The organism is Vibrio sp. Vb1166 (genome assembly GCF_033338695.1).
GTDB classification, from domain to species: domain Bacteria; phylum Pseudomonadota; class Gammaproteobacteria; order Enterobacterales; family Vibrionaceae; genus Vibrio; species Vibrio alginolyticus.
Genome location: NZ_JAWOTE010000012.1, coordinates 57,672 through 151,704, shown reverse-complemented (window position 1 = coordinate 151,704; position 94,033 = coordinate 57,672). Strand labels below are relative to the sequence as shown.

The window sequence follows — 94,033 nt, the reverse complement described above, 5'->3', positions numbered from 1 at the left end:
CTCACCTTAATCACCGCACAATCGGATGATCGATTCTGAATCACATTCGTTCCTCGCTGTTCAGAATGACGGTGACTTAGACAACACCCAAATCAAGGATCTCGTCATTCTAAGAGCTCAAGCGAGACTAAGAATCTGCTAACAGCAGACGCCTATTCTTTCCAACTCACCTTAACCACGGCACTATTGGGACGATAGATTCTGAATCACCTCGTTCCTCGCTGTTCAGAATGACGGTGACTTAGACAACATCTAAATCAAAAGAGCTCGTCATTCTAGCGAGCTTAAGCGAGACTAAGAATCTGCTAACAGCAAACGCCTTTCTTTCCCCACTCGCCTTCACCACCGCACAATCGGATGATAGATTCTGAATCACCTCGTTCCTCGTTGCTCAGAATGACGGTGACTTTGACAACATCTAAATCAAAAGACCTGGTCATTCTAGCGAGCTCAAGCGAGACTAAGAATCTGGTAACAGCAGACGCCTATTCTTTCCCACTCCCCTTCACCACCGCACAATCGGATGATCGATTCTGAATCACACTCGTTGTTCAGAATGGCGGTGACTTTGACAACACCTAAATCAAAAAGATCTCGTCATTCTAGCGAGCTCAAGCGAGACTAAGAATCTGCTAACAGCAAACGCCTTTCTTTCCTCACTCGCCTTCACCACCGCACAACCGGACGATAGATTCTGAATCGCCCTTTGACTTCTAGTTGAGTTGTTTTAGGTCAATAGCGTATCTGCCTCTTTGTGCTTATACTGGGCACATTGGTTACTAGCACGAAATTTCCATGAAACAATCTTTACAGATCTGGCTTGAAGCCGCTCGCCCAAAAACACTACCTCTGGCATTAGTCTCTATCTTAACGGGTAGTGTACTCGCCTACTCGGCGGGTCATTTTTCACCGACAATTGCCATCATGGCTTTCGTAACCGCGACGTTGCTGCAAATTCTATCCAATCTTGCGAACGACTACGGCGATGCCGTTCAAGGTACAGATAACGACAAACGCCTTGGCCCATTACGAGCGATGCAGTCTGGCGCGGTAAGTGCTAAACAGATGAAACAAGCGATTATCTTTAACATCGTTCTGACCGCAATCTCAGGCTTGGTGTTAGTTTTCTATTCACTAAGTTCACTGGAAAGCATTGTTACTTTTATCGGGCTGGGAATTTTGGCCATTCTCGCAGCCATTGCTTATACCATGGGTAGCAAACCATACGGTTACGTGGGGCTTGGCGATATATCAGTGTTCTTGTTTTTTGGTTTACTCGGCGTATCCGGTACCTACTTCTTGCATACCGGTCACGTAGACACCACGCTATTCTTACCTGCTTTAGGCTGCGGTTTACTCGCCGTTGCAGTACTCAACATCAACAATATGCGTGATATAGAGAACGACCGAGAGTGTGGTAAACGTACGGTGGCGGTACGCTTAGGTCAACGTAAAGCCAAACAGTACCACTTTATTTTACTTGGCGGAGCTATCCTTGCCTTTGCGGCTTACTTGTTAATTCAAGACAAACCCGTTTGGATTAGCTTGCCATTTTTACTTAGTATTTATTTCGTGGCCGATCATGGTAAAGCAGTTTGGCATACACAAAAGCCCGCTCAGATAGCACCAATGATGCCAGTCATCGTGAAATGCTCTCTAGTCACCAACGTTTTGTTTGCAACAATTGTGGTAGCTCAAACTCTAGTAAGTTAAAAAAGGATTGTCATTGCATTGACTTAATGCCTAGATATACTCAAAGACAACCAATTTCTGTTTAGAAAGGTACGCTATGGAATACAATACCTCAGCACTCTGTGATATCTACCTCGACCAGGTAGATGTGGTTGAACCAATGTTCAGTAACTTTGGCGGTCGCGCTTCATTTGCCGGGCAAATCACCACCATCAAGTGTTTTGAAGATAATTCGTTGATCCGCGAGACATTAGAGCAAGATGGACTTGGTCGCGTTTTGTTAATTGACGGTGGCGGTTCCCTACGTAAAGCCCTTATCGATGCAGAAATCGCAACCATTGCGGAAGAAAACGAGTGGGAAGGCATTGTCGTTTACGGCTGTGTTCGTGAAGTAGATGAACTTGAAGATATGAACTTAGGCATTCAAGCCCTCGCCTCTATTCCTGTTGGAGCGACCAGCCAGGGTATTGGCGAATTGGATGTACCAGTCAACTTTGGCGGCGTCAGCTTCTTACCTGAAGATTATATTTATGCCGATAGCACCGGAATTATCCTGTCGCCTGAACCATTGAATATTGATTTAGAGTTGGATGAAGAAGCATAGCGAGTCTTAGGTGTCTAAGTTATAGGGTCTTCTCTTAGCTATCAGCGCCTAGCCTTGTCTTAACATTTTCTACTTCCCTAAAACACAAACACCCGCTTAACGCGGGTGTTTTTAATTTGGAATGAAGAAGCCGAATTATTCCACTTCGTCCATTTTGCCAAGTAGTGCACGAATGCGCTCTTGCCATTGTGCGTGCTCTTGCTGTGCCTGTTGTGCTTTTTGCTCTAGCTCTTCACGTTGAGAGCGAAGCTCGTTCGCTTCTTCCGCAAGTTTAGCTTTATCTTCTTTCAGCTCTTCGACTTCCATCTGAAGAAGAGTGATTGTGTCAACTGCAGTTTGAATTTTAGATTCTAGTTGTTCTAGTACTTCAAAAGACATCTTGGCCTACCTATGTTATTCCGTTGGGACGATGTGCGAGATTGATGCACACCTAACCTATATAAGGTTCATTCTACTCAGCGTCGCGACGAGAAACACTCACTATATTCGATATTTTGCATCATTCGGTCAAAAAATCAGCGCAATCTCACTAAACGCTGACTTTTCTTGTCGCCGAAGCATTTTTGAGCAAGGATTTTGCGTCTCGCTACGCTGAAAATCGCCCTAAGTATTGATCAAATTCAAGTTAGATAAAGTAAAAGCCTCGCAAAAAGGCAAACGTTTACTCGACCTTGTGATAGAATCGCCGCGCAAATTCTTCTTCCCTCTTGCTTACTTGGAGACATCATGAAACGCGATTTAGCAATGGCATTTTCCCGTGTGACTGAAGGTGCAGCTCTGGCTGGTTACAAATGGCTTGGCCGTGGCGATAAAAACGCAGCCGATGGCGCAGCTGTTGAAGTTATGCGCACGCTACTGAACAAAACAGATATCAGTGGTGAAATTGTCATTGGTGAAGGTGAAATCGATGATGCGCCAATGCTGTACATTGGTGAGCAAGTGGGTATTGGTGGTGATGAAGTAGATATTGCAGTCGACCCGATTGAAGGAACGCGTATGACGGCAATGGGACAATCGAACGCACTAGCCGTACTTGCCGCAGGTGAGAAAGGCAGCTTTCTTAAAGCGCCAGATATGTACATGGAAAAACTGGTTGTTGGCCCTGGTGCAAAAGGCGTAATTGACTTAGAAAAGCCGTTAAAAGAAAACCTAGAGAACGTAGCAAAAGCCCTGAACAAGCCACTTGATACCCTAGTCGTTATTACCCTTGCGAAACCTCGCCACGATAATGTTATTGCAGAAATGCAAGCAATGGGCGTACGTGTCTTTGCGGTGCCTGATGGTGACGTCGCTGCCTCTATTCTAACTTGTATGCCAGACAGTGAAGTGGACATGATGTACTGTATTGGCGGTGCGCCAGAAGGGGTTGTATCAGCAGCGGTAATTCGAGCGCTAGATGGTGACATGCACGGTCGCCTGCTTCCTCGTCATGAGGTAAAAGGCGATACTGAAGAAAACCGCATTTACGGCGCAGATGAACTAAAACGCTGCGATGAAATGGGCGTAAAAGCGAATGTTGTCCTCAAAATGGAAGACATGGCTCGTAGCGACAATGTGGTATTTTCAGCAACAGGCATTACTAAAGGTGACTTGCTAGAAGGCATCTCTCGCCAAGGCAATATCGCAACCACAGAAACGCTGCTCGTGCGTGGTCGATGCCGTACTATTCGTCGCATTAAGTCGACTCACTACCTAGATCGTAAAGATCCAGAAGTGCGTGATATTATTCTTTAAGCATTTCTCGAGGCTCTCGCTCAGTCTGAGCTTGAGCCTTTCTTTCCGCACAGCCGGACAGTAGATTCTGAATCACTCTCGTTCCTCGTTGTTCAGAATGACGGTGGTTTTAATTAGCCCTAAATCAAAAGAATTCGTCATTCTAGCGAGCCCCAGCGAGACTAAGAATCTAGTAGTAACAAGCTCCTATTCTTTCCTGAACACCTCAACCACTACTCAACCGGACGATAGATTCTGAATCACCTCGTTCCTCGCTGTTCAGAATGACGACATATATTGACTCATATGAACATAGCGCCTACAAATCCACACTCAAATTAAGTCAACACTTTTCTTTACTAACCCTATCGCGCATAATATGTACTGACGTATAAATGGTGGGTATATGAAGACCGTAGATAGGATATTGCAAATCGTTAAGCGTGATGGCTCCGTCACTGCAAAACAACTCTCTTCTGAGCTAGGGATGACAACCATGGGGGCTCGTCAGCACCTGCAAAGTTTAGAAGATGATGGCATTCTTTCTATCCATGACGTAAAAGTAAAAGTCGGTCGCCCTGCTCGTCATTGGTCTCTCACTCAAAAAGGTCATGAGCAATTTGCTGACCGTCACGGTGAGTTGACTATTCAGTTTATAGAAGCTGTCGAACATATCTTTGGCAAAGATGGACTGGAAAAAGTCACATCAGAAAGGGAAAAACTCACGTTACAAAGTTATCGTCAGCATCTTGAGCAATGCGACTCTCTGCAAAGCAAACTAGAAACACTCGTCACATTAAGAGAGCAAGAAGGCTATATGGCAGAGCTCGAGAAAGATGAGAACGGATTCATCTTGATCGAAAATCACTGTCCGATTTGTAAAGCCGCAACTCGCTGCCCAAGCTTGTGCCAATCAGAATTAAGTGTCTTTCAGTCTTTACTTGGACGTGACACCAAAGTAGAGCGTACCGAACACATCATTAGTGGCCAAAGACGCTGCGTTTACCGCATCCAACAACTGCAGTAACCACCACAACCAAGCATCGACATGCCGCACTTATTCAATCTCAAGCTTGAAAGCTTCTCTTATAAGTGAGACGGCTGAAGAATTCATCCTCTCTCCTCTTTCTAGTGGTATAGGCTTTTAGTAACTAAAGGCAATTTCCATAAGGATTTGGAGAGCATCGATGTCTACTCTACGTCATATCCCATCCCAAACGCTTCCTCCATTCGATGAAATGGTTCAAATGGCAGAGCGAGACCCAGAAGCTTTTGAGCAATTTCGTCATGAGATGGCGAAAGAGATGATCGAAAGCGCATCAGAAGATATGAAAGAAAGATTGTGGGCTCAACAAAGCCACATTGATAGAGTCATCAGCACGTGTAAAAACCCTCATCACACCAATGTGGTATTGATGAACGAGTTGCAAAAACAGGTCGTAAAGTTCAAAGCAGCGCTAGAAGGGGAAGCGACACCGACACAAAAAGCGGATGTGGTTAGCTTAAATGCGTTTAAAGATAGGGATGATTTTTACTGATACTCAGTAGATAGATCGAGAAAGTTAGGGTTCGTTTCTCTTACCAAGGCTAACTTCCACTCACGCTTCCACTGCTTGAGCTGCTTTTCTCGGTTTATAGCCGTAGCCATATCGTCGAATAGCTCAAAGCAAACGAGCTTATGAACGTTGTATTTCTTAGTAAATCCTTCCACTACTCCATTTTTATGTTGCCATATTCTTTGGGGCAGCTGACTGGTAACACCTATGTAGAGAACGGCGTTGTTATTTGACGTTAGGATATAAACGCAAGGTGTCTTATCGATGATTCATTCTCCTTCATTATTCGCTGTTACTTTTCCGTTGTAATTCGCAAGCTCAGGCAGTTTATTTCAATCTCAGAGCACTCTGCGCCTAGATTCTGAATCACACTCGTCCCTCGCTGTTCAGAATGATGATGACTTTAACAGCCTCCAAACCAAAAAGGATCGTCATTCTAGCGAGCCTTAGCGAGACTAAAAATCTCGTAACAGCAAGCTCCTATTCTTTCCCGCTCAGCTTAACCACTGCTCAACCGGACGATAGATTCTGGACCACGCTCATTCCTCGCAGTTCAGAATGACGGTGAGTTTAACAGCCTCTAAATCAAAAGAGTCCGTCATTCTAGCGAGCCGCAGCGAGACTAAGAATCTGGTAACAGCAAGCTCCTATTCTCTCCCGCTCACCTAAACCACCGCACAATCGGATAATAGATTCTGAACCACCTCGTTCCTCGTTGTTCAGAATGACGATGACTTTAAGAGCCTCTAAATAAAAAGAGCTCGTCATTCTAGCGAGCCTTAGCGAGACTAAAAATCTCGTAACAGCAAGCTCCTATTCTTTCCCGTTCACCTAAACCACCGTACAATCGGATGATAGATTCTGAACCACACTCGCACCTCTCTGTTCAGAATAACGATGACTTTAACAGCCTCCAAACCAAAAAGGATCGTCATTCTAGCGAACCTTAGCAAGGCTAAGAATCTGGTAACAACAAGCACCTATTCTTTCGCACTCACCTTAGCCACTGCTCAACCGGACGATAGATTCTGGTTCACACTCGTTCCTCGTTGTTCAGAATGACGATGACTTTAACAACCTCTAAACCAAAGGGGAGCGTCATTCTAGCGAGCCTTGGCGAGACTAAGAATCTCATAACAGCAAGCTCCTATTCTTTCGCACTCACCTTGGCCACTGCGCAATCGGACGATAGATTCTGAACAACACTCGTTCCTCGTTGTTCAGAATGACGATGACTTTAAGAGCCTCTAAATCAAAAGAGTCCGTCATTCTAGCGAGCCGCAGCGAAACTAAGAATCTGGTATCAGCAAGCTCCTATTCTTTCCCGCTCAGCTAACCACTGCTCAGCCGGATGATAGATTCTGAGTCACCTCGTTCCTCGCTGTTTAGAGTGACGGTGAGTTTAAGAGCCTCTAAATAAAAAGAGCTCGTCATTCTAGCGAGCCTTAGCGAGACTAAGAATCTACTTTCAGCACGCACGATACTTGAAGCAATTACTCCGGCTCAGGGCCATATTGATTTGGTCCTGATGTTCCCTTTAAGAAACCACATTCAATTAGAATCCATAAACCACAAATCAGAGAAATGGAAGCGACGAACATCTGTGGGGTCAACGGCTCTTGCGCGGCAGGGCTGGTCATTGGCGTGGCAATTCGTCCGATAATCAGCGGAATATTCAGTGCTAGCCAATAGATCGATTTGTTGCGGTCGTGCCAACGCTTGGTGGTGATCGCCAAATCAGGGATCAACAGAACCACCAAGAAAATAGGAAGAAGCACATAGGAGAGAGTAGGAAGCAGTTGGCTGATACCGGCACCAAAGCCTAGAATGGACACATAGTAAATGACGTTCCAAATCCAGTAGGTTTTACGGTTTATACGTCCTTGAAAAGAAAACAGTAACTCTTTAGTCGACATCAAATTTTACCCCAAAGTAGAAAGGTTATAGATTAGCCGAGTCGATATAGTTTGGAAAGGACACCGATAGCTTGGGTGCCCACAACGACCTTACAATAAGCAGAGCCAGGCTGAGAATTCGTAGCAATAACCCCTCGCTATTCTCGGGCAATTCAGCGCAACCTAGTTCACGACCTTTTGGAAGCTATCTATATCTATGTCTCGGATATTGACTGTTAAACTGTGCACGTGACTGGCTTGCTCTTGAAGTGTCGCCATCAAGGCTCGTGACAGTTCTCGCTTTTGTTCTTGGGAGCGACCAGATAACAAATCAAAGTTGATATGGATAAAGTCGAGGCTATCACCCTCCTCTCCTATTAACCAATTGTGGCACCGGAGCGTTCTAGATTTCACTGACGCGAGTTCAAAGAGGCCACTTTCTAACGCCGTTTTATGTAAATCCTCCAGCAACCCCTGAACATTGACGCGTTCTTCCACCGAGTTTGAATACTCTAAAACGAGATTTGGCATTTTGATTCCTTTCTACAACAATTAATTCCAGCGCGTAGTAATACCAATCTCAGCAGCAATTTCCGAGGAATGAACTATCATTCTGTCTACGCGATCACCAATCGGTTGCTTTTGACAAAAATAACAGGATCGATGCTTGGTCGAATCAGTAAAGAAAGCCGGACAAGACATGACGCCAATCATGATCTGTTCACATTATTCTGTTATATTCCTACGTAGATTTTTTACATTAATTGACTATTTACATTAAAGATAAGGGAGATATTCCTATGCGTCGTCCTGTAGTGATGGGTAACTGGAAACTAAACGGCAGCAAAGCAATGGTAACTGAGCTGCTAACTGGTCTTAACGCTGAACTTGAAGGCGTTGAAGGTGTTGACGTAGCAGTCGCTCCACCAGCACTTTACATCGACCTAGCAGAGCGCGTAATCGCTGAAGGCGGTAACAAGATCATCCTAGGTGCTCAAAACACTGACCTAAACAACAGCGGTGCGTTCACTGGCGATATGTCTCCAGAAATGCTGAAAGATTTCGGTGCTACTCACATCATCATCGGTCACTCAGAGCGTCGTGAATACCACAACGAATCTGACGAGTTCATCGCTAAGAAATTCAACTTCCTAAAAGAAAACGGTCTAACACCTGTTTTCTGTATCGGTGAATCTGAAGCGCAAAACGAAGCTGGCGAAACTGAAGCAGTATGTGCACGTCAAATCAACGCAGTTATCGACACTTACGGTGTTGAAGCTCTAAACGGCGCAATCATCGCTTACGAACCAATCTGGGCTATCGGTACTGGTAAAGCAGCAACAGCTGAAGATGCACAACGCATCCACGCTTCTATCCGCGCACTAATCGCAGCGAAAGACGAAGCAGTTGCAGCACAAGTAATCATCCAATACGGCGGTTCTGTTAAGCCAGAAAACGCTGAAGCTTACTTCTCACAACCAGACATCGACGGCGCTCTCGTTGGCGGTGCTTCTCTAGACGCGAAAAGCTTCGCAGCAATCGCTAAAGCAGCGGCTAAAGCAAAAGCTTAATCTCGTTTTTACTGAGAGTAAAAATAACAAAGGGATGCATCATGCATCCCTTTTTGTTTGTGTTGTACCGTCGGAGTACCTAATAGGAAGTTCCGACTTACGCTGGCTCGGCAATTTTCACGGTTGGCTTTTTCGCTAGCTCCGCACTGGAATCTTTCTTATAAAGGTTCTCGTAGCAGTAATTTGTAGCTTCAATGTAGCCTTCTACACTACCGCAATCAAAGCGTTGACCTTTAAATTTGTATGCCAAAACACAACCAGATTGAGCTTGTTGCATCAGCGCATCGGTGATTTGAATCTCACCACCTTTACCTGGCTCTGTATTTTCAATCAGTTCAAAGATATCAGGTGTCAGAATATAGCGACCAATAATCGCTAGATTGCTAGGTGCAGTACCTGGCTCTGGCTTTTCAACCATGTTATCAATGCGGAAGATATCATCTTTGATCATCTCGCCAGCAATCACACCGTATTTATGCGTTTCTGATTCCGGCACTTCTTGTACCGCAACGATTGAACAGCGGAACTGTTTGTACAGCTCAACCATTTGCGCTAGAACGCCTTTGTCCTCATTCACACATAGGTCATCCGCGAGCACAACAGCAAACGGTTCATCACCGACCAGTTCACGTCCCGTAAGAATAGCGTGACCTAAGCCTTTCATTTCACGCTGACGAATGTAAGTGTAACTCGCAGAATCAATCAAAGAACGAATATCATCAAGCAGCGCTTCTTTACTTGTACCGCTAATTTGATGCTCTAACTCATAGTTTTTATCAAAGTGATCCATTAACGAGTGCTTACCACGACCGGTGACGATGCACATACCGTCCATACCGGCTTCAATGGCTTCTTCAACACCGTATTCAATTAATGGCTTGTTCACCACTGGCATCATTTCTTTCGGCATCGACTTAGTTGCAGGAAGGAAACGTGTACCGTAACCTGCTGCTGGGAATAAACATTTTTTAATCATAACCATTACCAACTAAAAAAAGACTCCTCTAAGGGAGCCTATTACATTATTTTGAATATAAAGACTAATTAATCGCTACCAAATAGGTCGCGGGTGTAAACTTTATCAGCCACATCAGCAAGTTCCTCAACCATGCGGTTAGAAACAATAACATCAGACATTTGTTTGAACTCTTCAATATCGCGGATAACAGCAGAGTGGAAGAACTCATCTTCCTTAAGTACTGGCTCATACACCACGACTTCGATGCCTTTTGCCTTAATGCGCTTCATAATGCCTTGAATAGACGAAGCGCGGAAGTTATCTGAACCAGCTTTCATAATTAAGCGGTAAATACCCACGACTTTTGGTTCTCGCTTGAGAATAGATTCTGCGACAAAATCTTTACGAGTGCGGTTTGCATCAACAATCGCTCCGATAATGTTATTTGGAATATCCTGGTAGTTTGCTAACAGCTGCTTTGTATCTTTCGGCAAGCAGTACCCGCCGTAACCGAATGAAGGGTTGTTGTAATGGTTACCAATACGAGGGTCTAGGCCTACACCTTCAATAATTTGGCGCGCATCAAGGTTATGTGCTTCAGCATAAGAATCCAGCTCATTAAAGTAAGCCACGCGCATTGCAAGGTACGTGTTTGAAAACAACTTAACCGCTTCTGCTTCTGTAGAGTCAGTAAACAGAACCGCGATGTCTTCTTTTACCGCACCTTCAACTAAAAGGTTAGCGAACTTCTCTGCACGTTCGCTACGCTCACCAACGATGATGCGAGACGGGTGGAGGTTATCGTAAAGTGCTTTACCTTCACGAAGAAACTCTGGAGAGAACATAACATTCTGACAACCGAGCTCCTCTTTAATACGCGCAGTATAACCCACAGGTACAGTCGACTTAATCACCATAACTGCATCTGGATTAATTGCCATCACATCTTTAATCACTGCTTCAACTGAAGAAGTATTAAAGTAGTTCGTTTGAGGGTCATAATCCGTTGGTGTGGCAATAACAACAAACTCTGCGCCTTTGTAAGCCAGCTCTTTATCTAGCGTCGCGACAAAGTTGAGCTCTTTGTTTGCAAGAAAATGTTCGATTTCCGCATCAACAATTGGAGATTTCTTGTCATTCAACAAGTCCACTTTTTCTTGGATAATATCAACCGCCACAACCTCATGGTTTTGTGACAATAACATGGCATTGGACAAACCGACGTAGCCCGTGCCTGCTACAGCAATTTTCATTTTTATTTCCTATTATTTAACTGACGCTAGCATATCAAAACACCTGCACTCTCGGTAGAGTACAGTGATTAACTCAAAACCTAACTAGCAACACAACTTAATTCAATTGAGTACCCAAGTAACGCAAATAAGCATTGCGAATGCGCAGCTTGTTCTGCTCAAAGTACTCTTGACCATAACGGCCTCGGTTAAAGTAGCGGCGAAGCATACTATTATCCATCACGAGTTCATCCCCTTGGCCTGCCGCTAAGTTATTATAATCATTGCCAACTCGTGTCGTAACGTTGAAATCATAAGCCTCGTTACCACGAACTTGTATCACACTCGGCGACATATCACGCCACGGCGTTAATGGCAGCTTTACCGACACAGTGACAAACTGCTCTTCGTCTGTATCGTTAAACTTCGTCACCTGATAACTTGCGGATACTTCTATGTCTTCAAACCAATGTGATGTCGTGAATTTTGCACCAACATCCCCTTTCCAAAACTCGCCAGCAGTTGCGTTAAACTGCCAATCCCACTCTGGCATAGAGAATGTGTAACGAGTTAAAAAGGTTTGGCGATCTGGGTTCGCATAACCATTTTTGTCTTTTTCGTCTTGATGTTGGAAATAGCTCATCTCTAATCCCAACCAATGGTTGCCCGATTGAGAGAACCAAGCTGATTCACTACGCGCACCGATATAATCCGACTTAACCAAGCCTAGAGATACTTGGTTGGCTATATCGACATATGGCAAACGGAAGAACTGATGTACCATTGCACGCTCAATCTCGTTCTCGTATACGCTGTCTTCGAAATACCCACCCTCTTCAAAATCATCACTTTCTGCTAAAGGTAAAATATGACGAACATCAATTGCCGCACCAGACCATAGGTAGGTATATAAGTTACTGGACATGGCAAAAGAGTAATCATACACACCGTACTCGGTTGCTACGCCATGCCTTACCATAGGGGAAAATACGATCTGCGAATCTAAAGTGCCTGAATTAACTCGTTCCGTTTTCCAAGCAACCATGTCTAATCTTTCCGACAAATCGCGCGTGATAAACTGAATGTCATCACAAGATGCGCTACCATTGACAAATCTTTGATAACAGTTAGAGTTAGACAAAACGCTGACCACTGGTTTTTGGTTGGCAAGCATCACAAGTTCAAATTGATCCGATGCAGCGCCAATATCTTGCGCTGCATTTTGACCAAAATGACTCGATACAATCCCCAGAGCCACACCTAGCCCATCTGCTTGATTATGGTTGTATCGACGGTTCTCTAAAGCCACCACAACTTTGTCATTTGATACGCCAACTTGAACATTAACGAAGCCTTCATTTTTTAACGCACTAACCAAAGAGGAAATTGACGTTTGTTGTGCTTTGTTTTGCTCAACGACTAAACGATCCATTAACGTCATATTATTCTTCGCGTAGTCGCGAGAGCGAGAGTATTCCGTTATCAATGGAATCGAGAGTGCAGCATTCCAAACGCTCGAACCATCCGATTCATGACCAGAATAAATCTGGTAGCTTAATGAGGCGGTTATATCGTTAGGCAATAGATTATCGGGAGTAAACACTTTTATAGAAGAGTTGAATTCTACTGAATCGTACTCTCCTACTAGTTGAACAAAGTCGAAAGGTTGGTATTCAACCCCCCCGAAAACACCATCCAAAACGTGAATGTCATTTTCTAAATTGGAGACACCATAGCCAGCTGATATACGCAACGAAGTGTTATCAAATGAATAATCGCCGACTACGTAGCTGGTGTTAAAGTGGTTTGCTGAACCACCTATATCTTGCATTCCAATAGCGAGACCCAAAGCATCAAACGAAAGCAAATTAGATATCTGATACTTATACGAGAATGACAAGTCTCGAATACCACCGCAACCACTAGTAAAGCAGTTAGAATGATAATCATAAGTTACTATACGAGTAGATACCTCTAAACCGTCGAATAAACCTAGAGACAAGTTTATTGAATCTAGGCTTTCAACGTCCCCTTTCCAGGGTACACCTTCAGAAAAACTGAATGATAATGTATTTACACCTTGGACTTGAGCATTGGGAGTAAAATAAATCCCCGTAAAAGCCTGATTTGATGGCGTGTTAAAAATGTCGTTTTCTTCTGCCAAACTACCAAAGCTAAAACAAACTAGGATAAAAACAATTGAAGTTAACTTATTCATACGAATCACCTAAGTTTAGAGTATGCAAACTTAAGAGCTCTTGGTGGTAACAAATGAAAGAAAATTCTTGATGCTATCAAAAATATATTCCTAGCGCTAACCTCATTAAGAGATACCATATACTTAAACCTAATATTAAATTCACTTAACGCCTTTTTTATTCCTCTCCTTCGAGAAAGCGTTGATTCATTTAATCGGTAATCTAGCAGAACTTCATTAATATTCCCAAAAATAAAACCTGCTTTTAAAAGCTCGAACCATAAAGCCATGTCTTCGGTTAAAGTGGTATTTTGTGGATATCTAAAACCTCTTTCAAAAACACGACTTCTAAACATAACAGTTGGATGAATAAACGGACAGCGCGTCACACTGTAGCTACAGAGTGACTTGTGATCTTTAGGTAGATGCTTTTCTTCCAAGGCGTATGGTGCTCCAAACTCCTTACATGAAGTACCGAGCACATCAACTTCAGGATTTAATTCGAAATAATTAACCTGTCGTTCTATTCGAGTCGCATGAGAAATATCGTCACTATCCATCCTTGCAACATACATATAGTTTCTACGCAGAGATTTATCGATGAGATAGTTCAACCCATGAGCCAGACCTTTATTCACATTTGAACTAAAAATATAAACATTGGCAAGTTCACTTATTTTATCCACCTCTGATTTCAGACGTTTAGGGATTTCACCATCTTGATATATATATAAATCACAAACATAAGATTGATATAAAACACTGGATACAGCTTCTTTAAACTTATCTGGACAATCAGATTTATATACACTCATTATGACCGCAACATCTCTTTTCATAGCTTCGTTCTCATTTTGAAATTTCATCAAAAGATTCAAACTCAACGTTATCTAAATGACTGGTCCATGCACGACAATAACGGCTATTTTTTCCATAAACATTATCAATCACTTTACTTCGTCGACCAACTAAACAAGTAAGTATATGTCCGTGAAGTCTAGAAGTGACAATAGAGTCATATTTTGAAAAAAATCTCGAGCAACGATTAATTAATTTCTTGGAATACCAAAACCAGAACCTCCAAATTATCACGTTTAATTTATCGGATTGAAAATGCTTATTAAACGACGATAGCCTTGATAGTAAAAGTTGTATAAAGTAGTCTTGTGGTTGTAATACATCTTTCCAATCAATATATTTTTCTTTTCCATTTAAATACTTTGAATTATATTCTTTTGACATTTTCTCCTTATCATTTCTAATAAAGTACAAACTGCTTTCTATTCTGTCAGACAAATCTAATTGACCAATTAATTTGTGCGCGGTATCAGGAAATTGATAAACATACGGTGTAAACCTCTTGAACGTTATCTCACTCATACTATCTCTACAGCATATATGAACATCGTTGTGGGATTTAAACAAATCAATTGACTTATTCATATTAAATTCATTTTCAAAGTGAATTGTTTGGGGGAATATTATTATTCTATTTTTTGGAAAGTTCCTGACAACATCTTCCCTCATTGACTGTTTCCCTGTATATAAGTCACCGAAGTTTCCGCCACCTTGAAAAATTATAGTTGTATTCTCATCGATTTTTGTCCTAAGTTTATCCAAGCTATATTCTTCATAATTACATCTATATCTTGGGTTTATAGAATTCTCTTTGAGAAGCACCTCAGCACCATGATATATTAGTAAATCTCCGACATTTAGATAACATGGATACTCTAAATATACCACATTGGACTTATCTTCTATTAATTTAACAATAGGATCTAAAAGTTTTGATATTTTATCCATTATACTTTCTCTAATAATTCTTCTTTTATCTTATTCTTAATCAAGATATCGCTAGTATCTATTTTCCTAGCAAAATAAACAGATGAGTTAAAATTCAGCTCATTGTGGGTAAAAAATTCAGGGCTATTTCCACACTTCCAGTTAACTGAACGTAGATTTGATCTAATAATAGTGTTTTTAAATTTACTATTAAATAAAATAGTTTGAAAAAAAACCTCATCGATACAATTTGAAAATTTCAACTGATTTATATTCTTTACTTCTAAACACGAATCAAGCAAGAAATCGACAAACTCTTTCGTAATAGTAAACCACTGAGAACCTTTAACTATATCGTAATTTAAGTAATGTCTATTCTTAATTCCAATTGAATATAATGCCTTGGATAGGAAAAGAGAGAACTTCCTTAAAACTAGGCTATGTCTAAAAATAGGAGAAAAAACAAAAAGGTGTATTGCATCAACTCTTTTACGACATTCATTGATCGAGCTTACGCTAAAAAAATTTTTGTTTTTATTCTCATCAAGATAATGAAAATATTTTGAGACGGCCTTAACGGGAAAACAATCACCACTTAACAATGTATAACTTTCATAAAATCCATGATCTCTTGAAGCTCTCAGTAAGTTAATGGTAGCCAGTACTTGAGAGTAATGAGCCCATTTAACATCTATACGATTTTTAGTAAAGAAAACATTTTTCAAATCATTAGTATCACTCCAATAAGATAACGATAAATAATCATTTTCAGATTTTAAATCCATATGTATAAATACATCAGCGTATTTTGATAACAAGTCAATCAAGTTCCTAACGTGATCAGTATCTTTATGTATTTGTAATAAAAAACAGTGCTCTTTCCTATACATAATTAATGACCTTTTTTAGAATCTTTCCAGGTATCCCTAAAAAGATCAAACTTTTTATTGTAGGATGTTTAATAAAAGACAAAAGAGCATAGTATACTTGGTATCTATATGATGAAGACGAAGCTGAGATTGATGCTCTTAAATATATACTTGAAGTGAACTTATTGAATAAATTGAGGCTTATTAATTCCTGAGCAAGGCTATCTCGAATAACTATACCTGTACTTAAGTATTTTTTATAGTTAGAGCTAATTTGATTCTTATTATCATGAATAGTATATATAGTATTGACTTGCTCATCACTATATACACTTGATATTTTAGCAAGTCTTATCCAAAGATCATAATCCTGAAGGCAAGCTAAATCTTCATTAAACTTACCTGCTTTAAAAAAATGTTCTTTTCTAATTGCAACTCTAGATGTAGATCCAATCACATTACCCTGGCTAAGTAATTCATAGAATACGTCTTTAAACTTCTTAGGTCGAATAGTTCGTGAAATATTTTCTAGACTATTTGATTTTACAACTCTTGCACCAGTATAAGATAATCCTATATTTTCATCTGAAGTCATCATTGTTAATCGTTTTTCAAATGGGTTTTCAGAGAACGCGTCATCATCATCTAACAAAAAGACTATATCACAACAACTTTCTTCTATAGCAAGGTTCCTACTGAAATTAGCTCCTTTCGACTCAGGATTATTTATTAGTTTTATCCTTACACCATAAAAATCTATACTAGTCAAATCTGGCGGAGTACCTCCGTCATTAACAACAACTATATCTAAAGGTTTTAATTTACTGTTTAAAACACTTTTAATAGCTCTAAATAATAATTCAGTTCTATCTTTTGTAACAATTACTACCGAAAACAAACTATCATACCTCATACAATAAACTATTAGATTAGCCTATCAATTTCTTCATCCATTTATTTGGCATTATTTTTTGTCTTTTTAACAAAATATCAAAAAGTAGAGGAAGTGCTTTGATTAAATTAATTTTACAACACTTAAAAAAGAATGATATCAATGGCATTTGAAAATCTTTAAGATTTTTATTTATTAAATAACTATTTACTCTTATAGCAACGTTATACCTGCATATTAAAGAAGCTATAGTATTGTTCTGAGTTAAAGAGTTAGATGTTTCTGTAACCACATAAATATGCTTTTTAGAAACGTGAATATTCTTAGATAAGACACCCGACTTAACAGAAAACATGACATCATTTGAATACATTACATCATCAAAAATAATATTATTTTTTTCAATTAACTTATTACTTATCACCTTAGACCAAGGAACATTAAACTTTGTTTTCAAATCCATTAGACTATTGTAATCATTACTACATAAAAAATTTTTGATTAGTTTTTCGTAGTACCGATGTCGCCTTCCTGTATTGTTATTCAAAATATTAAAGCTTAATGGTTCGTAATACAGCAATTCACAATTGGAATAATTTTCGACATCATTTAAGATAATATTAAATGCATCAGGGGTAAAGTAATCATCAGCATCAGCAAAGACCACCCACCTTGATTTAACTTGAGAAAGCCCTAAGTTCCTAGCAGATCCAGCTCCTTTACTGTCATTAAACAACAAAGTTAAATTCTTTCTCTTTATTAGTTCTGGGTTAAAATCACTACTATTATCATCAACGACAATTATCTGTATTTTTTCATTTTCCGGAATTGTAGAAATCAAGTTAATTAAATAGTCAAATGAATTATAGTGAGGTATAATAACAGAGATAGTATATTTTTCTTTATCCACTACCTACAATCCTTTTATTTGAAACATAACCAATAAATACATACACATATGGTGAAGTAAAAGACCTGAAAACATATAATTCTATAGCAAAAAAAACAAACCCAAAAAATAACAAACCAAATTTTTCGAATTTATATAATGAAAAAACTCCCATTAAAACCAGTATGTTAATAGCTAAGAATGGGACTAACCCAAACTGTCTATAGTATGAAAAAATATTATGTATAAACGCCCCCCATCTAGGTTCATGCCAATAATCAGTGTTAATGGACAATTGCCCCCCAAAACTACCCAATAGTGGATTATTTGCGATATCATTTATACCAGAAAGAAACATTAATTGCCTTTCATTCATGGAACTATCACTAGATAAACCATATAAATAGAGTTTGTATATTCTATTGTTTGATAAATCTAACCCTCCACTACCTTCTATTATTGAAACACCATAAAAGTAATAAAAGAACATACATAAAAATAGAAAAATAAAAAATAACAGAGTAAGTTTTCTTTTGTTATATGAATATAAAATCTTTAATGAAAGATTTAAAAAAACCGTTAAACCAAGTAAAATAAAAACAGTTCTTGATATTAAGAAAAATGACAAGACCCAAAGAAAAATCAATATGTAAAAATTATTACTACTCTTCCCTTCGCCAACCATATATATAATTGTCGTCAAAACAATCATATCAGAAAACCATATATAAGAAGAATGAAAATCAGGTGAAACAAAAGAATTAATATTTATCCTTAGCATTGAAAAATCAATGTTTACGATAATAATAGCAAATAGAAAAAATATAATCCAATATCTGAATCTTTCAGAGATTGGATTATATATGGAAAGATAACAACCCAATGAAAAGTAAAACACATAATCTACTAAGTATGGTAAGTTGTATTCGAAAGCCGATTTATAGTCACCTCGTGTATGTCCATACATATCAAAGTTATATGTTAATTTAAATGCAAATGTAACAAAAACCACACTACATAGAATCATCCATTTCCTATTGAAACATCTATTCTTGACAATATATATTGTGGCAAAAAAAGAAAATAATATTTTCACAAGATAAATTGCAGAAAATATACTTGGTATATTTATTATTCCTTGATAATAAAATAATCTTATGACGACTAATAAAGGTAGGGAAATAAATGCAACTAACTTAAATGAAAGTTCATTAAATTTATTGAGATTTAGATGCATGCTTAACCTTATATAACCAACTGTTATCTAGATCTAACTTCCAATACTGTCCCCACGCGGTATCATCTGATTTCGAAGAAAACCTTTCCAATCCCCCTCCATGTGTCTGTGTAAGTTCTCCAAAGTAGATCTTACCCTCAACATTATATAAGTCGACCCTAATATAATCAAAATCCTCAGACAATTTCTTAGCAACTGTTAACATCTCATCCAAATTGTCAGGTATTAATATTTCTTCAGCTTCTTTTATAGATGGCTTTATTTTTACCCCTATCCTATTCCAATTCTCATCATAGAAAGCTCGAGAGTGGCCATTGTATCTATCCGTGTCAACTTGAATAAATACTTTACCATTATTGAAACAATGAAACTTGTAATCATTAGGCGTTTTTTCTTTTTCCCCTATATACTGTTCAATTAAAATTTTTCTATCTATATTCGTATAAAAAACTTCATCAAAATTTCCTTTATCCAGTTTTTTCGCCAACATGAACTTTTCTACAATTTTTTCTACGTCACATGAGTATTTGTCTGGAACAATTTCTATATGATGAGGGCCACTGCCATGGTTTGTTTTTACTACAAATGATTTAGGAAAATTATCAAAATGCTCTATATTTAAGTTATCAAAAATACCCACGAGGTCAATTAAGTATCTGTCACCTACTTTACTTTTAACATAATCCCTTACTGCTACTTTATCTGCTACCATAGCCATATTTTTTTCATTACCAAACTTTTTCCTATAAAATATTTTTTCAGAGAAGGTTTGTGGATTATTTAAATTTAGTTTATATCCGTGAATTTTTTTAAAATAATACCCTTTAAATATTTTATGCTTTAATAGTTCTTTAAACCATACTTTCAATGTAACACTTGTCATTATTTATAGCCTTAGAGAAAACCCACGATATTAATAATAAATTAACAAAGCAGCTAATTATAGAAAAAACTTTAACTGCAAAGAAAGGATCTTGAAAGGTAACTGCAACGTAATAAAACACACCAGTTCGAATAAGCATAGTGGTCGCTTCATAGTAGAGATAATTTTTTTGCAGGTTCAGAACTTGAATGGTTACAACAGAAGGGCGATTTATTAAAGCAAATAGGAGCCACATTGACATCCAAGCAGCATAATTACCAGATACTTCCCACTCTTCACCAAAAATAAAAACAAACATTTCAGGAGCTATTTGTGAAAAAACGAAAAATGGAATAACCATTGACATGAATAAAATTAATGTCACATTCCTTAGCTCTGGAAATATTCTTTTTTTTTCTCTTTTAAGCCGACTAATTCGTGAATAAAACACATCTCCTACCGATTTATTTAATAAATTGATAGGGACACCAATAACCATTCTTGATAACGAATAATATCCGCCATATACAACCCCAAACTTTGAAGCAAGTACAATCACCGGTAGGCTTTGTGTCATCGAGTTTAGTAGAACCTGAGGGAATTTATATGTAGGAAAGTTTCTATAACTTTTTAAAGTTGAAAAACACAGATTAGATCTTGAAACTCTAAAGTTTATAAATGCTCTACGAATATTTCCTGTGATAAATAGTGTTTGCATCAGTGGCGTGAAGATTGAAACAAATACTAAAATTATTGCTTCAGGATATACGAAAGCAAACAATACCTTTAGTAGATTAATGAATAATGAAGATAAAACAGCAGCTTTAGAAATAATCCCAAAGCTACCGTTTCTAATCATTTTATTTTGTTCAATTTGATAGGTGGTCGAGAAAAAAACAGTAAAAAAAAGTAAATACAAATATTTTTTTTCTTCATTATATAATTCAATATAACCAGCACTTGTAATTAGAACCAAAAACATTAATATTAAAGATAAAAACTTAGATAAAGAGCTTATTTTTTCTATATCTCTCTCGCTTGCTATCACGATAGATGATGGGAGAGTCAATGCAGATACGGGGTTTAGTATATTTGTTATAGCCATAACAAACCCTAATACACCAAAGGCTTCAGGACCATATTGTCGTGTTATAATAGGGATAGTTAAAAGCCCTATAGCTTGAGCACCAACTGTTCCAGATAAAACAAATAACACATTTTTTAAAAACTTATTCATTCTATATTTCTTCTACTCTCTTACAGCTACCGGTGGTCTATTGAATATTCTCTTGAGCTTAATAGTAATTTTCCATATATGACTAATCATAGAGAAGTAGCACGCAAACAGAATTAGAAAGGCGAAGAACATGGTAGATTCACTTACATTAGTAAAATCAGCCCATAAGCCTACCGCAGCACAAATTGATGCCATCGAACAGATGAAAATTAACGTTGCACCTGGAGAAAGCCCAATACGCTGACAAATATGGTGTAGATGTTCTCTGTCTGGTTGGAATGGTGACTGACCTTTACGAATACGACGGATCATAATGGTTGCCATGTCCATCAACGGTAAAGCTATTAACCACAGTGCTGTGACTGGCTTGAAGGCTACCGCTCCTGGTTCTTGCGTGCCGCGAATCAGCATCCAGACCACTGTAAAGCCGATAAACATACTGCCAGCATCACCCATAAAGATTTTAAAGCGACGACCAAGTGGGAAACCTAAGTTCAGGAAGATGTAAGGAAGCATCGCAGTCACGATCATTAAACAGATCGTGGCTAAATATTCGTTTCCGTTGTAGGCAAACACAATACCTAATGCTGTAAAGGTGACCGAGGCTAACCCGCCCAGCAAGCCGTCTATGCCATCAACCATATTAAATGCGTTAATTGCGCCTATTACCGCAATAACGGTGATCACTGCGCCAGCGACTTCATTAAGGGCAATGGTTTCGCTCCCCATTAAGTAGCCTAAATCGTGTAAGCTGTGGCCTCCGATGTAAATCATCGCAAGGGATATTCCGGCTTGGATAATAAGACGAATTTTGAAACTTACATCGTAGTAGTCATCTAATGCGCCGAGCACTATAAGCACAGCCGAACAAGATAAGTAGAGTGATAGGTTGTCATTCATTGGTAGGAACAGAAGGAACCCGACCAGTATAGTAGAGAAAATGGAGATGCCTCCTACAAGGGGTACTACTCCTTGGTGGAGCTTTCTTGCATTGGGTTTATCTACTAGACCTACGCGCTTAGCAACCTTGCGCATAACAAAAAGTAGAACGAACGACAAAATAAATACAAATAAATATGCATTATTCATGATAGCCAACTGTGTTATTAAATAAGTTTGAAGTAAATCTATAACGCATCCGACTGATTCCCTTTACGGATTCCATTGCATCACAGGTCCGATACTGCTAATTCTTGCTTCGCTCGTATCTAGACACGCCGAACTCTAAGAATGAGCAGGTGATTTTTGGGCGTGACAAAACCACATTAGCCAACGTGGGTTGTAACGCATTGCAAACGCTAATTTCTAATATTGAATATGTAAGTAACTGAGTTCCACCAACACTGCTCGTGACGGCCATCGGTTCTCAGCCTTTTATAGGCAGGCCAAATACAAAGCTGAACATACTAACTGACGGTTTGGACCGGTAGTTAAGTACTTCTATAAACCTAGTATTTGGTTTTGATAGGTATGAGAAATGGAGATTTAAATTGTAACCTATGCCTAACCAACATTTGCTCGCCACTTTGTTAGCTTTGAGCGTCCCTCTGACAAAAGGGAATTACATAAATTTGTAATAGTTCTCGTTTTTTATAAATCAATCTTGCCAGAAATGCACTTAGGTGCTTATTATTATTAAAAATTATCTTGCTTGGTTTCTTTTCTAGTAGGAAAGAGGCCAACAGACGATTTGGGCACGCTACCGCCCCTAGGTCTGGCTCCTAGAAGCAAGTTTTAGACGTAGTGTTTAATGGTTGCGTTTCCAAACAGGAGACGAATTGTATAGTAAACACGTTGCAACTAAAAGTAGAACGTGTAAAAAGCTTGCAAAAAAATGTCTTTTTTCTGACACTTAACTCGCCATAAACGTGACGCTTTTTTTGTTGGCTTACTAATTATTAAACTCCTTCCGGCATAGCTGATGTTTGTGTAGCTAGCGCGTTAATCTCAGAAGCCTAAGTGAAAATAGTTGCAATAATATGAATTGCATCACAACAGGTTGCAATGCTACACAGTCAAATTTATGACGAATATCTAAGTCTCTCTAAACTTTCGGTTTTGCTGTTTTCTTACTCTCATTATCCTTGCCTACAATACGCTCACTTATTCACCACTTTCTGCTTACTTTGTTCATTGCGCGATTGACTGAGCCGTCTTTACGTCGCGAGGTGTCGCTATATATAAAAGCAAATACTCGTAAGCGTGGGTTAACAAAGGAAAAGGCGTCGTTTCGTTATGAAAGTACTGCACCACGGTGGGAAAAATACGGTTACTGGCTCTTGTCACGAGCTCGTATTACAAAATGGAAGTGTGCTGATCGACTGTGGTTTGCTACAAGGTCAAGATAATGCTCAGCAGGATAGTTTGAATATCAACTTTTCTATCTCTGATCTCAAAGCGGTTGTTCTAACCCATTCTCATATCGATCATGTTGGTCGGCTACCTTGGCTATTGGCTGCAGGTTATAAGGGTCCTATCTACTGTACGGAAGCCACTGCTGAGCTCGTACCGCTTATGTTAGAAGATGGATTAAAGCTCCAGTTAGGCATGAGGCGCCATCAAAGGGAAAACGTACTCGATTTTATTCGAACGCTTATTCGCCCTTGCTCTTACTCCCAATGGATAGAGATAGAAGAACATACCTCTCTTCGCTTTCAACCAGCAGGACACATTTTAGGGTCTGCATATGTTGAGTTTCATTTATTAAACAATGAAGTTGTTGTGTTCTCAGGGGATTTGGGACCTCGTAACACGCCTCTCCTACCTGATCCGGTATCGCCTGAAAAAGCTGACTATTTGTTTATCGAGTCAACATACGGCAATAAAGTTCACGAAGATGTTGAGTCTCGCAGTAGGCGATTGCTTTCTATTATTGAGCATGCACTTCAGGATGGTGGCGTAATTGTTATACCTGCTTTTAGCGTCGGGAGAACTCAAGAGTTACTGTTTGATATAGAGCAGCTTATTCATGAGCACGCCTTGCAAGATTCTCTGCCTATTATTCTCGATTCTCCTTTGGCTAAAAAGGTAACTACTACCTATAGGCAATTTAAAAAGCTTTGGGGAGCTGAAGCGAAAGAGCGGCTCGAGCATCACCGACACCCTCTTGCGTTTGATCAATGTATTACCGTCGAAAGCCACACTGACCATTTAAAGCTCGTCAATCGACTCGCGAGCACGGCAGAAGCTGCTATCGTGGTTGCGGCCTCTGGTATGTGTGAAGGGGGACGTGTCGTCAATTATTTAGAAGCATTGCTGCCAGATAAAAGAAATGATGTGTTATTTGCAGGCTATCAAGCAGAAGGGACGTTAGGTCGGCGAATTCAGGATGGAGAAGAGAACATACTGATTGAAGGAAGGCGCGTTAGAGTGGAGGCTCAAGTACATACCATGTCAGGTTACTCTGCACATGCGGATAGGGACGATTTAATACAGTTTGTTTCTGGTATCCCTACTCCTCCGAAAGAAGTTCACCTTATTCATGGTGAACAGGAGTCGAAAAGATCGCTTTATCAACAACTGATAACCCTCGGATATAACTGCGTTATATAGTGAAATGAACAATCATTTAATTTCAATGCAATATAATATATCGCAAACATAGTTTTTCGAGTTCATTGATATAATTACGTTAAGATTCAAAAACAAGTCATGAACAAGGACTCAGGTTCAAGAAAATTAACAAAGTTATGAGCATGTTCTGGATTCAGGGATATAATTTCTATACGAAATAAATTATAATCGCCGACTTGTAAGCAATTGGCTAGTCGATAACAACTTATTCCATTCCTATGACAGACAGTATGAGCGACACGCTTCAAGAACGAGAAGCTTCTGAATTAACTAAGCATAATTCTATCAGCATAACATCAGCATTGGACGAGTTATCCGCAAGTGAATCAAATGCTTGCCTTTATATCTACTGTCCAAAAGAAGACGAAGCAAAAATTGCTCAAGTACTTAAGAGGCATCCTGAGATTAATGCTCAGGTTAATAACTATTCTCTTAGAGACTTCAAGAGCAAAACGCTTTGCCACTTCAAAAGCTCGCATCTAGATCCTGAACAGCAAGCGTTTCTTGTCGCGGCGACAGAGCTAGGTGCTTGGGTTGAGCCATTAGTGAGCTATTTTGACCGTTCACTCGGATATACTGAAACTGAGCTTTTGCACAGCGGCTACTTCTTACACCAAAAAGCTTTTTCTATCCTTTCTAATCGCAAGAACAGCTGGCAAAAACGCTTCATCGATCTGTTGTTTGTCTTCATGCTGTCATGGGTTGCTATTCCAGTAGGGCTTATTACGGCACTACTCATTAAGCTTGAATCGCCAGGTCCGGTATTCTTTAAACAGCGTCGTACCGGCCAGTATAATGAAGAGTTTGAAGTGATTAAGTTTCGCTCGATGCGAAACGATGCAGAAAAGAACGGAGCCCAATGGGCAACAAAAAATGACGCGCGCGTAACGAAAGTCGGCTGTTTTATTCGTAAAACTCGCATTGATGAGCTCCCTCAGTTAATCAACGTACTAAAGGGAGAGATGTCGATGGTTGGCCCTCGCCCAGAACGTGAAGTGTTCATCTCTGAGTTGGAAAAAGCCATTCCTTACTATCGCTTTCGTCACGCCGTTAAACCTGGGGTAACTGGCCTAGCTCAAGTAAAATACCCTTACGGCGCATCGGTAGAAGACGCTATTTGGAAGCATAAATACGATGTCTACTATATCAAACACCAAAACTGGATGATGGAAGTGAAGATTCTTTTCCTTACAGTCAAAACGGTGTTATTTGGGATGGGTCGCTAAAACACGGCGAAGTTAATCGAACGAATCACAGGTATAAAAAGAGCAGCGCCTTACGGTCGCTGCTCTTTTTGTGTGTATATTCTGTAAGCTCTATCGAGGATTAAGGAAACTAAGATTTGCGCTTAGTTCGGTGTTTCATCGTACCTTTAACGGCGTAGACAGAAAATGTAAATAGGCTTCTTGGCAAGCTCAAGCCTACTACGTCTCTGTAAAACTTCCATTGATATGACAAAACGCTAAATTTGTTAGCTGTCATACCACTATCCATCCGATACTTTGCTAATGGCTTAGGTAGACAGTACGCTTTAGGAGTATCTTTCAGTATATCTAACCACAATCCCATATCCTGACGTTTACGAATAAGAGGCATATAGCGCTTACCGAGTGCCCGTGTATCATAAACGGCGGTCAGGCACCCGATAACATTACTGTACATAAGTTTTTTATACGTTGTATATTCGGGAGCAGTTACAACACTCAGCTCTTCTTCACTAGTAAAACGGCTGTAGTGAGTGTATGTGAGTGGGTAGTTATTCTCCAGCATGAATGGAATTTGCTCTGCAAGTTTGTCTTCTGTCCAAAGGTCGTCAGAATCCAAAAAAGCAATAAATCGCCCTCTTGCTTTTTTTATAGCAAAATTCCGGCTCGCTCCTGCACCTAGGTTTTCTTTGTTCTGATATACACGAATGTTATCGTATTTATCAGCATATGTTTGAATGACTTGCCAAGTATTATCGGTAGATCTGTCATCTACTATTATAAGCTCCCAGTTTTTATAAGTTTGGGATAGTACACTTTGAATGCTTTCTACAACCGTTTGCTCAGAGTTGTAAGTTGGCATGATAATAGAAACTACATCTTCGTTATTCTGCATCTATTCAGACCGTTTACTAGTTAGCTAAAATTTTTCGTTAGTCTCTTAACAACTTTTTCTTCTAGCTTTTATTTTTGTTCCTAATCTCTGATAGAGTCTAAAAACATAGGTTGCTATATTTGGTATATGTCGAGTTCTGTATAAGATCGCTTGAACTCGATGCGCATTGGGGTAAAGATTCCAGGAACATACAATAAGATCTTTGACATATGCATACTCTTTATTTATCACAAGAGTAAAAGCTGTGTTATATAAGTTAACTGAAAGTGCATATTTGAGATCACTCTCATCTTGCCAATCACATAGACAGCCTCGAATTGCATTCTCCTGTCTGGCCATATTATCTAGAGTATTCGAAACAGATATTTTACTTCGCTCAGAAGACCAAGAACCAACTGCATTAATACGATAGCAAACTGTTTGATCAGGTAAAAATAGAGCCCCTTCAGGCTTAGAACCAACAATTTGCATATAAAAGTCCCCTACCGGCGCAGCTTCTTGAAACCAGGTTGGCATGGATTCAATAACCTCTCGCTTCATTAATAAAGATGGCGTCGGCATACCCGCGCCTCCCATCCTAATTACGCGAGAGGTGTCAACAATACATTCTGTATTACTAAATTTGGATATGTCTTTGTAGCTACCATCTCCATACAGCCCATAACCTGCCGTATAGCAAAGTTGAAACTTTGGCTCTTCAATCATTCTGCATAACTGCTTTTGCAGTTTTAATTCATCGACCCAAAAGTCATCGCCTTCGCATAAGGCTATGTATTCACCTTTTGAATGAGAGACGCCTATCGTCGAGATTTGCTTTCGCTGTGAGTACTGATTTTCTGTTTGTAAGATTAACCGAATTATTGAAGGATACTTTTTCTGATAAGCCTTTAAAATTTCGGGTGTACCGTCTGTAGAAGCATCATCGTGGACTACTATTTCAAACTTGTAGTCCAATTGTTGGGCCAGAAAACTATCCAAGGCATCAGCAATGTAATTTTCCTGATTAAAGCAAGGACAAACAACACTGACATATACTTTATCGGTGTGCTTCCAATAGCGAATGATTCTTTCTTCAGATGCTGGCGCACTTAGTTTCTTATACAAGATAAACCTCTAATCATATCAACAGAGAAGCACGGAATGCCTAATCGACTCGAAACATCTTTACGCTCACGGAAAGAGTCATCAATAAAAATAGCTTTTTCATCTGAGATAAAGTTTGATTTCAACGAGTCATTGTCTTTAATATGAATAACCTCATCGAATAAACCTATCAGTCGATACTTTTCTAATGACTCTTTAAGGTTTCCAGCGTGGCGAGTGATAAGTTTTACTTTTTTACCTGCATTAATTGCTTCGAAAATAACTTTCACTAACTCCGAATTTATAAATCGTTCTTCTAGAAGAAGACAGTCATCATAGTCAGTATAAATCACATCGAAATCTAAGTTAGTTTCAAACTGAAAATTAAGATTTCTATATACTTTTACATTGAGGTTATTGTTCGATACAGAGATCGGAATGTCGTTTGAAACAAGTAACGATAATTCAGTGAAATTGATGCCATTGAATCGACTAGTAATCATTGACCCCGCAATTCGGGTCGCAACCTCTAAAAGGCAAAGCTCGCCATCTTTTGCTTCTTTTACCTGAAAAAACCATCCACCACGAAGATCTAGTGTAGAACTGATTTTAATAGCCAATTCTCTAAAGCGCTCTTGATCTTGTACAAGTTCTGTTTCTACAGCAATGCCGTTTCTAGTTTGATTGCGCTTACGAGCACTTGCAAAGATAAGTTCCCCTAGATGATTAGAAACACAATCGACTGTAAACTCTTCGCCTGGCAGGTACTCACATAACAGTTCATCATCATTGAGTTCTAAAACGTTCTCTTCTCTAACAAGTCTTGTCCCAACACTCCCTTGACCGACATCCGGTTTAACAAAAAGTGGAAACTCTAATTCATCAGTCTGCTGAAACAACTTTGGCGTTTTAACAACATTTGTAAGTCTCTCGTATGTCAACTTTTTAGAACGACACACCATATTCGTCTCATAAGGAGAGCTTACAATTTTCGCAGATAGTGTTGGAGCAGACTCTGATAGTTTGAGTGCTGCAGAGTCGTGTGCTGGAATAATATGCGTGATCCCCCATTCTTTAATGAGGCTAGCAATAGATTCAATAAACCCTTCATCATCAATAAAAGGAATGTTATTTGAAACACGCTCACTCGGAATTTCTGTATAGGCTTTGATGCCATTTGCACCAAAAACAACGGTATTTTTCACATCTTTGAGAGAACGTACAATTTCGTGCGCAATTTCAGTACCACAAGGTACAACTAAAACATTCATCATAATCAAAGTCTATCGTATTTAATCTTGGAAATGAGTAGAAAAGAATTCAATTCTTTTGTTCGCAAGTTTATCTTTATTGGAAGAAAACTCACTTGATGCGTATAATGAACTTTGATAACTAACGATATGTTCATAATTATCAATGACATGTTGAATAGCGCCAGATAAGGACTCTTGCATATACTCATTATAATTAAAGTACATTCCTTCAAATGCATTATCTAGCAATCCTGCATTTTTATTATAATAATATCTTAGATCAAAAACTGGTTTTACTACATTAATTACGGGTATCTGATTAGTAACGGATAAAACTAACGCATGATATCTATTACAAAGTACTAACTCAGAGTTTTTAATTAGCTCAATCGCTTCATCAATTTTCAAATACCCAGTTTCAAAATCATAGATAAAGAAGTTATCTTCCTTTATTTCTTCTTTTAAATAACTTGTTGTTTTTTCATCGACATCAAAAGTGAGAAAAACAACATTTATTCCTTTGTTTTTAAAGAATGTAATCAATGTGCGAATTGACTCAATATTTTCTTTAAATTTATTGATGTTTCCGTACTGCTCAAAAATTACATACTTACCATATTTAGATGATTTAGATTGTTCTCTTGGGTTAATTCCATCATTGATTATGTATAGGTCATCAGGTAGATAGGTAATGTCTTTAACCCCGATATCAGATAGATAAGTAGGAGATAACTTACGGTCTCGGCTAGTGATGATCGCATCTTTAGCCTCGGCAAAAATCATTTCATAGAAGTGTTTACTGCTGTCAAATGGTCCAAATCCATTTGCGGTAAAGACAATTTTTTTATTCATCTTAGCAGCGATCAAAATAGGAACAATGATTCTAAAGAGATCGTCATTTCGTGTCCACTCAAACCATAAATCATTAAAATAGCCGCCTCCAGAAACAAGTAATACATCTGAATTTTCAATCTCTTTTTCTATCGCAGAGATATTGGTACAACGATTCAAAAGTTCTAGTGGTGTTGGATAGTAAGATTTCTCTTTACCCAATAGAACTCTTCTTAATTTTTTTAGTTGCTCAATCGGACCGAGGTTATCTTTTTTCTTGTCTGACAGTTTAACGTCGACAAAATCAATACTAAACTCTTTCAGATAATCATTCTTTAGTTGCTCAACAAACGAACTATTGTAAGAAAAAACCACAAATTCATTTTTTGGTGAAATATCGTAAAGGTTGTTAATAAACATCCCATAATCACCAAGATTTCTATCTGCTAATGGGCCTGTGATTGCAATTTTCATTTTTTATTTTCACTTTTACAAATTTCAACAATTTTATTAATGTCAGCTATCGACAGCTCATGATGTAATGGTAGGCAAATTACTTTTTTTGAAATGCCTCGAGATATCTCATCACTCACAATTTCAATTTCAGGATTGTTCTTATAAGCAGCATAATCAGTAATTATTGGGTAAAAGTAACGTCTAGCTAATACATTACTATCTTTAAGCTTTGAAAATAGAGAATCTCTAGATTCTCCATACTCTTGTTCATCAATAAAAACTGGAAAGTATGAGTAGTTGTATTTAACATCTGGCAACTCTTTAGGAAAACTGATGCCTTTAACACCTCGTAGCTGACTACGATATTCGTTTGCAACGAACTTTCGTTGGGCAATGGCATCATCTATGATGTTCAGGGTTGCTAAACCAAAAGCTGCTTGCACTTCGTTCATTTTTGCATTGTGCGCAATTAGAGATACTTCAATATCAGAGTCAAAACCAAAGCTCTTAAGCTTGTCTAACTTCTCTTTCATCTCTTTCGTATGGCAAATGACAGCTCCCCCTTCTATTGTTGAGTAAGCCTTAGTAGCATGGAAGCTCAAGATAGAAAGGTCACCATAATTTAGGACAGAGCAACCTTTCTCTTCAACACCAAACGCATGAGCAGCATCATATATGATCTTTAGATCATGCTTATCAGCAACCTGCTGTAAGCGAGAGTGCTCACATGGGGTGCCGTAAACATGCACTGGCAGAATTCCAACAGTTTTATCTGTGATTGCTGCTTCAACTTTGGCTGGGTCAAGGTTTAATGTATCTGGGTCAACATCTACAAATACAGGTTTAAGTTTGTTCAGTAATAGCGCATGACTGGTAGCAACAAAACTATAAGGCGTTGTGATGACCTCACCCTCTAACTCTAGAGCCTGTAATGCGATCACTAACGCTAATGTACCATTTGAAAAAAGGCTGATATATTCAACCCCTAGATACTCACAAAGTGCTTGCTCTAACTGTCGATGATAAGTCCCATTATTTGTAAGCCACTTCCGTTCCCAGATGTCTTCTAAGCTTGCAGTAAAGTCTTCTAAAGGTGGTAAAAGTGGAGAGGTGACGGTAATTGGTTTCATTTAATTTTTCCTAAAAATGTTGTTCACCACATACAAGTAAAGGTCTTTTTGTATAACTCTAATACTGATAATGTATAGAAATAGTGCTGAACTTAAAACAATGATAATTTGAAAAATATCACTATCTAAAAAGTTGAACCATACAGATGATATTAAAGCACTAAATATGGCTATACTCCAAATTGGAAAGAGAAATCTAAGCTGCTTTGAGGAACTCAAAGATGTTAGCTTCCCTGTATAATATGTATTAATACATAAAGAAACGTATGATTGAACGACCATTCCAATGGTAATAGCCTTAATTCCTAACGGTATTGTTACAAACAAAATAATCGTTATTAAAGTTTTCTTTATAATTTCCAATTTCAAAAAAAGATCTGAACGTCCTTTCACTTGAAGTAAGTTAAGGTTAATTGCATGGATGGGGTATAGCATATATCCAAAACACAATATTGAGATTAGTTCAGATGTAGGGCCCCAAGCAGAACCGAGTAATATATTGACTAAAGGAGTGGATATTAACCCTATACCTAAGATGATAGGAAATATAAAAAGGGAAGATAGTCTTAGCGTTAACACATAAGCACTCTCTAACTTCTCATTATCATCTTGTATTTTACTTAATAAAGGATAATTAACTCTTTGAATAATAGTTGTAAGAGTTAGTGATGGAATATGAGATAAATTCTTTGCTTGAGAGAAGTAACCAAGTTGGCTTGCAGTAAAGAACTTACCAATCACTAACTGATAGATATTGTTATAAATAGTATCTATTAGACTTGAAAGTAAAAGCTTTGACCCAAAGCCAAATAACTCAGTGAAAGATTCTTTTGAGAGACCAGTTTTAGGTATCCATGGCGAAAGTATATTAAGTGTAATGGCACTGACCGCATAAAAAGAAAGCGTTTGAGCGACTAGAGCCCAAACCCCATAGCCTAAATAAGCCATAGTTATAGCAATTGCAGCACTAAATACTACGGCCAGAAAAGATGCCTTCGCTTGAGTCTTAAAGTCCACCTCTATAGTTAACTTCGCTCTTTGTACGACAGCAAGAGCATTGATAACCACACCAATGCCTAATACTCTAAGTAATAAAGTGAGCGTAGGTTGCTCATAAAAAGATGCTATATAAGGAGCACTAACAAAGAGCAGTATATAACAGGAAATTGAAACCAAGATATTGAAGTAGAAAGTAGTCGAAAAATCGACCTCTTTTCTATCTTGTTTGCGTATCAGCGCACTGCTAAAACCACTATCAACCATTGTCTGAGAAATAGCGATAAATATTGTTAACATAGCTATGAGACCAAATGCTGAAGGCCCTAATATTCGGCCTAATATCAACATCACTATCAACTGTATAGCTTGTGTTAAAATCCTTTCTACAGCGCTCCACTTTAAGCCGGCTTTGGCTTTACTTTGAGTATCACTCACAAACGGTTAACCAGCTAAAGTTTTCAAGTACTGACCATAACTATTCTTGGCCATTAACTCTGCGCGTTGCAGAAGTTCATCTCTTGTTAACCAACCATTTGAAAAAGCAATCTCTTCCAAACATGCAACTTTGAAGCCCTGTCTCTTTTCAATCGTTTCAACAAACTGAGCAGCTTCAAGTAAACTTTCATGAGTGCCAGTATCTAGCCATGCGAAACCACGCCCTAACATTTCTACGTTCAATTGACCTTTCTTTAGGTAAGCTTCATTCAAAGAGGTAATTTCGAGTTCACCTCTGTCTGAAGGTTTCACCTCTTTCGCAAGCTTGACAACATCATTGTCATAGAAATAAAGCCCAGTAACCGCATAATTAGATTTAGGTTTTTCTGGCTTTTCTTCAATTGAAACCGCCTTTTGGTTGTCATCAAATTCTACAACACCAAACCTTTCTGGATCTTTAACTTGGTAGCCAAACACCGTAGCTCCCTGAGAGCGACTAGCAGCAAGCTTCAATTTCGGGCTAAACGCCTGTCCGTAGAAAATATTGTCACCTAAAACAAGGCACACACTACTCTCACCAATAAACTCTTCACCTATAATAAAGGCTTGTGCTAATCCTTCTGGCTTCGGCTGAACTTCATAATTTAGTGATATCCCAAACTGGCTACCATCTCCCAGCAGACGTACGAAGCTGTCTTTATCTTCAGGTGTCGTTATGATTAGAATATCCTTAATACCAGCAAGCATTAACACCGATAAAGGATAATAAATCATTGGCTTATCATAAACCGGAAGCAATTGCTTAGAGACACCCATCGTAATAGGAAACAATCGAGTGCCAGAGCCTCCCGCAAGAATAATACCTTTCATTAATTTGTCCCCTTTTCGATAACACCTAAGCGCTCACCGGCATATGAACCGTCTAAAACACGTGACCACCAAATTTTGTTTTCCAAGTACCACTCCACCGTTTTTCTGATACCTGAATCAAAAGTTTCTTCCGGTTTCCACCCAAGTTCACGCTCAATCTTTGTCGCATCTATCGCGTAACGAACATCATGACCCGGACGATCAGAGACGTAAGTTATAAGATCTGCATATTCTTTAACACCATTTGGTTTATTTGGTACGAGCTCTTCTAAAAGAGTACAAATGGTTTTGACAACCTCAATGTTAGCTTTCTCATTATGACCACCTATATTGTAAGTTTCGCCCACCAAGCCTTCTCTTACCACTTTATATAGCGCACGGGCATGATCTTCTACATATAGCCAATCTCTAATTTGCATCCCATCGCCATATACGGGCAAAGACTTACCCTCTAAAGCATTGAGGATCATCAATGGAATAAGCTTTTCTGGAAAATGATAAGGGCCGTAGTTATTAGAGCAATTGGTAATGATTGTTGGTAAACCATAGGTACGTAACCATGCTCGAACTAGATGATCACTTGATGCCTTTGAAGCGGAATAAGGACTCGATGGAGAATAAGGTGTTGTTTCAGTGAATAAATCATCAGTTCCCTCTAGATCACCATACACCTCGTCGGTTGAGATATGATGAAAACGGAATTGTTCTTTGGATTCCTGATCCAATGTATTCCAGTAATTACGTGCAGCTTCAAGTAATGCGTAAGTTCCTACGATATTAGTTTCAATGAATGCAGCCGGACCATCGATAGATCTATCAACATGAGACTCCGCAGCTAAGTGCATTACTGCATCAGGTTTGTGCTTTGAAAAAACTGTTTCTAATGACTCTCTATCGCAGATATCAACTTTCTCAAAAACATAACGTTCGCTATCCATAACATCAGACAAAGACTCAAGGTTTCCTGCGTATGTCAGCTTGTCTACATTAACAACGGAGTCTTCCGTGTTATTGATTATGTGGCGAATAACCGCTGAACCAATAAATCCAGCGCCACCCGTTACCAAAATTTTCATAATTTACCCTTAATTGAAACTTACAGATGTTAGCGTCTAATTTTTATTTCTATAGTATTTAAAAAACACATCTATATTTTCTTTACAAAATGAAAAAAAACTGACTGATTTTCTATACTCAGGATATTTTTTTATAGCAAACAATAAAAAAATAAAAAATCCAATAGTATTAAAACATCTATACATAAACGATAGCTTGCTTGAACGCATTCTTTTATTTCCCCAATCTCTACCAGAACTTTCCATTGGATGTAAGTTGATAGTTTTTGGGAAGTAATTTAAGTTTAAACCTTTATTAAAGCAATCCAACAGGAATATATTTTCTTCCGATGCTGGAAGTTGAGTCCCCAAACCAAAGCGTTCATCAAATTTTACTTCTTTTTTCATGATAGATTCACGCTTGGCAGCGACTTCAATTGATGACACTTTAAATATTGTCTTGTTTGTATGTGCAAACGCGTCACTATTATATTTTTTAAAGTCTAATCCATCCGGAGTTTTTACTTTAAATGTTGCTATATCAATATTCTCATCAAAGCTACTTTTTATTATATCGAAGGCTTCATTTACATAGCTAACATCATCATCACAAAATACCACCACATCTGAGAATGACTTACTCAGCGCTAAGTTTCTACTTTTAGATAACCCACTATCGCTTGAACTGTAATATAAAAAGTCAACTCGACTCTCTAACCATTCCTTGATAGATTCCGTTAAAACATAGCCATCTTTTATCTGATGGACAACAATATATTTCACCGCTTCATCTTTAGGAAAATTCCCAGACATCAAGCGTTCAATCCCATCATTTAAGGTGCTTATTAGAACATTAATTGTTAACATTATTACTCTGAAATTCTGCTAGTTTATATATGGAAAAGATCATTAGTAACACCCATAAAAAATGAGTACTTAGATATTCAGAACGGTATGTGGAAGTTACTAGGAAGTGGAATGTCATTATAGCACCTATAAGATAAGTGTTATTCTTAAAGCCATATTTCAAGCCTGGGTAAATCAGTTTGAAATAAAAAATCAAGATCAGACCAACGCCAACAACACCGCCCTCCCAAAACATATCCAATGTATAGTTATTAGTAATTCTGAATAAATAATCCTCACTTCTCATGCCAAAGCTATCTAAAACAGACATGGTACCAAGTCCATGACCAAAAATTAGTTGAGCTAGGTTAGACTCTGCTAATAAAGTAGTGAATGAAACCATAAATTGGCTACGAGAGGAGCCGCCAGTTGCTTCGTGCTGCAGCTTATAATAGATAAAATCTAAAAGCAGCGTACCTAAATACATCAGCACCAACAATAAACAAAAAACCAGCAATAACACAAAAAAGTGGCTAATTCTTGTTTTTCCAGTTAACACCGTTTTCAAGGCAATTAAAGAAAAAACAAAAGCACAAATTAGAGCAAAGTTAACATAGGCTCCGCCGGAGAAAGAAAGTACGACGATGACAACCGTCATTCCCAGCATTGCTAGTCTTATAGCTTTCTTTTCAACTAATACTGCAATAAGCAGCATACACTCCATCAAAACCGGGGAAAGGAAATTTGGTTCTTCCGCTATAGAGGTAACTCGAGAAGGAAAAATTGAGCGTAGAGCTGCTGGCACACCATGCATCCAGTCTCTAGTATCTACGAAAAATGGGATACCAAGAAACTTGCAAATAACTTGCCAATACCCAAGCAAAATAAAAGTAAATGCAGTTAGTAAGCCAAGCTTAAGGATACGTTTCACACATCTTTCATCAGCTACTGATAACCAAATTGTAAATAACATCAAATTAAGTGTTAGCGCTATTAGCGTAAACATCCTGCCTATAACTACTGATTTTAAGTAGTCAGCAACAAGATAGTCTCGATTTATCAATATGCTAAATAATGATATAAAAAAAACTAACAAAAATATAAGAATCACACCAAAAGAATATTTATCAAATGTGAGTTTCTTGGAGATAGTAATGTAGTAGAAAAACGTAATTAGTGCCGATAGGAATAAGATAACTAAAATGAACTTGTTCCATTTTGTTACCGAAAGAGGAGCTAATATAGCAAAGAGGTACATATGTACCCCTAAGAGTTTGTTTGGATCAAGACTCAAATTAAACATGTTTTCTTGATAATGCAATACGGAACAAAGCAATAACCATTGCTAAAACCCCACCGATCAGCGTACCAAGAACGCAGATGATAGCTCGACTTGGGCTGTCTTTTTCTTCTGGTACCACAGGAGGGTCGATAATATCAAAAATGTAGTTCTCTTGAGCCTCTGCAAGCATCAATTTCTTAGTTTGCTCTTCAACTAGTTGATAAAAAACATTCTGCATTTCAGAGAGATTTGTCAGGTTTAGCTGCTTCTCCAAATATTGAATATTATTCTTCGCTTGGTTGATATCCTTGTTCTTCATCCATTCATTTAGATCCGAAATCAGCCAATCAAGCCATTGTTTTGCCAAATCAGGGGATTGGTTTGTCAGAGAGACAATGGTTGAACCACTGGTTTTATTTGAATCGATAACAAGCAACTCATTGAGAACTTTTGTGGCTTCTAAAATGGTTGGTTTAGGAGTTTTTCCTTCACTTACGACACGCGTCCAAGTATCAGTACTCTCATCATAAATTTTAGGATCAATATAAACTTTTCCAGAAGTTGCATCCCAATGCTCAATTGCCATCAGTGGAATCAAAATATTTCTGCGTTCAATAAAAGCTCCCAAGAATGCTCTTGAACGTAAAGACTCTAAGGCAATTGCTTGTTTAGAGCTCTTTTGGCTTCCAAATCCAGCTAATGCAGCGAGCCCCCCCAACTGCCCCATAGCTGAACTAGGCGTATTGTCTGCTACTGGAAACAATACTGCTTCGGATTTATAGAGGTTAGGTTTAGACATAGCAAAAAGCACTGATGCGACTGCAAATACAAATGTAATGGCAACTATCATTATTTTTTGTTGCCAAAGTGAGCGTATGAGCTCACCAATATCTAGTTCAAGTTGATTATTTTCCATTAATATTAAAGGAGGTATTTCTCCCCCTTTCTCTTGTTAAGTGGCTTAAGTCATTACTTCAGTGCGTTGATAGCAACACCCGTTTGGTAGAGGATCTGCGTTGCTGCAGTCCACGTACTTAATGCATCACGGTAGTCGGTATCAATTGGCACAACAATAGTATCGCCAGCTTTTAACCCTTCTTTATTGTTTCCGAACCAATAACCTGATGAAGGCTTGTAAACAGAACCATCTGCACGCACTACAAAAATACGGTCTTCGTCCGCTTGTTTCTTAGCTCCACCCGCTTTGTTCAAGTAATCATCAACATCAAGTTTGTTGTCTAACAAGTAGGTAATTGGAACCTGAACTTCTCCCATAATTGATACTGTGTTTCGGAAAGTTGGAACGAAGAGGAAATCACCGTCCTCAAGCATAAAGTCTGCTGAGCGCTCGCCTTTTAAAATACGGTTTAACTGTACTACCATACGGCCAAGTGCTTTGCTTCGACTTGCTTCCTCTACAAACGCTAACGTTTTCTCTGGGTCTGAAATTACAGAGCCCATATTACTATCGGCTCGGAACGTCTTCTTCGCGGTTTCTTTGCGCATATCTGCTGCATATTGGTTTAAAAGCTTCTGCTCTTGTAAACGCAATGCTTCACGCGTAAATATCGCTCCTTGAGGATGAGCAAACTCTGTGAGACCACCTGCTCGGTCCAATAACTCACTTAAGGTTTCACCTTGACGCACGGTATAGGTTCCTGGGAAACGAACTTCACCCTGTAAAGTGACTGTGCTTTGTAGCTTCACATTTGGCTTTTCTAAGATGTTCAAACGATCTCGCCCCACGATAACTGCATCGTCTGAAGCACTGCCTTGAATTGCTTTACGCAGATCAATACGTTCAACATCAATATAAGCACGTTCATCCGCACTATTAATCGCAGTTCGTGCTAGTTCTGCATTAATTGTAAATGCGTTGTAAGTCAAACCACCAGCTGCTTCAATAAGCGTTGATACCGTCATTCTTGGAGTAATCGGATAACGCCCTGGGTGCTTGACTTCACCAAAGACTTCAGCAATTTGAGGGGCTAGCCCTAAACGAGACTGTTGCTGAAGTTGTAACAACACAGGGGCAAGTAAAGTGCGACGAGTATTTTGCTTCAGCTTTTCAAAGTCTTCCTCTGTAATCTCTTTACCACGGAAAATGATTTTAGCTGGTTTCGCCTGCTCTGTGGTGCTCGGGTTGTTCAGCGTACCGTTTGCTGAATGCGAAACGGCAACAGAAGAGCTCATCACTTCTTGCTCTTTCTGTTGTTCCAGCTCAGCTTGCTCTTGCGCTTGCTCCAATGTTTTTGCTTTTGCAACAGCCTCTTGTGTTGCCAATGTATCCAAGTCTTCGTTATTAAAGCGGTTGAAAACCAATATACGATCTCGTGATTGTAACTGGAGGTTGTCTTGGCTACCTGGTGATAGAATTGCGTTGGCTAAGCTTAGTTGGAACACTTCAATATCACGTTGCGGATTAATCTCTCTAACCACAACCGCATAGTTAACATCCGCTGTAGAATTAAAAGCTGAGTCAACAGATTTGAAAAGATCAGCAACACGAAGACCATTGCGCCATTCCACATAGCCAGGATGACGAACATCTCCCTCTATCTGTACGTAACGAGTAAGCTCTTCGCTTTTTTTCAAGATCTTGATGGCATCGCCATTTTTAACTTTACTCTGTCGATCTTGCGTTTTATTGAAATCAAGCGTCAGAGCCTCACGAGCGCCATGTGAAGCGTAGCGTTTTATCTCCAATTGCTCGACATGGGCATTCGCAGTAAAACCACCAGCCATCTGAATAAGTTGCTGATATGTTTCACCTTGCTTGACTTCATAAATTGCAGGGCGGTTGATTTCGCCTTCTATAGACACTGTATCGTTAACAGAGCCAATTAAAACAACATCATCCGGTAGCAAGCGCACATCATTACTTGCATCACCTTTTAGTAAAAGGTCATACATATCCAACTTACGAATGATTTTACCATCACGCTTTAGCTGGATATCTCTCAGCGCCCCACTTTCACCAAAACCGCCGCTGTAATAAATAGCTTGTGAAATTGTCGTTAATGCGCTAACCGTGTAGGCACCAGGCTTATATGCATCCCCCATTACAAACACTTGCATGGTGCGTAATTCACCCAATGAGATATCACTGCGCACACCAATCATTTGCTCTTTTACACGTTGCGTCAGAGAGTCACGAACATCAGAAAAGTGCATGCCAGCAACATTTACCGGCCCAAGTGAGGGGAAGTTGATTGTGCCCGCACGATTTACGCGTAAACGATGCGTTTCATTCTCCTTACCAAACAACTGCACAATGATTTCATCACCTGCACCCACGGTGTAATTTGCTGGCACAGGAACATCACTGATCGGAGCAAAGGTGCTTGGAGAACCAGCAAAAAGATCTAAACCAAAGCGTTTAAGCTCTCCCTGCTCACCTTTTTTGAGCCATTGTTCTTCGATATTGGAAGATACAGCGCTACTAGCTTCAGTTCTAGGTTGGATTACTTGCGGATTTTCGTAAGGAGACTTGTTTGAAGATGAACTAGAAGGAATGGAGAAACCATACTTACTCGCCAAGGCCTTTTGTTGGTCGGCGGGTAGGTTTTGAAACATTTTCATTTGTTCTGGAGTGGGTGTTTGTGCCATTGAATAAGACGCAAACGTACTTGCCAATATAAAAGCGGCAATAGAGAAATATCCTTTAAACATGGTATGTCACTATAATAATTGAATAAAAGACCCTAGCCCCAAGTTTGAGCTCTAGGTATTTAAATTAGAAACGGTGCTGAAAACCCAATGTAATCGAGTTAAGGCGAACTTGGTCTTCAGAGACGTTATCAACGAACTCAAATATCACCGCGCTTTGGTTATTTAAAGCGTAGTGCATACCTAACCCAAAACTAAATCCTTGTTCTTTGTGAGAACCTACATTTTGTAGATCAAGCTGAACGCTTGAATACCCAGCTAAACCATAAAGTGCAACTCGCTCTGAAACCGGCATATTCAACTTAACAAAGCCGCTCAAAGCGCTATCAACGGCAAGACCACTGTCACGTTGAACTGATGTCCCATAACGTCCTTCGAGACCAATGTAGTCATTAAAGAAGTACCCTGCTTGCGCACTAAGAAGGAAAGGACTCCCCTCTTTTACGGACTCAGAAGACGAGCTTTTCAATTCTGCATTTGAGTAGCTCACTAACGCACCAGCATAAAAATCGGCTGACGCTGAAAAAGAACTCAGGCTCAAGCCCAGTGCACCAAGTATTCCCAAACAATGCTGCTTTCTTATCACGTAAAAGTCCCTAGTACTGGTAATAATATGGGCTGCCAAAGCAAAGTTAAGCGTGCTATGCAGGCCATTAAATACTGAAGAGTTGGCACGCTACCGCCCTGAGGCGTTGAGCGTAAGCCACTGTATCGCTTTCTATATGGTGTAAGTAAAAACGACCTATTTCCTCCAAACCTCTAGTTCTGGAGGAAATAGGCCGACAAATTATGCACTCTTGATAGTTTATCAGCAAGCAAGGGAGCAAGATAACCGCGCAATGTCACGCTGGTGTTAGAAATGAGATCGAAAGCCATGGCAAAATAAGAAACTATTTACATGCTAAGGCTTTTTTATCTAGAATATAATTTGGAGCATTTTTATGCTACCAAACATCGATGTTTTTATACCGGATACACAAGGATTAATAATGAAGAATACAGCTCTAGCTATTCTTATGGCTCTAAGCGCAACCACTGCATTTGCAGCAGAAGAAGCAGGCTCAACAGGCACAGCTTCTGCGTCAGCAACTGGTACTACAGCTGTAGGTGTAGGCGCAGCAGCAGCAGTAACTGTAGTAGCAGTTGCAGCGTCAGATAGCGACTCAACATCTACTTCAACATCTACTTCTACTTCTACTTCGAACTAATTTCGTTTTGTAGAACAGAAGCCAATCGCCCTGAATGACTCAGGGCGATTTTATTTGTAAGAGGGAATAATGAATATCTTCCGAATACCTAAATGGATACGCCAACTCCTCATTCTTCCACTACTCCTTGTACTCTTTGGCTGCACACAGAAATTCAATGATGTTTCAGCAACCGTCCAAGAAGCCTACGGTAACTACATTGATATCGAGATGACACCAGAAGAAATCAATGCTATTCCATATGCCAGTGCCTATTTGAAACTTGGAAATCAAAAACAGGTGTTTGTTGTTTTAGCTTTTGCGGAACAAAACCAACTCAGCGGCAAAAAACAACTGAAATGGGTAAGCGCCGATAAAGCTATGATCGTTACAGAGAATGGGCACATCGTCAAAACGATTGGTCTACAGAGTGGGGACTTAGCAGGTGTTTACGGTGACGTTCCAGATTTTTCTTTAGACTCAACCTCTGTCAACTACACACTTTCATACGATTGGGCAACACAATACCGTTATGGCTTTCCTGCAAATATAACGCGTTCTTACTCAGGCCAAGAAACGTTAACAACACCTATTTCTAGCACTATGACCAACGTATATAAAGAAGTTGTTGAGTTTAGCAGTCTTTCTCAATCGGTCGAAAACTACTATTGGGTCAATGAACGGGGTCAGGTCGTTAAAACCTTACAACACCTAGGGCCAAATATGATTCCGGTTGAGTTAACCATTTTGAAGGGATATAGCAAATCATGAGCAAGCAACTACTCACATTATTCGGTTTGGTCATGCCGCTTTTGAGCATGCCTAGCTTCGCTCAAACAGAAACCTCTGCTATGCAACCATTAAATGTTGAATTGCTAGAAGCAGGCAAACGGCTACAATTTCAAGGGCCGGCTCGTTTAGAAAGTGTGTTAGCACTTGCTAGGGAGCAAAGCGTCTCTCTGCAATACTCTCTTGGTACCACTTTGTTTGATAAATCGGAACGCGCCAATAAGACCTCTACCGCTTTAAAGAACTCGGTGCTCAATCAAATGATTCAACACAATTTGGTTGCACATCCATTCTACAAATTCATTCAGAAGCAGAGCTTTGCACCACGCTTACTGTCTGCGATCGATGTTGATAAAGTTCGACTAAATAAATTCGACAACCCACTGTTGCGCGGCAATTTCCTGCTCGCAAGCCCTCTGCGCGAAGAGAAAGTGTATTTCTTGGGAAACCTAAATAGCGTGTATTCTATTAAAGAGCAAGCAGGCATCCCTTTGCAGAAACAAATAGAGAATTTGAAAAGTAGCATTGGTGCATTATCAACACCACCAGTGTTGATCTACCCAGATGGTCACGTAGTTAAGCCACATCATGGAGCTTGGTTAACAGCACAATATTACTTACCGCCTCTGACATTGGTATATATTCCGTTTGGTGATCTTGAATACTCCGAAATGGACCAAGATATTATCCGCCTACTCACTCAATTGATACCAAATTCCAAAAAGAGACCACAATGATGCCAATTAGAAAAAGCTTAACCCTTTCTTTAATGGGCCCTGCATTGGTTTGGGCTCAAGATATACCCTTTGAGGCTCCCTCGTTACAGCCTTCTCAATCTGATTTTGGTGGTGTTGGTTTAATGCAGATGCCAACCGGACGTATGGCTCCTGAAGGGGAATTCAACTTTTCTGTAACAGGTAGTGATGAGTACCTTTTTTACAACGTCACCTTGCAGGTACTGCCTTGGCTAGAGACAACTATTCGATATACTCGAGTTCAAGACTTGCCATACTCAACATCACTTCCTGATGTAGACAATGAGTACACAGACAAGGGGATAGATTTTAAATTTAGATTATGGGAAGAATCTGAATACATACCAGAAATCGCCCTAGGGGTACGAGACTTTGCTGGTACTGGCTTATTTGATGCAGAATATATTGCCGCGACCAAACGATACTCAGCTCCTCATTTTGGAACATTCGATTTTACTCTTGGTATGGGCTGGGGCTACTTGGGAACCAGAGACAATATAACCAATCCATTTTGTAAATCATCAGACAAATTCTGTGAACGTTCTGAAGAGTTTCTTGATTCTGGAGGAACAACTAATTTTGACAGAGCTTTCAAAGGGCCTGCGGCTTTATTTGGTGGTATAGAGTTCCAGACGTTGCACGCTCCTTTACGATTTAAAGTTGAGTACGACAGCAATGACTATTCTACAGACTATGCAGTTGTGGGCGCAGATGTTGATATGAAGCCCCACACACCATGGAACTTTGGTGTCCTCTACCGTCTAGGCATGGCCGATTTTCGTTTAAGTTATGAACGCGGCGATACTTTAGTAGCAGGCTTAACGCTAAACACTAATTTCAATGACATGCCATCATTCTGGCGAGACACACCAACCCCGGAAGTGGAAGATAACCAACCCAAAGAACTGTCTGATGTTGATTGGGCACGTGTAACAGAAGATTTAGACAAAATTGCTGGTTATCGAAACACGCGTGTTTATGTTGATAACAATACAGTAACTGTCGTTGGTGAGCAGAAGAAATATCGTGACCGTACAGAGGCACACGAAAAAGCGGCAGCTGTACTCCATAATGAAATGCCTGACGATATTGATACCTATGCGATCAATGAACGTAGCCGAGGCTTAGTCGGCGAACAAACGATTATTTCCAAAGAGAAATATCGCGACTTTGCCCAAGTTAATTACATCAATCCGAAAATAGAAGATGCAACCTCAAGGGCTACTACTAAGCCAACGGGAGAATCTGTCTACGATGGTTTTGAACGTTTTGATTGGGGCTTTGCACCTAAACTAGTTCAAACTCTCGGAAACGCTGAAGATTTCTATCTCTTTAGTGTAGGGTTAAGCGGTAATGCCTCATATTGGCTGACGGACAACCTTGAAATTGGCGGTTCGTTATACTGGGATTGGTATAACAACTACGATAAGTTTATTTATGTCACTCCACCTGATGGCACTACTGTTCCTCGTGTTCGCACCATGTTCCGCGCTTACCAAAATGAACATGCTGTAACCATGTCAAACTTACAATTGACTTGGTTCCAAGAGTATTCCGATACGATGGATCAGCAATTCTACGCGGGCTATCTGGAGAGTATGTTTGCTGGAGTCGGTACCGAGTTTCTTTACCGTCCACAAGGAGCTAACTGGGCGATTGGCGCTGACGTCAACGTAATTTCTCAACGTGATCCACAAAGTTACTTCGGTGTTTACGATGAGAAATGGCAAAACGTGCCAGAATATGGACGTCCGTTCCAAGTTATTGATAAAGGCTTCACTGGTTTTGTATCTGGTTACTACTACCCTCAATGGGAATTCCTACAAGATTTGATGATCCAAGTCGATGTTGGTCAGTTCCTAGCTGGTGATGTTGGTACACAAATCAATGTTTCTAAGCAGTTCAAGAGTGGCGTAATTGCTGGTGCCTTTGCGTCATTTACAGACTTGTCTGCGGATGAATTTGGTGAAGGTAGCTTTACCAAAGGTTTCTACTTGTCGATTCCATTTGACATCATGACCGTTAAGCCAAGCAACAATCGTGCGAACTTTAGTTGGCAGCCTCTTACTCGTGACGGAGGACAGAAACTCGGACGTAAATACAGCTTGATTGAGTTGACCGACGAGCGAAATCCTTGGTATCAAAGGCCTAACCGTTCGGATGTGGAATAATAAAGTAATCAAGGGAGCTGCGGCTCCCTTTTTCATATCTAGATACTGAGTCATAGAAGACTCAAACCTATCTTCCTGCTTCCAATAGCGCTACTTTTCGTTTCTTGCTAGAATTCCTGAGAAAATTTTAATCTATGGTGGAAGTTCTATGATCATCGTAACTGGTGGCGCTGGCATGATCGGCAGCAACATTGTTAAAGCACTAAACGAAGCTGGTATTAACGATATCCTGGTTGTCGACAACCTAAAAAATGGCAAAAAGTTTAAGAACTTAGTTGATCTGGACATCACAGATTACATGGATCGTGACGACTTTCTGACCCAAATTATGGCGGGCGATGATTTTGGTCCGATTGAGGCAATTTTCCACGAAGGTGCTTGTTCTGCAACGACGGAGTGGGATGGTAAGTACATGATGCTAAACAACTACGAGTACTCTAAAGAGCTGCTGCATTACTGTTTAGATCGCGAGATTCCATTCCTATACGCTTCTTCCGCAGCCACTTACGGCGATACAGAGACTTTCGTTGAAGAACGCGAATACGAAGGCGCATTGAATGTATACGGTTACTCGAAACAGCAGTTTGATAACTACGTTCGTCGCCTATGGCAAGATGCTGAAGAACATGGTGAGACCCTTTCTCAAATCACTGGCTTCCGCTACTTCAACGTATATGGCCCACGTGAAGACCACAAAGGTAGCATGGCATCAGTTGCGTTCCACCTAAACAACCAACTTAACGCAGGTGAAAATCCTAAATTGTTCGCGGGCAGCGAATCATTCAAACGCGACTTCGTTTACGTTGGTGATGTATGTAAAGTTAACCTGTGGTTCTTAGAAAACGGCGTATCAGGCATTTTTAACTGTGGTACTGGCCGTGCTGAATCTTTTGAAGAGGTAGCAAAAGCAGTTATCAAGCATCATGGCAAAGGCCAAATTGAAACCATCCCATTCCCTGAGCACCTAAAAGGCGCTTACCAAGAATTCACACAAGCGGATCTGACCAAACTGCGCACCGCAGGTTGTGATGTTGAATTCAAAACAGTTGCAGAAGGCGTTGCCGAATACTTAACTATCCAAAACAGTTAAGCACCACAAGGTGGTAGAACCATAACCTGCCACCTTTACTCAAGTGCAATAGCCTGTATCATTCCTAACTATCTTTTTCTCATTTAAACCACTTCGCCCGTACACGAATAGGTAACTAGACACGCCATGACCATAAAACGTGATGACTTCGACCCCAAAGCATATAACCCTGAGTTTAAGCGCCACTTTCTGTCGCCTAAGTACTGGGGCACGTGGTTAGGTGTTATCTTATTTTTACCGTTATCATTAATGCCACTGGGTTTACAAAAGTGGTTGGCGAAAACCATAGCCAAAAAACTGTCTAAATCCCACAAAGGTCCAGCTCATCGAGCGAGGGTTAACTTTGAGCTGTGTTTTCCGGAAAAATCGTTCCAAGAACGTGAAGCTTTGATAGAAAAAACACTCTACACAGCGGCCATGTTCTTTTTTCGCTTCGGGTTACTAAGTTTACGCTCACCAAAATGGCTTCAGAACCGTTGCCAAATTCGCGGCCTAGACATTTTACGACAGCACATTGATAGTAACGAAAATGTAATTTTAATGGTTCCCCACTCTTGGGCTATTGATGTGCCTGCTATCTTGCTCGCTTCAATGGGAATGCCGGTTTCTGCAATGGCAAAGAAACAAAAGAATGATGTTGCTGACTGGCTGATGCACAAGCAAAGAGTTCAATATGGTGGTCGTGTTTATGAACGCTCAGGTGGCATTAAGCCTTTTCTGAAGTCTATTCGAGATGGCTATGTAGGGTATTATCTACCCGATCAAGATCACGGCCCAGAGCATAGTGTGTTTGTAGATTTTTTTGCCACACGTAAAGCAACACTACCTGGTTTAGGCAAAATTGCGAAACTATCACGCTCAAAAGTACTGCCTCTATTTGCGTCGATGAACACTGAAGATGGTACGTTTGATATTGAGATTTTACCAGCGTTTGAGCTGGATAAAGGCGAAGAGCAAGACGCTCGTACCTGTAATGAAGCCATTGAATATTTTGTCGGTGATAAACCCGAACAATATATGTGGGTACTACAGTTGCTGCACTCTCAAGAAGACGGCAATAACTATTACAATATCTTCAAGCCTAGATATGATACTGATTGGCAAGTAAATAAATGAAAAAGATTTTAATTATTGGCCCTGCGTGGGTCGGCGATATGGTAATGTCGCAATCGTTATATATCGTATTAAAGCAACGCCATCCAGATAGCCAAATTGACGTTATCGCTCCAGGATGGTGTAAACCGATTCTTGAGCGTATGCCAGAAATCCATCAAGCGATTGAAATGCCTATCGGTCATGGTGAGTTTAACTTATTAGGCCGCAGGGAAATTGGCAAATCATTACGTGAAAAGCAATATGACCACGCCTATATCTTGCCTAAATCAGCGAAATCGGCACTGATCCCATGGTTTGCCAACATTCCTCTTCGTACTGGCTGGAAGGGAGAAATGCGCTATGGTTTATTGAACGACTTACGCCCTAACATGAAGTCTTTTCAGTACATGGTAGAGCGCTATGTAGCGTTAGCTTATCCAAAAGCAGAAATGGTGGATTCTAACTCTCTCGGCGGGCTTGAAACCTTGCCTCGCCCACGCCTTGCAATCAACGCGGCAGAGCAACAAGCCACGATCAAAAAGTTCAACTTAGCCCAAGACCAACCAATGATCGGACTATGCCCAGGAGCAGAGTTTGGTCCCGCAAAAAAATGGCCCGAAACACACTACGCTGAAGTTGCGACGCAAATGGCTCGATCTGGGCATCAAATCTGGTTGTTTGGTTCTCAAAAAGACTTAGAGACTTGTAACAATATCCGCGCACTTGTTCCGACGCAATTCCATGAGGGCATTCACGTTCTAGCAGGCCAAACCAGCTTAATTGAAGCGGTCGACTTACTTGCTGCATGTAAGACTGTTGTCGCGAATGACTCAGGCTTAATGCATGTGGCAGCTGCGGTTGGTTGTAATGTTGTTGCAGTGTATGGCTCAACTTCACCGAAGTACACACCCCCACTCGCAGAAAAAGTGGAGATTGTTCATACCGATATTGATTGTCGCCCTTGTTTCCAGCGTGAATGTCAGTACAAACACCTTAAGTGCTTGACAGAACTTTCGCCTAAGCAAGTGCTAGATAGTATCCAAAAACTTGACGCCATTACGATAAGCTCATGTTAGTTCGTATTGTTTATACCTTACTACTCGCTCTAGCGTCACCGCTGCTTTTATTTGGTTTGTACAAGAGCAAACCAAATAAGCCTAAGTTCGGCTCTCGCTGGAAAGAGCACTTTGGTATCACTCCCAAGCTAAAAAGCAACGACAAACCTATTTGGATACATGCCGTATCTGTTGGTGAAAGCATAGCAGCAACACCTTTAATTAAAGCCCTTAAGGAACAAAACCCCGAACAATCTATTCTAGTTACTACAACAACAAGTACCGGAGCTGAACAGATTGCTAAGTTGGGTGATTTAATTGAACACCGCTATATGCCAATTGACTTTGGGTTTGCTATCAAAGGCTTTCTTAAAGCAGTGCAACCAAAACAGATGTTGATCATTGAGACTGAGCTGTGGCCAAACACGCTTCACAATGTTCACAAAGCGGGTATCCCTATAACTGTCGTGAATGCGCGCCTATCTGAAAAATCGTGTCAGAACTACGCCAAAATACAGCGGCTTTTTAACCAGCTTCATCCATGCCTAACTCAAGTACTCTGCCAAACGGATTCAGATGCAGAGCGCTTCGAACGCTTAGGCGTTGAGAAAAAGAAACTATCCGTTACTGGCTCGATTAAGTTCGATATTCAAATATCAGAGCAAGTGAAACAGCAAGGACAGCAGCTTCGAGCCCAGCTTGGAAAGGATCGTCCAATTTGGATTGCAGCTAGCACCCACAAAGGCGAGGACGAACAGGTATTAGATGCACATAGACAAGTTTTAAAATCTCATCTAAATGCATTACTTATTTTGGTTCCTCGCCATCCGGAACGATTTGATGATGTATTCACGCTTTGCCAACAGCAAGGATTTAAAACTGTGCGTCGTACTTCAACGCATGCAGTAAAGACGAATACTCAAGTATATCTCGGCGATACAATGGGTGAGATGCTAACGTTGATGGGCGCAGCGGACATCTGCTTTATGGGCGGTAGCCTAGTTGGAGATAAAGTCGGTGGGCATAATGTGCTAGAGCCCGCAGCACTGGGAGTACCAGTAATCACGGGACCAAGCTATTACAACTTCCAAGATCTGGTTGTTAAGATGCTTCATAAGAAAGTTATCAAACTGATTGAGTCACCTAACGATATGAGTCTAAAGGTTGAAGCTATGTTTCAAGGTGCGTTAGCAAAAAGTATCGTTCAAGAAAACCTCCTTAGCTTTGTCAAAGATAATGTTGGTGCGCTAACTAAGACAATTAGATGTATTGAGAGTATAAAATGAAAGTTTTTGTTATTAACATGAAACGCTCAGTTGATAGAAGAGTTCGTATGGAAAATGCACTCAACAAAGCCAACATACCATTCGAATTTATAGAAGCGATAGATTCCTCTGCGCCAAACTTTCTATACTCTGAACGTAGCAATGATGATCTTACTCGAAAACGATTTGGCTATAGGCTAGTTGAGAACGAAATTGCTTGCTTCTCTAGTCACCACCTAGCCTGGGAAAAGTGCTTGGAGCTAAACGAACCAATACTGGTTCTAGAAGATAACTGCGACTTATTACCTGAGTTTTTTGACGTGTTTTCACATTTCGACACATTAGCGGAACAATACGACTTTCTAAAACTTGCTGCAACCAAGCCTAAATCATTTAAAGTCATATCTTCAGTTAATAACAAACTTAATATTGTACGCTTCAACAAACGCACATGCGGCATTATGGGATATATTCTAACTCCACATGCTGCTTCGAAATTCATAAAAAATGCAACTCAGTTTATAGAGCCTGTAGATGACTACATGGAAAAACCGTATAAACATGGTGTATCCACGTATGTTTTAAGACCAGATATTGTCAAAAGAGCCGATATTCCCTCAACAATAGGCAGTTCTCGAAAAGATAAATCTGGTATCACCTCATGGAATAAGCTCTATATAGAAATATTTAGGTTATACGAGCAACTTTCTGATTTTCTATATAACCTTGAGAATAAAAAATGAGTAATAACAATCCATTAGTCAGTATTATAGTTCCTATATATAATGTAGAAGAGTATTTACCTGAATGTCTAGATTCCGCTGTACAACAAACATATAGAAATATAGAAATAATTGCTATTATTGATGGCTCTCAAGACAATAGCATAAACATTGCTAAGCAATATCGAGATGAGGATCCTCGAATAAAAGTCATAGAGCAAACTAACCAAGGGCTATCAGCAGCGAGGAATACAGGGATAAAAAACTCTCGTGGAGATTTTTTGTTTTTTCTAGACTCAGACGACTGGTTAGAAAAAGATGCAATTGAGAAATTATTGTTGCATTCTACTGGATACGATATTGTTTCAGGAAGAGTAACTAAGTTTTATCAAGAAGATAAAAGATATGAAGACTATCGAAAGAGAAGAATTATAGGGAAATTAGATTTGGACAAAAAATTTTTCTCCTTAGAGTTAGTAGTTTGGAATAAATTATATCGAAAAGAAGTGCTTGACAATATATGGTTCGTACCCGGATTAATTCATGAGGATGAAGAGTTTTATTGGCAGGTATTTACTAAAAAATTAAGAATATACTCTATCTGTGACAATGTCATATTTTACAGAATTAGAAAAAATTCTATAATGAATAGTAAAGTTAATGATGTTAATTACCAAAATAATTTTGTGAAAATCATTGACTCTGCATATTCTACTATGAAAGGCAGTAACAAACTCAAGTATAGTTTTTACAAAACAGCCATTAAATATTTAAGAAAGCTAAAAAATGAATCAATACCATATGAAAAATATGAAAAACATATAAAGTCAATGTACAACATTAGTGATTCATTTTTATTCAGAATAAAAATGAAAATATACAAAGTATTTAGTGGTTAATTATCGTTTCATATAGCCGGAGGAGCTATGAGCAGAAGTAGAAGAGAAAACAAGTGGCTTGAGATTATGGATAGCGCAAAATCTCAGCATAACCTTATTGCATCTCTGATAAACGGAAAGTCCATTGCTTATATAGACATACCGATACATTTTAATGTTGGGGATCTTCTTATATACCTTGGAACGGAAGAATTTTTTAAAGAACATGATATTAATGTTATATATCGTAGTGGTTGTGAAAATTTAGATTTTAAGAAGATTAAAGAAGCTGATGTCATAGTTTTACACGGTGGCGGCAACTTTGGAGATCTTTATAAAGTTCACCAAAATCTAAGAGAAAATATCATATCTAAATTCCCTACTAAAAGAATTATATGTCTTCCACAAACAATATTTTTTGAAGATATATCAAATGAGGAGTCTAGCGCCAAAATTTTTTCTAAACATAAAGATTTCCACTTTATTACTCGCGATGAAAGAAGTTACGAAATATCGAAAAAATTCACAAATAACTATCATTTGCTTCCTGATATGGCTCATAGTCTTCATCCGATGATCGAAAAAGAAGAACTTTGTGATGAACTTCCTCAACAACGACGAATTTTAAATCTGATTAGAAAGGATATTGAGTCACAAAATAATGACTTGAGACTACAAAAAAAAGGGTTTGACTGGGATGATCTTATTTCAATTTCAGATATTAATATCAAGAAAAAGTATTCATCGCTAGAAAAGTGGAAATTTAAACAAAAGAAAGCTAATGACCTTTGGTATAGACTATCAAAAGAGATAGTCTTTCGTTCAGAGAATTACTTTCATATGCATAATGAAGTTCATACTGATAGACTACACGGACTGATTTTTTCATGCTTATTAGGAAAGAATATACATCTTTTTGATAATTCCTATGGTAAAAACACCTCTTATTACAATAAGTGGCTTTTTGGCCTCCCTAATATAACTGTTTGTTCTAATAGTAAATAGAATTAAGGAGTATAGTTAATTACTTGATCAACTATACTCCTACATTTAATTTTTATCAGAATATATATCATAGTGTTCTTTCAAAAATTTAAAATCCTTCTCGTTCCAATTAATACTCTTACGAGAAAGCTCTTTATTAAATGAACGCAGAAGTCTATTTAGATTTTGATGCTTCCAGTCACCAGAAGTTTCAAAACGACACTTATCAAAATCGATAATCCATACCTTATCTTTGTCGTCGATCAAGATATTGTGGATATTCAAATCGGTATGGTTAACGCCAACCTGATGCATCTTGGCAATTTCTTGCCCTATTTTCTGATACATTTCTACCGATAAAGACTGTTCTTGCAAGATACTAACCAGATCTCTGGCGTTTGGGATTCGCTCACTTAATAAATCAGCTTGATAGAAGAGTCCTGACTTTACGGCTCTTGCTGCAATAGGACGAGGAACGTGCACCCCAGCCTCAATTAGCGCCAACAAAAGCTGAAACTCTTGCGCACAACGGGTGTTATCCCAGCCAGAGAACCAATAATGATCGTTAACTAACTTCCCAAACAAACCGCCACGACGGTAATGACGTAGTGCCGCTTGCATGTTCTCTAGTTGGATAAACCATGTCGTGCCTCGCCCCGTCGCACTGCCAACCACCTTGTCGGAGGACTGCCAGTATTCCTCATCAAATATCGGTTGGCTAGGGTCTGTAATGATCTCGTCATCAAACCAGATCACTTGGTTGTTGTTTTTATACTGTCGAGTCATACGCTCACCCTCTAGCCTAAATACCGGCTGGCTAATATATACAACCAAGTAAATGCGGCAAACGCCAAAGCAACCATAACGGCAGCAGAGCCTATATCTTTAGCTCGACCACTGAGTTCATGCCGTTCAATACCGATACGATCAACCACTGCCTCAATCGCTGAGTTTACAAGCTCTACAATAAAAACTAATACCACGACCCCGATCATTAAGATACGCTCAACCATGCCGACATCCACTAGCCAAGCCAAAATCACAGCAATACTCAACAGAGCCAACTCTTGTCGAATGGCAGCTTCATGCTTAAAAGCCGCTTTTAATCCTTGGATCGAATAACCCGTCGCTTTAACGATGCGCTTTAGCCCGGTGTTACCCGGCTTGCCAGATTCTTGCGATTGATGTGGTGTTGTCTTTGACATTGCAGAACACTTATCAGTACTTAGCTATATTCGAGCCGTGTATTTTACATTTATTGGGGATGTCTGCATAATTTACCTGCCTCTATTCATCGAATCAGACAATAATTATGTTCACTTCTGCCCCATCGTCACTATGCGTCTTGCGTTTGTCCGCTATCGGAGACGTTTGCAATACTATCGCCACAATTCAAGCTATTCAGAAACACTGGCCTTCGACCCAGATTACTTGGATAACGGGTAAACTTGAAGCCCAGTTATTAGCCGCCATCGATGGTGTAGAAGTGATTGTTTTTGATAAAAAAGCGGGACTTGATGGCTACAAATCACTTTGGCGACAGCTGAAAGGCAGAGAGTTTGATGCGCTATTGCATATGCAGTACGCGATTCGAGCGAGTGTCGCAACGTTGGGCATTAAAGCAAAATACAAACTTGGTTTCTCTTCTGATAGAAGCCAGGACTTTCAAACACTATTTACCAATGTCAAAGTGCCTTCCCCGCAATCTCTGCATGTCGCAGATGGCTTAATGGCCTTTGCCCATCAAATTGGGGTACCAAAGGCAGGACTAGACTGGGTACTTTCTTATTCAGACCACGACCAAGCTTGGGCAGAGTCTCATATTTCTCGTAGTAAACCTAACCTGCTGATTGTGCCTGGTGCGAGCAAAGCTTATAAAAACTGGAACGCGGAAGGTTATGTAGATGTGATTCATCACGCCAGAGCAAAAGGCTGGAACGTGATTCTGGCAGGCAGCCCTGCTCAGGTAGAATTGGATCTGGCAGAAGCCATTCAATCTCGCTTGGAAGAACCGTGTCTAAATTTAGTTGGACAAAGTTCAATTCTGCAAATGCTTGCGTTAATAGATAAGGTTGAAATGGTCATCGCCCCCGATACCGGACCAGCACACATGGCGAATGCCATGAAAACGCCAATCATCGGGCTCTATGCACACCATAATCCGCTGCGAGTGGGACCTTACCGTTATCTAAAATACGTTGTCTCAGTGTATGAAGAAACGATCTTTGCGGAAACAGGCAAAAACAGTCACGAGTTAAGCTGGCGAACTCGCGCTAAAGATGAAACGGCAATGAACCGCATTACCAGCACTCAAGTAATGAGCATGTTCGATCAAGTCTTAGAAGATTTGTATCCTCAATACCAGTAAACTTACTGTCTTGATTTGTTAAGAAGGAAATGACCTTGTCCAAACCAACCTTAGCCGTTGCCTTAATTGTAAAAAATGAAGAGAAGCACTTACAAGCTTGTCTAGACACAGTAAAAGATTGGGTCGATGAGATTGTCCTTCTAGACTCGGGCAGCACCGATCGCACTGAAGAAATCGCCCGACAATACACAGATAAGTTTTACACCAACCTAGATTGGCCAGGATTCGGTAAACAGCGCCAACTGGCGCAGCAATACGTTACGGCAGACTACGTTTTGTGGCTTGATGCGGACGAACAAGTCACTCCAGAGCTAAAAGAAAGTATCTTACACGCGGTATCAGCCAATAAGCCGAACGTTTTATACAAACTTAATCGACTAAGCTCAGCGTTTGGTAAGTTCATCTACCATTCTGGTTGGTCTCCAGACTGGATTGTGCGCTTATATCGCACCGAATATACACAATATAATGATTCGCTCGTTCATGAAAAAGTTGATGAGAAAAACTATCAAACTGAAAAACTGGATGGTCGACTGCATCACTACACTTACGAGCACCTTCATCATTACATCAATAAAACCACTGGCTACCTCAAGGCCTGGACGGATGAACGTGAAGGTAAAAAGAAAGCGGGTTTAACGACCGCTATCGTTCACGCTCTTGCTAGCTTTTTGAAGATGTATGTTCTCAAACGAGGCTTCCTTGATGGCAAGCATGGCTTCATTCTAGCTTGGCTAAGCATGCACTCTACTTTTGTAAAATATATCGATCTCTACTTACGTGAACAGGCAAAAAAATCATGAAAACGACTTTAATTATCACCACTTACAACTGGAAAGAAGCATTAAAAGCGGTGTTAGAAAGCGTGAAACGTCAAACCGTTTTGCCTGACGAAGTCATTGTTGCAGATGATGGCTCTCGAGAAGACACCAAAGCAATGGTTGACCAAATGCGTGAAGGTTTTCCGGTTCCACTGATTCATAGTTGGCACGAGGATAATGGCTTTCAGCTTTCAATGAGCCGCAACCGTGCGATCGCCAAAGCATCAGGTGACTACCTCATCATGATTGATGGCGACATGGTGCTGTCCCAAACGTTTATTGAATCACATAAGCAAGTCGCAAAACCAAATTGGTTTGTGCAGGGTGGACGTGTGTTAACGGATGAAAGCTGCAGCAAGGCCATCATGGAAAACGGCTTAGTGCCTTCCATTTTCAGCAAAGGCATTCGCAATCGTAAAAACTGCATCACCAACGCCTTGCTATCGAAATGGTTCTCTTACGAGCGTAATAACGATAAAGCCACTCGCGGCTGCAACATGGCGTTTTGGCGACAAGATGTCATCGAGGTGAATGGCTTCAACCAAGATTTTGTTGGATGGGGACGCGAAGACAGCGAGTTTGTTCATCGCATGTTGAATGCGGGTAAGTCACGTCTTTACCTAAAATTCGCAGGTGTAGGCTACCACTTGTACCACGTAGAAAACTCTCGCGCGTCACTCGGACAAAATGACGAGATTTTAGAGAACACCATTAAAAACAAGCTTAAACGCTGTGAGAATGGTGTTGATCAATTTCTAGAAGCTTAAGATTATAAAAAAGGGGCGTTTCGCCCCTTTTTTATTGTTGCTGAGATAAAGCGAAGTACTTATCGGCAACCATCAATGAGATCAAACGCTCTTTACGTTTATCTTTGAACTGCTCAACCCACTGGTGCGCATTTTCAATGATCGCTAATGCTTCTTGCTCATTCGCTAGGTAATAATCCATCTTTTCGGGCAAATCCGAATAGTCATCCTTCACTTCAACATAGTGGACGCCTGCCTCTAACTTACCTTCCATAAACCAAGTCTCATATTTTGGCTTTGACATAATAACCAAGGAGTTAGACGACATAGCCCACTTAAGGTTGGTGGCCACATCATTGCCTTCTATACAGAGCAAAAACTTATACTGCAGTTGCTCTTCAATACTCATAAAGCCCTTTTCCCATGGTTTCCCTTCTACCGGGCGGGTCTGGCCAATATTGCATTGCGGATGGTTGTAAAACGCATGAATCACCTTTTTACGATGCGGCTGAAAACCCACGCCGCGCCACGCTACCATGTCCTTTTTATCTTGATAGCGAACAGGATCGTCAATAAATTTAAAATGACGAACTTGATTAAGTTTCAACACCACTGAATTTTGGTTGTTACCAAAAATAGGGCGGCTTTTTATAAAGCTCGGTACATTGGGGATGTGTGTAACATCGCCGTTGATGTAGTTAAACGCAAAACTGGAAGGGAAATAGCGTACAACTTGGCGAAGATCGAAAAAATACGTCCAGCCTTTCGTTTTTTTGAATGTATCGATGGTCGAGTAATTTTGTTCTCGGCTATCGACTGAAAACGGCGTTTCACACTTATTGTAATAGTTCACTCGCTGAAGACAGCGGTGCTGCTCTGCTTCGGTCAGATTCGAAAGTAAACGCTTGGCTTGTGCTCGATATACAAAGCGAGGGATAAGTATCGAGAGAGCGTTTGAGAAATAATAAGGGAACTTACTGTCTTTCATTCAGTTTTTCCCCAATCGCGATGGCTACTGGCTTGGGAACGAATTGTTCGATACTTCCGCCATGAATCGCTACTTCTCTCACGATAGTCGACGACAAAAACGCAAACTCTTCTTCAGGAGTTAAAAATACGCTCTCGATTCCTGGTAATAGCTTTCGGTACATGTTGGTCAGTCCAAACTCGTATTCAAAGTCTACCGTTGTTCGTAAACCACGAATAAGAACCTTAGCTTTCTCATCTCTCGCGAAATCCACTAATAACCCGGAGAACCCCTTTACCGTCACACCAGGTAAATGCGCTACAACGTCCTTCATCAGTGCAACGCGCTCTTCCAATGAAAACATAGTGTTCTTCGATGGGCTTGCGGCTACGCCAATCACAACCTCATCAAACATTTCGTGAGTACGTTCTATTAGATTGAGGTGACCATTAGTCACTGGATCAAAAGTGCCCGGATAAATGACTTTCATATAATTTACTAAGTTATTCGAAACTGATTGAATTATTGAGGCTCGAACGCAAGATTACAACAACTTAAGCTCGATAATAGCTCGACTTACTTCTGACACTCACTACAAAAGAAGGTATTACGTTGGCCAATCTTTAGCTCTTGAAGTCGTTCGCCACACTCTGGGCATGGCTCTCCGGGTTTTCCGTAAACCAATAACTCTTGTGCAAAGTAACCCGGCTTTCCATCGGCTTGCGCAAAATCTTTCAGAGTAGTCCCACCTTGCGTAATGGCAATCTCAAGTGTCATTTTGATATTTTCAACAAGTAACCTCCACTCTTGAGAAGTCAACTTACCTGCGGGCCTTGAAGGGTGAATTCGAGATTTAAACAACGACTCATTCGCGTAGATGTTCCCAACACCAACCACGACTTTGTTGTCCATGATGAACTGCTTGACGGCGACACGCTTATTTTTAGCTTTCTCCGCTACATATTCCGCATTGAACTCTTCAGTTAAAGGCTCAGGCCCCATGTTTGCTAGCACAGCATGTGACTCGCCAGGAGCACACCACAGCCATGCCCCAAAACGACGCGGATCGTTATAACGCAGTATTTTTCCACTGCTTAGTTTGAGATCCACATGATCGTGCTTTGCTGGCGGAAAGTCGGCATCTAGGACACGTAAAGACCCAGACATGCCCAAGTGAACAATGGCTGTACCTGTGTTTGTCTCGATCAGTAAGTATTTCGCACGACGGCTAATCGCACGGATCACCTGCCCTTCCAATTTTTTAAGCTCTGTAGGAATATCCCAGCGCAATTTAGGCGTTCGAAAAGTAAACGACTGGATCGTTTGTCCAACCATGTGGGGGCTAATCCCCATACGGCTCACTTCAACTTCTGGCAACTCAGGCATTAGATTCTCCAATTCACCGGCTAATAGTTCTCGCTGCTAGCATAATCGAAAAGAAAAACGATAAATAGGGAAGCTTATTAGGGGTATAGGCGCAAAAAGGCTCTACTCTGGCATAAGGTAGTTTTCATCGACGGAGATAGCGACCCATTTGTCTTGCCAGGTTTTAAATAGCCAAAAATCAGGTAAACGAAAGAAAGTCACCCGCTGCGGCTCTTCGAGATCCTGATACCAAACTTCTACCGTTTCAGGTACCGTCAGGTTAGGTTTTAAATGATCGTACTGTTCTGAGGTGAGCTCGGTCCCTTCCAATGATTGCCAGCGTGATACAAGTTCACTGATCGGTGCATCAACTTTGATGTTGGATTGCCATCGTCCATCATGCAGTTCAAACTCCCAGCCACTATAGTACAAAGACTCCACCGTATAGTCGGAGCGAAGTACATTTGGGTAAGGGTCTGCTTGGTCTGTTAATAGGTAAGTTTTGATCCACATCGGCGCATTTAAGATCACTATAAACGCGATAATGCCCAGAATAAGAATATTGTTCCATCGGCGGCGACGAGCCGGACTCACACGCATAACCATCTCTACTCTCTTATCGTTATGAGTAAACTACCAAAGAGTATTGAGCTTGACTAGAACAACGGTGTGCAAGTGTGTAGGGAAGTGGTAACGAAGCGGCAGAGAGCGATCAATCAAAAATTCGAGTATAGAGTCGGACCAGTAAAATAACTTCAGCAGTACTTTATAATCCGATGACGTACTGAACACTTTATCTTCAGCACTTTTATTCAGGTAATAAAAAACCCAACTCGAAAGTTGGGTTTTTCAATTCATCAAAGAGACTGAAACCAATTATTTGATTTTTGCTTCTTTGTACATAACGTGCTGGCGAACTACTGGATCAAACTTTTTGATCTCAAATTTGCCTGGCATGTTACGCTTGTTCTTATCAGTTGTGTAGAAGTGGCCTGTACCTGCAGAAGATACTAGACGGATTTTCTCACGAACGCCTTTCTTTGCCATTGCTTATTTCCTCTTAAACGTTTTCGCCACGTGCACGCATGTCTGCAAGAACAGTATCAATACCTTTCTTGTCGATGATGCGCATACCTTTAGCAGATAGACGTAGTTTAACAAAACGTTTTTCGCTCTCTACCCAGAAACGATGAGTTTGTAGGTTCGGCAGAAAACGACGCTTAGTAGCATTTCGTGCGTGTGAACGGTTGTTACCCGTTACTGGACGCTTACCAGTTACTTGGCATACTCGTGACATGAATGTCTTCTCCAAAATCGTTTCAGCTCGATATCAACCTTGGTGGCCGAACCTCTCTATCTCTCGAAAAGAAGTTAGAGGTTAAGAACCGCTATGGAAAATCCATACAAGGCTATCAAAGGTCGCGCATTATACTAACTTGATATGCATTGCTCAAGACCCGAACAGATCCTTTTTACAGGTTTTCGTGATCTTTTTTTAGACAGCAGATTTTTTTAGCAGTCCAAGCTGAATTCAGTTAAAAATTTAGTGGCGTGGATGATAGCAGATTTTTAGCAACTAACAACCTAAAAAACGCACAGTTATATCCAGCCTCTTTCAGCAAAAGAGACACTTTCCCCATCTCCGATGACGAAATGGTCCAAAATACGAATATCCACCAATGCTAATGCGTCAATGAGACGCCTTGTAATCCTTCTGTCAGCTTGGCTCGGCTCAGCAACCCCTGAAGGATGATTGTGCGCCAAAATCAAAGCCGCCGCGTTATGATGCAGAGCACGCTTAACAACTTCTCTCGGATACACCGACGCTGCATCCAACGTTCCTTCAAATAAAATTTCATCTTTTATCACTCGGTGCTGGTTATCGAGAAAAAGAATATAAAAAGCCTCTCTTTGCCGATCCCTTAAAATAGAAGACAGATATAACTTAGTTTGGTCGGGGCTGGTTAAGGCATCACCACGCTTTAGCGTCTCCGCCAAGTAACGTTGTGTCATTTCTAGTACAGCTTGCAATTGAACATACTTGGCTTGCCCTAATCCTTTGTGACGACAAAACTCTTCTTCTGATGCTGAAAATAGTTGTCTGAGCGAACCAAAGTCTTGAATAAGGAAGTCTGCAAGCTCAATCACGTTCATTCCGCGGGTGCCTGTGCGCAAGAAGATGGCCAGTAGCTCAGCATCGGTCAAAGCTTGCGGCCCTCGTTGCAGTAGCTTCTCTCTGGGCATGGACTCATTTGGCAAAGCTTTCAGTATCATCTGATGTCTCTTTATATGGAAAGTGTCCCTATTCCACAAAACAAAAAGCGAAAGTCGAGTATGACTTTCGCTTTCTTCGTACTATCAGTGTTTTCCATGCAACTTAACAGTTCATCAGAGTTTAAAGTTGCCAACCAAGCCGTGAATTTCTGTTCCAGACTGTGATAGCTGCGTGCTGATTGACTCGGCATGCTGCAACGTCTCATTAATGTTGTTCACGATCTGTTGAATAGCCACTAAGTTTTGGTTGATGTCTTCTGCAACCGCGCTTTGTTCTTCTGCGGCAGACGCGGTTTGAATACCCATATCTCGAATTGTTCCGATAGAATGATGAACACCAGAAAGAGATTGCTGAATGAGCGCAGATTCTTCCGCCGTTTTGACACCTCGTTTTTGGCTCACCGACATCGTACTGACCGCTCTTGATACACCATTTTGTAGCTGCTTGAGCATGTCGCCAATTTCATGAGTACTATTTTGCGTACGACTGGCTAACGAGCGCACTTCATCCGCAACGACGGCAAACCCTCGACCTTGCTCACCGGCTCTAGCCGCTTCAATCGCCGCATTTAGGGCCAACAAATTCGTTTGCTCGGCTATCTCGCCAATCACATCCAGCACTTTGGTTATTTTTTCGGTCTGTAAACTCAACTCAGAAATTGCATCTGACGTGCTGTCTATCTCCGTCACGAGTTCGGTAATGCCTTCTATTGCTTGCTCGACCTCATGCTGAGCGGCGGTGACTTGACTGTTGGCATCGTCAATTGCCTGCGCGGTCGCATTAGTATTGCTGGCTACTTCTTTGGCAGTCATGCTCATTTGTGTCACCGCAGTCACGACTTTGTCCGTCTCTAAACAGTGGTCCTGCATTTGGCCGCTCGCTTGGCTGGTCTGAGTGTTCAGGCTTTGAGAAACGGTCTGTACTGTCGTCGCAGAGCGATGAATGTCCTGCATCAGTGGGTGCAGCTTATCCATAAACTCATTAAACGCGGCCGCCACTTCACCAACTTCATCCTGACTTTCGACTTTTAAACGAGCCGTTAAGTCACCGCCGCCTGCGGCAACATCTTTTAATGAAGCCGCGACATGTTGTAATGGCTGAATACCTTTAGACACCACGATACTGGTGAGAACACTGGTAATGATCAATCCAATAACGGAAATCAACACGGCAGATAATGTATGCTCTTTTAGCTCTTGAGTCTTTAACTCTCTGTGCATCGCAACTTGCTGGTCGATGTCATCAATATAAACACCAGTACCTAAAACCCAGTCCCATTTCGATAGATATTCTGCATAGCCTAGCTTAGGCGCTTGTGCGTCAATGGTCGGTTTGTGCCACGAGAAATAGAGGAACCCATCCCCTTTTTGAGAAGCGTCAATCAAGCCCGCAATAACTGCGACCCCATTTTCATCTTTTAAGTCGTAAAGGTTTTTACCCTCTAATGCAGGTTTGATGGCGTGCAACGTATTCACACCTTGAGAGTCGTAGGCAAAAAAGTAACCATCGCTTTCAAAGCGCATGGCTTTCAGAATTTCTTTTGCTGCCTCTTTATTACTTCCATTTACATCCGCGTCGTATAACGGTTTTATCGCCGTCACGCCCATCATCATGTAGGCTTGTAACTCTTTCTTTTTCGTTTCGATGAGCTCTTGCCTGTCTCTTGCTAGCTCCGCTTCCAAACTTTTACTGCTGTTGATGTAATACACCACTGAGATCAACGTAGTGATCAACAACAGCGGAATTAGGGTTATCAGCAGCAATTTGTTTCGACTTTTCAACACCATGGTTTCCACTACCTCTTTTTCTTTTCAGACTTGCAAACTCCGCGCAACTTGTCTGTGAGGTAGGCGAGAATTTTCCCTTCCTCGGTCAGATTAATACTCTGGAGTTTGATGTGAATTATCTTCTCGTTATATATGCTCGGGCGGTCAGACTTTGAATTGTGTTAAAATCCGGTCATCAAATTGGAGATCTCACATGCAAACACTAGCAGGAAAGAAAATTCTACTCGGCATCAGTGGCGGTATTGCCGCGTATAAATGTGCGGAGCTAACCCGTCGCCTCATAGAGAGAGGAGCGCAAGTTCAAGTTGTAATGACGAAAGCCGCAAAAGAGTTCATTACCCCTTTAACCATGCAAGCCGTTTCGGGCCGTCCTGTCTCGGACAGTTTACTAGACCCAGCAGCGGAAGCCTCTATGGGCCATATTGAATTGGCCAAATGGGCAGATTTAGTGCTATTAGCGCCCGCGACCGCGGACTTAATCGCGCGCATGTCCGCAGGCATGGGGAACGATTTACTTACTACGCTCGTGCTCGCGACGGATTCCCCTGTTGCTGTTTCTCCTGCGATGAATCAACAGATGTATCGCAATATCGCAACCCAAGAGAACATCGCTACGTTAGCGCGTCGTGGTATGCACATCTGGGGCCCTGCGGCAGGAGAGCAAGCCTGTGGTGATGTGGGACCAGGTCGAATGCTGGAACCAATGCAGCTAGTACATCTATGTGAACAGTTCTTTCAACCAAAATTGTTAGAAGGTAAGTCGATACTCATTACCGCCGGACCAACTCGCGAAGCGATTGATCCAGTGCGTTACATTACTAACCATAGCTCCGGGAAAATGGGCTATGCATTGGCGAGCGCCGCAGCGCAGATGGGAGCAAAAGTCACCCTCGTGAGCGGTCCTGTCAGTTTAAATACGCCCGTAGGTGTTGAGCGCATAAATGTTTCCAGTGCCCAAGAGATGCACGAAGCCGTTATGACACATGCAAACCAGCATGATGCCTTTATTAGCTGCGCTGCCGTTGCCGACTACCGCCCACAAACGATCGCGTCTCAAAAGTTGAAAAAGACAGAAGACAACGACGAAATGGTCATTAATATGGTTAAAAATCCTGATATTGTTGCATCTGTGGCAGCAATGACGGAGAAGCGTCCGTTTACCGTCGGTTTTGCGGCTGAAACCAATGATGTAGAGACCTATGCTCGAGGCAAGTTAACAAAGAAAAACCTCGATATGATCTGTGCAAACGACGTTTCGGTTGCAGGGCAAGGATTTAACAGCAACGACAACGCAATTACCCTTTACTGGCCTGAAGGTGAACTTGCGCTCGCTTTAGAATCAAAAGAAGCATTGAGCTTTAAAATTCTCGAAAAAATGCATCAATTGATGTAACTAACGTTTGAAAACCCTGCCAATTTTTTACAAAAGCTGGCATAAATTTGGTACAAAAATGACAACTAAGGGTGTTAAATCTCCCATTCCACCCTTAGTGGTCTAGTTTGAGGCGAAATAGCGTCTTATAATCCCCTCCGCTCAACTTTGTATTTTGAAAGGAAGTAACTAATGGCCGGCAGTAAAAAATCCAACCGTCGTGAAGAGATCTTACAAGCATTGGCAGAAATGCTTGAATCAACAGATGGCGCTTCACGCATTACTACGGCAAAACTGGCCAAGCAAGTCGGCGTTTCAGAAGCCGCGCTGTATCGTCATTTCCCAAGTAAAGCGCGCATGTTCGAAGGGTTGATTGAGTTCATTGAAGAAGCCTTGATGACACGTATCAACCGTATTCTAGACGACGAAAAAGATACACTAGAGCGTATTCGTATGGTGATGCACCTTATTTTGGCGTTCTCTGAACGTAACCCAGGTCTGACACGCATTTTGTCGGGTCATGCTCTAATGTTTGAAAATGAACGTCTACGTGAACGCATCAATCAACTCTTTGAGCGTATAGAAACACAATTGCGCCAAATCCTGCGTGAACGTAAAATTCGTGAAGGGAAGTCCTTCCCTGTCGAAGAGCGCATCCTAGCCGCGCAAATTCTGGGACAAGTTGAGGGGAGCCTAAACCGCTTTGTGCGTAGCGACTTTAAATACCAGCCGACTGCAAACTTTGACGAGTACTGGGCGCTTTTGAGTGCACAAATAAAGTAAAAGACTATGAGTAAAGACAAATACACGCAGCCCGAGTTTTCTCTTTCACTTCTTCACCCTCGTAACTGGGGCGTATGGCTTGGTTTTGGTCTGTTGGCCATCCTCGTCAATATTCTTCCTTATCGGCTGCTGCTTTCATTAGGTCGTTCACTCGGTAAACTTGGCATGCGCTACGGTAAAAAGCGTGTCCACGTTGCTCAGCGCAACTTAGAATTGGCCTTTCCAGACAAAACACCTGAAGAGATTCAACATATTGTTGAAGAGAACTTCAAAAATACCGGTATGGCACTGATAGAAACCGGAATCACTTGGTTCTGGCCGACTTGGCGCTTTAAAAACCTGATCGTCGAGAAAGATCTCGGCGCACTGCGTGAAAAAGCCAAAGAAGGTAAAGGCGTCCTACTTTGTTGTGTCCACGCTCTTAATCTAGAGATCACTGCGCGTGCTTTCGCCGTGTTAGGCGTGGCCGGGTACGGCGCGTTTCGTCCGCATAATAATCCTGCTTATAACTTTATCCAGTATTGGGGACGGACACATAACGGCAATAAACTGATTGATCGTAAAGATGTAAAAAAGATGATTCGTGTATTACGCAGTGGTGAGCGTCTGTTCTATTTACCGGATCACGATTACGGTCGCAAAAAATCAGTATTTGTGCCCTTCTTTGCCGTAGACGATGCGTGTACAACAACAGGCACGAGCATTCTGGCGTATACCTCAAAATGTGCGATCATCCCAGGCTCAGGGTTTCGCAATGACGAAGGAAAATACGACATCATCGCCGATAAGTGCATTGAAGCCGACTATCCACAAAAAGACGAAGTCGCCGCTGCCGCTTATATGAACAAGTATGTGGAAGAAGTCATTCTACGCGCTCCAGAGCAATGGATGTGGCTCCATAAACGCTATAAAACCATGCAAGATGAGCATGTCGAGAAAGGCATTCGCTATAAGTAAGTGGTCAAGGCGATGAATCCAAAAACAAAAAAGGGCAGATGAATACCCATCTGCCCTTTTTACTTTTTCAGAAAAAGTAACCAATTAAATGCCGTATTCTGCGCGGTATGCTTTGACTGCTTCTAGATGCTCTTTGTCTGTGCCTTTCTCTTCAAGGAAAGTCACAAGGTCAGTCAGGCTAACGATCGAGATGATTGCACAACCAAAGTCACGCTCCACTTCTTGGATCGCAGACAATTCACCTTTGCCTTTTTCTTGGCGGTCAATCGCAACCAACACACCAGCAAGGTCTGCACCATTCGCCTTGATGATTTCCATCGATTCACGAATCGCAGTACCTGCTGTGATTACGTCATCCACTAGCATGATTCGACCTTCAAGCGCAGAGCCTACAAGGTTACCGCCTTCGCCGTGATCTTTCGCTTCTTTACGGTTGAAGCAGTAAGGCGTGTCGATATCGTGGTGATCCGCCAGCGCGACTGCTGTTGTCGTCGCGATTGGGATACCTTTGTACGCCGGGCCAAACAGTACATCAAACTCAATGCCAGAATCAGCGAGCGCGGCTGCGTAAAAACGACCAAGACGCGCTAGGTCACGACCAGTATTGAAAAGACCAGCGTTAAAGAAGTACGGGCTTTTACGGCCAGATTTCAAAGTAAACTCACCAAACTTAAGAACTTCTTTCTCAAGTGCAAACTCAATAAATTCACGCTGGTATGCTTTCATTATTTTCTCTCTATGTCCTTGGTTTCTTGTGTCTCTTCTCGACAATCATTCATTTCTCTATTGTCGAGATAAAAAAATAGCCCCCATAATGGGAGCTATCTAAATCAATTGGCTAACGCCGCCTTCTGCGCTGCGACAATTTCCGTAATGCCGACTTTCGCCGACTCGAGCAATGCCATCAGCTGTTCGTGACTGAACGGTTCACCTTCTGCGGTGCCCTGAATTTCAATCATCTTGCCTTCTTCTGTCATTACCACGTTCATGTCTGTGTCTGCCGCTGAATCTTCAACGTATTCAAGGTCACACAGAACATCATCACCTAGCAAACCAACTGAAACTGCCGCTACGTGGCCTTTCATTGGGTTTGCTTTTAGCTTGCCGCTATCTACTAGGTGTTGGAATGCATCGGCCATTGCAACACTTGCGCCGCTGATGGATGCAGTACGCGTACCACCGTCAGCTTGGATAACGTCACAGTCAACGGTGATCATGAACTCACCCATGGCTTTTAGGTCGACAACAGCGCGTAGGCTTCGCGCGATAAGACGCTGAATTTCCATCGTACGGCCGCCTTGTTTGCCACTTGCCGCTTCACGACGAGTACGCGAATGTGTTGCTCGAGGTAGCATGCCGTATTCAGCTGTAACCCAGCCTTTACCTTGACCTTTTAGCCAACGTGGCACAGATTCTTCGACGGTCGCATTACACAACACTTTGGTGTTACCGAACTCAACTAGCACTGACCCTTCAGCGTAAGCTGTGTAGTTACGAGTAATTTTGATAGGGCGAACTTGATCCGCCTTGCGATCGTTTGGACGCATGGGCATCTACCTTAAATATGAGGAGAAGACGATTTGGTTGGGCGAAGATTATAACGGAATCGATTCCGGATTCATAGGTTACGCCGCTGGCACAACATAAACAATCCATACATCCCGCGCACCTATCGACGCAGCGTGATACACTCTTGAAGTAATTTTCAAAAAATGAAGACAGGAAAATTCGATGATTTACAGTATGACAGCGTATGCACGCAAAGAAGTAAAAGGCGATTGGGGTTCTGCGGTATGGGAAATCCGCAGCGTGAACCAGCGTTATTTAGAAACATACTTCCGCATGCCAGAGCAATTTCGCGGGTTAGAGCCCGTTTTACGTGAGCGCTTTCGTAAGCGCTTAGCGCGAGGCAAAGTAGAATGTAATCTGCGTTTTGAAGCAAACCCTGCCGCAAAAGGTGAGCTTAGCATCAATGAAGCGCTTGCTAGCCAGGTAATTAAAGCCGCTGAACAAGTCATGCACATGACTGGTGAACTGAGCCGAATCAATCCATTTCAAGTCATGCAATGGCCGGGGGTAATGGAAACGCCAGAGCAAGACATGGATGCAGTAAATAAAGTGCTACTAGAAGCGTTTGATGGCGCAATGGATGAATTTATTGAAGCGCGCGCTCGTGAAGGCGAGAACATGAAAGCGCTGATTGAACAGCGTTTAGACGCCATCTCTGCAGAAGTCGTAAAAGTGCGTGCCCGCATGCCAGAAATTTTAGAATGGCAACGTGAGCGACTATTCTCGAAGTTCGAAGACGCTAAAGTGGAACTGGATCCATCTCGTATCGAGCAAGAGTTGATTTTGCTAGCGCAAAAATCGGATGTTGCTGAAGAGCTCGATCGCTTGGACTCTCACGTAAAAGAAACCACAAACATTCTGAAAAAAGGTGGCGCAGTGGGTCGCCGTCTAGATTTTATGATGCAAGAGTTCAACCGTGAATCAAACACGCTAGCGTCGAAATCCATCAGCACCGACATCACCGCATCGGGCGTTGAACTGAAAGTTCTAATTGAACAGATGCGTGAGCAGATCCAAAACATTGAATGATCTAAAAGTCATCGAGTATTGAAACAAAAAAGCCCCGCTAGTGCGGGGCTTTCTTTTACTCATCTTTTTCCAAGGTTCTGTTATCAACGTAGGGCCAATAATGGTGTCCAATTCTGATCAGCAAAGTAGCCGCAGCCAAAATAAACGCAGCCAGAGATAACCACACAACCAAAACCGCATCCAGCTCTTTCATTCCGAGAGTGATATAGCGGGCGATCGCCATCATCGCGATGTAGATAGGATAGCGTACCGGAATTTTACCGTTCATCACGAACTGCTGCACCATGGCGAGCACTTCCAGATAGATAAACATCAACAGAATATCTGTGAGTAAGACACGCTTCTCTACAAATACGTGCACAAACTCTTGCATCATGGCGTACAACGTCGCCAAGGTAATAGAGACTAATAATACCGCCTCCAAAATATGGAAGATTCTCAGGAAAGGTCGACTAAAGGATTTCGGTAAATTCGACGGCATGGTCCATTATCCAAACAAAGAAAATAGGCCTTGAGTTTAGCATGCAACGATCTTCAATCAATCAGAATAAACATCAGTGTAAATCGACTCCAAGTCCTGGCATTTGCTTATAAAAACGCTCCGCTTATTTGGCGGAGCGCTTTTGTGTTATAGGACCTGTGGCATCACTTACGCCACTTGCTGCTTTTTTTCAGCTACGCGCTTTTTCTTCCGATATTTAGGGTGAGTGATCGGAATCGCAGATAGGAGTTTTTTGGTGTATTCGTTTTGCGGGTTTGCATAAATTTCTTTAGCACTGCCTGCTTCTACCACTTTGCCAAAATACATCACGGCAACTTTGTCAGAAACATGTTTCACCACCGAGAGATCGTGAGAGATAAATATGATCGCCAAGTTCATTTCTTGTTGCAGTTGTAGCAATAGGTTCAAGATTTGCGCCTGTACCGACACATCTAACGCAGATACCGATTCATCACAAATCAGCAGTTTAGGCTTCAATGCAATCGCGCGAGCGATACCGATACGCTGCCGTTGCCCGCCTGAAAATTCATGTGGATAACGGTTTACTGCCGTTTCTGGTAATCCCACTTTGATTAAAAGCTCTTTTACCCATTGTTTACGCTCTGTTGGTGTGCCAATTTTATGAATAACAAACGGTTCTTCCAGAATCATACCGATGGTATGACGCTGATTGAGTGACTCCATTGGGTCTTGAAAGACGATTTGCATGTCTTTACGCAGCGATCGCATCTCTTTCACAGACAATTTAGTGATGTCTTTACCTTCAAAGAAAATCTTACCTTCTGTTGGCTCGTATAACTTTAAGATCGTGCGACCAAGGGTGCTTTTACCACAACCTGACTCACCAACTAGCCCCAGTGTTTCACCTTCAGAAACAGACAGTGAAACTCCGTCTACCGCTTTGATGGTGTAGCCTTTCTTGAACAGCCCTTTACCAGAAACAAAGTGCTGCTTAAGATTTTCAATTCTTAATACTTCTTTTGCCATAACATCCTCTTTTATGACTGGTTCACTTTGCTCAGTTAACTGGCAAACATACTGGCATCAATAGGCTTGATATCGATCATCTGCTTTGGCTCATTATCTAAGCTCGGCATCAACCCCATCAAACGCTCTGTATATGGGTGCTGTGGGTTATCAAACAACTCAAAAATTTCTGCTTTTTCGACAATACGTCCGCCATACATCACGGCAACATCATCACACACTTCTGCCACAACCCCGAGATCGTGAGTGATGAAGATCATCGCCATGCCCGTTTCTTCCTGAAGCTCGTTCATCAGTTCAAGGATAGACGCCTGAACCGTAACATCCAACGCTGTAGTCGGTTCATCACAAATCAGAATATCCGGCTTACAGGCCAATGCCATCGCGATCATGACACGCTGGCGCATACCACCAGATAGGTTATGGGGATACTCATTCAATCGCTTCTCTGGCATTGGAATTTTTACTTTTGCCAGCATTTCAATCGAGTACGCCTCCCGCTCCTTTTTGTCGAGCTCAGGTCGATGGAGCTCAAGCACTTCACATATTTGACGACCAATGGTGTGCACTGGGTTGAGCGCAGTCATCGGGTCTTGGAAGATGATCGAAATGCGATCGCCACGCATGGCGTACATCTCTTCCGCAGGCAAATCAACTAGGTTGGTGCCGCGATAATTCACTTCACCTTTGATAATGTTGCCATATGGCTTAGGTAATAGCCCCATGATCGACATTGAGGTTACGCTCTTGCCACTACCTGACTCTCCCACCAGGCCGAGTGTACGTCCAGCTCTCACATCAAAGTTCACACCATGCAGAACCTTCACTGGCCCATCATCGGTGGTAAATTCAACTTCGAGATCTTTAACACTTAGGATTACATCGTTTTCCATAACCAATCCTTACAGCTTATAAGTGTCATCTACGACAACAACAGGTTCAAAAGCTTTGCCTGATTTCATCGCTTGTTTCGTTTCTTTTTTGATATCACTATCAATCCAGTAAGTGCCATCGCCTATGATTGAACCACTGAACAGCGCCTCTGTCATGCGATTCATTGGCTTATCTGGAAACTTTAACCAGCGCCAGTGACCATAGCGGACATAAGGAACCATGTAGCCTGGGACGATAACGTGAGCATCAATGATGTCACGCTGAATCTCATGACCTAGCTGGATCTTTTTATCCATATCCATGCCAAAACGATACTCGATGATCTTTTCATCCAGTTCTGGCGTGCTGTAGTTTGTGAAAGAGTTAGTTTGCGGCTTGTTCGCATTGACTGAATGGAAGTACTCCCAATACGTTGGGATCTCAGACGTACCCATATCTAAGAAAGCCAAATCGTGCTTTTTCTCACGTACGTATTTGAACATGGATGAGCCATCAACTAACTTGAGCTCAATATCCAGCCCTGCTAGCTTGGCTTGCTCACGCAAAAAGGCAATACGAGGAGTATGAACAGGTGTTCCGTAGGTCAGCTCGAAGCTTAAGCGCTCACCTTTATCATTGACACGAATACCATCAGAACCAATTTTGTTAAAGCCTGCGGCTTCGAATGCCTCGGCCGCTTTTGCGGGATCAAACTTCGGTGCCTTAGCATCTGGTAGGGTGTATTTACCATGACCATAACCGGTCGGGTTCGGTTTACGGGAGTAGTCGCCACGCATGACATTCTCTATCATGCCATCAAAGTCAATCGCGTAAGTAATGCCCTTGCGAATGTTTAAATCATCCAGCAAAGGCATCGCGGTGTTCATCCATACACCACCAGCCCCAACTGGGAATTGGTTGTAACCCCAGAACTTTTGAATGTATCCCTTCTGGTAAGGTTCCGTATTCGATTTATCATGCCATAAGCTTGGTAAAACAAGACCAAATGCGTCCAGCTTCCCTTTCTCAAAGTGCTTCATCGCGATATCACTGTCGCGAATCACTGTGATGCGGATTTTGTCGACATTATAACGATGTTGATAATACTTATTGCTGTAACCCCACCAGTCTTCACCGACATGTTTGAAGGTAACACTTTTACCTTTTTTAATGTCATCTAGGTAGTATGCACTGGTCGTTGGTTCACTTTTAAAATTGTAGTAGCGGACAAAGTTGTCATGTATACCGTCACCATTTTCATCTTTTGAAGGGTTAGCATAAAAATGTGCGGGACGTGGGCGCAGGGCCCCCATTCGTAACAGCAACTCTTCCGGATTAAACTCTTTCGCCGCCTTAACAGCAAACGTGTGAGTGTCGTACTTGATAACATCCGCAATCGTTTTGTTGTAGTAATCGTTGTACCAAGGCTCCAAGATGTCCTTGGAACGATAAAACTTCAGCATGAACACGAAATCGTCGGCAGTCACAGGTTTGCCGTCCGACCATTTGGCTTCAGGGTTGAGTTTGAAATAGACCGTTTTGTTGTCACCTGCTAACGCCCACTCGTTAGCAAGCTCAGGGATAAACTCTAAAGTATCTGGGTGGCGGACCACCAAGCCTGGTGTTTCATCTAAGATAAAAGAACGTAGCCCTGCATTAGCGTCTGGGCCAACACTACGTAACGTCTGCGGGAAACTTGACATAAAGGTGCGATAAGTCCCTCCACGTTTCGCTTCTGGCGAACCATATTGAGGCTCATCCCAGTTTGTTTGCCAGTTTAAGTCAGTCGGAAGCGTTGCTGACATTGCACCAAAACTCAGGGCGCTCAGCGTGGACGCTAAAAATAATTTCTTCATAAAACTTCCCTTTTTATGTTTTGCTCACAATGCTCGCTTAAACATAGCGTGTGAATTTTTTCGGGTCGAAAGCCGCTCGAATGGCTTCACCAATAAAGGTCACCATTACCAGAACCAGAACAATAGAAGTCACTACTGACGCAACAATCCATGGCGAATCTAAGTTTGACTTACCTTGTTGCAGTAGTTCACCCCAACTTGGCGTTGGTGGCATCAAGCCTAATCCTAGGTAATCGAGAGCAGTCAGTGCTGTGATGTTAGCTGCAATAGTGAAAGGCGCTAGGGTTACAATCATCACCATCGTATTTGGCAAGATGTGATTAAACAAGATACGTCCGGTCGATGCCCCTAAAGCACGAGCCGCCATTACATATTCTCGTGCCGCTTCTTTATAGGTCATGGTCCGCATGTACCATGTCATCCCCATCCAAGTGAAAAGCACGTTAATAGCGACAAAGAGAGCGAACGTCGGCTGAACGATTGAGACAAGAATCATAATGACGTACAAAAACGGGACCATTGACCAGATTTCGATAAGTCGCTGTACAAACAAGTCAAATTTACCGCCCCAAAAACCCATAGCACAACCGACTGCAGTACCGATCGCGTAGGAAATGGCCATCGTAAGCAACGCAAATCCCATCGCCGTTCTGAATCCGTAGACGAGTCGCGCCAAAATATCGCGACCTATCACATCTGTACCTAAATAATGCTTATTTTCGGCACTAGGCGCTGTTGGCGGGAAATCACCACTAAAATCTTGTTCGTATGGGTTCCACGGCACAAGCGGCAAAATAACAAAGTTGTCGCCCCCTTCAGCCTCAAACGCTTTTTGCAGTACACGATAATCGGCTTCACTGGATGACTCTTGGCCGAATTCGCTACCTAAACGTACGTCACTGACAACAGGAAAATAGTAGCTACCATCGTACTTGACGACTAGCGCTTTACTGTTGATCAAAAGTTCGGCGAATAGAGAAAGGATCAACATGATAGAAAGAGCAACAAACGACCAATAGCCTCGTTTGATCTCTTTAAAGTGACGAATTTTCTTTTGAGTTAATGGACTAACTTTAATCATGTTACGCTCCAAACTTCACACGTGGGTCGACTAAAGCAACACAAATATCTGAAATGATGTTACCAATGAGCAGTAACAACGCATTAATGGCGACAATACCCATAACAACAGGGTAATCACGCTCCATGATTGATTCGTAACCCAATAAGCCAATGCCATCAATATTGAAGATAACTTCAATCAGGAAGGCACCGGTCATGAAGAACAACAAAGAGTTACCAAAGTGACTCGCGATCGGAATTAAGCTGTTACGCAACGCGTGCTTACGAACTGCTTTTTTGAAAGGTAATCCTTTCGCAATTGCGGTGCGGATGTAATCTGAGGAAAGGTTTTCCATCAGGTTATTTTTCATTGTCATCGTCAGCGTGGCAAAATCACCAATGAGGTAACAGATCAAAGGCAACACCGCATGCCACATAATGTCTTTAGCGCGTTCAAAGAAGGTTTCGTAATCGTCGAAGTCATCGCCGACAAAGCCTCCCATCGGAAACCATTCCAAGTGATAACTAAATAACGTGATCAGCAATACACCCACCACATAACCTGGTAGCGCGTAGCCTACGAAAATGAGTACTGAAGAGGCGGAATCAAACACAGAACCGTGCTTGAGCGCCTTATAGTAACCAAGAGGAATCGAGATAAAATAACTAATAAAGAAGGTCATGCCGCCATAAAACAACGACACTGGCAAACGCTCTGCGATCATATCCGAGACAGGCTCGTAGTAACGCGTCGACTCGCCAAGATCTAGCATTACCAAACGACTTAACCACTCGACGTACGCTTCCGTTACAGGTTTATCCAGGCCATAAAACGCATTCAGCTCCGCGATTTGATCGTCAGAAAGGGCCGTATTACCACCCGCAGACGTCATTGATGCGGCGCCATCTCCCTGAGACTGCATTTGTGACAACATGCGTTCAACAGGTCCGCCAGGCACGAAACGAGTGATAGCAAAGATGAGAATAGTTATCCCGAGAAACGTTGGGATAACCAACGCCAAACGGCGTAAAAAGTACGACAGCATATACAACTTGCTCCTTGTCTACTGTCCAGTTCAAACGGAGTGAAAGAGGATATTTTCCGCCCAAAATGGTGCATATTTATCTCGTAGTAACTAAAACTGTTGAAGCACACTCCCTGCGCCTCAAGAGCTAGACTTTTCTACTACTGCAATAATTTCAGCGTCATATTTATCTTGAATCCACATCAGCTTCAAGTGTTTGAAACCAAAACATGACAAACTTCCTTCGATGTCGAAAAACAGAAATGTTTTTGTAAAAAATTATAAAAAACCACAAAAATAATTCATACAGAATATCAATCTAGGCTGTTTAGAGCCAAAACCCTACATAAAAATGCACCCTACACACATAAATAGACACATAATCCAAGGTTATATTTGACCTAAAAATACGAGTGAGCCCTTTAACCGCAATGGGTATCATATTTTGATACCACCTAATAAGTTCGAGCTAACAAAGTATGGATTCGATATAAAACTCATCTCAGAACAATTCACTGGAAAAATATCTTTTTCCAGATTCAATTACCCACTAAAAAACCATAGGCAAGATAAGTCATTAAAGTTTATAAGAAACACAAAATACGGTGTTTTATTGAAATTTAATCTCGATTCATAAACCTTATTCGGTTTTTTATTCCGCCTTTTAAATAAAGCCTGGTTATTTACATCTTTTTTACATTTAAGCATCCCCGTTTACCACTGGTTTGACTTCCTTTTTTCATCTCGGTTATACATTGGCCGAACGTTAACGAAATATTAACGTCACATTTGGCCGCTATGCGGCCAGACATAGGAAATAATAATAATCGGAGCAACAAGGATGTATAAAAACACAACCGCTTTATCTGTTGCGATAAGCCTTGCTTTGGGGACAGCAGCAGTTGCAGCCCCAGCAACAGCACTGGCAGAAGAGCAGCAAGTTGAAAAACTTCAAAAGATGAAAGTTACTGGTTCGCGTATCTCCACGACGGATATGGAAGGTCCTTCACCAGTTACTGTTATTAATAGTAAAGACATTGAGTCTAAAGGCTTTAACAGCGCGCAAGACGTATTGAACAGTTTGACCCAAAACACAGGTGGTGTAATGGCTCAAACAGACTCTTTCTCGTTTACACCAGCAGCGCAGTCAGTCAACTTACGTGGCCTTGGCGCGTCACGCACATTGATTCTTATTGATGGCCGTCGTCTTCCTCAATACCCGCTAGCACAAGATGGTACATCTAACTTCCAAGATATCGGCCAAATCCCTGTCGCCGCTATTGAGCGTGTTGAAGTAATGACCGACTCAGGTTCTGCTATCTACGGCTCCGACGCAATCGGTGGTGTCGTAAACTTCATTTTAAAGAAAGACTTTGATGGCGTTTCTGTAAAAGTACGCGCGGGTGACGCGACGGATGGTGGTTACCAAAATGGTCGTTTAGACGTTGTAGCTGGCAAAAACTTTGACGACAAACGTATTCTCTTCGTTGGCCAATTTGCGGGCAACGAAATGCTAAAGCAATCTGACCGAGATGATTGGGCTGGCGATGACGGTTCTAGCCGTTCTCAGCTAAGTGGCTACTCTAGCTACGGTGCAAACTTTGAAGGCGCCAACGGAACACTTCTAACACCAGCTGATGCTGGTTCTTCATGTAAAGAAGTCGTTGGTGATGCCGCGATTGAACGAGCGGATGGAAAGTGTGGTGTTAACCGCTCTGCATACCGAACATTAAAACCAGAAAACAAACAAGTAGACCTACTTTTACGTGGTGAAATGGACATTAACGACAATGTCACTGCCATGGCAGAAGCCCGTTTTGGCTACAAGTCTACAGAATCTGAATTCGAACCTAACCCTTACAGCGTTGAAGTTGATGCCACTCACTTCCGCGGCGAAGGCGAATACACTCGCCGTATGGTCGAATTTGGACCACGCGAAAGTAACACTGAAGCCGATTCTTTTGGCTTAACCTTAGGCTTGAACGGCCTGCTTGCTGATACGTATGATTGGGACCTATCCGCTGGTTACTCTGAGCAAAGCGTTGAAACAAGCAACCCAGCAATCTTTCTAACTCTCGACCAAGCTGTACAAAATGGTGATGTCGATCTTCTAGGGCCTATCTCACAAGACGTTGTAGACAAATACAGCGGCACTTCAAGCAAAGAAGCTTACTCAAAGCTTTACTCTGTTAACGGCTCACTGGCTGGTGATTTGGTTGAACTTCCTGCAGGTATGTCTGGCTTTGCTGTTTATGGTGAATGGAACCGTACTGACTACAATGAGACGATTGATGCTACAACAGCAGCTGGTGGTTTCTCTGGTCTAGGTGGAACATCAGGCGGCGGTGACCGCGATCAGATTGGTCTTGGTGTTGAAGCTCTTATTCCTATCATTGAAGATTTAGAAATGACTGTCGCTGGTCGTTACGACCACTACTTCGACGACTCGGCAACTGGCGGCGCATTCACTCCTAAAGTAGCCCTAGCATACCGTCCTACTGACACCCTATTGCTACGTGGTAGCTACGGTCTAGGCTTCCGAGCTCCAGACTTGAAGCGACTATTTGGTGATCAAACTCGAGGCTTTGGTTCTGGTTTTGACCCTGTGCTTTGTGCCAACGCTGGTGGTAGCGGCCCACAAGATAAAGATAAGTACCCAGAGTGTGATACTCAGTACTTCGATACGCTTAATGGCCCTAACTCTGAGCTGAAAGAAGAAACAAGTACAAACATTAACTTGGGCCTAGCGTGGGAGCCTGTGGATGATCTTGGTGTAACTGTTGACTGGTACCACATCAAGATGGAAGACGTCGTAACAGCACCAACTTACCAAGACGTAATTAACGATCCAGGTAAATACCCAGGTACTGAAGTCGTTCGTAACCCAGATGGCACCATCAAGTCGGTATCCTATGGTCCAGTGAACCAGTCGTATGAAGAGCGTTCTGGTATTGACCTAGCGATCAAATACGCATACGACACTAATGAGTTCGGCTCATTTAACACGCGTGTTGCTGTAACGAAGATCTTGATTGCTGAATATCAAGAAAACGACAGCGAGCCTGTAACGGATGAAAGAGATTTCATGCCTGAATACACCGCAACGTTAAATCTTGGCTGGGCATATGAAGATGTCGCTATCAACCTATTTGGTAAATACCGCGACCGTATGTGTTCAAGCTACGCAAACCGTTACTACTTTGATGACTGTGATTCTGCTAAAAAAGCGGGTTACAAAGCAGAAATCGCTAGTATGACAACGTGGAACCTAACGGCTTCTTACCAATTCAACGAGAGTGGTCGTGTAACTCTTGGTGCTATCAACATGTTTGACAAAGTACCGCCTGCAGATCCTCTAAGCGATACCTCTCCATTCTATGCAACTGGGTATGACGATCCAATCGGACGTCAACTATACGTCGAGGCATCATACGACTTCTAAAAAATATTTGGCGCGGGTTTTCCGCGCCCTTTTCGACTGACTAAAACACTGACAAGGATGCAACCATGAAATTCAAGGAATTTGGTCTCAGTGCCATAGCTGCAGCATTGCTTACTATCAGTAGTAGCTCTATAGCGGCCAACTCTGGTGCTGTCGTTTCCACACAAGCAAAAGCAAATCAATCTTCAGAAGCTTCGCAACAAAAAATCGACAATTATGCCGAAAGTACTGAAGGCATGTTGGCAGAATACAAAGGCTTACTACGTCAAATCGACAGCATGAAAGTCTACAACGAGCAAATTAACCGTATGGTTCAATCACAGCAAGGTGAATTGGACTCATTAAATAACCAAATTGCTCAGATCGATCAAACGGCAACAGAAGTAGTGCCACTAACACTTAAAATGATCGATGCACTCGATGAGTTTGTGACTCTCGATCTGCCTTTCCAGAAAAAAGAACGTAATAAACGTGTCCAAGAACTGCGTCGTCTCATGGATCGCGCCGACGTAACGACTTCTGAGAAATTCCGTAAAGTGATGGAAGCCTACCAAATTGAAGAAGGCTTCTCTCGCTCAATTGAATCTTACAAAGCTAGCCTAGATAGAAATGGGGAAACCGTGACTTACGATTTCCTACGTATTGGTCGCACGGCGCTTTTATTCCAATCTCCAGACGGTGGTGAGACAGGTATGTGGAACCAACAAACACGTCAATGGGAAACATTACCGGAAAGCTACCGCATAGCGGTACAGCAAGGCCTTCGTATCGCGAAGAAGCAAGCGCCACCAGCGCTAATCAAATTGCCTGTATATGCTGGGGAGGAATAAGAGATGAAAGGATTCAAAACTCTAGCCGCTGGCCTACTAGCGAGCTTATTTATGGTTTCTGGCGTACAAGCAGAAGCGCCTAAAAACTTATCTGAACTACTTAAAAACGTAAAATCAGAAAGCATCGTTGAGTCGAAAGAGAACAAAGCCCGTGAAGCTGAGTTCAAGAACAATCGCGATAAGCAAGCGGTATTATTGCAACAAGCTCGCGAAGAGTTAGCTGCGCAGCAAGCACTGGGCGATCAACTTAAAGCAACATTTGATGAAAACGATAAGCAGCTAACTGAACTAACAGAAACCCTACGTGTTCGCTCTGGTACTTTGGGCGAAATGTTTGGTGTGGTCCGCCAGTATGCGGGAGAGTTTAAGGGCTTATTTGCAGCCTCTCAAAACGCAGTTCAGTTCCCAGAGCGTGACGCGCTACTAACGAAACTGGCTGAAAGTAAAGAACTGCCATCAACGCAAGAGCTAGAAGCATTCTGGCATACTATTCTTCAACAAGTGGTTGCCTCAGGCGAGACAGCAACAACCCAAGCAACGGTTGTTTATGGCGAAGGTAAAGAAGCGGTTCGCGATGTTACTCTTGTCGGTGAATTTAACGCGATTGCCGATGGTAAGTACGTTACTTATGTACCTCAAACAGGTAAGTTCGAAGAACTCTCTCGACAACCTCGCACCAATATTACACGTCATGTTGCAGGCTTTGAGTCAGCGTCAAACAGCTATGAGCCACTGTTTATTGACCCATCCCGTGGTGTAATTCTGTCTCTACTTGTACAAAGCCCAACCGTTCAAGAACGTATTGATCAAGGTGGCATTGTAGGTTACGTCATCCTTAGTATGGGTGCAGTTGGCGCTATCATTGCTCTAGTTTGCTTCCTACGCCTTCAAGTGATTGGCGGTAAAATGCGTAAGCAAGCGAAATCAGAAACCGTGATTCCTGGTAACCCTCTGGGTGAAGTTATCCAAGCTTACCAAGAACACAAAGGTGACAACCTTGAAGATCTGGAAGCGAAACTGGACGAAATCATCCTACGTAACGCACCGAGCATTGAACGCTTTATCAGCTCAATCAAACTGTTCGCTTCTGTAGCACCACTTCTAGGTCTACTGGGTACGGTTATGGGTATGATCGGTACGTTCCAAGCAATCACACTATTTGGTACAGGTGATCCTAAGCTAATGGCTGGCGGTATCTCTGAAGCACTTGTTACTACGATGCTTGGTCTGGTTGTCGCAATTCCTCTACTGTTCCTGTACACCATCGTACACAGTAAAGGTCGTCGTTTGGTTCAAACTCTTGAAGAACAGAGTGCAGGCTTCATCGCTCGCTATCAGGAAAAACTACATAAAGCCGAAAGCTAAGGAGGCGTTATGTGGTGGTTAGTTGGAGAACTTGAATCAATTAGGCGCTTCTTGGGAATGGGTGGCGATGTACTCGTCGCCATCTTCATCCTCAGCTTTATGCTTTGGGCAGTATTGTTAGAACGTTGGTTCTATTTTGCTGCCGTCGCTCCAAAAGCCATGAAAAAAGCCGTTGGCTCATGGCAGGGGCGATCAGAGCACCAGAGCTGGAACGCTAAGATGATCCGACAAGAAATTGTTTCTCGTCAGGACATTGAGAATAAAAAGGGCCTGCCAATCGTGAAAGTGTTGATTGCGCTTTGTCCCTTACTGGGTTTGCTCGGCACCGTTGTTGGCATGATCCAAGTATTCGACATCTTAGCGGTAACAGGAACAGGAAGCCCTCGAGCAATGGCCTCGGGGATCTCAAAGGCAACAATCCCAACGTTAGCCGGGATGGTGGCTTCTCTATCAGGACTGTTCTTTAGTTCACGTCTTGATCATTTAGCCAAAGTCACAACGCAAAAGCTGGAAGATAAGCTAAAGCATATTGCCTGAGTAAATGGAATTAGAGGTATAGGTCATGAAAAGACGCTATAGCAGTGATAGCAGTGATGAAACCGCTATCGATATGACACCGATGCTCGACATCGTATTCATCATGTTGATCTTCTTTATCGTAACAACATCGTTCGTAAAAGAAGCTGGTCTAGAAGTAAACCGCCCGACGGCAAGCTCTGCGCAAACCGTGAAAAAAGGTAACATCATGGTCGCAGTTGGTGCGGCGGGTGATGTTTGGGTTGATAAACGCCGCATCGAAGTGGACGCGGTTCGCGCGAATATTGAACGTCTTCGTGCAGAAAGCCCTGATGGCGCAGTTGTTATCCAAGCCGACACAGAAGCAAATGCTGGCGTAGTCGTGAAGGTTATGGACCAGATCAAAATGGCAGGTGTAGAAAGCATCTCCATTGCCGCAACCAATAAGGATTAAGCTTATGCGGTATCTGGCCTCAATTGCACTGGCGCTCATTGTCTCCCTCGGGTTGTTCTGGGGGATGGACAAGCTAGTAAACAAAGAGCGCCACGAGTTAGTGTCGAATGATGACCTGCGTATGGTCGAGTTTATTCGCATTAAACCAGACGAAAAAATACAGGAGAAAAAACGCGAACTTCCAAAGCCACCACCGCCTAAGCGTCCGCCGCCGCCGCCAGAAATGAAAGTGACAGCGACAGTAAAACCGGTGATGGAGCAGACCCCAATGGATATGCCAAAGCTTGACCTACCCGTAAATGTTACAGGTGGTTCGGTGCTTGGACATTATAGCCAGGGTGGAGGTGCGCAACTCGCGGGTAGCGGAGGTCCAACACCTCTAGCGACATTCCAACCTCAAATGCCTAGGAAAGCTGCGAAAGCAGGAATAGAAAAAGGGGTCGTCTTATTAGAGTTTACTGTCAACGCACGTGGTGCCGTAGAGGACATCAAAGTTCTTAAAGAGCAACCACGACGCTTAGGCCTCGGTCGAGCGGCAAGAAAAACAGTCTCTAAATGGACATTTAAACCAAAATTGGTTGACGGGAAACCTGTTAGCTCGCGCCTATCGCAAGAAATAGAGTTCTCAACCAATTAAGGAGTCACGATGAAAAGTTTATGGAAAAGCAAAGTGGCTTCTTTAATTCTCTTCGTAGGAGCGGCAATGGCCGCTCCTACGATGGCAAAAGAAGCTCCTCAGTTATCAGATCGGACATTTCGAACCGTTAACAAAGTGCAAGAGTTGATCGCAACTGAAAAATATTCAGCAGCGAAAGAAAAACTAGCAAGCGCTTTAGAAAGCACAAGTTCGAAAAAATACGACCGAGCAGTTTTACTTCAGCAGACTGGCTTTTTGTATTCGCTACAAGACAATTATGTGCAAGCAGCAAAATACTTTGCCGAAGCATTACAGCTCGACGCACTTCCCGTTCCTGTTGCTCAACAAGTTCGCTACAGCTTGGCTCAGCTTTACCTAGCTGAAGAAAAGTATACGTTATCTGTAAAAACGATGAAGGAATGGTTCAAGGTTGCAGAAACAACCAAAGAGAAGCCTCAAGCTCATGCTTATATCACGTTAGCGAGCGCCTATGTTCAGTTGGAAGATTACAGAAATGCAATCCCGCCAACCAAAAAAGCCATCGCGATGAGCAAGAGCCCAAGTGAGTCTTGGTACTTAATTCTCGTTGCATCTCACTACGAGTTAGGCCAGCTGAAAAGCGTTGCCAGTGTACTCAAAACTCTGACTTCAAAGTACCCTCAGAAAAAGCGTTACTGGATGCAACTTTCTGGTGTCTACATGGAGCTAGGTCAAGAGCGAAACTCTCTAGCCACCCTAGAAATGGTTTACAAAATGGGGAAACTAGAAGGAGAGAAGGAATATTTACGCTTTGTAAACTTCTTGGCTTATCAAGGTATTCCATATAAAGCAGCCAAAACTCTTGAAAAGGAAATGGCAGCTGGAAACATTGAAAAGACGAAGGAAAACTATGACCGCCTAGCCAGTTTCTGGCAGCAAGCTAAAGAGCTAGATAAATCAATTCTCGCTTATAAAAAGTCATATAACCTCGCTCCTTCTGCTAAAACGCAAATTCAGATTGCTCGCTTAATGATACAAGACAAGCAGTATTCTGAAGCAACTCGTTTTGTAGAAAGCGCGGCATCCAGTGCCTCTAAAGAGCAAAAGGCAGAACTTGAATACATTCGCGGGATGGCCTATTTCGAGCTTAAGCAACCACAAAAGGCCTTGCAGGCGATGAAAGGCGCTGCTCAATCGCCAAAATTCAGGTCAACCGTTAGCCCTTGGATAAATTTCCTAGAGTCTCAAGGATAATTCGAAGATTAAGTGTGAGTCAGTCGCACGCCTGGGGAAGTGAAAGCTTCCCCTTTTTTCCGTTTTATCTTTATTAACCCCTATTTTTAACCAGAGTCACTCACGCAAGCCAAATCGGGACTCTAAACCTAAAATCAGCACACTAAACGGTTGTAGAAATGGTTTTAATAACAGAGTGCGCGGATGGTAAGTCCTGTACCACGCTCCTTCTTCGCTGTTTAGGAACACTCTGGCGTAAGTAACTATTTCATCTGGGACGATCACAGACAGAAAGATCAACTGGTAACAAAATAGAGATCATGATACTCTTCGCCTCCATTTTTCTGGCGGGATTATCACCAATATCCACCCCTTTGGTGGTTGATTTCTCAATGCCAGTGCTATCGTTATAAGAATGTCGAACTTTCCTTCGGCACTCAATCAATCCAATCAAAAGTGGAACAGTACAATGGGCAAAGGTACTCTCTATATCGTATCTGCACCTAGCGGCGCAGGTAAATCTAGCTTGATCTCAGCGATGTTGGAACGCAACCCAACCTACGCAATGAAAGTGTCTGTGTCTCACACCACGCGCAACATGCGACCTGGTGAAGAAAATGGTGTCCACTACCATTTTGTAGCGAAAGATGAGTTTGAAGCCCTGATCGCTAAAGGTGACTTCCTAGAATACGCAGAAGTGTTTGGTAATTATTACGGCACATCTCGTGTATGGATTGAAGAAACACTAAATAAAGGTATCGACGTTTTTCTAGATATCGACTGGCAAGGCGCACGCCAAATCCGTGAACAAATGCCAGAAGCCAAAAGCATCTTCATCCTGCCACCATCAAACGGTGAGTTAGAGCGTCGCTTGAACACTCGTGGTCAAGATAGCGATGAAGTGATCGCAAAGCGTATGGCTGAAGCCAAGTCGGAAATCTCTCATTACAACGAGTACGACTACGTGATCGTAAACGACGATTTTGATACCGCTTTGATGGATTTTAAAGCTATCTTGCGTGCTGAAAGATTGAAGGAAGAAAAGCAAGCTGCTAAATATAAAGGTATGCTTGACGCGTTGTTAGCAGAGTAACTTCAAAAAAGTCACGCTGTAAAACATAAAGAATTTCCCGTTTTTTGCCCAGTGCGAAAAACACAATAAACTACCTGAGAAAGTCCACAAACGGTGGCTTGTCTAATTGCTAGTAAATAAAGTAGTTAGGTTGTATACTTTCTCGTCATTCTAAAATTTTAGTTAACTATTTGGAGTCCTCATGGCACGCGTAACTGTTCAAGACGCTGTTGAAAAAGTTGGCAACCGTTTCGACCTAGTACTGATTGCGGCTCGCCGCGCTCGTCAAATGCAAACTGGCGGTAAAGATGCACTAGTGCCAGAAGAGAACGATAAGCCAACGGTTATCGCTCTACGCGAAATCGAAGAAGGTTTAATTACTAAAGAAGTTCTAGACGCTCGTGAACGTCAAGAACAGCAAGAGCAAGAAGCGGCAGAGCTAGCGGCAGTAAGCAGCATCGCTCACAACCGTTAATTCTGACTTTAGAATTCAACAACCTCCCGGGCCTATAATTTGTATCTATTCGATAGCCTCAAAGACGTTGCCCAAGAATACCTAACAGAGCCTCAGATTGAGGCTCTGCGTCAATCTTATGTGGTAGCGAGAGATGCCCATGAAGGGCAAACCCGCTCTAGCGGTGAACCATACATCATCCACCCTGTCGCTGTGGCTCGTATCTTGGCCGAAATGCGCCTTGATATCGAAACCCTCCAAGCTGCTTTGCTGCATGACGTCATTGAAGACTGTGATGTAACTAAAGAAGATCTCGAAGAGAAATTCGGCAACACTGTCGCAGAATTGGTTGATGGTGTATCTAAACTGGACAAACTCAAATTCCGCGATAGGAAAGAGGCTCAGGCTGAGAACTTTCGTAAGATGGTTCTGGCCATGGTGCAAGATATCCGCGTCATTCTGATCAAACTGGCTGACCGCACGCATAACATGCGCACGCTTGGCGCGCTTCGACCAGATAAAAAGCGTCGTATTGCTCGTGAAACGTTAGAAATTTACGCGCCCCTCGCTCATCGTCTTGGTATTCACAATATCAAAACCGAACTCGAAGAGTTGGGCTTTGAGGCGCTATATCCCAACCGCTACCGCGTACTGAAAGAAGTGGTTAAAGCCGCACGTGGTAATCGTAAAGAGATGATCCAACGCATTCACAGCGAAATAGAAGGCCGTCTGCAAGATTTTGGCTTGAATGCTCGCGTCGTTGGTCGTGAGAAAAACCTGTTCTCTATCTACAACAAGATGAAAACCAAAGAACAGCGCTTTCACACCATCATGGATATCTATGCGTTCCGAGTCGTTGTTGATACCGCTGATACTTGTTATCGCGTTTTAGGCCAAGTACACAGCTTGTATAAGCCACGTCCTGGTCGCATGAAAGATTACATCGCGGTACCAAAGGCGAACGGCTATCAATCGCTACACACTTCCATGGTTGGCCCACACGGCGTACCTGTTGAAGTTCAGATCCGTACTGAAGATATGGATCAAATGGCGGACAAAGGTGTCGCGGCACACTGGTCTTACAAAGACAAAGGCGACAAGTCTGGCACCACTGCGCAAGTGAAAGCTCAGCGTTGGATGCAAAGCCTGTTAGAGCTACAACAAAGCGCGGGTAACTCATTCGAATTCATTGAAAACGTAAAATCCGATCTTTTCCCAGATGAGATTTACGTCTTCACACCAAAAGGTCGTATCGTTGAATTGCCTTTAGGCGCAACGGCTGTCGACTTTGCCTATGCCGTACATACCGATGTAGGCAACTCTTGTGTTGGTGCTCGTGTTGACCGTAACCCTTACCCATTGAGTAAGGCATTGAAAAACGGTCAGACGGTGGAAATTATCAGTGCCCCTGGTGCGCGTCCGAATGCGGCATGGCTAAACTATGTCGTGACTTCTCGTGCCCGCACTAAGATTCGACAAGTACTGAAAACGATGCGTCGTGAAGAGTCGATTACTTTAGGTCGTCGCCTACTTAATCACGCACTTGGCCGTCACTCGATTGATTCAATTTATCCAGAAAATATCCAAGAAGTCTTGAATGATCTTCGCCTAGAAAGCATCGATGATTTATTGGCTGCTATTGGATTGGGTGAGTTGATGAGCATTGTGATCGCACGTCGTCTCCTTGGTGACACCGAAGAGCTCACGACAACAAGTTCAATCCCAACGGACTCGAAGAAGAAGCTTCCGATTCGTGGCGCAGAAGGCTTATTGCTGACGTTTGCAAATTGTTGTCATCCTATCCCAGATGATCACATTATTGCTCACGTATCGCCTGGTCGTGGTTTGGTTGTTCACCGAGAAACATGTCCGAACGTTCGTGGTTATCAGAAAGAGCCAGACCGTTATATGGCTGTCGCTTGGTCTGAAGACTACGATAAAGAGTTCATTGCTGAACTTAAAGTCGACATGCTTAACAACCAAGGTGCTCTTGCAGAACTGACCAACGTGATCTCGAAAACAGGATCAAACATTCATGGCCTTTCAACGGAAGAACGTGATGGTCGTTTGTACACTGTGACTGTGCTGTTGACGACGAAAGATCGTGTCCACCTTGCTGGTATCATGCGTAAGATTAAGGCAATGCCTCAAGCAACCCGAGTCAGACGCAGAAAGAACTAACCTCTATCGCCACCTACTCTGTTAGGTGGCGATTTTTTATACCTCAATAAATATGAACCTAGAACGTTACAACCGTATTCACCAAGTCCTAAAAACTCGCCAAACTGATCTGACACTTTGTCTCGAAGAAGTACATAAGCCAAACAACGTCTCTGCTGTGATCCGCACCGCTGACGCGACAGGCTTACACAAAGTTCACGCAATTTGGCCAGACAAAATGCGTACGCTGAGCCATACCTCAGCAGGCGCGCGTAACTGGGTTGAAGTGGATACTCACGATTCGATTGAAACTGCGATTACCGAACTCAAAGCGCAAGGTATGCAGGTTTTGGTGACCAATCTTTCGGACACCGCCGTCGATTTTCGCGAAATCGACTACACCAAACCAACGGCAATCATTTTAGGCAGCGAAAAGGTTGGCGCTTCGGAGCAAGCCAAACAGCTTGCCGATCAAGACATTATTATCCCGATGGTGGGTATGGTGCAGTCACTAAACGTATCGGTTGCCAGTGCCGTAATTTTGTATGAAGCGCAACGTCAACGTGAAGCCGCAGGTATGTACGACCGAGAAGAAAGCGCTCTGCCTAAAGAGACAATCAACCGTATTCTCTTTGAACGCGGTCACCCTGTTCTGGCAAAAGTCGCGAAACGAAAAGGGCTTGTTTACCCACCACTCGATGAAGAAGGTCAAATCATCGCCGATGACGCGTGGTGGCAAGAGATGCAAAGCAAGTAAAAGACTTTCGTCATTCTAAACAGCGGCGAAGGAGCGTGGTTCAGGATCTAATTCTCAAATATACAGATGCTAATAGTGTTAACTTCAGCGACATACTTGTTGGAAATAGAATCCTGATGTCACTAAAGCTCCCCGGAATGATAGGTTATCAGTCAAATCATGACACTAACTAAAGCATGACTATTTTTTCCTGTACAAAAACACAGCTCCATGGTTAACATACTGCTATGTTAACCATTTTCTTGAGCCCTCTATGTCCGCCCAAATGTTATCTGCCGTCCCATTAACCTCCCTTTCTGGAGTTGGCGCGAAAGTCGCAGAAAAACTCGCCAAAGTTGGCTTACATAGCGTTCAAGATTTGCTGTTTCACCTTCCGTTACGCTACGAAGATCGTACTCGTATTTACCCTATTGCCAAACTGCATGCTGGCCTTTGGGCGGCCGTGCAAGGTAAGGTCATGGCAGTCGACACCATCTTCGGTAAGCGCAAAATGCTAACGGTAAAAATCAGCGACGGTAATGGCACTATCACGCTGCGCTTTTTCAACTTTACCGCAGCCATGAAGAACAATTTCACGCAAGGTAAGTTAGTGCATGCTTACGGTGAAATTAAGCGCGGTGGCATGGGTTTGGAAATTGTTCATCCTGACTACAAGTTTTACGTCAGCGAGCAAAAGCCCGATGTAGAACAGAGCTTAACCCCTGTTTATCCCACCACCGATGGATTGCGTCAAATCACATTACGCAACCTTACCGAACAAGCTTTAGCCCTGCTTGATAAAACCGCAGTGCAGGAATTACTTCCAGCGGGGTTGTATGACCATCAAATCACGATGTCGCAAGCGCTGCACACCATTCATCGCCCACCACCAACCATTAATTTAGATGAGTTTGACGAAGGCAAACATCCTGCCCAAATCCGCTTGATCATGGAAGAATTGCTCGCACAAAACTTATCGATGCTGGCGGTGCGTAGCAAAGGTCAGAAGGATTCAGCGCTACCTCTCGGTCCTTGTAATAAACTAAAAACGCAGCTTTTAGCCCAACTGCCTTTCTCTCCTACAAACGCTCAAACCCGAGTCGTACAAGAGATTGAAGCCGATCTAGAAAAACCGCACCCAATGATGCGATTAGTGCAAGGCGATGTTGGTTCAGGGAAAACGTTGGTTGCCGCTTTGGCCGCAGTCAGAGCCATTGAGCATGGCCATCAGGTGGCACTCATGGCGCCAACCGAACTATTGGCCGAGCAACACGCTATCAACTTCGCAAACTGGTTTGAGAGAATGGGCATTCAAGTCGGTTGGTTAGCGGGCAAACTCAAAGGTAAGGCAAAGGAAGCCGAGCTGGCTCGTATTGCCAGTGGTGAAGAGCAAATGGTAGTGGGTACTCACGCGCTATTCCAAGAGCACGTTGAATTTCATCACCTTGCTTTGGTCATCATTGATGAACAACACCGCTTCGGTGTCCATCAGCGATTAGAATTGCGTGAAAAAGGCGCAAAACAAGGCGCTTATCCTCATCAGTTGATCATGACGGCGACGCCTATTCCTCGAACCTTAGCGATGACCGCTTACGCCGATCTGGAAACTTCCGTGATTGACGAGCTACCACCGGGTCGAACGCCGATTCAAACCGTTGCCATTCCTGATACAAAACGTGACGACATCGTCGAGCGTGTCCGAAATGCCTGCTTAAACGAAGGCAAGCAGGCATATTGGGTGTGTACCCTGATTGATGAATCGAAAGTACTAGAAGCGCAAGCCGCGGCAGATACCGCAGAAGAGCTTCAACGTAAACTGCCGGACGTAAAAATTGGTCTAGTACACGGACGAATGAAGCCGGCAGAGAAACAAGCGGTGATGCAAGATTTCAAAGACAATAAACTGCATTTGCTGGTCGCAACGACAGTGATTGAAGTTGGTGTGGATGTACCAAACTCTAGCTTGATGATCATAGAAAACCCTGAACGTCTTGGTTTGGCACAATTACACCAGTTAAGAGGTCGCGTGGGCCGAGGTTCCGTTGCTAGCCATTGTGTGCTGCTGTACCACTCTCCGCTGTCAAAAACCGCGCAAAAACGTCTCGGAGTACTACGTGAAAGTAACGATGGCTTCGTCATTGCGCAGAAAGACCTAGAAATTCGTGGCCCTGGAGAACTATTGGGTACAAAGCAGACAGGTCTTGCTGATTTCAAAATCGCAGACTTAGTTCGAGATCAACGCCTGATTCCCGAAGTTCAGCGTATTGCGCGTCATATTCATGACAATTACCCGACTAACGCAACAGCGATTATCGATCGCTGGTTGGGTGAGCGGGATATTTACTCCAAAGCGTAATGATTGAAAGCGAGCCAAATGGCTCGTTTTTTAATGCGCCAAAAACAAAGCAAACGTTTGCTTTTTGAGTAAATCTCTCTATAATCGCGCACAAATTTTTAAGTGTGTTAGATCACACTCCACCAACCTGAGTTGACTCTGATTAACAGCAATCACAGGTAACGACGTCAACTCCACCCTGCTCTCCCATTCAGCGAGAACTAGGGAAATATTGCGACTAGCGAGACAAACAATGACAACTTCAAACCGATCTTCGGAACTGGTCTATCAACTCAACGATCGACCACCTTTGCCTCAAACCATTTTTGCCGCACTTCAGCACTTATTGGCGATGTTCGTCGCGGTTATCACTCCCTCACTGATCATCTGTCAGTCTTTGGGTGTACCAGCAGACCAAACGAATACCATCATCAGCATGTCTTTGTTTGCGTCAGGCGTGTCTTCGTTTATTCAAATTCGCACCGTTGGCCCAATTGGCTCTGGTTTGCTCTCTGTTCAAGGCACCAGCTTTAACTTTTTAGGTCCTATTATTGGAGCAGGCCTATCGCTGAAAGCCGGTGGAGCAGACATCAGCACCATGATGGCTGCCATTTTTGGTACGATTTTAGTCGCATCATTTGCAGAAATTTTCCTATCTCGCGTATTGGATCATGCCCGCCGAATCATCACTCCGCTCGTTTCAGGCATCGTCGTCACTCTTATCGGTCTCACACTGATTCAAGTCGGCTTAGTATCAATGGGCGGTGGCTACGCAGCATTAAATGAAGGAACCTTCGGCAGCTTAGACAAACTTGCTCTGGCTGGGACGGTACTTGGATTAATTGTGATTTTAAACCGCTCGAAAAACCCATACATCCGTGTGGCTTCAATCGTGATTGCGATGCTAGTGGGTTACATCATGGCGTATTTTATGGGGATGGTAGATACTTCTCAGCTAGGCGCAACTGAGATCGTAGCACTGCCCGTACCAATGCAATATGGCTTATCGTTTGACTGGTCTCTGTTCATTCCGCTGGTACTGATTTTCTTTATTACCGCACTAGAGGCCATCGGTGATATTACCGCAACATCTGAAGTGTCTGGTGAGCCAGTAAAAGGCCCAGTGTACATGAAACGCATTAAGGGCGGTGTGTTAGCAGACGGCTTAAACTCTGCAATCGCAGCCGTTTTCAACAGCTTCCCGAACTCAACGTTTAGCCAGAATAACGGCATCATCATGCTAACAGGAGTCGCGAGCCGCTACGTGGGTTACTTTATTTCAGGCATGTTAGTGATTCTTGGCTTGTTTCCTGGCGTCGCTAGCTTTGTTCAGTTGATTCCTGAGCCAGTACTTGGCGGCGCAACGATTGTCATGTTTGGTACGATTGCTGCCGCTGGTGTGCGTATTATCTCTCGTGTTGAGCTCGATCGCCGCGCAATTCTGATCATGGCCTTATCCTTCTCAATGGGACTTGGTATCGCACAAAAACCAGAGATCCTGCAATTTATGCCAGAATTTATTAAGAGTATTTTCTCAACTGGTGTTGCAGCAGGTGGCATCACAGCGATCATTTTAAATCTACTTCTGCCAGAGAAACTGGAAGACGAAGATGAACTTCCTCAGGAAGTGAAAGAGTCTTAAGATTATTGAGAATAAGAAAAGCCCAACCTATTTAGGTTGGGCTTTTTGTTTGAAAGGGTGCGGGCCATCGACTTACTTGGTAGGAAAGCTGATTTGAGCGATTAAACCGCCTTCACTGCGATTACGCATCACTACAGAGCCTGAATGCTGGCTGATTATGCGCTTCACAATCGCCAACCCTAGCCCAGTGCCTTCACTACCGCGAGCGGTGTCACCACGCGTAAAGGGTTCAAATAACCTCGCGATTTGAGAATGCTCGATACCCGGTCCGTTGTCCTCTACTGAAATCCACACTAGCTGCTTATCTGCTGTCACACCAGTGCTGATTTTGACCCAGCCATTACCATAACGTAGCGCATTCACAACTAAGTTACTGATCGCCCTCTTAATCGCAATCGCGCTTCCTTTGGCTGGCGGCAAGTTAAGATTAAGATCTGTTTCAATTTCAACCTCATAACCACCTTCAGAACTGGCGACGTCACTGGCAATCGTACTGATATCAACCGCTTCAAACGATTCTTGGTTCACCGGTTTGAGATAATCCATAAACTGACTGATGATCTCATTGCATTCTTCCGTATCGCTAATGATCCCCTCCGCAAGATAGCTGTCCTCAGGAGACATCATTTCTGTCGCTAGGCGAATACGCGTCAGAGGCGTTCGTAAGTCATGGCTAATCCCCGCCATTAATAAGGCTCGGTCTTCTTCTAGCTCTTGAATACCTTTCGACATTTGATTAAAGGCTCGAGTTACAGAGCGAATCTCCGATGCGCCTTTCTCTGCTAAGGGGGGCGGGATTTCGCCTCGACCGACGTCTTTCGCGGCTCTCTCTAAAGCCAAAAGTGGACGGTTTTGCAAACGAATAAACAACCAACCACCAGCAATGATCAGCAGCGCCATAATCAAACTGTTACGAAACAGCGGTGCAAAATCTTCTTCTTGCAGCTCAGATAACGGAATACGAATGATGGAGTTCGGCAACTTTTCGATGTGCATCCACAAAATGTAACTTTCATCGCCAAGCAATAAGCGTACTTCGGTGGGCGAACCTAGCTCTTGGCTCATTTCTTCAGACATCAAATCAATCGACATTGCGTGATGAAATTCAATCGCCTTATCGCTGTCAAGGCTGTGAACCGTCACCCCTAATCTTTCTAATAATTGACGCCTTAACGGTGCATCAGACTTTAAAGGTCCTTCATCATCAAGCACCAAATTGAGCTCATGGGCGAGAATTTTATTGAACTGCTGCAAACTCGGCATCAACGCGTAGTTAAAAACGGCGTAGTAAGAGAAAACTTGGCTCGCGAGAAGCAAAGAGATGAACAGCAGAATAGATTGTGTCAGTGAACTTCGGATGCGCATGGAACGTTCCTAGTGGTCCTAATCGCGAAATTTCAGCCTTCAAAGGGAAGGTAATGAAGGCTGAAGTTGCTATAGCCAAGTGCTGGCTATGGAGTGAAGAGGTTACACCTCTTTGCCGTCTGGGACGAAAACATAACCTAGGCCCCATACGGTTTGAATGTAGCGCGGCTTGCTCGGATCGTCTTCTAACATGCGACGTAAACGTGAGATTTGTACGTCAATAGAACGTTCCATTGCAGAATATTCACGGCCACGCGCCATGTTCATCAATTTGTCTCGTGACATTGGCTCACGTGCATTCATCACGAGCGCCTTTAGAACAGCAAACTCTCCAGAGGTGAGTGGCATTGCCTCGTCACCGCGGAACATCTCGCGAGTGCCTAGATTGAGTCGGAACTCCCCGAACTCCACCACTTTTTCTTCCGTGCTTGGTGCACCCGGCAACTCTACAGTTTGGCGGCGTAATACGGCCTTGATGCGAGCCAATAATTCGCGTGGGTTAAACGGTTTTGGCAAATAATCATCCGCCCCTACCTCAAGACCTACGATGCGGTCCACTTCATCACCTTTCGCGGTGAGCATTAAGATTGGCAACATATTGTTCGCGTGGCGTAGACGACGACAAATTGACAAACCGTCTTCACCTGGCAACATTAGGTCCAGCACCATTAAGTGAAAGTTTTCGCGCGTTAGTAGGCGATCCATCT

Annotated in this window: 88 protein-coding genes (1 of these 88 running past the window's edge); 39 read left to right on the top strand and 49 right to left on the bottom strand. The window is 42.1% G+C overall.

The features are described from left to right. Window positions 1-795: 795 nt before the first annotated feature. Complete coding sequence (locus tag R7E51_RS14130) at window positions 796-1,713, top strand: 1,4-dihydroxy-2-naphthoate polyprenyltransferase (RefSeq protein WP_104969015.1); 918 nt, start codon at window positions 796-798, stop codon at window positions 1,711-1,713. A 76-nt stretch (window positions 1,714-1,789) separates the two neighbouring features. Continuing rightward, entirely contained in the window at window positions 1,790-2,296 is a 507-nt protein-coding gene (rraA, locus tag R7E51_RS14125; RefSeq protein ID WP_005379537.1) for a ribonuclease E activity regulator RraA, read from the top strand. A 135-nt stretch (window positions 2,297-2,431) separates the two neighbouring features. On the opposite strand, the gene zapB is transcribed toward rraA, so the two are convergent. Further along, on the bottom strand, window positions 2,432-2,674 hold the full coding sequence (gene zapB, locus R7E51_RS14120) for a cell division protein ZapB (protein ID WP_005379536.1): 243 nt from the start codon (window positions 2,672-2,674) through the stop codon (window positions 2,432-2,434). A 348-nt stretch (window positions 2,675-3,022) separates the two neighbouring features. Between zapB and glpX the strand changes: the two genes are divergently transcribed. From glpX to R7E51_RS14105, 3 genes are all read left to right on the top strand, one after another. Further along, window positions 3,023-4,030, top strand: coding sequence for a class II fructose-bisphosphatase (glpX, locus tag R7E51_RS14115; RefSeq protein ID WP_047101877.1), 1,008 nt, complete (start codon window positions 3,023-3,025; stop codon window positions 4,028-4,030). Between the two features lie 385 nt (window positions 4,031-4,415). After that, the gene (locus R7E51_RS14110) at window positions 4,416-5,036 is read left to right on the top strand and encodes a helix-turn-helix transcriptional regulator (RefSeq protein WP_005379532.1); all 621 of its coding nucleotides are present in this window, start codon (window positions 4,416-4,418) and stop codon (window positions 5,034-5,036) included. Window positions 5,037-5,196: 160 nt separating this feature from the next. Continuing rightward, window positions 5,197-5,547, top strand: coding sequence for a DUF3135 domain-containing protein (locus R7E51_RS14105; RefSeq protein WP_005379531.1), 351 nt, complete (start codon window positions 5,197-5,199; stop codon window positions 5,545-5,547). On the opposite strand, the gene R7E51_RS14100 is transcribed toward R7E51_RS14105, so the two are convergent. The 3 genes from R7E51_RS14100 to R7E51_RS14090 all read right to left on the bottom strand — a co-directional run bounded on the left by R7E51_RS14100 (window position 5,541) and on the right by R7E51_RS14090 (window position 7,991). Next, a complete protein-coding gene (locus tag R7E51_RS14100; protein WP_374041264.1) occupies window positions 5,541-5,807 on the bottom strand; it encodes a GIY-YIG nuclease family protein in 267 nt (88 codons plus the stop codon). The genes R7E51_RS14105 and R7E51_RS14100 overlap by 7 nt on opposite strands. Window positions 5,808-7,058: 1,251 nt before the next feature. Further along, window positions 7,059-7,481: a DUF805 domain-containing protein gene (locus R7E51_RS14095; RefSeq protein ID WP_206957936.1), complete on the bottom strand. Its 423-nt coding sequence runs from the start codon at window positions 7,479-7,481 to the stop codon at window positions 7,059-7,061. 162 nt (window positions 7,482-7,643) lie between these two features. Then, on the bottom strand, window positions 7,644-7,991 hold the full coding sequence (locus R7E51_RS14090) for a 5-carboxymethyl-2-hydroxymuconate Delta-isomerase (protein WP_005379524.1): 348 nt from the start codon (window positions 7,989-7,991) through the stop codon (window positions 7,644-7,646). A 269-nt stretch (window positions 7,992-8,260) separates the two neighbouring features. Here R7E51_RS14090 and tpiA point away from each other — a divergent pair, with 269 nt between their 5' ends. Further along, entirely contained in the window at window positions 8,261-9,031 is a 771-nt protein-coding gene (gene tpiA, locus R7E51_RS14085) for a triose-phosphate isomerase (protein WP_005384863.1), read from the top strand. Between the two features lie 97 nt (window positions 9,032-9,128). Here tpiA and galU read toward each other — a convergent pair whose 3' ends face one another. From galU to wecA, 12 genes are all read right to left on the bottom strand, one after another. After that, the gene (gene galU, locus R7E51_RS14080; RefSeq protein ID WP_005397961.1) at window positions 9,129-10,007 is read right to left on the bottom strand and encodes a UTP--glucose-1-phosphate uridylyltransferase GalU; all 879 of its coding nucleotides are present in this window, start codon (window positions 10,005-10,007) and stop codon (window positions 9,129-9,131) included. Between the two features lie 68 nt (window positions 10,008-10,075). After that, entirely contained in the window at window positions 10,076-11,242 is a 1,167-nt protein-coding gene (locus tag R7E51_RS14075) for a nucleotide sugar dehydrogenase (RefSeq protein WP_206957938.1), read from the bottom strand. Between the two features lie 97 nt (window positions 11,243-11,339). Then, window positions 11,340-13,439, bottom strand: a complete 2,100-nt coding sequence (locus R7E51_RS14070; RefSeq protein ID WP_206225460.1) for a YjbH domain-containing protein — start codon at window positions 13,437-13,439, stop codon at window positions 11,340-11,342. Between the two features lie 5 nt (window positions 13,440-13,444). Further along, window positions 13,445-14,257: a glycosyltransferase gene (locus R7E51_RS14065; RefSeq protein WP_169578733.1), complete on the bottom strand. Its 813-nt coding sequence runs from the start codon at window positions 14,255-14,257 to the stop codon at window positions 13,445-13,447. A 10-nt stretch (window positions 14,258-14,267) separates the two neighbouring features. Continuing rightward, complete coding sequence (locus R7E51_RS14060) at window positions 14,268-15,224, bottom strand: polysaccharide pyruvyl transferase family protein (RefSeq protein WP_206225459.1); 957 nt, start codon at window positions 15,222-15,224, stop codon at window positions 14,268-14,270. Then, window positions 15,224-15,988 (bottom strand): beta-1,6-N-acetylglucosaminyltransferase, encoded by a 765-nt coding sequence (locus tag R7E51_RS14055; protein ID WP_206225458.1) that lies wholly within the window; start codon window positions 15,986-15,988, stop codon window positions 15,224-15,226. Before R7E51_RS14055 ends, R7E51_RS14060 begins: the two co-directional genes overlap by 1 nt. A gap of 97 nt (window positions 15,989-16,085) precedes the next feature. Beyond that, on the bottom strand, window positions 16,086-16,970 hold the full coding sequence (locus R7E51_RS14050) for a glycosyltransferase family 2 protein (protein ID WP_206225457.1): 885 nt from the start codon (window positions 16,968-16,970) through the stop codon (window positions 16,086-16,088). A gap of 31 nt (window positions 16,971-17,001) precedes the next feature. Further along, window positions 17,002-17,874 carry a glycosyltransferase family 2 protein gene (locus R7E51_RS14045; RefSeq protein WP_206225456.1) on the bottom strand — a complete coding sequence of 291 codons (873 nt, stop codon included), beginning with the start codon at window positions 17,872-17,874 and terminating at the stop codon, window positions 17,002-17,004. Next, the gene (locus tag R7E51_RS14040) at window positions 17,867-19,090 is read right to left on the bottom strand and encodes a hypothetical protein (protein WP_206225455.1); all 1,224 of its coding nucleotides are present in this window, start codon (window positions 19,088-19,090) and stop codon (window positions 17,867-17,869) included. The genes R7E51_RS14045 and R7E51_RS14040 overlap by 8 nt, the downstream gene beginning before the upstream one ends. Next, window positions 19,071-19,973: an ATP-grasp fold amidoligase family protein gene (locus R7E51_RS14035; protein ID WP_206225454.1), complete on the bottom strand. Its 903-nt coding sequence runs from the start codon at window positions 19,971-19,973 to the stop codon at window positions 19,071-19,073. Before R7E51_RS14035 ends, R7E51_RS14040 begins: the two co-directional genes overlap by 20 nt. Further along, on the bottom strand, window positions 19,942-21,189 hold the full coding sequence (locus R7E51_RS14030) for an oligosaccharide flippase family protein (protein ID WP_206225453.1): 1,248 nt from the start codon (window positions 21,187-21,189) through the stop codon (window positions 19,942-19,944). The genes R7E51_RS14035 and R7E51_RS14030 overlap by 32 nt, the downstream gene beginning before the upstream one ends. Window positions 21,190-21,201: 12 nt before the next feature. Beyond that, window positions 21,202-22,278 carry a UDP-N-acetylglucosamine--undecaprenyl-phosphate N-acetylglucosaminephosphotransferase gene (gene wecA, locus R7E51_RS14025; protein ID WP_206225452.1) on the bottom strand — a complete coding sequence of 359 codons (1,077 nt, stop codon included), beginning with the start codon at window positions 22,276-22,278 and terminating at the stop codon, window positions 21,202-21,204. 1,146 nt (window positions 22,279-23,424) lie between these two features. On the opposite strand from wecA, the gene R7E51_RS14020 reads away from it, so the two are divergent. Both R7E51_RS14020 and R7E51_RS14015 read left to right on the top strand, forming a co-directional pair. Then, on the top strand, window positions 23,425-24,741 hold the full coding sequence (locus R7E51_RS14020) for an MBL fold metallo-hydrolase (RefSeq protein WP_025768337.1): 1,317 nt from the start codon (window positions 23,425-23,427) through the stop codon (window positions 24,739-24,741). Between the two features lie 239 nt (window positions 24,742-24,980). Beyond that, window positions 24,981-25,988: a sugar transferase gene (locus R7E51_RS14015; protein ID WP_017820724.1), complete on the top strand. Its 1,008-nt coding sequence runs from the start codon at window positions 24,981-24,983 to the stop codon at window positions 25,986-25,988. 109 nt (window positions 25,989-26,097) lie between these two features. Here R7E51_RS14015 and R7E51_RS14010 read toward each other — a convergent pair whose 3' ends face one another. From R7E51_RS14010 to R7E51_RS13950, 13 genes are all read right to left on the bottom strand, one after another. Further along, a complete protein-coding gene (locus R7E51_RS14010; RefSeq protein ID WP_206957940.1) occupies window positions 26,098-26,862 on the bottom strand; it encodes a glycosyltransferase family 2 protein in 765 nt (254 codons plus the stop codon). Window positions 26,863-26,907: 45 nt separating this feature from the next. Beyond that, complete coding sequence (locus R7E51_RS14005; RefSeq protein ID WP_005384828.1) at window positions 26,908-27,966, bottom strand: glycosyltransferase family 2 protein; 1,059 nt, start codon at window positions 27,964-27,966, stop codon at window positions 26,908-26,910. After that, the gene (locus R7E51_RS14000; RefSeq protein ID WP_206957942.1) at window positions 27,951-29,219 is read right to left on the bottom strand and encodes an ATP-grasp domain-containing protein; all 1,269 of its coding nucleotides are present in this window, start codon (window positions 29,217-29,219) and stop codon (window positions 27,951-27,953) included. Before R7E51_RS14000 ends, R7E51_RS14005 begins: the two co-directional genes overlap by 16 nt. An 18-nt stretch (window positions 29,220-29,237) precedes the next feature. Beyond that, on the bottom strand, window positions 29,238-30,503 hold the full coding sequence (locus tag R7E51_RS13995) for a polysaccharide pyruvyl transferase family protein (protein WP_206957944.1): 1,266 nt from the start codon (window positions 30,501-30,503) through the stop codon (window positions 29,238-29,240). Continuing rightward, window positions 30,500-31,615, bottom strand: coding sequence for a DegT/DnrJ/EryC1/StrS family aminotransferase (locus R7E51_RS13990; RefSeq protein ID WP_206957946.1), 1,116 nt, complete (start codon window positions 31,613-31,615; stop codon window positions 30,500-30,502). Before R7E51_RS13990 ends, R7E51_RS13995 begins: the two co-directional genes overlap by 4 nt. Then, window positions 31,616-33,049 carry a lipopolysaccharide biosynthesis protein gene (locus R7E51_RS13985; protein ID WP_206957948.1) on the bottom strand — a complete coding sequence of 478 codons (1,434 nt, stop codon included), beginning with the start codon at window positions 33,047-33,049 and terminating at the stop codon, window positions 31,616-31,618. A gap of 6 nt (window positions 33,050-33,055) precedes the next feature. Next, the gene (gene rfbA, locus R7E51_RS13980; RefSeq protein ID WP_005384820.1) at window positions 33,056-33,919 is read right to left on the bottom strand and encodes a glucose-1-phosphate thymidylyltransferase RfbA; all 864 of its coding nucleotides are present in this window, start codon (window positions 33,917-33,919) and stop codon (window positions 33,056-33,058) included. Beyond that, window positions 33,919-34,995, bottom strand: coding sequence for a dTDP-glucose 4,6-dehydratase (rfbB, locus tag R7E51_RS13975; RefSeq protein ID WP_005384818.1), 1,077 nt, complete (start codon window positions 34,993-34,995; stop codon window positions 33,919-33,921). The genes rfbA and rfbB overlap by 1 nt, the downstream gene beginning before the upstream one ends. Window positions 34,996-35,031: 36 nt before the next feature. Further along, window positions 35,032-35,841 carry a glycosyltransferase gene (locus tag R7E51_RS13970; RefSeq protein WP_005384816.1) on the bottom strand — a complete coding sequence of 270 codons (810 nt, stop codon included), beginning with the start codon at window positions 35,839-35,841 and terminating at the stop codon, window positions 35,032-35,034. Beyond that, window positions 35,828-37,078, bottom strand: coding sequence for a hypothetical protein (locus tag R7E51_RS13965; RefSeq protein WP_242531408.1), 1,251 nt, complete (start codon window positions 37,076-37,078; stop codon window positions 35,828-35,830). The genes R7E51_RS13970 and R7E51_RS13965 overlap by 14 nt, the downstream gene beginning before the upstream one ends. A gap of 37 nt (window positions 37,079-37,115) precedes the next feature. Then, window positions 37,116-38,018: a Wzz/FepE/Etk N-terminal domain-containing protein gene (locus R7E51_RS13960; protein ID WP_005384811.1), complete on the bottom strand. Its 903-nt coding sequence runs from the start codon at window positions 38,016-38,018 to the stop codon at window positions 37,116-37,118. 53 nt (window positions 38,019-38,071) lie between these two features. Continuing rightward, window positions 38,072-40,774 (bottom strand): SLBB domain-containing protein, encoded by a 2,703-nt coding sequence (locus R7E51_RS13955; protein WP_206957950.1) that lies wholly within the window; start codon window positions 40,772-40,774, stop codon window positions 38,072-38,074. Window positions 40,775-40,838: 64 nt separating this feature from the next. Beyond that, on the bottom strand, window positions 40,839-41,357 hold the full coding sequence (locus tag R7E51_RS13950) for an outer membrane beta-barrel protein (protein WP_017820722.1): 519 nt from the start codon (window positions 41,355-41,357) through the stop codon (window positions 40,839-40,841). 403 nt (window positions 41,358-41,760) lie between these two features. On the opposite strand from R7E51_RS13950, the gene R7E51_RS13945 reads away from it, so the two are divergent. From R7E51_RS13945 to R7E51_RS13895, 11 genes are all read left to right on the top strand, one after another. Further along, the gene (locus tag R7E51_RS13945; protein WP_031780921.1) at window positions 41,761-41,979 is read left to right on the top strand and encodes a hypothetical protein; all 219 of its coding nucleotides are present in this window, start codon (window positions 41,761-41,763) and stop codon (window positions 41,977-41,979) included. Between the two features lie 69 nt (window positions 41,980-42,048). Then, window positions 42,049-42,729 (top strand): YjbF family lipoprotein, encoded by a 681-nt coding sequence (locus R7E51_RS13940; RefSeq protein WP_005384807.1) that lies wholly within the window; start codon window positions 42,049-42,051, stop codon window positions 42,727-42,729. Then, window positions 42,726-43,484 carry a capsule biosynthesis GfcC family protein gene (locus R7E51_RS13935; protein WP_005384799.1) on the top strand — a complete coding sequence of 253 codons (759 nt, stop codon included), beginning with the start codon at window positions 42,726-42,728 and terminating at the stop codon, window positions 43,482-43,484. The genes R7E51_RS13940 and R7E51_RS13935 overlap by 4 nt, the downstream gene beginning before the upstream one ends. Beyond that, window positions 43,481-45,673, top strand: coding sequence for a YjbH domain-containing protein (locus R7E51_RS13930; RefSeq protein ID WP_005384798.1), 2,193 nt, complete (start codon window positions 43,481-43,483; stop codon window positions 45,671-45,673). Before R7E51_RS13935 ends, R7E51_RS13930 begins: the two co-directional genes overlap by 4 nt. Window positions 45,674-45,821: 148 nt before the next feature. After that, window positions 45,822-46,763 carry an ADP-glyceromanno-heptose 6-epimerase gene (rfaD, locus tag R7E51_RS13925; RefSeq protein ID WP_005379462.1) on the top strand — a complete coding sequence of 314 codons (942 nt, stop codon included), beginning with the start codon at window positions 45,822-45,824 and terminating at the stop codon, window positions 46,761-46,763. A gap of 126 nt (window positions 46,764-46,889) precedes the next feature. Further along, entirely contained in the window at window positions 46,890-47,879 is a 990-nt protein-coding gene (gene lpxM, locus R7E51_RS13920) for a lauroyl-Kdo(2)-lipid IV(A) myristoyltransferase (protein ID WP_005384797.1), read from the top strand. Beyond that, window positions 47,876-48,934, top strand: coding sequence for a lipopolysaccharide heptosyltransferase II (waaF, locus tag R7E51_RS13915; RefSeq protein ID WP_005384796.1), 1,059 nt, complete (start codon window positions 47,876-47,878; stop codon window positions 48,932-48,934). Before lpxM ends, waaF begins: the two co-directional genes overlap by 4 nt. After that, the gene (waaA, locus tag R7E51_RS13910) at window positions 48,928-50,199 is read left to right on the top strand and encodes a lipid IV(A) 3-deoxy-D-manno-octulosonic acid transferase (RefSeq protein WP_005384795.1); all 1,272 of its coding nucleotides are present in this window, start codon (window positions 48,928-48,930) and stop codon (window positions 50,197-50,199) included. The genes waaF and waaA overlap by 7 nt, the downstream gene beginning before the upstream one ends. Further along, entirely contained in the window at window positions 50,196-50,921 is a 726-nt protein-coding gene (locus R7E51_RS13905) for a glycosyltransferase family 25 protein (protein WP_005384794.1), read from the top strand. The genes waaA and R7E51_RS13905 overlap by 4 nt, the downstream gene beginning before the upstream one ends. Then, window positions 50,918-51,799, top strand: a complete 882-nt coding sequence (locus R7E51_RS13900; protein ID WP_005384793.1) for a glycosyltransferase family 2 protein — start codon at window positions 50,918-50,920, stop codon at window positions 51,797-51,799. Before R7E51_RS13905 ends, R7E51_RS13900 begins: the two co-directional genes overlap by 4 nt. A 27-nt stretch (window positions 51,800-51,826) precedes the next feature. Beyond that, complete coding sequence (locus tag R7E51_RS13895; protein WP_206957951.1) at window positions 51,827-52,783, top strand: polysaccharide pyruvyl transferase family protein; 957 nt, start codon at window positions 51,827-51,829, stop codon at window positions 52,781-52,783. Window positions 52,784-52,828: 45 nt separating this feature from the next. Here the strand turns inward: R7E51_RS13895 and R7E51_RS13890 are convergent, their stop codons facing one another. Together R7E51_RS13890 and R7E51_RS13885 are read right to left on the bottom strand one after the other, a co-directional pair. Then, window positions 52,829-53,548, bottom strand: coding sequence for a 3-deoxy-D-manno-octulosonic acid kinase (locus tag R7E51_RS13890; RefSeq protein WP_047103793.1), 720 nt, complete (start codon window positions 53,546-53,548; stop codon window positions 52,829-52,831). A gap of 11 nt (window positions 53,549-53,559) precedes the next feature. Next, window positions 53,560-53,967: a diacylglycerol kinase gene (locus R7E51_RS13885; protein ID WP_005384790.1), complete on the bottom strand. Its 408-nt coding sequence runs from the start codon at window positions 53,965-53,967 to the stop codon at window positions 53,560-53,562. Window positions 53,968-54,074: 107 nt separating this feature from the next. Here R7E51_RS13885 and R7E51_RS13880 point away from each other — a divergent pair, with 107 nt between their 5' ends. From R7E51_RS13880 to R7E51_RS13870, 3 genes are read left to right on the top strand one after another with little or no spacing between them, the layout of a single operon-like run. Further along, the gene (locus tag R7E51_RS13880) at window positions 54,075-55,130 is read left to right on the top strand and encodes a glycosyltransferase family 9 protein (RefSeq protein WP_005384789.1); all 1,056 of its coding nucleotides are present in this window, start codon (window positions 54,075-54,077) and stop codon (window positions 55,128-55,130) included. 35 nt (window positions 55,131-55,165) lie between these two features. Then, a complete protein-coding gene (locus tag R7E51_RS13875; RefSeq protein WP_005395793.1) occupies window positions 55,166-55,933 on the top strand; it encodes a glycosyltransferase family 2 protein in 768 nt (255 codons plus the stop codon). Beyond that, window positions 55,930-56,718 (top strand): glycosyltransferase family 2 protein, encoded by a 789-nt coding sequence (locus R7E51_RS13870; RefSeq protein ID WP_005379421.1) that lies wholly within the window; start codon window positions 55,930-55,932, stop codon window positions 56,716-56,718. The genes R7E51_RS13875 and R7E51_RS13870 overlap by 4 nt, the downstream gene beginning before the upstream one ends. A 31-nt stretch (window positions 56,719-56,749) precedes the next feature. Here R7E51_RS13870 and R7E51_RS13865 read toward each other — a convergent pair whose 3' ends face one another. The 8 genes from R7E51_RS13865 to R7E51_RS13830 all read right to left on the bottom strand — a co-directional run bounded on the left by R7E51_RS13865 (window position 56,750) and on the right by R7E51_RS13830 (window position 63,091). Next, complete coding sequence (locus tag R7E51_RS13865; RefSeq protein WP_206957953.1) at window positions 56,750-57,685, bottom strand: glycosyl transferase family 90; 936 nt, start codon at window positions 57,683-57,685, stop codon at window positions 56,750-56,752. After that, the gene (coaD, locus tag R7E51_RS13860) at window positions 57,672-58,154 is read right to left on the bottom strand and encodes a pantetheine-phosphate adenylyltransferase (RefSeq protein ID WP_206957954.1); all 483 of its coding nucleotides are present in this window, start codon (window positions 58,152-58,154) and stop codon (window positions 57,672-57,674) included. The genes R7E51_RS13865 and coaD overlap by 14 nt, the downstream gene beginning before the upstream one ends. 86 nt (window positions 58,155-58,240) lie before the next feature. Beyond that, window positions 58,241-59,050, bottom strand: coding sequence for a bifunctional DNA-formamidopyrimidine glycosylase/DNA-(apurinic or apyrimidinic site) lyase (gene mutM, locus R7E51_RS13855; RefSeq protein ID WP_042522608.1), 810 nt, complete (start codon window positions 59,048-59,050; stop codon window positions 58,241-58,243). Between the two features lie 102 nt (window positions 59,051-59,152). Continuing rightward, window positions 59,153-59,629: a hypothetical protein gene (locus tag R7E51_RS13850; RefSeq protein WP_031777180.1), complete on the bottom strand. Its 477-nt coding sequence runs from the start codon at window positions 59,627-59,629 to the stop codon at window positions 59,153-59,155. 276 nt (window positions 59,630-59,905) lie between these two features. Next, on the bottom strand, window positions 59,906-60,076 hold the full coding sequence (gene rpmG, locus R7E51_RS13845) for a 50S ribosomal protein L33 (RefSeq protein ID WP_004410866.1): 171 nt from the start codon (window positions 60,074-60,076) through the stop codon (window positions 59,906-59,908). A gap of 13 nt (window positions 60,077-60,089) precedes the next feature. Next, a complete protein-coding gene (gene rpmB / locus R7E51_RS13840) occupies window positions 60,090-60,326 on the bottom strand; it encodes a 50S ribosomal protein L28 (RefSeq protein ID WP_005384783.1) in 237 nt (78 codons plus the stop codon). Between the two features lie 302 nt (window positions 60,327-60,628). Beyond that, window positions 60,629-61,303, bottom strand: coding sequence for a RadC family protein (radC, locus tag R7E51_RS13835; protein ID WP_017820707.1), 675 nt, complete (start codon window positions 61,301-61,303; stop codon window positions 60,629-60,631). Window positions 61,304-61,417: 114 nt separating this feature from the next. Continuing rightward, complete coding sequence (locus tag R7E51_RS13830) at window positions 61,418-63,091, bottom strand: methyl-accepting chemotaxis protein (RefSeq protein WP_017820706.1); 1,674 nt, start codon at window positions 63,089-63,091, stop codon at window positions 61,418-61,420. A gap of 193 nt (window positions 63,092-63,284) precedes the next feature. On the opposite strand from R7E51_RS13830, the gene coaBC reads away from it, so the two are divergent. The 3 genes from coaBC (at window position 63,285) to R7E51_RS13815 (ending at window position 66,203) form a co-directional block, all read left to right on the top strand. After that, entirely contained in the window at window positions 63,285-64,484 is a 1,200-nt protein-coding gene (gene coaBC / locus R7E51_RS13825) for a bifunctional phosphopantothenoylcysteine decarboxylase/phosphopantothenate--cysteine ligase CoaBC (protein ID WP_017820705.1), read from the top strand. A 171-nt stretch (window positions 64,485-64,655) separates the two neighbouring features. Beyond that, window positions 64,656-65,246: a nucleoid occlusion factor SlmA gene (gene slmA / locus R7E51_RS13820; protein WP_005379386.1), complete on the top strand. Its 591-nt coding sequence runs from the start codon at window positions 64,656-64,658 to the stop codon at window positions 65,244-65,246. Between the two features lie 6 nt (window positions 65,247-65,252). After that, window positions 65,253-66,203 carry a Kdo(2)-lipid IV(A) acyltransferase gene (locus R7E51_RS13815; RefSeq protein ID WP_033905948.1) on the top strand — a complete coding sequence of 317 codons (951 nt, stop codon included), beginning with the start codon at window positions 65,253-65,255 and terminating at the stop codon, window positions 66,201-66,203. A gap of 84 nt (window positions 66,204-66,287) precedes the next feature. Here the strand turns inward: R7E51_RS13815 and pyrE are convergent, their stop codons facing one another. Together pyrE and rph are read right to left on the bottom strand one after the other, a co-directional pair. After that, on the bottom strand, window positions 66,288-66,929 hold the full coding sequence (gene pyrE / locus R7E51_RS13810) for an orotate phosphoribosyltransferase (RefSeq protein WP_017634993.1): 642 nt from the start codon (window positions 66,927-66,929) through the stop codon (window positions 66,288-66,290). Between the two features lie 104 nt (window positions 66,930-67,033). Beyond that, on the bottom strand, window positions 67,034-67,750 hold the full coding sequence (rph, locus tag R7E51_RS13805) for a ribonuclease PH (protein WP_017634994.1): 717 nt from the start codon (window positions 67,748-67,750) through the stop codon (window positions 67,034-67,036). A 184-nt stretch (window positions 67,751-67,934) separates the two neighbouring features. Here rph and R7E51_RS13800 point away from each other — a divergent pair, with 184 nt between their 5' ends. Then, entirely contained in the window at window positions 67,935-68,801 is an 867-nt protein-coding gene (locus R7E51_RS13800) for a YicC/YloC family endoribonuclease (protein ID WP_005395766.1), read from the top strand. A gap of 55 nt (window positions 68,802-68,856) precedes the next feature. Here the strand turns inward: R7E51_RS13800 and R7E51_RS13795 are convergent, their stop codons facing one another. The 6 genes from R7E51_RS13795 to R7E51_RS13770 all read right to left on the bottom strand — a co-directional run bounded on the left by R7E51_RS13795 (window position 68,857) and on the right by R7E51_RS13770 (window position 75,127). After that, the gene (locus R7E51_RS13795) at window positions 68,857-69,282 is read right to left on the bottom strand and encodes a phosphate-starvation-inducible protein PsiE (protein ID WP_017820704.1); all 426 of its coding nucleotides are present in this window, start codon (window positions 69,280-69,282) and stop codon (window positions 68,857-68,859) included. A gap of 168 nt (window positions 69,283-69,450) precedes the next feature. Next, window positions 69,451-70,290: an ABC transporter ATP-binding protein gene (locus tag R7E51_RS13790; protein WP_005379372.1), complete on the bottom strand. Its 840-nt coding sequence runs from the start codon at window positions 70,288-70,290 to the stop codon at window positions 69,451-69,453. A 35-nt stretch (window positions 70,291-70,325) separates the two neighbouring features. Next, the gene (locus R7E51_RS13785; RefSeq protein WP_005379371.1) at window positions 70,326-71,183 is read right to left on the bottom strand and encodes an ABC transporter ATP-binding protein; all 858 of its coding nucleotides are present in this window, start codon (window positions 71,181-71,183) and stop codon (window positions 70,326-70,328) included. Between the two features lie 9 nt (window positions 71,184-71,192). Then, window positions 71,193-73,019, bottom strand: coding sequence for an extracellular solute-binding protein (locus tag R7E51_RS13780; RefSeq protein WP_005384774.1), 1,827 nt, complete (start codon window positions 73,017-73,019; stop codon window positions 71,193-71,195). A 37-nt stretch (window positions 73,020-73,056) separates the two neighbouring features. Next, entirely contained in the window at window positions 73,057-74,100 is a 1,044-nt protein-coding gene (locus R7E51_RS13775; protein WP_005379369.1) for an ABC transporter permease, read from the bottom strand. A gap of 1 nt (window position 74,101) precedes the next feature. Continuing rightward, window positions 74,102-75,127, bottom strand: coding sequence for an ABC transporter permease subunit (locus tag R7E51_RS13770; protein ID WP_005384771.1), 1,026 nt, complete (start codon window positions 75,125-75,127; stop codon window positions 74,102-74,104). 820 nt (window positions 75,128-75,947) lie between these two features. Here R7E51_RS13770 and R7E51_RS13765 point away from each other — a divergent pair. The 13 genes from R7E51_RS13765 to R7E51_RS13705 all read left to right on the top strand — a co-directional run bounded on the left by R7E51_RS13765 (window position 75,948) and on the right by R7E51_RS13705 (window position 91,961). Next, complete coding sequence (locus tag R7E51_RS13765) at window positions 75,948-78,548, top strand: TonB-dependent receptor plug domain-containing protein (RefSeq protein ID WP_017634998.1); 2,601 nt, start codon at window positions 75,948-75,950, stop codon at window positions 78,546-78,548. Window positions 78,549-78,613: 65 nt separating this feature from the next. Then, on the top strand, window positions 78,614-79,378 hold the full coding sequence (locus R7E51_RS13760) for a DUF3450 domain-containing protein (RefSeq protein WP_005379365.1): 765 nt from the start codon (window positions 78,614-78,616) through the stop codon (window positions 79,376-79,378). A 3-nt stretch (window positions 79,379-79,381) separates the two neighbouring features. After that, the gene (locus tag R7E51_RS13755) at window positions 79,382-80,743 is read left to right on the top strand and encodes a MotA/TolQ/ExbB proton channel family protein (RefSeq protein ID WP_206957955.1); all 1,362 of its coding nucleotides are present in this window, start codon (window positions 79,382-79,384) and stop codon (window positions 80,741-80,743) included. 9 nt (window positions 80,744-80,752) lie between these two features. Next, window positions 80,753-81,280 (top strand): MotA/TolQ/ExbB proton channel family protein, encoded by a 528-nt coding sequence (locus R7E51_RS13750; protein WP_005379363.1) that lies wholly within the window; start codon window positions 80,753-80,755, stop codon window positions 81,278-81,280. Window positions 81,281-81,305: 25 nt separating this feature from the next. Then, window positions 81,306-81,713, top strand: a complete 408-nt coding sequence (locus R7E51_RS13745) for an ExbD/TolR family protein (RefSeq protein ID WP_005379359.1) — start codon at window positions 81,306-81,308, stop codon at window positions 81,711-81,713. Between the two features lie 4 nt (window positions 81,714-81,717). Next, window positions 81,718-82,350, top strand: coding sequence for an energy transducer TonB (locus R7E51_RS13740; RefSeq protein ID WP_005379353.1), 633 nt, complete (start codon window positions 81,718-81,720; stop codon window positions 82,348-82,350). Between the two features lie 9 nt (window positions 82,351-82,359). Further along, window positions 82,360-83,583 (top strand): tetratricopeptide repeat protein, encoded by a 1,224-nt coding sequence (locus R7E51_RS13735; RefSeq protein WP_206957956.1) that lies wholly within the window; start codon window positions 82,360-82,362, stop codon window positions 83,581-83,583. Window positions 83,584-84,031: 448 nt separating this feature from the next. Then, a complete protein-coding gene (gene gmk / locus R7E51_RS13730; RefSeq protein ID WP_005379347.1) occupies window positions 84,032-84,655 on the top strand; it encodes a guanylate kinase in 624 nt (207 codons plus the stop codon). A gap of 181 nt (window positions 84,656-84,836) precedes the next feature. Then, window positions 84,837-85,109, top strand: coding sequence for a DNA-directed RNA polymerase subunit omega (rpoZ, locus tag R7E51_RS13725; protein ID WP_005379346.1), 273 nt, complete (start codon window positions 84,837-84,839; stop codon window positions 85,107-85,109). A gap of 39 nt (window positions 85,110-85,148) precedes the next feature. Beyond that, a complete protein-coding gene (gene spoT, locus R7E51_RS13720) occupies window positions 85,149-87,269 on the top strand; it encodes a bifunctional GTP diphosphokinase/guanosine-3',5'-bis pyrophosphate 3'-pyrophosphohydrolase (RefSeq protein WP_005379340.1) in 2,121 nt (706 codons plus the stop codon). Between the two features lie 52 nt (window positions 87,270-87,321). Continuing rightward, window positions 87,322-88,005, top strand: a complete 684-nt coding sequence (gene trmH, locus R7E51_RS13715; protein ID WP_017820702.1) for a tRNA (guanosine(18)-2'-O)-methyltransferase TrmH — start codon at window positions 87,322-87,324, stop codon at window positions 88,003-88,005. Between the two features lie 253 nt (window positions 88,006-88,258). Next, the gene (gene recG, locus R7E51_RS13710; RefSeq protein ID WP_206957957.1) at window positions 88,259-90,340 is read left to right on the top strand and encodes an ATP-dependent DNA helicase RecG; all 2,082 of its coding nucleotides are present in this window, start codon (window positions 88,259-88,261) and stop codon (window positions 90,338-90,340) included. 232 nt (window positions 90,341-90,572) lie between these two features. After that, complete coding sequence (locus tag R7E51_RS13705) at window positions 90,573-91,961, top strand: uracil-xanthine permease family protein (RefSeq protein WP_165401604.1); 1,389 nt, start codon at window positions 90,573-90,575, stop codon at window positions 91,959-91,961. A gap of 72 nt (window positions 91,962-92,033) precedes the next feature. On the opposite strand, the gene envZ is transcribed toward R7E51_RS13705, so the two are convergent. Together envZ and ompR are read right to left on the bottom strand one after the other, a co-directional pair. After that, window positions 92,034-93,326, bottom strand: coding sequence for a two-component system sensor histidine kinase EnvZ (envZ, locus tag R7E51_RS13700; RefSeq protein ID WP_017820700.1), 1,293 nt, complete (start codon window positions 93,324-93,326; stop codon window positions 92,034-92,036). Between the two features lie 102 nt (window positions 93,327-93,428). Next, window positions 93,429-94,033, bottom strand: the 3' portion of a protein-coding gene (gene ompR / locus R7E51_RS13695; RefSeq protein ID WP_005379333.1) for an osmolarity response regulator transcription factor OmpR. It continues 115 nt past the right edge of the window; 605 of the gene's 720 nt are visible here — the last part of the coding sequence; the start codon falls outside the window, past its right edge; it ends in the stop codon at window positions 93,429-93,431.

Coding starts and splice junctions, on each gene's coding strand:
- R7E51_RS14130 (WP_104969015.1), top strand. CDS start 796: ATGAAACAATCTTTACAGATCTGGCTTGAAGCCGCTCGCCCAAAAACA.
- rraA (WP_005379537.1), top strand. CDS start 1,790: ATGGAATACAATACCTCAGCACTCTGTGATATCTACCTCGACCAGGTA.
- zapB (WP_005379536.1), bottom strand. CDS start 2,674: ATGTCTTTTGAAGTACTAGAACAACTAGAATCTAAAATTCAAACTGCA.
- glpX (WP_047101877.1), top strand. CDS start 3,023: ATGAAACGCGATTTAGCAATGGCATTTTCCCGTGTGACTGAAGGTGCA.
- R7E51_RS14110 (WP_005379532.1), top strand. CDS start 4,416: ATGAAGACCGTAGATAGGATATTGCAAATCGTTAAGCGTGATGGCTCC.
- R7E51_RS14105 (WP_005379531.1), top strand. CDS start 5,197: ATGTCTACTCTACGTCATATCCCATCCCAAACGCTTCCTCCATTCGAT.
- R7E51_RS14095 (WP_206957936.1), bottom strand. CDS start 7,481: ATGTCGACTAAAGAGTTACTGTTTTCTTTTCAAGGACGTATAAACCGT.
- R7E51_RS14090 (WP_005379524.1), bottom strand. CDS start 7,991: ATGCCAAATCTCGTTTTAGAGTATTCAAACTCGGTGGAAGAACGCGTC.
- tpiA (WP_005384863.1), top strand. CDS start 8,261: ATGCGTCGTCCTGTAGTGATGGGTAACTGGAAACTAAACGGCAGCAAA.
- galU (WP_005397961.1), bottom strand. CDS start 10,007: ATGATTAAAAAATGTTTATTCCCAGCAGCAGGTTACGGTACACGTTTC.
- R7E51_RS14075 (WP_206957938.1), bottom strand. CDS start 11,242: ATGAAAATTGCTGTAGCAGGCACGGGCTACGTCGGTTTGTCCAATGCC.
- R7E51_RS14070 (WP_206225460.1), bottom strand. CDS start 13,439: ATGAATAAGTTAACTTCAATTGTTTTTATCCTAGTTTGTTTTAGCTTT.
- R7E51_RS14065 (WP_169578733.1), bottom strand. CDS start 14,257: ATGAAAAGAGATGTTGCGGTCATAATGAGTGTATATAAATCTGATTGT.
- R7E51_RS14060 (WP_206225459.1), bottom strand. CDS start 15,224: ATGGATAAAATATCAAAACTTTTAGATCCTATTGTTAAATTAATAGAA.
- R7E51_RS14055 (WP_206225458.1), bottom strand. CDS start 15,988: ATGGATTTAAAATCTGAAAATGATTATTTATCGTTATCTTATTGGAGT.
- R7E51_RS14040 (WP_206225455.1), bottom strand. CDS start 19,090: ATGCATCTAAATCTCAATAAATTTAATGAACTTTCATTTAAGTTAGTT.
- R7E51_RS14035 (WP_206225454.1), bottom strand. CDS start 19,973: ATGACAAGTGTTACATTGAAAGTATGGTTTAAAGAACTATTAAAGCAT.
- R7E51_RS14030 (WP_206225453.1), bottom strand. CDS start 21,189: ATGAATAAGTTTTTAAAAAATGTGTTATTTGTTTTATCTGGAACAGTT.
- wecA (WP_206225452.1), bottom strand. CDS start 22,278: ATGAATAATGCATATTTATTTGTATTTATTTTGTCGTTCGTTCTACTT.
- R7E51_RS14020 (WP_025768337.1), top strand. CDS start 23,425: ATGAAAGTACTGCACCACGGTGGGAAAAATACGGTTACTGGCTCTTGT.
- R7E51_RS14015 (WP_017820724.1), top strand. CDS start 24,981: ATGACAGACAGTATGAGCGACACGCTTCAAGAACGAGAAGCTTCTGAA.
- R7E51_RS14010 (WP_206957940.1), bottom strand. CDS start 26,862: ATGCAGAATAACGAAGATGTAGTTTCTATTATCATGCCAACTTACAAC.
- R7E51_RS14000 (WP_206957942.1), bottom strand. CDS start 29,219: ATGATGAATGTTTTAGTTGTACCTTGTGGTACTGAAATTGCGCACGAA.
- R7E51_RS13995 (WP_206957944.1), bottom strand. CDS start 30,503: ATGAAAATTGCAATCACAGGCCCATTAGCAGATAGAAATCTTGGTGAT.
- R7E51_RS13990 (WP_206957946.1), bottom strand. CDS start 31,615: ATGAAACCAATTACCGTCACCTCTCCACTTTTACCACCTTTAGAAGAC.
- rfbA (WP_005384820.1), bottom strand. CDS start 33,919: ATGAAAGGTATTATTCTTGCGGGAGGCTCTGGCACTCGATTGTTTCCT.
- rfbB (WP_005384818.1), bottom strand. CDS start 34,995: ATGAAAATTTTGGTAACGGGTGGCGCTGGATTTATTGGTTCAGCGGTT.
- R7E51_RS13970 (WP_005384816.1), bottom strand. CDS start 35,841: ATGTTAACAATTAATGTTCTAATAAGCACCTTAAATGATGGGATTGAA.
- R7E51_RS13965 (WP_242531408.1), bottom strand. CDS start 37,078: ATGTACCTCTTTGCTATATTAGCTCCTCTTTCGGTAACAAAATGGAAC.
- R7E51_RS13960 (WP_005384811.1), bottom strand. CDS start 38,018: ATGGAAAATAATCAACTTGAACTAGATATTGGTGAGCTCATACGCTCA.
- R7E51_RS13955 (WP_206957950.1), bottom strand. CDS start 40,774: ATGTTTAAAGGATATTTCTCTATTGCCGCTTTTATATTGGCAAGTACG.
- R7E51_RS13945 (WP_031780921.1), top strand. CDS start 41,761: ATGAAGAATACAGCTCTAGCTATTCTTATGGCTCTAAGCGCAACCACT.
- R7E51_RS13940 (WP_005384807.1), top strand. CDS start 42,049: ATGAATATCTTCCGAATACCTAAATGGATACGCCAACTCCTCATTCTT.
- R7E51_RS13935 (WP_005384799.1), top strand. CDS start 42,726: ATGAGCAAGCAACTACTCACATTATTCGGTTTGGTCATGCCGCTTTTG.
- R7E51_RS13930 (WP_005384798.1), top strand. CDS start 43,481: ATGATGCCAATTAGAAAAAGCTTAACCCTTTCTTTAATGGGCCCTGCA.
- rfaD (WP_005379462.1), top strand. CDS start 45,822: ATGATCATCGTAACTGGTGGCGCTGGCATGATCGGCAGCAACATTGTT.
- lpxM (WP_005384797.1), top strand. CDS start 46,890: ATGACCATAAAACGTGATGACTTCGACCCCAAAGCATATAACCCTGAG.
- waaF (WP_005384796.1), top strand. CDS start 47,876: ATGAAAAAGATTTTAATTATTGGCCCTGCGTGGGTCGGCGATATGGTA.
- waaA (WP_005384795.1), top strand. CDS start 48,928: ATGTTAGTTCGTATTGTTTATACCTTACTACTCGCTCTAGCGTCACCG.
- R7E51_RS13905 (WP_005384794.1), top strand. CDS start 50,196: ATGAAAGTTTTTGTTATTAACATGAAACGCTCAGTTGATAGAAGAGTT.
- R7E51_RS13900 (WP_005384793.1), top strand. CDS start 50,918: ATGAGTAATAACAATCCATTAGTCAGTATTATAGTTCCTATATATAAT.
- R7E51_RS13895 (WP_206957951.1), top strand. CDS start 51,827: ATGAGCAGAAGTAGAAGAGAAAACAAGTGGCTTGAGATTATGGATAGC.
- R7E51_RS13890 (WP_047103793.1), bottom strand. CDS start 53,548: ATGACTCGACAGTATAAAAACAACAACCAAGTGATCTGGTTTGATGAC.
- R7E51_RS13885 (WP_005384790.1), bottom strand. CDS start 53,967: ATGTCAAAGACAACACCACATCAATCGCAAGAATCTGGCAAGCCGGGT.
- R7E51_RS13880 (WP_005384789.1), top strand. CDS start 54,075: ATGTTCACTTCTGCCCCATCGTCACTATGCGTCTTGCGTTTGTCCGCT.
- R7E51_RS13870 (WP_005379421.1), top strand. CDS start 55,930: ATGAAAACGACTTTAATTATCACCACTTACAACTGGAAAGAAGCATTA.
- R7E51_RS13865 (WP_206957953.1), bottom strand. CDS start 57,685: ATGAAAGACAGTAAGTTCCCTTATTATTTCTCAAACGCTCTCTCGATA.
- coaD (WP_206957954.1), bottom strand. CDS start 58,154: ATGAAAGTCATTTATCCGGGCACTTTTGATCCAGTGACTAATGGTCAC.
- mutM (WP_042522608.1), bottom strand. CDS start 59,050: ATGCCTGAGTTGCCAGAAGTTGAAGTGAGCCGTATGGGGATTAGCCCC.
- R7E51_RS13850 (WP_031777180.1), bottom strand. CDS start 59,629: ATGCGTGTGAGTCCGGCTCGTCGCCGCCGATGGAACAATATTCTTATT.
- rpmG (WP_004410866.1), bottom strand. CDS start 60,076: ATGGCAAAGAAAGGCGTTCGTGAGAAAATCCGTCTAGTATCTTCTGCA.
- rpmB (WP_005384783.1), bottom strand. CDS start 60,326: ATGTCACGAGTATGCCAAGTAACTGGTAAGCGTCCAGTAACGGGTAAC.
- radC (WP_017820707.1), bottom strand. CDS start 61,303: ATGATACTGAAAGCTTTGCCAAATGAGTCCATGCCCAGAGAGAAGCTA.
- R7E51_RS13830 (WP_017820706.1), bottom strand. CDS start 63,091: ATGGTGTTGAAAAGTCGAAACAAATTGCTGCTGATAACCCTAATTCCG.
- coaBC (WP_017820705.1), top strand. CDS start 63,285: ATGCAAACACTAGCAGGAAAGAAAATTCTACTCGGCATCAGTGGCGGT.
- slmA (WP_005379386.1), top strand. CDS start 64,656: ATGGCCGGCAGTAAAAAATCCAACCGTCGTGAAGAGATCTTACAAGCA.
- R7E51_RS13815 (WP_033905948.1), top strand. CDS start 65,253: ATGAGTAAAGACAAATACACGCAGCCCGAGTTTTCTCTTTCACTTCTT.
- pyrE (WP_017634993.1), bottom strand. CDS start 66,929: ATGAAAGCATACCAGCGTGAATTTATTGAGTTTGCACTTGAGAAAGAA.
- rph (WP_017634994.1), bottom strand. CDS start 67,750: ATGCGTCCAAACGATCGCAAGGCGGATCAAGTTCGCCCTATCAAAATT.
- R7E51_RS13800 (WP_005395766.1), top strand. CDS start 67,935: ATGATTTACAGTATGACAGCGTATGCACGCAAAGAAGTAAAAGGCGAT.
- R7E51_RS13795 (WP_017820704.1), bottom strand. CDS start 69,282: ATGCCGTCGAATTTACCGAAATCCTTTAGTCGACCTTTCCTGAGAATC.
- R7E51_RS13790 (WP_005379372.1), bottom strand. CDS start 70,290: ATGGCAAAAGAAGTATTAAGAATTGAAAATCTTAAGCAGCACTTTGTT.
- R7E51_RS13785 (WP_005379371.1), bottom strand. CDS start 71,183: ATGGAAAACGATGTAATCCTAAGTGTTAAAGATCTCGAAGTTGAATTT.
- R7E51_RS13780 (WP_005384774.1), bottom strand. CDS start 73,019: ATGAAGAAATTATTTTTAGCGTCCACGCTGAGCGCCCTGAGTTTTGGT.
- R7E51_RS13775 (WP_005379369.1), bottom strand. CDS start 74,100: ATGATTAAAGTTAGTCCATTAACTCAAAAGAAAATTCGTCACTTTAAA.
- R7E51_RS13770 (WP_005384771.1), bottom strand. CDS start 75,127: ATGCTGTCGTACTTTTTACGCCGTTTGGCGTTGGTTATCCCAACGTTT.
- R7E51_RS13765 (WP_017634998.1), top strand. CDS start 75,948: ATGTATAAAAACACAACCGCTTTATCTGTTGCGATAAGCCTTGCTTTG.
- R7E51_RS13760 (WP_005379365.1), top strand. CDS start 78,614: ATGAAATTCAAGGAATTTGGTCTCAGTGCCATAGCTGCAGCATTGCTT.
- R7E51_RS13755 (WP_206957955.1), top strand. CDS start 79,382: ATGAAAGGATTCAAAACTCTAGCCGCTGGCCTACTAGCGAGCTTATTT.
- R7E51_RS13750 (WP_005379363.1), top strand. CDS start 80,753: ATGTGGTGGTTAGTTGGAGAACTTGAATCAATTAGGCGCTTCTTGGGA.
- R7E51_RS13745 (WP_005379359.1), top strand. CDS start 81,306: ATGAAAAGACGCTATAGCAGTGATAGCAGTGATGAAACCGCTATCGAT.
- R7E51_RS13740 (WP_005379353.1), top strand. CDS start 81,718: ATGCGGTATCTGGCCTCAATTGCACTGGCGCTCATTGTCTCCCTCGGG.
- R7E51_RS13735 (WP_206957956.1), top strand. CDS start 82,360: ATGAAAAGTTTATGGAAAAGCAAAGTGGCTTCTTTAATTCTCTTCGTA.
- gmk (WP_005379347.1), top strand. CDS start 84,032: ATGGGCAAAGGTACTCTCTATATCGTATCTGCACCTAGCGGCGCAGGT.
- rpoZ (WP_005379346.1), top strand. CDS start 84,837: ATGGCACGCGTAACTGTTCAAGACGCTGTTGAAAAAGTTGGCAACCGT.
- trmH (WP_017820702.1), top strand. CDS start 87,322: ATGAACCTAGAACGTTACAACCGTATTCACCAAGTCCTAAAAACTCGC.
- recG (WP_206957957.1), top strand. CDS start 88,259: ATGTCCGCCCAAATGTTATCTGCCGTCCCATTAACCTCCCTTTCTGGA.
- R7E51_RS13705 (WP_165401604.1), top strand. CDS start 90,573: ATGACAACTTCAAACCGATCTTCGGAACTGGTCTATCAACTCAACGAT.
- envZ (WP_017820700.1), bottom strand. CDS start 93,326: ATGCGCATCCGAAGTTCACTGACACAATCTATTCTGCTGTTCATCTCT.